Here is a 110,250-nt window from a genome sequence, read left to right as displayed (position 1 = left end):
CATGAGGCCGGGGATCCCTCGGGAAGATTGGAGTTGTGCGGGAATTGTCAGCGCTCAGAGGACCCATTCTGCTAGGGTTTACAGCTAGCAACAACTTGCAGGTCTCAGCACACTGGGCTTACAGGATGATGCTCCCCACTCGTCATCCTCCACAACAAGCAAGACCTGTCGATGACACCTGCCTGGATTGTCTACGCGTGGCCCCGCCTGCTGTGCGCAACTGACGCGACACCGCAGCTGCAACTCGCCCACCTGAGCACCCGCGTCCTGGTGCCCGGCGATGCCGATCATCCCGCCATGGGCCAGACGCTCTGGAAGGGCGAATGGCAGCATGGCACCGCGGGCGTTGCGTGGGACTGGGTCCGTCTGCCGGTGGGGGTCGTGGCGATGGTGGATCCGATGTCCCTCGTGACCAATCTGCAGTTCCTCAACCCGCGCGGGGAGGTGCTCGCACCCGCGGATTCCGCGCGTCAGCTCAACGAGATCGTCCATGCCCTGCCCTGGCAGCAGGAGGTGCACCGGGCACTCGGTCTGATGCACTAGCCCCGGCCCTGACCGGCCAGCGGCTGGCAAAGAAAAGGCGCCTCCGAGGAGGCGCCTTTGTCTTGGGGCGGCCGGCGCTCAGCGTGCCACGGCCAGGCGCATCGAGCGTGCGATGAAGAGCAGACCCGCGAGCGTCATGGCACCGCAGACCAGCACCGAAGGCATCCACTTGGCAAGGGTCAGCGCCTCGCCCTTGAGCACCTGCAGCATCAGCGTGTTCTGGGCAAGACCTGGCACCCAGTAGTACCAGTCGGCCTCGCCGCCGGGGTTCATCAGACCCACCATCGGCGCCAGGCTGATCAGCGTCATGGCGAGGGTGGCGCTGGCCTGAGCCTCCTTGAAGGTCTTGGTGCGCACGGCCATCGCCATCAGGAGCGCACCCACGCCGGCTGCGAGGGGCAGTTGCACCGCCAGGCAGCGCAGGGCCTCGCCCCAGCCGAACTGGAACATGGCCTGCAGGCTGTCGCTCTGGATCAGGTACTGCGCCGGGAGGAAGCTGAGGTTGGCCAGCGCCGCCACGGCAATGCCCGACAGCGCCACCGCGCCCCACTTGCCCATGACCAGCGCCATCGGAGAGGCCGGGTTCATCAGCAGAGGCTCCAGCGACCCGCGCTCGCGCTCGCCGGCCGTGCTGTCCAGCGCCGCGGTGAGGGCGCCGTAGAGCACCGCCATGATGATGAACATCGGCACGATGCTGGTGATGCGCGTCGCCCGGGCCTGCGCGCTGGCCAGGTCCCGCTCCTCGATGTCCACCGACTGCAGCAGCTCCGGCGAGACGCCGCGCAGCGCGAGGTGCAGGCCGGCGCGCTCCTGGTTGAAGCCTCGCAGCAGACGCTGGACGCTGTTGACCGCCACCTGGGCGCGCTGGTTGGCGCTGTCGCTGACCACCTCGACGGTGGGGCGCTCGCCCTCCAGCAGCTGCTGCTCGAAGTCCTTGCCGATGACCAGCACGGGCTCGAGGAGCTGGGTCGCCCGCAGCTTCTGTTCATAGTCCGCCGGGGCCGTCTTGAGGGTGTAGGTCTGGCGCAGCAGGTAGTTCTCGAGGGTGGGGGCGTGCTCCAGGCCGGCCACCGTCAGTTCGCGCTTCTCGGCCCGCTCCTCCAGCGAGGCGATCAGTCCCGAGAGCGCCGCCAGCATCAGCGGGCCCATCATGACCGCGGGCACCAGCATGCGCAGCAGCGTGCGGCGGTCGCGAACGGCGTCCACGAGCTCCTTGAACAACACGATGCGCACATGGGCGAGGAAGGAAAGGGGCAAGCGGTCAGACGTCATCGACGGGTCCTTGGGCGCGGGGGCGGAGGGGCTTGCGGACAGGCTCATGCCAGCGCCTCCTCGGTGGATTCGTCAGCAAAGGCCAGCTTCACGAAGGCCTCCTCGAAGCGGGTCTCGCCCGTCTGGGCCAGCAGCTCGGGGACGCTGCCCTGGGCCACGGCGCGTCCACGGGCCATCACGACCACGTGGTCGCACAGCTGCTCGACCTCCTGCATGATGTGGCTCGAGAAGACGATGCACTTGCGGCCGCCCTCGGGCGATCGCAGATGACGCAGGGCGTCGCGCAGGCCGCGCGTGGCCAGCACGTCCAGGCCGTTGGTGGGTTCGTCGAGCACGATGTTGGCCGGGTCGTGCACGAGGGCGCGGGCCAGGGCCGTCTTCATGCGCTCGCCCTGGCTGAAGCCCTCGGTGCGGCGGTCCAGGATGCGGCGCATGTCCAGCAGCTCGGCCAGGACGTCGGCGCGGTCGTGGGCGGCGTCGCTGTCCATGCCCTGCAGGCGGCCGAAGTAGACGATGTTCTCGCGGGCCGTCAGTCGCGGGTAGAGCCCGTGCGCATCGCCCAGGATGCCCATGCGGGCCAGGGCGCTGCGGGGCTGCTTCAGCACGTCGATGCCATCGACCTCCAGCCGCCCCTGGTCGGGCGGGAACAGCCCGGCCAGCATGCGCAGCGTGGTCGTCTTGCCGGCGCCATTGGGGCCGAGCAGGCCCGTGATGCGGCCGTCGGGCGCATGGAAGCTCAGGGATTGCACGGCCTGCACCACGCGCCGGGGCGGACGCTTGAACAGCGACTTGCCGCCGGCCTGGGTGGTGAACTGCTTGGAGAGTTGTTCAATGCGGATCACGGCTGCACCTCCGTGCGGACGATGGGCTGGAAGGCGGGCGGACGCGGGATGCGCGCGGCGCAGCCGGCCTCCTGGGGCAGGGCGGTGTCGTCGGTCCTGGCGTCGATGAAGCGGTACAGCACCTCGTTCATGCAGCCCAGGCCCATCACGCCGTGGCCGGCCTGCGGCACGACGATGTGCTGGGTCTTGGCACCCAGGGCCTTGGCGATGCGCTCGGCGTGGCGCGGCGGCGTCACCGGGTCGGCGCCGCCGGACAGCAGCAGCACCGGGCTCTGCGCGGGCGGCACCTGGTAGAAGGCCGCCGGCACGTCGGCGCGCGGCCAGTCGCGGCAGACGCGCTCGTACAGCTCGGCGTCGATGCGACCCATGTCGCGAGCCGGCGCCTCGCCGCCCTTGCCCAGGCGCGGAGCGTCCTCGGCGCAGATCACCGAGAAGTGCATGCCCATGGCCAGGCGCGTGGCCTTGTTGCTGGCCATCGAGCCGCCCAGGCCGCCCAGGAAGTCGAAGTTCCCCCGGGCTGCGGACTGGATGGCCGCCGGCAGCATCGAGGTCATCGCCGGCACATACAGCGGGCCGCGGATCGCGCGCAGCAGGGTCGTGCGCGTCAGCGTGAACGTGGCGGGCTCATTCGTGACTGGATGCCGCACCGAGACGCTGCGAGGCAGCGAGGCCAGCACCTGCTCCCACTGCTGGCGCAGCTGCGGGTAGCGCTTGGCGCAGGCGGGCTCGCCCTCGCAGGCCTTGAACTCGGCGTCCAGTGCCGCCTGCACGTCGGTGGAGAGGCTTTCCGGCAGCACCAGGTCCGGCGGCGCGACGCCGTCGATCACCGTGCGGCGCACGCGCTGGGGGAACTGCCGCTGGTACTCCAGCGCCGCCCGCGTGCCGTAGGAGCCGCCGATCAGGTTCCAGCGCTCGGCGCCCAGCGCGGCCCGCACCGCGTCGAAGTCCTGCATGGCGATGGTGGTGCTGAAGAAGCGCAGGTCACCGTAGGGCAGCTTCTTCAGTTGCTCGCGACACGCGTCCACCCGACGCAGGCTCGCCGCCTCGTCGGCCACCTGCGACAGCGGCAGCCGGGATTCGTCCGCGCATTCCAGCGGGGCGGACTTGCCCGTGCCTCGCTGGTCGATGAAGACCAGGTCCCGGCGGTTGTTGAGCCGCGCCAGACGGGCCATCACCATCGGCGCGATGCCGATGGCGCTCTGCCCGGGGCCGCCCGCGAGCATCACGACCGGGTCCGGCTGCTTGTTGCGGGCCATGGCCGGCACCACGAGGTAGTGGATCTCGACCTGCGGGCCGTCAGCCCGGGCCGGATCCAGCGGCCGCTGGACCGAGCCGCACTGCAGCTCGTTGGGAATGCCATCGATCCGGCAGGCCTTTGTGGCGGCCTCCGCCCGGTGCTGGGCACCCAGCAGGGCCGTCAGCAGGGCCGCCAGGATGGCGAGCCGTCCCCCGTGCCGTGTTCGGCAGATCTTCATCGTCGTCCTTCCCCGGGCCACGCGGGCCCTGTGTGTTGGCATGGGGCGGATTATGGGAAGACTGGCGGGTGTCCGCCGGGATGTTGCGGTGAATGGCAGGGAGGTGCGGCGACTGGCGGGAATCGGGGGGCCGGCGGCACGGAGGCCGGCTCGCCCGTCTCAGTCGGGATATCGCAGCAGCACCCCTGCGAAGAGGCACGCCAGTGCCTCTCCCGCCCCGGGCTCCAGCGAGGGGCTCCGCCACGCGCGGCCCGGGTGCAGGGTCTCCAGGGCGGCGACCTGCGCGCCGGACGCGTCCGAGACGAGGAAGGCGGGCGCCGGGCTGGCCAGATGAATCTCATGGCCTCGCACGTCCTGGATCTGCATCTGCAGCACCTGCCCGTCGATCCGCAGCTCGCCGTGGGCCGGCCGCCACTCGTCGCTGAGGCTGAGCTCGGCCTCCTGGGACCCCCCGGTGCAGCGGCAGCGCAGGGTGGTGACCGCGTCCGGCAGAAGCCCGAGCCGGCTGGTCAGAGAGGACCGGCGGCGGCTGTCGCAGTTCCCATCCCATGCCGTCGCTGCCTCGAAGCGGAAGCTCAGGTCCCAGCGCTCGGTGGTCCGCCCGAACGGCCCCAGCGTGAAGCCCTCGGTACTTACGGCGCTGCGGCGGACGTCGTGGACGGCATAGGGTCCCAGCCGGAAGGCCTCGACCGGGCTGCTGCCGAGTCCGTGCTGGCGCCAGCCACTCCGATCGACCGCGGGGAGCATCTCGGCCTGCGCTTCCCAGCCTGCGTCCAGGACGATGGGGCGCAGCGGCGCCGGTGGAGGCGGGGGCTCCGCAAGGCTGGCGCCTGAGGCCGTCAGCAGGCCCAGCAGGAGGCAGGGGAGTCGTGCCAGGGTGGCGGGGGTGTGTCGGTTTTGCTGCCGAGGGAGTGAAGAGGGCATGGTGTCGTCGAGAAAGGCTGGGGTGCGGCCATGACACCACGGTGCCGTGACCCCAGGAGGCCCTGGGACGGTCGGGTGTCCTTTTGAAGTACCAGAAGTGGTCCACAACAATACCAGTTTCCTCCCGGCGCGAGTCGCCGAACCGCCATGTCCGCTCCTCGATGCCGGATCCGCCCGCCCGCCCCCTGGCTCGTTCGCCTCGCCCTGCTGGCCGTGGCCCTGCCCGTCGGTGCGGCTGGCAGTCCGGACGCGCAGCCCGCCGGCCTTGACGAGGTCCGTCGGCCCCGGGGCGCGCTGGTCCTGTCCGGCGGCGGGGCGCGGGGCCTGGCGCACATCGGCGTCCTCAAGGTGTTGGAGGAGCTGCGTGTGCCGGTGGACCTGGTGGGGGGACAAGAGCCTGCAGACCTCGCGCTTGCCCTTCTCCATGGTGATGCAGTGGACCGTCGAGAAGCCGGGCGCCACGCTCCGGGCGCCGGACGGCTCCTCGGTCACGGTGATCTCGTATGACGGCGCGCGGGGCGTGGCGGAACTGGGCATCCCGGGCCGCCCGATGGCGCGCCAGGCGTTCACCAGCGCCGACCTGCAGGCCGCGCTGAAGCGCTGGACCTACGGAGCCGGGTCGTGCGTCCGGCCAGGGCCCGGAACCGGGGCTGCCATGCCCCTCGCGCCGTAGCAGGTTTCCACACATCCTGCTGACGCAGGCTTTCTGACGGCCGGCGGGCAATGGCGTATCGTCGGCGCCTTGCCCACTTCGGTGCGGGCCAGAGGGCCGGCACCCCCTCAGGAAGGAAACCAGCATGAAGCTCTACTACAGCCCTGGCGCCTGCTCGCTGTCCCCGCACATTGCCCTCATCGAGGCCGGCCTGCCCTTCGAGGCCGTGATGACCAGCACCAAGACCAAGAAGCTGGCCGACGGCACGGACTTCTTCACCATCAACCCCAAGGGCTCCGTGCCCGTGCTGGAGCTGGACAACGGCGAGCGGCTGACCGAAGGCCCGGCCATCGTCCAGTGGATCGCCGACCAGGCCCCGGACAAGCAGCTGGCCCCCGCCAACGGCACCTGGCCGCGCTATCGCCTGCAGGAATGGCTGAACTACATCACCAGCGAGCTGCACAAGGGCTTCTCGCCCCTGTTCAACCCGGCCACGCCGGAAGACGCCAAGCCGATGCTGCGCGAGGCCCTGCTCAAGCGCATGGCCTGGGTGGACAGCCAGCTCGAAGGCCGTGACTACCTGCTGGGCAGCCAGTTCAGCGTGGCCGATGCCTACCTCTTCGTGGTGAGCAACTGGGGCCAGTACGTCGGCGTGGACGTCAGCGGCTTCGCCCACCTCGGCGCCTTCCGCGGCCGTGTGGCCGCCCGCCCGGCCGTGCAGGCCGCGATGAAGGCCGAAGGCCTCATCAAGTAAGCCAGCCTCTCGGCGTCCGGCCCGCCGTCGGGCGCTGGCGCTGCCACGCAAAAGGCGCCCCGCGGGGCGCCTTTGTCATGGGATGCCGGGGCCTCAGCCTTTGCGGGCCGGCTTGAGCAGGCCTTCGCAGGTGGCGCGCTGCTGATCGGCAGTGTCCACCTTGGCGCAGACGCCATCGAGCTGGCCGCGCAGCTTGCCGAGGGTGGCCTCGTGCTGGCCGCCCTTGTTCCAGGCCTGCAGGTCCGTGCCGACCTTCTTCAGCGAGCGGGCGCTGCGCTCGTAGAACGCGCCCTTGTCCTTCTCGGCCTCGGCGAAGAGCTGGCCGGCCACCTTCTCGATGCGGGCGGCATCCTGCGGCGCCAGTTCGACGAGCGCGGCGAGGTAGGTCGCGCCCCACTGCAGGCGCGTGGCGGGGCCCTCGCTCTTGTTGAAGGCCTCCTCGTACCAACGCAGGGCCTCGTCCTTGCGGCCCTGCTTCTTGGCGTTGCCGCCCAGCATGCTCATCAGGTAGTAGGGCGAGTGGCTCTTGGTGAGGCTGGACTTGAGCAGCGCATCGCTCTGCTCCCACTGGCCGGTGAGGCCCAGCAGGCCGGCGGCCTCGGTGATCACGGCCTGGCGCTCGTAGCCGTCGGTGATCTCCTTGTCCAGGCGGGCGGCGGTGTCGCGCACTTCCTGGAGCAGGGCGGGGTTCAGCTTGGGATGACGCTCGTCCTTGGGCAGGTCGATGCGGGCCAGCTCCACGCGGGCACTCAGCGCGGCCAGGCGATCCGCGCGGGACAGGCTGGCGTCGGCTTCCAGGCGCTTCAGCGCCGCCTCGTACTTGTCGAGGAGCGCCTGGCGCTCGGGGCCGGCCTTGGGGGCCAGGGTGCGGACGATCTCGGGCGCGCCGTAGCTCAGGGCGTCCGTCTGGGCGCGGGCTTCGGCGGCGCTGGCCAGCACCTTGTTCACGCGCTCGGCCAGGGCGGCGTCGACCTTCAGGCCCTTGCCGTCCTCATTGGCCGCCAGGGCCTTGAGCCACAGGCGCGTGCCCGTCTCGGCGTCCGCGCCCTGGGCACCGGCGGCCAGCTGGGCCAGCAGGGCCGGGCGCTGCGCGGCGGGCACCAGCTGCTGCTCGTCGGTCTCCCAGGAATAGAAGCCCAGCAGCTTCCACTCGTTGGCGCTGAGCTTCTTGCCGGCGCGGGCGTCGGCCAGCACGGACTTGATCGGCCGGCCGCCGGCCAGGCCGAGCTGCAGCACCTTCATGACCTGCGCGGCATCCGCCTCGCCCGGCAGGCGCGTCAGCTCCTGGCCGTCGTTGCTGAAGAGGATGAGCGTGGGATAGCCCCGCACCTTGAAGCGCGTGCCGAGCTTCTGGGCGCCGGGGACGTCGCCATCGAGGTGCACGGCGACGATGCTGCGGGTCTGCTCGATGAAGTCCTGGCGGTTGAACAGCGTGGCCTTGAGCTGGTTGCACGGCGGGCACCACTTGGCGCCCCAGTACAGCAGCACGGGCTTCTTCTCGCTGCGGGCCTGGGCAAAGGCCTTCTCGATGTCGGCATCACCGGCGGCTTCCTGCCAGGACACGCTGCTGGCGGTCGGCGCGGCGGCGCTCACGGGCAGGATGCAGGAGGGGCTGAAGGCGGCCAGGCTCAGCAGGCCGGCGCAGGCCAGGGCTGTGGGGCGCAGGGAGGCAGGAAGCTTCATGCGTTCATGCGGCCGTCTCGTGGACGACCGGTGTCGGGTGAAGAAGCGCGCATTGTGAACCCAAGCCCGCCGCGCTGACTATGCGGGCTCGTCCGGGCGATCTGCGCAAAGGGCATAAGGCCGGCCCGCCAGCGCATCAGAGCTTCAGGGACATGCCGATGGATTGCGGCGCCGTCGGCTGGAAGCCGAACTGCGCATAGAGCTGGTGGGCTTCGCCGTCGGCGATCAGGCTGACGTAGGCCGTGCGCGGTGCGTGGGCATGCAGCCAGTCGCACAGGGCGCCCATGATGCGCTTGCCCAGGCCGCGCCCCTGGTGCTGCGGCAGCACGGCGATATCCACCACCTGGTAGAAGCAGCCGTCGTCGCCGATGACGCGTCCCATGCCGACGACCTCGTCCCCCTGCAGCAGCTGGACGCCGAAGAGCGTCTGGCGCAGGCCGCGCGCGGCGGCCGTGTCGCTCTTGTCGCTCAGGCCCGCCTGCTGGCGCAGATGGCGGTAGGTCGAGACGGTGGGCGTCTGCTTCAGCAAGGTGTAGGCGGGGGGCAGGGCAGGGGTCATGGCGTGTGCTCCAGGCCGGACGAGGCATTGTGGGGAGCCGCGGGCCGGCAGCCAAAGGCCATGGGGCGGCCTTCAGCCCGGGTCCGGGCCGGGCGGGCTCTGGGCCTCACCCAGCCAGGCCTGGGCATCGTCGGCGGGCGCCGGCTCGCAGGCATGGCGCGCGAGGGCCATCCAGGTGCCGAAGTCGGGCTGATGGGCCCGGCGCGGGGCGGGGCGGGCGAGCGCCAGGTGCTGGGCATGGGCGATGAGCACGCCGAAGTCGGCCGGGATCTCCTCGGGCTCGGCGATGCCGGCCTGGAGCACGAACCAGCACTGGCTGCTGAGCGCGAGGTAGGCCTGCGACTTGGCGGGCCGGCGCAGCTCACCCAGCAGGTCGGCGCGGCGGACCTTGATCTCGTGCACGGCGACGTCGAGGTAGTCCGGCACCGTGGTGTGGCGGATCGAGAAGACGTCGGGCATGGCCTGGACCCAGCGCGGCCGCCCCTGCGCCGGCGGAGCGGGGGTCTCGATCAGCGGGGCGGGTGCGCCGGGTGCCTCGGCCTCACCCGGCAGGCCGGCCCGCAGCGTCAGGCCGCGCCAGACGACGCGCCCCGCCCGCTGCAGCTCCAGGGCCACGCGGCCGACGAGCTGCTCGTGGGCATCCCGCGCCCGGCGGTTGCGGTCCAGCGTCGCCGCCAGGGCCTGGACGCCCGCGTCCGTGACGCGCAGCCGTTCTCGGCCGTCCTCCTGCAGACGCTCCAGCAGGCCTGCGGCCAGCAGCTCCACCTCGATCAGGTCCTGGCAGGGCCAGCCGGCACTGCGCCAGATCTCGCGCAGCCGTCGCCAGTGCGGGGTTCCGAGGGGCATGGCGTGGCCTCAGTCGAGCAGGGGCGCCTGGGCGTCGGCCGCCTGACGCGCCGGGCTGGCCTGCGGGGCGAACTGGGCCCAGGCCACGCCCAGCAGGGTCAGCGCCGCGCCCAGCAGCTTGGCGGTGCCGAACTGCTCGCCGCCCGCCACCCAGGCCGCGAGGCCGGCGATGGGCGGCATCAGGTAGATCAGCGGGGCGGTGCGGGCCACCCCGCGCCGGGCGTTGACCCAGCCCCAGGCCAGCCAGCTGCCGAAGCCGATGCCCACCACGGCCCACAGCGCGCCTAGCCACAGCCCGGGCGTGACGGCGGACCAGTCGGTGTGCAGGGCGGCCGGCACGGCGTAGAGCAGCACCGGGGGCGTCGCGGCGAGGCTGGCGTAGCACATGACCAGCACCGGCCCGTGCCGCTCGATCAGCGGCTTGGCAGCCACCGTGTAGTAGGAGAAGAGGGCCGCCGCGACCAGCAGCACGGCGTCCCCGCCGCCCGCGCGCCAGTCGGCCGCCAGCAGCTTGTCGGACATGAACAGCAGCGCCCCGCCCAGGGCCAGGCCGATGCCCACCAGCTGCGCCCGCCGCAGCGGCTCCAGCCCCCAGGCACGCAGGATCAGCAGCGTGAAGATGGGGCCGCAGGCCAGCAGCACGGCGCTGGAGAAGGGGGTGGACCAGTGCACCCCGAAGCTCGACAGCACCAGGTGCAGCCCCTGGCCCATCAGGCCCAGGCGGAGCAGGGCCCAGGCGTCCGCACGGGACACGCGGGGCCAGCGCAGGCCGTGCCGGTGCAGCAGCAGGCCGATCACCAGCAGCGGCATCAGCGTGAAGCGCAGGCACAGGAAGCCGCCGGGCCCCATGGCGGCGAGCAGCGCCTTCTGCAGAGGAAAGTTGAGGCCCCAGGCCAGGATGACCAGGAGGCCCGCCAGCAGGGCGAGACGGGAGGACGGAGCGGTGGCGGGCATGTCCGGATCTTGCCAGCACCGGCCGCCACCGGCTGTCAGCAGCGCGGCAGCCGCCGCGGCCCGCCCAAGAAAAAACCCCCTGGCCGGGAGGCGCAGGGGGTTCTTGGCGTGAGGTCCGGGGAGGCCCCGGATCGGCCCAGGGCGATCAGGGCTCGATGACGTCGCCTTGGATGGCGCCCGGCGTGCCGCTCAGCAGGATGGTGTAGACCTTGCCCGAGGTCAGCGTCTTCTTGATGGTGAAGACGGTCGGGGCACCGGCGCGCACATCGAACTGGATCTCGCTCGTCGTGTTGGCCTGGTAGCTGTCCGACAGCGTGCCCGGGGCCACGCTGCTGATCACCGGCGACGCGTTGACGTACAGGGCGACATTGCCGAGGCCGGCCACGCCGTTGAGGATGCGCACCTTGGCGGTGTTCAGGGCCGACGGCAGGGCGTTGTCTTCCTTGATGGGGGTGAGCGTCGGGGCGGCCGCGTCACCCCAGATCAGCAGGCCGTACACGGTGCTGCGGTCGAGGGCGATCTGCTTGGAGGGCTGGGCCACGGTGGTCGAGCCGGTGGTCACGCTCCAGTCGACCTTCACGCCGTTGGTCACGGTGATGTCGGCGTAGTTGGGCGAGACGGCGGGCGAGCCGGCGTTCGTCAGCGAGGCGACGCCGTTGAGCGTGGCGGTGACGGCGGTGCTGCGCGGCAGCGCGGAGATCACGCGGACCTTGGCCAGGCCGTTCTCGTACTTGGTGACGGTGCCCTTCTGGCCCAGCAGCAGGCCGTTGACCATCACGCCGCCGGTGGCGCTGGTCAGCACCAGGGTGTTGACCTTGGTGGAGTCCAGGGTGACGCTGGGGATGTCCAGGCGCAGATCGGTCTTGCTGCCCGCGGCGGTGACGCGGATCTGGTAGGTGCCGGCAGTCAGCGTGCGGTAGGCGTCGCCGTTGCCGGGGATCAGGGTCGAGGCCGTCGGGGTGGCGTCGGCCAGCGAGGCGCCCGGGGCGGTCACGTAGACGTCGACGTTGCCCGAATCGGAGGCCAGGTTCAGGGTCAGCAGCTTGGTGCTGCCGCTGGCCGGCTCGGTTTCCGACTCGTTCAGCAGGCGGGTGGCCATCGAACCGGTGTTGCCGAAGGCGATCAGGGTGTAGTTGCCGTCCTTGATCAGGTTGCTCAGGGCCGGGGTCGACAGCAGGGTCGACGTGCCGCCGATCAGCAGCTCGGACGTGTTGCTGCCGGTGCTGATGCTGGCGTAGCTGGCCACGGTGCCGAAGCCGATGCCGGTGTTCACCTTGGTGTCGTTGACCTTGAGGTCCAGCGACGAGTAGCCGACGCTGGCGTTCAGCAGGCGCACATTGGTGTTGCCGTCATTGCCGCCGCCGCCGCTGCCGCAGGCGCTCAGCGCCAGGGTGCCGATCATGGCGAGGGCGCTTGCCCATCGAGTGAATCTCATCAAACGCTCCAGTTCTCCGTTCGCGCCCCATCGAGGGCACGCATGAATCGAGTACGCGACAGCCCGGGGCTGCCGGCGTCGACTGCGGGCGATTGTAATGAGATGGCCTGACGCTGTCGGCGAGCCGGGGCGAAGGCCGTTCCGTAAAGATTTGCTGCCCTCTGGCGCGGCACCGGCGGGCGGCGGCGGCCGCTAGAGCCGGCTCTCCAAAGCAGGGTTGCCCGCCATGGGGTGCGCGGGGGCCGCTGCTAGCATCGTCCGCGACCTCGGGCTGCCGGCGGTGGCCTGATCCTGCACACAACAAACATGAAGGAGACCGCCATGGCCTACGAGCATCTGCTGGCCCCCCTGGACCTGGGCCACACCCAGCTGAAGAACCGGGTGCTGATGGGCAGCATGCACACGGGCCTGGAGGATTCCCGCAAGCACTTCGACCGCATGGCGGCCTATTTCGCCGAGCGCGCGCGCGGCGAGGTCGGGCTCATCGTGACCGGCGGCTTCGCCCCCAACATCGAAGGCTGGGCCAAGCCCTTCGCCGGCACCCTGGCCACCAGCGGCGCCGCCCGCCGCCACCAGGTCATCACGGACGCCGTGCATGCCGAGGGCGGCAAGATCGCCCTGCAGATCCTGCACACCGGTCGCTACGGCTACCACCCGCTGTGCGTGGCGCCGTCGCGCATCCAGTCCCCCATCTCGCCCTTCACGCCTCGCGAGCTGAGCGAGCGCGGCATCGAGCGGCAGATCCGCGCCTTCGTGCGCTGTGCGAAGCTCGCCCGCGAGGCCGGCTATGACGGCGTCGAGGTGATGGGCTCCGAGGGCTACTTCATCAACCAGTTCCTCGTCACCCACACCAACCACCGCCAGGACCGCTGGGGCGGCACCTACGAGAACCGCATGCGCCTGCCGCTGGAGATCCTGCGCCGCACGCGCGAGGCCGTGGGCCGGGACTTCATCATCATCTACCGCCTCTCGATGCTGGACCTGATCCCTGACGGCAGCAGCTGGGAGGAAGTCCTGCAGCTGGCCCGCGAGCTGCCCGGCGCCGGCGCGGACATCATCAACACCGGCATCGGCTGGCACGAGGCCCGCGTGCCCACCATCGCCACCAGCGTGCCGCGTGCCGGCTTCTCGTGGGTGACGAAGAAGCTGCGCGAGCAGCTGCGCGCCGAGGGCATCACGACGCCCCTGGTGACGAGCAACCGCATCAACACGCCCGAAGTGGCCGACCAGGTGCTGGCCGAGGGCAGCGCCGACATGGTCAGCATGGCCCGCCCCTTCCTGGCGGACGCCGACTTCGTGCGCAAGGCGCGCCAGAACCGCGCCGACGAGATCAACACCTGCATCGCCTGCAACCAGGCCTGCCTGGACCACGCCTTCCAGCAGAAGATCGCCAGCTGCCTCGTGAACCCGCGCGCGGCCCACGAGACCGAGCTGCGCGTGATCCCGCTGCAGAAGGAGCAGCCGCGCAAGCGCGTGGCCGTCGTGGGCGGCGGCCCGGCCGGCATGGCCGCGGCGACGACGCTGGCCGAGCGCGGCCATGCCGTCGAGCTGTTCGAGGCGGGCGCGGAGCTCGGCGGGCAGTTCAACCTCGCCCGCCGCGTGCCGGGCAAGGAGGAGTTCAACGAGACGCTGCGCTACTTCCGCCGCCGCATCGAGACCACCGGCGTCACGCTGCACCTGAACCGCCGCGTGGGCCTGGACGATCTGCAGGGCTTCGACGACATCGTGCTGTCGAGCGGCGTGGCGCCGCGCAATCCGCGCATCGAGGGGCAGGCCGAGGGCGAGGCACGGGGTCAGGTCTTGAGCTATGTGGACGTGCTGCTGCAGCGCAAGCCCGTGGGCCAGCGCGTGGCCGTGGTCGGCGCCGGCGGCATCGGCTTCGACGTGTCGGAGTTCCTGCTGGAGGCCGGCCATTCGCTGGCCCTCGATGCCGAGGCCTGGCGCAAACACTGGGGCGTGGGCGACCCGGCCGAGACGCGCGGCGGCCTGCTGCGTGCGCAGCCTGACGCGCCGACGCGCCAGATCACGCTGCTGCAGCGCAAGAAGGGCAAGCTCGGCGCCGGCCTGGGCAAGACCACCGGCTGGATCCACCGTGCCGCGCTGAAGATGAAGAACGTCGAGATGGTGGGCGGCGTCAACTACGAGCGCATCACGCCCGAGGGCCTGTGGGTCAGCTACGGCGAGAAGCGCGAGGACCTGCAGCTGATCGAGGCCGACACCATCGTGCTGTGCGCCGGCCAGGAGCCCGTGCGCGAGCTGCAGGCGCCGCTGGAGGCCGCGGGCCGTCGCGTGCACCTGATCGGCGGCGCGCTCGAAGCCGGCGAGCTCGATGCCAAGCGTGCCATTCGTCAGGGTGTGGAGCTGGCCACGCGCCTGTGAGCGCGGAGGGCCGCGCCGCAAGCGTGCAACTTTTCTCTGATGCCCAAGCGGTGCGATCCCGGTAAACCCTAGACGGTGTGCCACGCCGGCCGCTTTGGCCTGACAGTCCTGCCTCGAGGGGGCGTCCTGTGATCCTGGAAGGCGCTCGATCCCGATAAATAAAGCGACCCGCGGGCAGACCCGCCCGCCCGGCGTCGCGAAAGGTCTGTCTTTCCATGCGCTTCCTGCGTCGCCGCCTTCTGGCGAGCCCGCTGCTCCTGCCCCTGTGCGCCCACGCGCGCGGCGGGCTGCTGCCTACCTGGGACGACCTCAGCGCCCGTGATCCCGTCGTGTGGCTGGGCCTGGCCTGCGTGGCCGGCGGCCTGGCGATGGGCGGCGTGCTGGCGCTCTTCTTCCACCAGCGCCAGCGCCTGCAGCGCCGCCGCGAGGAGCTGCGCCGGCTGCGGCTGGAGCGCGTCCGTCTGCGCGCCTTCCTCAACGCCGTCCCCGATCCCATGTTCTGCAAGAACGCCTGGGGCGCCTATGAGGGCTGCAATCCCGCCTTCGAGGCGGCCGTGGGCCGCAGCGAGGCCGAGCTGCTGGGCCGGCGGGACGACGAACTCGGCATCCGCCTGGACTGGACCCGCAAGCGCGACCGCCAGCTGAGCTGGTACCAGCGCCCGGACGGCGAGCGCCAGTGCCTGGACGTGGTCCAGGTGGACATCCACGACGACGAGGACTTCCTCGGCCGCATGGCCGTGGGCCGCGACGTCACCGAGCTGCAGCTCGCGCGCGAGAAGGCCCGCCGCGCCGAGACCGTCTTCGCGCACTGCGGCGAGGGCATCCTTGTGTGCGACGAGGAACAGCGCGTGCTGGACCTCAACCCGGCGCTGAGCCGCATCTGCGGCTTCGAGCGCGAGGAGCTGCTGGGCGAGGTGCCCCAGCTCTGGCGTGACGGCGAGCAGGACCCCGAGCAGCTGCTCGCGCTGCATGCGCAGGTCCAGGCCGAGGGCCACTGGAGCGGCGAGCTGCTGCTGCGCCACAAGAACGGCGAGTCGGTCCCCGTGTGGGCGACCGTCGTGCGCGTCGAGCCCGAGGCCGATGGCAGCGCCGGCGAGGGCGTGCAGTACCTGAGCGTGCTGACCGACATCTCCCGCATCAAGGCCACCGAGGCGCAGCTGCTGCACCAGTCCCTGCACGACCGCCTCACCGGCCTGCCCAACTCGGCGCTGATGCGCGACCGCATCGAGCGCGAGATCGGCCAGGCCCAGCGCGTGCAGGGCAAGGTCGCGGTGCTGTTCATCGACCTCGACGACTTCCGTGATGTCAACGACATCGCCGGGCACGCCGCCGGCGACCACGTGCTGCGCACCGCGGCCGAGCGCTTCGTCCACGTCGTGCGTGCCAGCGATTCCGTGGCACGCGTCGGGGCCGATGAATTCGCCATCGTGCTGGGCGGCCTGGACGACGAGTCCGCCGCACTGCGCCTGGGCGACCGCCTGATCCAGGCCATGGACGAGCCCATCCTCGTGGGCCTGCAGCGCTTCAACATCGGCGCCAGCATCGGCCTGGCGCTCTACCCGACCGACGGCCACACCGTGGACGAGCTGCTGCGCAATGCCGAGGCCGCCATGTGCCGGGCCAAGGCCCAGGCGCGCAACAGCGTGCAGTCCTACCGCCCCGAGCTGACGCAGGCCGTGCAGCAGCGCTTCGAGCTCACCCATGCCTTGCGCATGGCCAATGAGGCCGCGCAGTTCCGCCTCGAGTACCAGCCGCAGGTGCGTCTCTCGGATGGCCAGCTCATCGGCGCCGAGGCCCTGCTGCGCTGGCGCCACCCGACGCGCGGCCCCATCTCGCCGGCCGAGTTCATCCCCCTGGCCGAGGACACCGGCCTCATCGTGCCCATCGGTCGCTGGGTGCTGGAGCATGCCTGCGCGCAGGCCGCGCGCTGGCAGGGCCAGCCGGGCAAGCCGCAGCAGGTCGCCGTCAATGTGTCGGCCCGCCAGCTGCGCCAGCCGGACTTCATCCTCGCCCTCGACTTCATCCTGATGAGCACCGGCTGCCCCGCCACCGCGCTGGAGCTGGAGGTGACCGAGAGCCTGCTGCTGGAGGACGCCGAGCAGGCCATCCGCCTGCTCAATCAGCTGGCCGACCGCGGCGTGCGCGTGGCCATCGACGACTTCGGCACGGGCTACTCCTCGCTCGCCTATCTCAAGCGCATGCCCGTGCAGACGCTCAAGATCGACCGCAGCTTTGTGCAGGAGCTGGGCGAGGACAACAACGTCGCGGCCATCGCCCGCACCGTGATCGTCCTGGCCCACAGCCTGAACCTCGACGTGCTGGCCGAGGGCGTCGAGACCGCCCAGCAGGCCGAGTGGCTGCGCCGCGAGGGCTGCGACTGGGCCCAGGGCTGGCACTACGGCCGCCCCATGCCTGCCGACGCCTTCGAGCTGCCCCAGCCCGTGGCCGCCGAGCCGCGCCTCGCGGTGGTGAAGACTCTGCAGCGCGCCTGAGCGACCGGGCGCGCGGGCATTGCGCGCCCTTCGCACACCCATGGCAGCCCGCTGTCAGACCTTGCAGGGTGATCTCCCCCGTCGCCCCTGCGTGGCCCGCTAAAGTCCCGCCCTCACGATCAACAGCTCCGGAGGATGCCGGCCGCGAGGCCCGCAGGAACGAGGAGCGCCGAGGACCCAGGCCGTCGCAGATGCGGTCGGGTCCGGCAAGCACGAGGGAGAACTCGACATGAAGACCATCGCAGCGCTGATGAGCGCGGCCTGCCTGTGCGCGCCTGTCGCGGCGCAGGTGCAGACTCAAAGCGCCACGACGCCCGCCACCGCGTCGAAGACCCTTTCATCGTCCGCGGCCCAGCCAGGCGGCAAGCCCACCCGGATCGCCGGAGCCCCTGGCGCGAATCTCCAGGCCCTGTCGGGCGATAGCGAAGGCTGCCCGCGTGGGCCCAATGGGGAGGAGGAGTGCACCGTCGAGGTGTCGGGATCCAGCAACCGCGGTGGCTCGGGCGGTGGCAGCTTGGGGAGCGGCGGTGGCGGCCTCGGCGGCCCGCAGACCTGTGGATCGCGCAAGGTGCTGCAGGCGCAGGAGTGCACGCCGGATACGCCGGGCGGGACGGGCAAGGGTCCAGATCCAGAGGAAGAGGCTAGGCGAACGAAAAAGCTAATTGACTGTATCGACAAGCACAGCGAGCGGCAGAAGAACATCGAGGATGACTACAAAAGCGAACTGGCCATCTGCGCCGGAAGCACCAGCATTGGTGCTGGCGGCATTTCACTTCCGCTCAACTGGGTCGATGAGGGGCTGGGCATGATTGGCTACAGCTGTCGGCAGCGCGCGGAAAAGCGGCAGCGAGAGAAGACCCAGGACTCGAATGCGCGCTTCCTGACCTGCAAAGAAGATGCGCTGGGTGGCTGAGATGCGGGCACGTTCGAGAGCCTGGCTCAAACCCGCAGCGGCTGTTGCGGCCCTTCTCGTGGGGCTGGCCGTATGGCTGCTGTTTGTCAGACCGGCTCCGGTCGAGTCGGCAGCAGACGGCACGGCTCGTGTCCAGCAGCCCGGTCTGCCGGTGAGGTCTGTCAGTGAGGCGCATCCCCATGCGCCAGCCCAGCCGCCCCCGCCCTCGCGATCGTCCCCGTCCACCTTGCATTCAACGGCCGCGCTGAACGTTCGATACCCGCAAGGCTTGGCGCCGCTCGTCGGGGACGCGATTCAGCGGCAAGACGGACGCCTCGCCATGGAGCTCGCGCAGGCGCTGAGTCGCTGCGAGCGAGTGCTGAGGATGCAGAGCCAGCTCCGGGAGTCCATGCAGAACGAAGCGGCGCCGCCAAACAGGCAGATCCTGCACAACGCGCATGAAGCCTTGCAAAGGGAGCAGGCGACTTGTCAGGCCGTTGGCGGTGATGGCGCTTCCTTGCGTCGGCAGCTGTTGCAAACTGCCGCGAAGGCAGGAGAGTCGGGCGCCAGTTTCGAGCTGTTCCTGCTGGGCGAATCGGGCCAGCCCGTCATGCAGCAGCTCGTTCTCGACGGTGAAAGAGGGGACCGGCAGTCCTTGCGCATCGTGGCCAGCGGCTTGGCCGCCGCGGCGACGCCCCTGCAGATCGCGGCGGCGAAGGACGCATTCGTGCGTGGCGCCGGGATGTCGGATCTTCCTCAAGGCCTGCGAGACGAGCTGATCTCTGACCTCGACTTTTTGAATCGCCAGGGGCTTTTCGAGGCATTGAAGGTCGACTCGCCGCAGGCGGGCAAGCTGGCTGCGGCCCGTCAAGCGTGGACCCAGGAACAGGTGGGCATGACCTTGGTGCCCTCCATGGATCCGCAAGTGCGTGCCCTGGCGGACCAGTATCTCGTCGCGCTGAAGAAGCGATCGAAGGAAGCGCGGAACGGGCGCTGATCGGCCCGGCCATACTCGTGTCGCCCGCATGCCTGCGCATGCGGGGGTCAGGCTCGCCAGGCGCTCCGCGAATGGCGCCGTCATGACCGCGCCCTGGCAGCGCGGAACAAAAGGAATGGGAAGGAGGGACGGCGAATGAGACCCACTGGGATGGCCAGCGGCGCGCCCGCAATGGATCAACACACAGACCGTGCACCCAGGCCCCGCCGGCCCCTCATCTGGGGCGGGTGCCTTCTCCTCAGCGTTCTGGGCGCCGCAGGATGGCTTGGCCTCGGGGAGCGCCCGGCGGAGCCCGTGGCCGCCGAGTGGCGGGGCGCCGGGGGCGCGTCCTCAGCACAAGGCACCTCGCGGGATCCCTCCCTGGTGTCGAACCCGGTGGCTGGTGCCGCGCCGGCAGCGCCTGGACCGAGCCGCGGCCCGCTGAGCATACCCGACGAGGCCTTGGCCGCGATTCCCTGGCACCGCTACCCCAGTGGCATGCCGGCCGCGGCCGATTTGGCGCTTCAGAAGCGGGACGCAAGACAAGCCTATGCCGTTGCGGCTGATCTGCAGGTGTGCCAGGGGATGGGGGCGGCGCTGCGGGCGCTGGAATCGCAGCTGAACCGAACCACGGATGCGGCGCGGCGTCAGTTGCTCCAGCAGCAATGGACGGTGCGCCAGAAGGACGCCGCCTACTGCCAGGCGATTCCCGGTGACGTGGGGGCGCTTCGCCTCCAGCTGCTGGCCTTGGCGGTGCAGCAGGAGGTGCCCGGATCCGGCACGGACCTCGCCCTGGCCGGGCAGGGCGGCCAGCCGGCAGTGATGAAGCAGGTGCTCCAGGAGATGGCGCTCGGCCACGTGCGAGCGCTGAGCATGGTCGCTGATGGCATGGTCGCGGCGGCCACGCCCCTGCAGGTGGCCGCGGCCCGGGATGCCATCGTTCGGGGCGCGCGGGATCCGGACCTGCAAGGGCCTGGAGGGCCCGAGCTCGACAAGGAGCTGGACTTCCTGCAGCGTCACGCGGCGGTGGACGCGTGGAAGGCGGACCCGGGCAACGGCGGCAAGCGGGAGGCGGCGAGCCGGGCCTGGATCGATGCGCAGGGGGGCGCGCGCCTGGAGCCCTCCACCGATTCACAGGTGCGGGCCCTGGCCGACCAGTACCTCGCTGCGTTGAAGAGGCGGCAGAAGGCCCATCAGAACGGAGGCTGACCGGTAGGGCTCCGTGGGCGCCGCCCGGCTGCCAGATCAGCGGCGCCGTCGATCAGGCGGGAGCCGTCGCGAACCTCAGCGCGCAGGCGCTCGGCCTTGCGCGCCTTTCGCACACGTGTGGCGTCCCCCTGCCAGAGCTTGCAGGGCGATCTGCCCCGTAGCCCCGGCGTGGCCCGCTAAAGTCCCGCCCTCACGATCAAGAGCTCCTGAGGATGTCGGCCGCGAGGCCTTGCAGGAACGATGAGCGCTGAGGACTCAGGCCGTCACAGATGCGGTCGGGCCCGGCAAGCACGAGGGAAAACTCGAAATGAAGACCATCGCAGCGCTGATGAGCGCGGCCTGCCCGCGCCAACTCGTGTCGGGTCAAAGCAGCCAACGGCTACTGAGCACTTCCATGACTACGCGTAAGTTGAGCATCAAACACGCTCTGTGGGTCACTGTGGCAGCGGTGTTGGGCATTGCAGTGCTGGGCTACGTCCGCTGGAGTGAATTGGCAGGGACGTCTCTTGATGGAGCACTTGTCGTCAAGCATCCAGAGTCGGGCCGCTCGAACGAGGTGCCAAATGCAGCGCCTGCCGCCAGCCTTGCGGCTGTCCCTGTCAGTGGGGTCGCCCAAGCAGGCAAGGGTACGCCTCCAGCCAAGCTTCAGGCCAATATGGTGAACTGGGATCGATTCCCTGGCGGACTGATGCCCGCCACCGCCCGGGCCCTGCGCGAGCAGGACGGGCGCGCCGCCTATGAGTTGGTGAGTCTGATCGAGGCCTGTGAAAGGTTGCCGGAAAGCATGGAGCGAACCCGCCAGCACCTGACGGAAATGCAGGCCCAGCGGATCCTGAAGCCGAGCGACCAGCGCTGGACGACGCAGTACCTGAACGCCATGCAGCAGGACCTCGCCCAGTGCCAAGCGGTCAGCGGCGACCGCAAGGCGCTGCGTCGGCAGTTGCTGGAAGTCGCCCTGCGTGATCGCGTGGAAGGCGCCGGCATGGCGCTGTTCCTTGAGGGGCTCGAAAGGCCGGACGTCCTGGCGCAGGTGCTGCGGGAAGCCGAGGCCGGCGACGGGTTGGCCGTGAAGCAAGTGGCCTTGGGCGTCCTCCCTGCAGCCTCTCCCCTACAGCGCGAGGCCGCGAGAGATGCTCTGGTACGTGGTGCACAGGACCCCGCCTTGAACGCTGACCCGATTGACAATCTGCAGCGGCACCTTCGGGCTCTGGAGCGTCATGTGGCGGTCGAGGTGGCCCGCGCAGACCCCGGCAATGCCGCCAAGGCGGCGGCCGCAGACACGGCCTACGTCGGCGGCGTGGCGCCCAAGTTGCATCCCTCCAGCGACCCTCAGGTCCGTGCCCTGGCCGATCAGTACCTCGCTGCGCTGAAGCGGCGACAGATGGCCCAGCAGAGCGCCGGTTGATCGGCTCGGCCGTGCACGCCGATTGCAAATCGCACGTTTGTGAGATCACCCTGTCTGCCCTGTCAGGTCAAGCAAGCGTCCCGGCGCCCCTACTCAACGACAGTCCCGTCTCCACCACCAACAGCTCCAGAGGCTGCTGTCCGAGAGGACCGCAGAAGCAAGGAGTGCCAAGGACACCTGTCACGGCCCTGCTGCGGAAGGAGCACGGTGCTGGGGCTGGGCTGCTGCGTCAGCCGATGCCATCCGCCTGACCACAGGCTCACGTATGCATGCGAAGCTTCCCCACGCATCAGCGCCGGGCGGTTCCATTTCAGCGGTGGTCCGCTGTGCAGTGCTCGTGAGCAGGGATGCCGGAAGCCCGCCTGTCTCGGTGATGCCCCTGGACCGTTGAGCAGCTGGCCCAGGTCGCGATGCAGGCTGACCGGCTCGGCTCGTATCGCGCTGCAGGGTTGCCTGGAGACAGTGCGGCCGAGACCCTGCGAGTTCCGGCGGCTTGCTCAGCGCCCCAACGCCCCAATCTCCATACGCAACAGATCTGCAAATGCAACGAATTCGGGAAAGACGCCAAGGGACAGTCCTCGCCATCGGTTCGCTGGTGCTGGCGCTGAGCTTGGTCGGGGCGAGGGAGGTCTCCCGCCCTGGTTCGCCAGCCTCCTCACCATCGACGCAAGCAGAAGCAGCACCAGACAACGCTGAAATGGCGTGGCCGTCAGCTTCCGGGGGCTTGAGATCAGCGTCACCCCATCCGGAAGGAGTCGCATCGGCGCCGGCACCGGCACCGGCTGCGAGCGTCGCCGGCCCGAGCTTGGGCGACCGTCTGGCCTCGGGCATCGAGGGCCTGCCGCCGGAGGTGGCCTTGGAGACGGCCCGCATCATTCCACGCTGCTCACGCCTGCCCATGGACTTCCAGTTGCTGGACCAGCGCATCGCTCGCGAGGGGGCCGGGGCCTACAAGGCAAAGATGCTGCGAGACCGGGAGGCCTTGATGGCGCTCGAAAGGAATTGCCAAACATTGCCTGCCCATGTGCGGACTTTGGGAGACGAGTTCCAACTGAGGTCCCAGTTGCTGAGGCATGCCTATGCCGCGCGTGTCCCGGGTGCCGCCGTGGAGCTCTTGAGCCTGCCCCAGCAGTTTGCCGACGTGCCTGCTGGCGAATTGAAGGAACAGGCCATGCAGGACGCGAGGGCTGGTGATCTGCCGACGCTGTCTGCATGGCTGCTCCTGAAGGCGCAGGCCGGTGATCTGGAGTCACCGGACGTCAAGGTCTATGCATTCGCGCTGCAGCGTGCGGCTCGAATGCCGGACCTGAAGGATGCGGTGGCACCGGCGCAGGCGCTGTATGCCCGGGTGCTGGATGAGTATTGGGCCAAGCGTGACCCCGCCTCGCGAAGCACTCCTCCCGCGGGATTCAATACCGACTCGCAAGGGGTGTTCCTCTATCCCACGGGCTTTGATGAGCCCAAGGATGCGGCCTATCTGGCCCAGGCCCAGGCCATGGATGCGACATTGATCCAGGCACTGCGACGCAAGGGCAAGCCCGCTTGAGCCCCGGGCCGGCGATGGCGGCGGGCCTCCTGCGTGCGGCTAGGGCAGGGCGGGCGCGCCTGGCGGCCATCGGGGCCCCACCGCCGCCCGCCCGACGATCGGATGGCGCCGTGGGCCCGACTCCCGCAGCTCCACCACCTCCAAGCCCTGCCGCAACTCCAGGCTGGAGCCGAACCAGCCGCAGGCGGGCGTGGCGTCCGGCGGGTCGTCCGCCAGGGGCTCCGGCGCGGGGTCCGAGGCAGAGTCTGGGGCGGAGTCCGGGATGTTGGGCGATGGCCGCTTCGAGGAGAGGGGGTGGCGGCCGGCCACGGCCGGGGTGTGTGGGACGATCTGCATGCGCCTCCCTGTGAGGGTGAAATGAACAGGGAGCGGAGTTTGCAGGTTAGGTCATGAGCGGTCATCGGCAGTCCGACGGACGCCCTGCCACGGCTTCCCTCAAGGAGCGGATCCGCCCCCGGTCATCGCCTGCTGCAGCGCCCGTCGGTACTCGGCCGATTCCCGCACGGCCGCCACGCCATCCCAGATCCGCTCGGCCAGCACGGGGAAGCGCCTCACGAAGGCGTGCGAGAGCAGCAGGTAGTAGGGCTTGCTGACGAGGGGCGGGCCGTGGCGCTCGATCTGCGCGGCGAAGGGCGGGTTGCGGCTGAGGGCGTAGTCGCCCTGGCTCGTCTGCAACGCCGCGGCGCCAAGACGGCCGCGCTGCAGCATCGCCAGGATGCTGTCCGGGGCCTTCGCGGAGGCCTCGATGGGCACGTCCTGCTGGCGCAGCCACGCCACGACGGAGAAGCCCGCCTGCGCGCCCACCGCGCCCTCCAGTTGCGTGATCTGCCGGCCGTCCCAGCTCACAGCGCTGCCCTTGCGGCGGTAGAGGTGGTAGCTCTCCTCCAGCATGGCGCGCTCGGGGTCGACCTGGTCGCCGCGCATCGGGTAGCGCCCGATCTTGAGCCGCTCCGGCTGGAAGCTGGCCTTGAACGCGCCGTCCACGCCGCCCTCCTGCAGCGAGAGCAGGCAGCGCCGCCAGGGCAGCAGCGTGACCTCCAGGCGCAGGCCCAGGCGCTGGCCGAGCAGCCGCATCATGAGCATGTTCAGGCCGGTGCCGTCGCGCAGCAGCCAGGGGTAGGAGTTCTCGTCCTCGGCGCAGAGCTGCAGCACCGTGGGCGGGGGCTCCGCTGCGGTCGACACGGGCGGCACGGGGGTCTGCGCGGCCGCGGCGCCACAGACGAGCAGCGCGCCCCAGCGCACCCGCGAGGCCGCCCAGGCGCGGCCGGAAGTTCCTGCGCGATCCCAACGCATCTTGTGGGCCTCCTGCAGCCCGCATCGCGCGGGCCGGGCCTGCCCAATATAGCCAGCCCGGCCCCGCCCGGGGGGCTCCGGACGCCCGCTTGTCCCTCAGATCGGCAAGGCCGTGCTGTTCTTCACCTCTTCCATCACCGCGTAGGTGCGGGTCTCGCGCACGCCGGGCAGGGTCCAGATCACGCTGCCGATGAACTCGCGGTAGGCGCTCATGTCGGAGACGCGCGTCTTGAGCAGGTAGTCGAAGCCGCCCGCGACCAGGTGGCATTCGAGGATCTCGGGGCGGGCCTGGACGGCGGCCTTGAAGTTGTCCATCACGTCCTGCACCGTGCGGTCGAGCAGGATTTCGATGAAGACCATCATCGAGGCGCCCAGCTTGGCCGGGTTCAGGCGGGCCTCGTAGCCGAGGATGTAGCCCTCACGCGTGAGGCGCTTGACGCGCTCCAGCACCGCGGTCGGGGAGAGATGCACGGCCTCCGCCAGCTTGAGGTTGGAAATGCGCCCGTCCTGCTGCAGCACGCGCAGAATGCGGGCGTCGATGGTGTCTAGACCCGAATCGTGGCTGGCCATATGAATTTCTCACTGCAGGATGGTTGATGTTCTGAATTTAATTCAGGAGCAACCTGCATAAAGTTCAGGCTTTCACTAATTCGCCCGTCAAAAAAGGGGATCTCCATGACCGCCTTCCCGCTCCTGCCCGAACACGCCCGCCTGCCGGACCCCTACCGCGACGAGATGCCCGTGGTGCAGGCGCTGGCCGCCAGCCTCGGCGCGGGCCTGGACTGGCACGCGGTGATCGCCACCGCCAGCCCCTGGGTGGACCAGGTGCGCAACAACCCGGCGCCGTTCTGGGCGATGGAATCCCTGCTGCGCGAGTACCCCATCACCAGCAGCGAAGGCCTGGCCCTGATGCGCCTGGCCGAGGCGCTGCTGCGCGTGCCGGACGCACCGACCGCCATCGCCCTGACGGCCGACCAGCTGGGGCGCGGCAGCTTCGACGGCGGCTCGGAAGGCCCGCACAAGATGCTGGCCAGCCTCTCGGCCACGGCGATCTCGCTGTCCAAGAAATTCCTGCCGGAAGGTGAGGGCCAGGGCGGCCTGCTGACCCGCCTGGGCGCGCAGACCGTCGTGGCCGCCACCGTGCGCGCCATCCAGCTGCTGGGCCGCCAGTTCGTGCTGGGCCGCAACATCCAGGAGGCCATGAAGGAGGCCGACGACGCCCGCCGCGTGCAGGCCCAGCTGCGCTTCAGCTACGACATGCTGGGCGAGGGCGCCCGCACCGAGGCCGACGCCCGCCGCTACCACGCCGCCTATGTGAACGCCATCGAGGCCATCGCCGCGGGCCGCAAGGCGGAGTCGCCCGAAGGCTCGGACGGCATCTCCATCAAGCTCAGCGCGCTGTTCTCCCGCTACGAGGTGCTGCACCGCGAGCGCGTGTTCGCCGAGCTGCTGCCGCGCGTGTGGGTGCTGATCGAGAAGGCCGCGCAGGCCAACATCAACCTCACGATCGACGCCGAGGAAGTGGACCGCCTGGAGCTGTCGCTGGACGTGCTGGACGCGCTGTCGGCCCGCATCGCCGCGCACTTCCCGCAGTGGCGCGGCTTCGGCCTGGCCGTGCAGGCCTACCAGACCCGCGCACTGGCGGTGGTCAACGAGGTCGCCGCGATCGCCCGCAAGCATGGCCTGAAGTTCATGGTCCGTCTGGTCAAGGGCGCCTACTGGGACGGCGAGATCAAGCGCGCCCAGGAGAACGGCCTGGCCGCCTACCCGGTCTTCACGCACAAGCAGCACACCGACGTCAGCTACCTGGCCTGCGCCAAGGCGCTGATCAGCCATGCCGACGTGATCTACCCGCAGTTCGCCAGCCACAACGCCGGCACCATCGCCGCCATCGTGCAGATGGCCCGCACGGCCGGGGCCAAGTTCGAGATGCAGCGCCTGCACGGCATGGGCGAGGGCGTCTATCGCGAGGTGCTCAAGGACGGCAGCATCCCCTGCCGCGTCTATGCACCCGTGGGGGAGCACCGCGACCTGCTGGCCTACCTCGTGCGCCGCCTGCTCGAGAACGGCGCCAACAGCTCCTTCGTGCACCAGCTGGCCGACCCGACGGTCCAGGTGACCGAGCTGCTGGGCTCGCCGCTGGCGCAGATCCAGAGCCAGGGCGCCCTGCCGCTGCCGCTGGCGCTCTACCTGGGCCCGAACGGTCAGGGTCGCGCCAATTCCAAGGGGGTGGACCTCACGGACCTCGCCCAGCGCCAGCCGCTGCTGGCCGCGCTGGACCAGGTCGTCGTGGGCCCAGTGGCCGAGGCGACGCCGGTGGAGATCGGTGCCGCCATGGAACGCCTGCAGGGCGGCTTCACGCGCTGGAACGCCACGCCCGTGGCGCAGCGCGCGGCCATCCTGCGCCGCGCGGCCGATGCCCTCGAGGCGCGCCTGCCCGAGTTCTGCGCCCTGCTCGTCAAGGAGGCCTACAAGACGCAGGGCGACTGCGTGGCCGAGGTGCGCGAGGCGGTGGACTTCCTGCGCTACTACGCCGACGAGGCCGAGTCCCAGGCGCCGCAGATGCTGGGCCGCGGCGTCTTCGTGTGCATCTCGCCGTGGAACTTCCCGCTGGCCATCTTCGCCGGCCAGGTCGTCGCGGCGCTGGTGACGGGCAATGCCGTCGCCGCCAAGCCCGCCGAGCAGACGCCCTACGTCGCGCTCAAGGCCGTCGAGCTGCTGCATGAGGCCGGCGTGCCCACGGACGCCCTGGTGCTGCTGCACGGTGCCGGCGAGACCGTCGGTGCCGGCCTGGTCGCCCACCCGCTGACGGCGGGTGTGTGCTTCACCGGCTCGACCGTGGTGGCCCAGATCATCAACAAGACGCTGGCCGCCAAGGACGGCAGCCAGATCGTCCCGCTGATCGCCGAGACCGGCGGCCTGAACGCCATGCTGGTCGACTCGACCGCGCTGCCCGAGCAGGTGGTCGATGCGGTGGTGCAGAGCGCCTTCCGTTCCGCCGGCCAGCGCTGCTCGGCCCTGCGCCTGCTGTGCGTGCACGAGAGCATCGCCGACGGCGTGATCGAGATGATCAAGGGCGCCGTGCAGGAGCTGTGGGTCGGCCAGCCGGCCGAGCTGGCGACGGACGTCGGCCCCGTCATCGACGACGAGGCCTACACGAACATCGCCGCGCACGTCGAGCGCCTCAAGCGCGAGGCGCGCCTGATCGCCGAGGCGCCGGTGCATGACGCGCTGCCGCGCATCATCCGCCCCGCGGCCTTCGAGATCGCCCGGGTCTCGGACCTCGGCCAGGAGATCTTCGGCCCCGTGCTGCACGTGCTGCGCTGGAACGGCGAGGTGGATGCCGTGCTGGAGCAGATCAATGCCCTGGGCTACGGCCTGACGATGGGCATCCAGACCCGCATCGACAGCCGCGCCCTGCGCCTGGCCGAGAAGGCCCGCGTGGGCAACATCTACGTCAATCGCAACATCATCGGTGCGGTCGTGGGCGTGCAGCCCTTCGGCGGCGAAGGCATGTCGGGCACGGGCCCGAAGGCCGGTGGCCGGCACTACCTGCATCGCTTCTGCGCCGAGGCCGGCAGCGCGCCGGCCGTGGGCGGCGGGGTGATCGCGGGCACCGCGGACGCCAGCCAGCTCAGCAGCCGCCTGGCCGCTCTGCAGGCTGCGCAGGCGACCTGGGCCTCGGTGGACCTGGCCCAGCGCGTGGCGGTGCTGCGCCGCGCGGCGGAGGGGGCCGAAGGTCCGGTGGCCGCCGTGCTGCGGGCCCACGCCCAGCAGGCCGAACATGGCCTGCAGGACCAGGTCCTGCCCGGCCCCACGGGCGAGAGCAACGAGCTGCGCCTGCACGGCCGCGGCGTGTTCGCCGTGCTGAGCGAAGGCGCGGACGATGCCCAGATCGCGGCCGCCCTGGGCGGTGCGCTGGTGGCGGGCAATGCCGTCGCGCTGGTCGGCAACGGCCGCTGCGAGGCCCTGCGCCAGCGCCTGGTGCAGGCCGGCGTGCCCGGCACGGCCGTGGCCGTGCTGCCCGTGGACCAGGCCCATGCCCTGCTGGGCGCTCCGGCCCTGGCCGGCGTGGTGGTGGCCGCCAACGACACCGCCCTGGCCCGCGCCGTGCTGCGCCGCCTGGCGGAGCGCCCGGGCGCCATCCTGCCGCTGGTGACCGCCGCCGATGCCGCCAACCCGCGTCAGCAGTACCGCTTCGCGGCCGAGCAGACCCTCACCATCAACACCGCGGCCGCCGGCGGCAATGCGGCGCTGCTGGCGGGGCTGCACTGAGCAGCATTGCGCAGGCACCACGCCTTCGCCGACGCCCCCGATCGGTTGGTGTGCGCCGCGCGCGCAAGTGACTTCGTGTGCCCCTCATGTTGCTGTTCGTGTGCTGCCGTGCCCTGCATGCCCCGTTGTACAGTGCGCGGCCCGCCCCAGCAGGTTGGGCGGGTATCACGCATATGACAGGGAGATTGCGATGCAGATTCGGGCGCATTCGGGGAGGTGGGCGCTGCAACGTGCCATGACGGCCATGCTGGCCGGTCTGGCTGCCTGCGGTGGTGGCAGCGACTCTCAGCCAGTGTTGGAGGTGTCACTGCCATCCAGTGTCAGCCTGGAGGTCCCGGCCCTGTCTGACTTGAGCCGGCCGCTGGTGGTCTCGAGCAACGTGATGGCCCAGGCCGGCCTGAGCTTTGCCTGGCAGTTTGGCGATGGCAGCAGCGGGTCCGGGGCGCAGGCGCAGCACCAATACACGGTGCCCGGTGACTATGTCGTGAAACTGACGATCAGCAACGCAGCCGGCCAATCCATCGAGCAGCGTGGCAACGTCAGCATCGAGCGCACCGCCGCGCTCAAGGCCCTGAGCTGCAGCAAAGCGGACGGCCGCGGCTGGTGCTGGCAGAGTGGGCGCATCAGCAACAAAGCTCTGTTGGACGCCTATTTCGCCTCCGAGACGCTGGGCTGGGTCGTCGGCGACGGTGGCGAGATCTGGCGTACCACCGATGGTGGAGCGACGTGGGCACAGCGGCCCAGCCCCACGTCGAATGCCCTGAAGTCCGTGACGGGCCGTGGCCCGCAGACCCTGTGGGTCACCGACTGGACGTCCACTTGGACCAGCAGTGACGGCGGCGAGCACTGGACGGCCGTACCCTCAGCGCCGAACGGCCGTGTGGCGCTCGTCGGAGCGCCGAAGGGGATTTACGCCTACAGCACCGTTTGCAGCACCAAGTTCTGCGACTACTCGAGCGCTTACTCGCCCGATGACGGGCAGTCCTGGATCGACTTCGGCCTGCGCAGCGTTTCCGTGGCGCCGGGCGGTGCCTTGTGGCGCCTCGAAGTCAGCGGCGGAAGCAATCTGTTCGGCGGCGTGCCAGGTGACAAGGGTGATGTCCAGGTCTCCCGCGACGCGGGCAAGACCTGGGTCCGTGTTCTGGCTTCAAGTCCGGATCGCTTCGGAGCCCTCAAGGTGCTGGACGACTTGCATGTGGTCGCAAAGACCTGGACGGGGCAGGCATGGTCGCCAGATCCCGGCTCCGAGCTGTGGAGCCAGACGCGCGACGGCGGCGCCAGCTGGGAAGCCTGCCAGCCCAGCGGCGGCCCGGTGGTGTGCATGAGCCGCACCGAGCCGGAGCAGACCGCCGTGTCTGGCGCGTTTGTCCTGGGGCAGTTTCTTCAGAGTGATCCCCGCGGCCGCTCGAAGGACTTCCGGCTGAGCGCCTCACGGCAATTCAGCCTGACTCGTCAAGAGCTGCGGCGCAGCGACGACGGCGGCCTGCAGTGGACCCGGGCATTCGGCCCGCGTGGCGCGGGCCAGGTCGCCGAGGTGGCGGCCCTCAGCGACCGCGTGCTCCTGCAGGTGCGTGCGGAGAGTGTCCTGCGCAGCAGCAACGGCGGGCAAGACTGGACGGAGGTGCTACCCCTGGGCCCGCCCACCTTCAGCCAGCGACTCGCGCAGCTTCAGGCTCTGCGCAATGGCGTTGTCTGGCTCTTGTCGGACACACAGGTGTGGCGCAGTGCCGATGGCGGCCAGACCTGGCAGAAGCCGGACGCGCCATACGTCAACTGGGACGCCTTGCGCTTCAATGACGACGGGCAGACAGGTTGGGCGGTGTTTCTCGGACGGGTTTTCAAGACCACCGACGGCGGTACCAGTTGGTCGTATGTGAGCGTGCTGCCCGATGGCGCGCCGGGAGAATTGACGGTGCTGAATACTCAGCGCCTCCTGGCCCGCACCGGCACATCCCTGCTACTCAGCGAGGATGCCGGCCAGACCTGGCAACAGGTCTGGCAAACGCCACGAGCCTTCACGGTGAGCTTGTCGGCCGTGAAGCCGCTGGGGCCCGGCAGCCTGATGGCGGTGGGCAGCCGCAACACGGTGTTGTTGTCGCAGGACGGCGGCAGGACCTGGCAGGCGCTCGCGCTCGCGGCAGATGCCGGTACTCAGTGGCTGAGCGTGGAATCGGTCGATGGGAAGACCATCTGGATCGGCGGCAGCCAGGGTGAGTTGATGCGCAGCCTGGATGCGGGGAAGACCTGGGGCGCTGTGGCCAGCGGCACCACGGATGCGCTGAGCAGGATCCAGTTCGTTGACGCCAAGACGGGCTGGATCGCCACGCCCGAAGGCTTGCTTGCCACCGGTTCCGGGGGCTGATGCCGGCAGCTGGGCGGCGCTGGCCGCCTGGCCTCCCGCTGGCGGTGCCTCGCGGGAGGCCCTCAGCTCACAACCACGTGCTGATCTGCGCGAGCGGCTTCTTCAGGCCGCCGTGCACCGGGACCAGGCAGCCCGGCTTGGGGTAGCCCACGACCAGCAGGATCACGGGCTTCTCGTTCTCCGGGCGGCCGCACAGGCTGTTGAGAAAGCCCATGGGGCTGGGCGTGTGCGTCAGCGTGGCCAGGCCCGCGTCGTGCAGCGCCGTGATCAGGAAGCCCGTGGCGATGCCCACCGACTCCGGCACGTAGTAGTGGCTGAAGCGCTCCCCCTGGGCGTCGATGCCGTACTTCTGCGCAAAGATGGCGATCAGCAGCGGCGCCTCCTCCAGGAACGGCTTGTTCGGGTCCGTGCCCAGCGGGGCCAGCGCGCGCAGCCATTCCTCCGGGGCGCGCCCGCTGTAGAAGGCGCGCTCCTCTTCCTCGGCGGCCTCGCGGATCTGGCGCTTGAGTGCCGGGTCGCTGATGACCGCGAAGTGCCAGGGCTGCTGGTTGGCGCCCGACGGGGCGGTGCCCGCGGCCAGCAGGCAGTGCTCGATCACCTCGCGGGGCACGGGCCGGCTGTCGAAATCCCGCACCGTCCGGCGACGCTTCTGCTGCTCGTAATGCGCCCGCGCGCGGGCCTTCATCTCCTCCGCGGGCAGCTCGTGGTAGTGGGCCAGCGCTTCCATGGCGGGCTTGGGATGGCTTTTATTGGTCTGCATGTGGTCTCCTCTCGTGACTCCGGGCGCGAGCTTAAGCATCCCGGTCGTCCCTGCCAAGCCGACGTTATCCCGCAGGGGTGGGCCCGTCGGGCAGCTCCCCGGGGAGCGGGCCCGTACACTGGCCCGGCCCGATCCGATTCCCTCCACTTCCTGATCCCGCATCCATGAACAACACCCTGGCCTTCATCGGCGGCGGCAACATGGCCAGCGCCATCCTGGGCGGCCTGCTGCGCGCCGGCCGCACGCCCGACTCCCTGATCGTGGTCGAGCCCTACGAGCCCCAGCGGCAGAAGCTCGCCGCCGAGCTCGGCCTGCAGGCGCTGCCGGCGCCGGATGCCTCGCTGGCCCGTGCCAGCCTCGTGGTGTGGGCCGTGAAGCCACAGCTCTTCCAGGAAGCCGCCGCGCCCTGCGCCGGTCAGCTGGGGCAGGCGCTGCAGCTCTCGGTGATGGCCGGCATCCGCTCCGACGCCATCGTCCGGGCCACGGGTGCGGAACGCGTGGTGCGCAGCATGCCCAACACGCCGGCGCTGATCGGCCAGGGCATCGCCGGCCTCTTCGCCCGGCCCGCCGTGACGGCACAGGACCGCCAGCTCGTGGACGAGGTGCTCGCACCGACGGGCCGGACGGTCTGGGTGGATCGCGAGGCGGACCTGGACGCCGTCACCGCGCTGTCGGGCTCCGGCCCGGCCTACTTCTTCTACGTCGTCGAGGCCATGATGCAGGCCGCCCAGGACATGGGACTGAGCGAGGCGCAGGGCCGCGAGCTGGCCCTGGCCACCTGCGCGGGCGCCGCGGCGCTGGCGCTGCAGTCGCCCGAGTCCCCCGCCGTGCTGCGCGAGCGGGTCACGTCCAAGGGCGGCACGACATACGCCGCGCTGAGCGCGATGCAGGCCGCCGGCGTGGGGCCGGCCATCGTGCAGGCCGTCAAGGCCGCGCAGCAACGGGCCCGGGAGCTGGGCGATGAGTTCGGGGGCTGATCGCCTCGGGCGCGCCGCCCGGCTGGGTCTGGCGGCCCTCGGGGCGATGGCGCTGGGGGCGTGGGCGCCACCGGCCGACGCGCAGGACTGCGGCCGTCTGCAGCGGCTGGCCGGTCATGGGGGCCAGGTCTTGCCCTTCGCCGTCAGCCCGCCCGAGGGCCAGGCGCGCGGCGTGAGCCTCGTCCTGCTGGCCGGCGGCCACGGCCATGTCGCGCTGGACGCCGCCGGCTGCCCCGCGCAGCTCAAGGGCAATGCCCTGCTGCGCGCACGGCCGCTGCTGCAGGCGCGCGGCTACGAGGTCGTGACGCTCGACGCGCCGGCCGATTACCAGGGCGCGGACGGCCTCGCCGACTTCCGCATCGCGCCCGCCCATGCCGAGGACATCGGCCGCGTGGTGCGCTGGCTGCGCGAGCAGGGCGCGCGCCAGGTCTGGTTGCTGGGCACCAGCCGCGGCAGCCTCTCGGCCGTCAATGCCGCCTCGCGCCTGCGCGGCGACGCGGCGCCGGACGGCCTGGTGATCAGCGCGGTGCTGAGCACGAGCGTCACGGCGCGCAAGAGCTGGGCGGGCCACCACGTCTTCGACCTGCCGCTGGAGCAGATCCGGCAGCCCACGCTGCTGCTGGGCCATGTGGACGACAGCTGCCCGCGCTCCCCGCCCAGCGGGCAGGAGCGGGTCGCGCAGCGCATCGGCGCCTCGGCCCGGACCCGGCTGATGTCCGGCGGGAGCGGGCCGGTGAGCGGTCCCGACGCCTGCGAGGGCCGCTCCCCGCACGGCTTCTGGGGCCAGGACGCCGAGATGGTGGACGAGACGCTGGCCTTCGTCGAGGGCGCGTCGCGCTGAGCTTCCGGCGCCCGCTCGCGGGGCCCTACACTCACGCGCCGTGAGCTCCCATCCCGAACTCCTGAACCGGGCGGCCGATCCCGCCCGGGCCCTCATCGCCGCCTGACATGGGCATCGCCTCCCGACATTCCCTGCGCGACTGGCTGCGCGCGCCCGGCAGCCTGAGCCGCCGCCTCGCCCGCCTGGGGCAGCGCTTCGAGGTGCAGGTGCTGCGCCAGGGCGTGACGCCCTTGCGCGCCGCCGAACGCCAGGCCCTGGGCCTGCCGCGCCGCGGCTGCACGGTGGTGCGCGAGGTGCTGCTGCGTGTCGACGGCCGGCCGCTGGTCTGGGCGCGCTCGGCGCTGCACCAGTCCTCGCTCGCCGGACCGTGGAAGGCGCTCAAGGGGCTGGGTTCCCGGCCGCTCGCGCATCTGCTCTACGACGATCCCCGCATCCAGCGCAGCGAGCTCCAGCCCCGCCGGCTCGCCCGCTTCGGCCACACGCGCCGGCAGATGGAGCGCCAGTGGCGGGCGGCCACGGGCGAGCCGCCGCCGCCGCAGATGCTGTGGTCCCGCAACTCCGTCTTCCGCCGCGGCGGGGCACCGCTGCGCGTGATGGAGCTGTTCGTGCCCGGTGTGGCGGCGTTCAAGCCGGGGAAGCGGCCGCGCTGAGGCGGCCGCCACCGAAATCCGTTCGTCCGGCTTATGCTCAGGCCCGCGGGTGCTCGCGGCGGCGGCGCCCCCTTGTCACCTCATCCCCAGGAGTCCCTCATGCAACGACGTCACTTCCTGCCGCTGGTCCTCGGCAGTCTGGCATTTCCCGCCCTGGCCAATCCGCCCGAGGGGCGCGGCAACGGTCATGGCAAGGGCAAGGGCAAGCACGAGGACCGCGAGGACCGCGGCGACCGCAATGACGGCGTCAGCGTCAGCGCCCGCGGCGATGCCGGCGGGCTGGTGAGCGTCAGCATCAGCGTGGGCGACGCCCGCGCCTGGGTTCGCGAGGCCGGGGTGCGCGAGCGCTATGCCGACCTGCCGCCCGGCATCCGCAAGAACCTGGCACGCGGCAAGCCGCTGCCGCCGGGCATCGCCAAGCGCCTGCCGCCGCCCGCGCTGCAGCAGCGACTGCCGCACTACCCGGGGTACGAATGGCAGGTCTGCGGCAAGGACCTGGTGCTGGTGGCCGTCACCACGCTGGTCGTGGCCGCGGTGCTGAATTCGGTCTTCGACTGAGCCCGGCGCGCCTCAGCGCAGGCTGAGGTCTGCCACCGTGCCGGCGAAGATCGCGAAGCCCACCCAGTGATTGGCACGGAAGGCGCGGAAGCAGCCCTCGCGGCTGCGGTCGCGGATCAGCGTCCCGTGCCAGGCCACCTGGGCGGCCGCCGCGGCCAGGCCCAGCAGGAACCAGCGACCGAGCCCCAGGCGCAGGCCGAGGAAGGCCCAGGCGGCGAGGAAGATGCCGTAGAAGGCCATCACGCCGATGACGTCGAAGCGGCCCAGCGTGATGGCGCTCGTCTTGATGCCGATCTTGAGGTCGTCGTCGCGGTCGACCATGGCGTACTCGGTGTCGTAGGCCAGCACCCAGAACAGGTTCGCCACCAGCAGCGCCCAGGCGCTCCGGGGCACGGCGGCGTTGATGGCCGCGAGGCTCCATTCGCTGCCGCCCAGCGCCGCCGAGAAGGCCATCGGAATGCCGAAGCTGAAGGCCACGCCCAGCACCGCCTGCGGCATGTTCACCACGCGTTTGGCATAGGGGTAGAGCAGGGTGACGGCCAGCGCGGCGAAGGACAGCAGGATGGTCGGCGCGTTGGTCGTGAGCACGAGCCCGAAGGCGGCCAGGGCCAGCACGGCGCCCACGGCCAGCGCCTCCTTGACCGAGACCGCGCCGCTGGTGACGGGGCGCTGCGCGGTGCGCTTGACATGGCGGTCGAACTCGCGGTCGGCCACGTCGTTGACGCAGCAGCCCGCCGAGCGCATCAGCACCGTGCCGGCCGTGAACACCGCCAGCAGGTGCCAGCCGGGGAAGCCGTCCGCCGCCATCCACAGCGCGGCCAGCGTGGGCCACAGCAGCAGCAGCCAGCCGGCGGGCCGGTCCCAGCGGATCAGGTTCAGGTACAGGCTCAGTCGGGAGGGCGCGGCGGAACTCATGGCGGCATTGTCGCCCGGTCCGAGGACAGCGGCCGGCGTCCAAAGGCCTTGCCGTGGCAGGCCCCGCGCCGCGCCGCTATGCTGGCCCCGCCACAAGAAGCAGCGCCCGCCCGGGCACCCGGGCCGGGCCGCCACGTTGTCCCTTCATCGACTCTCCACGGAGCATTTCATGAGCGCACGCACCACCCTCACGCAGCTGTCCCGCCTCGGCCTCGGCCTGGGCATGGCCTGGGCCCTGGCCCTGCCGGCGCTGGCCGCCGCGCCCCAGCAGAAGAGCCAGGCGCCCGGCTTCTACCGCCTCGCGCTGGGCGAGTTCGAGATCACCGCCCTGAATGACGGCACGGTCGAGCTGCCGGTCGACAAGCTGCTGACGGGTGCCAAGCCCGGCCAGGTCGAGAAGGCCCTCGGCCGGGCCTACCTGAAGGCACCGGTGGAGACCTCGGTGAATGCCTTCCTCGTCAACACGGGCAGCAAGCTGGTGCTGATCGACACCGGCGCCGCCGGCCTGTTCGGCCCCACGCTCGGCCGCCTGCTGGCCAACCTGAAGGCCGCGGGCTACCAGCCGGAGCAGGTCGACGAGATCTACATCACCCACTTCCACGGGGACCACGTCGGCGGCCTCGCGGCCGAGGGCAAGGCCGCCTTCCCCAATGCCGTCGTGCGCGCCGATCAGCACGAGTCCGACTACTGGCTCAGCCAGGAGCAGATGGACAAGGCGCCTGCCGCCGCCAAGGGTGGCTTCCAGGGGGCGCAGGCCTCGCTCAAGCCCTATGTGGACGCCGGCCGCTTCAAGCCCTTCAGCGGCGCCACCGAGCTGCTGCCCGGCATCCGCGCGGTGCCCACGCCCGGCCACACGCCGGGCCACAGCATCTATGTGGTCGAGAGCCAGGGCCAGCAGATGGCCTTCTGGGGCGACCTGATGCACGTCGCGGCCGTGCAGTTCCCGGACCCGAGCGTGACCATCCAGTTCGACTCCGACTCCAAGGCCGCCGCGCCCCAGCGCAAGAAGGCCTATGCCGAGGCGGCCGCCAAGGGCTACTACGTGGCCGTGGCCCACATCAGCTTCCCGGGCATCGGCAAGCTGCGCGCCGACGGCAAGGGCTACACCTGGCTGCCGGCGAACTACAGCACGAAGTTCTGAGGACGGGTCTGACGCGCTCCTGAGGCCCCGGGCTGAGGCCCGGTGGCAACGGCGCCCGGGCCGGGGAGGGCGCGTGGCGCTTGCCGGCGCCCCGGACCTCATCAAGAATGGGGCGCGGCCCGCCTGCTGCGGGCCAAGGAGAGCGGTGTGATCCTGCGTGCTGTCGGGCGTCGGGCGTGGCTGCGGGTCCTGCTGATGGGCAGCGCCCTCGTGGCGGCCGCCCCGCTGCGGGCGCAGGGCCCCGTGGCACCGCCCACCGCCGCCTCGGCCGCCTCGGCCGGGACCGGACAGAGCCTGCTCGCCCTGTCCGATCCCTGGTGCCCCTTCAACTGCCAGCCCGACAGCGATCGCCCCGGCTACGTCGTGGAAATGCTGCGCGACGTCTTCACGCCCCCGACGTGGCGCCTGAGCTACCGCATCGTCCCCTGGGACCGCGCGCTGCAGGAAGTGCGGGACGGGCAGGCCGCCCTGGCCCTGGTGTTGACGCGCGAGCAGGCCCAGCAGCACGGCCTGCTGATCGGTCGTGAGACCGTGGGCGAGCCGATCGACTGCCTTTACGTGAGCGCGGGCAACCCCTTGCGATTCAGCCGGGCCTCGGACCTGGACAGCCTGCGGCAGGTCGCCGTGGTGTCCGGCTACGAGTACGAGCATGCCTTCGGCGAGTGGCTCGCCCGCCCCGCGAACCGGCCCAAGATCGTCTTCACGCGGGGGGCGAATCCCGCCGAGGTGAATGCCCGCAACCTGGCCCGAGGACGGGTGGACGGTGTCATCGAGACCGCTGCGGTCATGCAGCTGCAGATCCAGCAGTTGCGCCTGCAGGACCGCATCCGCGAGGCAGGCTGCCAGCCGGCCTCGCCGGTCTATGTGGGCTTCAGCCCGCGCCTGCCCCAGGCCGCCCGGCTGGTGGAGCAGTTCGACCAGGGCATCGTGGAGATGCGGCACAACCGGCGGCTCGCGCGCCTTCTCGCGCGCTACGGGCTGCAGGATTGGAAGCCGGACTGACCCCCTCCGGGCGGTGACTCGCCGAGGCCCGCAAGCGCCACCCGCGGGGCGATCCCGTGCGGGATGCGCCCTGGCTTCTGGCATCCACCTCTTTCGGTGGTTATTCTCCCGGCTTCGTCAATGACCACGAAAGGGAGCGGAGAATGAACAAGCGCTATGGAGCGATGGCGGCACTGGCGGTCCTGATGGCCGGCACGAGTCTGGCCCGCGCGGACGAAGGGGCACAGAGCCCGGGCTGGTATGCAGGCCTGCAGGTGGGCAGCATGCGCAAGGCCGACCTGATCACCGGCGACAGCGATGCCTACCTGGGCTTCCTGGCGGGCTACCGTTTCAACAGGGAGTGGAGCGCGGAGGTGACGGCCGCGGGCGGCTTTTCCTGCGACCTGCACATCATCGGCAATCTGCTGGGCGACCGGTGCGAGGCGCTGGACCGCCATATCGGCGGCTACGGGCTGTATCACCTGCCCCTGTCCGGTGACGTGAAGCTCTATGGCCGCCTGGGCCTGGGCAGCACGCGGGTCCAGACCTTTGACGGCAAGTACTTCGGCAGCTACAACCGCGTCGAAGCCGGCCTGGGTGGTGGCCTGGCCTACGAGCCCTGGCCCTCGATGACGCTGCGCCTGGACGTCAACCGCCTCACGCGCACCAAGACTACCTCGCTGAGCCTGCAGGCCCTCTGGCGCTTCTGACGGCCGGGGCGGGGCCTGCGAAGGCCTCGCCTGCGCCGGGAGGCGCGGGTCAGCCGTCCAGGCGCTGCTGGAAGACCAGGCCCGCGTGCTCGCGCAGCGCGTGGAACTTGATCTTGGGCCAGTTGGCCTCGATGGCGCGCAGCTCCGGCGCGTACTCCACCAGCACGGTGGGCGCGTCCACGGCGTCATAGGCCATGCGGAAGTCGTTGGCGTTGATGAAGCGCTTGAGCTCCGCCTCGCCGCCGTCCTCGGGGGCGCAGGTCACCCAGCGCGCCACCTGGAAGCGGCTGGGCGTGATGCGCGCCTTGACGCCGTACTCGTGCTCCAGGCGGTGCGCCACCACCTCGAACTGCAGCTGGCCCACGGCGCCCAGCAGCAGCACGCTGCCGGCCACCGGGCGGAAGACCTGGATCGCGCCTTCCTCGCCCAGCTGTTGCAGGCCGGCCTTGAGCTGCTTGGTCTTGAGCGGGTCGGCCACTTCCACCGAGCGGAACATTTCCGGCGCGAAGAAGGGCAGGCCGGTGAACTGCAGGGCCTCGCCCTCGGTGATGGTGTCGCCCAGCTGCAGCACGCCGTGGTTGGGGATGCCGATGATGTCCCCGGCGAAGGCCTCGTCCAGCAGCTCGCGGCGCTGGGAGAGGAAGCTCACCACGGTGTTGGGGCGCAGCTCCTTGCCGGAGCGCACGACCTTCAGCCGCATGCCGCGCTCGAAGTGGCCCGAGGCCACGCGCAGGAAGGCGATGCGGTCGCGGTGGGCCGGGTCCATATTGGCCTGGATCTTGAAGACCACGCCGCTGAACTTGGGCTCCTCGGGCTCCACCACGCGCTGCATGGCCTGGCGCTCGCCGGGCGCGGGGGCCAGTTCCACGAGCGCGTCCAGCACTTCCTGCACGCCGAAGTTGTTCACGGCGGAGCCGAAGAACATGGGCGTCTGCTTGCCGGTGAGGAACTGCGCCAGGTCGAAGGTCGGCGCGGCCTCGTTGACCAGCTCGATCTCGCCCTTGGCGTTGTCGTACTGCATGCCGAAGCGGTCGGCATAGGCGGGGTTGTCCAGGCCTTCCAGCACTTCCTCGTCGCCGGCCACGCGGTCCTCGCCCGGGGCGAACACGCGCATGCGCTGCTGGCGAAGGTCCATCACGCCATGGAACTGCTTGCCCATGCCCACGGGCCAGGTGAAGGGCACGACGGCCATGCCCAGCTCGCGCTCGATCTCGTCCAGCAGGGCCAGCGGCTCCTGGACCTCGCGGTCCATCTTGTTGACGAAGGTGAGGATGGGCGTGTTGCGGGCGCGGCAGACCTGCAGCAGGCGGCGGGTCTGAGGCTCCACGCCGTTGGCCGCGTCGATGACCATCAGCGCCGCATCCACGGCGGTCAGCACGCGGTAGGTGTCTTCGGAGAAGTCCTGGTGGCCCGGGGTGTCCAGCAGGTTGATCACGCAGTCGCGGTACTCCATCTGCATGACCGAGGAGGCCACCGAGATGCCGCGCTGCTTCTCGATCTCCATCCAGTCCGAGGTCGCATGGCGGCTGGCCTTGCGCGCCTTCACCGAGCCGGCGATCTGGATCGCGCCCGAGAACAGCAGCAGCTTCTCCGTCAGCGTGGTCTTGCCCGCGTCAGGGTGGGAAATGATGGCGAAGGTGCGGCGGCGGCGCACTTCCGTCTCGATGCGGGAGGACAGCTCGGTGGACATGGGTGGGGAGGCCGCCACGCTCAAGGAGCGTGCTGATGGGCCGGGACGGGAAAGGCGGCGATTATCGCAGGCCTCTCCCGCCGGGCGCCGGCGTCACTTCGTCCCGATCACCTTCACGCTGGCGTCCACCTTGGCGCTGTCAAGGATGCCCACGGCGTTGGGCGTGCTGGCCACCCATTTCTTGAGCTCGTCCTCGCTCTCGAACTGCTTGGGCTCCTGGGCGCGGCCGGTGAAGATCAGCTGCGTCCAGATGGCCTTGTACTGCTTCTCGTTCTTGCCGACGTAGCCGATCACGAAGTCCTCGCGCACCTTGCCGGACTTGGGCATGCCGACCTGGACGTTGCCGCCACCGGCCAGGCTGTTCGTCTGGCCGAGGAACACGGCCTTGACCTCGTCGACCGTGGGCTTGGCCGCGAGCGCGGGGTTGGCCACGACGACGGGATCGGCCAGAGCGAAGGTGCCGAGCGTGGCGAGCAGCAGGCCGGCCAGCGCCGGCGTGGGGGAGGGGAGACTGAACGTCATGGCGGCTCCTCAGAAGACGTAGTCCAGCGACAGGGTGATCGCCTTGGAATTGCCCACGAAGGGGAAGGCCGAGCGGTCCTTGAAGACGTCGTACTCCAGCTTCAGGGCCATGTCCTCGCGCACGTCCCAGCGCAGCGTGGCGGCCCAGGTGTGGTGCTTCTCGTTGGCCGTGGGATCGTCCTTGTAGTCCTCGGTGAAGCGCGAGTAGGTCAGCATGGGCAGCCAGTCGCCGAAGCGGTAGCCCGCGCCCACGAAGTAGACGTTGTAGATGTCCTTGGGCGCGTCCGGGCGCACGAAGCGGTTGAACTCGGTGCGCACGACGATGTCCTTGTGGTCGACGTTGAAGGTGAGCCCGTAGAACTGCTGCTTCACGCCGTCCTTGTTGACGGTGCGCCCGGCGCCGGTGCCGACCCAGCGGTCGACCTTGTTCGTCATCATCACGAAGCGGGCAGTGCCCCAGTCCGTGCCCAGCTCGACGTAGCCGCCCAGGATGCTCTTCCAGGTCTCGTCGACGCGGTCGCCGTAGTAGACGCGGCCGAGCATCTGGTTGTCCTTGTCCGTCTCGCGGCCGGCCCAGACGTTGGCGGTGACCGCCAGGCCGTTGAAGTTCTTGCGGTACAGCAGGTTCGCGCCGTTGTAGGCCACGATCTGCCAGCCGTAGAGGTCACCCGGCGGGCGCACCCAGGGGTAGGCATAGCCCACCTGGAAGAAGTCGGAATAGCCGAACAGCGGCAGGCGCTTGCGCCCGGCCTGCAGCGTCAGGCTGTCGGAGAGATTCCAGGAGCCGTAGAGCCAGTCCACCGCGGGCTTGTCGGCCGAGGCGTTGGCCGTGAGCTGCCCCGTGACGGAGAACTGGCTGCCGAACTTGTACGTGGCCTGCACGCCGGCCCGGCTGTCCGGCTTCAGGGACCAGCTGTTGCGGTAGATGCCGACGTCGGGGTAGTTGGCGATGTAGCAGGGGCAGTCGAACTCGAAATTCGATTGGTGGGCCCCCGAGATGGCCTTGCCCAGCCCGAGGGTGGCGAAGCCCGAGAGGTGCAGGGCGTCATCCGCCCTGGCGGCGCTGGCCAGCCCGGCCAGCAGAAGAAGCGAGGCAAGCACGCTGCGCGATGCAGCTGACCGTGATCCCATGGCGAACTCCTAGCAAGCGCTTGGTGTTTTCCATGATGCCCGCAAGGACTTTGGGCCGCCAGTGTGCGCTATGCGCGCAAAACAACAGCAGCGGCCCGGATCGGCACGCCAGGCCGCCGATCGTGAAATCAGAGACGGAAGACGTTCAATGCCCGCTTGAGCGTTTCCGAGCGCTGGTGCAGCGCGTCCACGGCCGCGGCCGTCTCCTCGACCATGGCGGCGTTCTCCTGCGTCATGCGCTCGAGGTCCGCCACGGCGGTGTTGACGTCGGCAATGCCCACGGACTGCTCCGTCGTCGCGCGCTGGATCTCGGACATCATCGTGCCCACGCGGTCCACCTCCTCGACCGTGCGTCGGATGGTGGCGTTGGCCTCGTCCATCTCCCGGGCGCTCACGCCGACCTGCTCCACGGACCCCAGGATGACCTGGCGGACCTCCTTGGCGGCGCCCGCGCTGCGCTGGGCCAGGGCGCGGACCTCGCTGGCGACCACGGCGAATCCCCGGCCCGACTCACCGGCCCGGGCGGCCTCCACGGCGGCATTCAGGGCCAGGATGTTGGTCTGGAAGGCGATGCCCTCGATCACCTGGACGATGTCCCCGATGCGCTTGGACGAGGTCTCGATGGCGGTGAAGGTCTCGTTGACGCGACCGACGGCCTGGCCGCTGTGCTGCGCGGCGGCGGCGGCGGAGGTGCTCTGCCCGGCCACCACGCTCGCGGTCTGCGCCGTCTGGCGCACGGCGCTGGCCATCTCGTCCATCGCGGCGGCCGAGCGTTGCACGGCGCTGGACTGGACCTCGGTGCGCTGCGAGAGGTGCTGGCCGGCCCGTGCCAGCTCCTGGGCCGTCGTCACCGTGCCCTGCACCTCGTCCCGGGCATCGCCAACGACCGCGCGCAAGTTGATCTGGATCTGCCCGAGGGCCCGCGTGATGGCGCTCAGCGGGTGCGGATGCACATGCGGCACCGGCTCGATCAGGTTGCAGCTCGCGATGTTGTTGGCGGCCTCCTCGGCGGCGTCGAGACGGCGCTGGATGTCGAACTGGAACCACATCACCAACCAGATCGAACCCAGCACGGCCACGCCGGACGGACCCCAGCCGCCGAGGCCCGGCAACAGCCAGGCGATGGTCGCGCAGCCCAGGCCGATGGCGACAAGGCCCGCCATCAGGCGCTGCGTGACGTTGAGCCGGTGCAGCCGGGCGGGCAGGTCGCGCAGGCCCATCTGGCGCACGCGGCCCGCATGCAGCTTGAAGCCCGGGCTCGCCTGGCCGCGCTGCGCCACGATGCGGGCGTAGAGCTGCTCGGCCTGCGTGACCTCGGCGCGGGTCGGCGCCTCGCGCACGGACATGTAGCCGACCGGCTTGCCGCGCTCCAGCACGGGCGTCACATTGGCGCGCACCCAGTAGTGGTCCCCGTTCTTGCGGCGGTTCTTGACGATGCCCGTCCAGGGCCGCCCGCGGCCGATCGTGGCCCACATGTCGCGGAAGGCCTCCTCGGGCATGTCGGGATGCCGCACGAGGTTGTGGGGCTGGCCGATCAGCTCCTCGTAGTCATAGCCGCTGACGCGGCTGAAGGCGGCGTTGCAATGGGTGATCCGGCCGGTGGTGTCCGTGGTGGAGACCAGCAGGTCGTCCTTGAACAGATGTTCCTGCCGGGTGACGGGCTCATTCACGCGCATGTTGGTACTCCCTGTGCCTGCGTCGGGGTGTTCGCAGTGGCGCGGAACCCCCCGGGCCCCGCCGGCGCCGAGCATAGGCGGTGCCCTGCAAACCTTCCCTTGACCCGCGTCAATTCTGCGGTCGAGCCGCCCCCCACCGCGTGTATTCCTCACAGCCGTCCCACTTTCTGACGGCCCGATGAAAAGCCGGGCGGCGCAAACCCGCATTGACCCTCCTGTGCGGCACGCGCACAGTGCGGCCCGCTGGCGCCGAGGACGCCGGCCCCTCAAACGACAACAACGGAAGGCTTGGTCCCTATGAAATCCGTCTCCGCGACTGCGGTCGCCTGCGCGCAGAAGTGCGTGCGCAAACCTTTGCGCCACGCTGCACGCCCCGTCACTCCGATCTCTACCGCTGCCGGGACGCCAGGTCTGGCGCTGCACGGCGTCTCGCTCTGGCCCCTGGCGCTGGCGGCGGCGCTCATGGCCGGCTGCTCCGGCGAGCCGCCGGGGAGCAACGCGCCGCTGGCGGCCGCGCCGGCCGTGGCGGCCGACGCCACCGGCCTGGTCAATCCGGCCGCGAAGTTCCCGGATCACCACGAGTTCGACGCCGCGCTCTATGTGCCCTTCCGCACCGCCCAGGGCGTGGCGGGCCGCGAGCTGGTGGTGTCGCTGAACTACCCCGGCATGCCGGCCGGGCAGGTCTTCGCCTGGCAGATCACCCTGGTGGACGAGCGCCAGCAGGTGCTGCGCACGCTCGGGGGCGAGGCCGTCTGGGGCGGGCGGCCGCTGACGGTCACCCAGGCCTGGGACGGGCGCGACGCCCAGGGTCAGGTCTTGCCCGAGGGGCGCTACGAGGCGCGCCTGAGCGCCGTCACGCTGCCCGGCGCGGCGGCCGAGGCAGCGCCTGCCGGCGGCGAGGCCCGTCGTTCGGCACTGTGGGCTCGCGCCGACGGTCACGAGGTGCAGCAGCGCTGGTCGTTCCAGGTCGGCCGTCCCGCCGGCCCGCAGATGCCGGCCTTCGCGCCGCTGCGCACGGCCCTCGATGCCGGCGGCCCGCAGCGCGCACGAGCCCTGTCCGTGCCGGCGACGGGCTCGCTGCCCTACACCGTCTACTACGCCAATCTGCACAGCCAGACGAACGACTCCGACGGTGGCGGCGCGATCAGCAGCTGCACGTCCTCGCAGGCGGCGCAGACCGGGGCCTACGGTCCCGGCGATGCCTTCGCCTATGGCAAGGCCGCGGGCCTGGACGCGCTGATGACCTCGGAGCACAACCACTACTTCGACGGCTCCTCCAGCACCAACGCCGCCGGCAGCGCCACCGCGGCGCGCAGCCGCTACCAGGCGGGCCTCGCGGCCGCCAGCAGCTTCAACAGCGCGAACCCGGGCTTCCTGGCGATCTACGGCATGGAGTGGGGCGTCATCAACAATGGCGGCCACCTCAACATCTTCAACAGCAGCGAGCTGTTCTCCTGGGAGTACAACAGCAGCAACGAGCTCTTCGGCGACCGCTACGTGGCCAAGAGCGACTACGCCGCGCTGTACGGCGCCATGCGCGCCCAGGGCCTGATCGGGCAGTTCAACCACCCGGAGACCAGCGGGCAGTTCGCCATCAACGGCACGGACCTGGCCTACAGCGCCGATGGCGATGAGGTGATGGTGCTGGCGGAGGTCCTGAACACCTCGGCCTTCTCCAGCAACACCACGGAGACCGAGACGGGCCGCAGCAGCTACGAGGACGCCTTCAACAAGCTCCTCGAGCGCGGCTATCACGTCGCCCCGGCGACCAACCAGGACAACCACTGCGCGAACTGGGGCAAGTCCTACACGAACCGCACCGGCGTGCTGATCCCCACGGGCACCGCGCTGGGCCGCACGGCCTTCCTGGAGGCGCTCAAGGCGCGCCGCGTGTTCGCTTCCATGGACAAGAACTCGCAGCTGGTGCTGCAGGCCAACGGCCACCTGATGGGCGAGCGCTTCAGCAACAGCGGTCCGCTGAACCTGAGCGTGGGCTTCGCCAACAGCGCCGGCCGCAGCGTCGCCACGGTGCAGATCATCGAGGGCGTGCCCAAGCGCAACGGCACGGTCAGCACGCTGGCAAGCACCGCCACGGCCACCGTCACGCCGGCCGTGGGCGAGCACTTCTACTACGCCAAGGTCACGCAGGATGACGGCAAGATCCTGTGGTCCGCGCCGATCTGGGTCACCCAGACCTCCGGCGGCGGCACGGCGGACACCACGCCTCCGACGGCCAGCGCCTCGGTGAGCGGCACGGCCGGCACGCTCACGCTGGCGGCCACCGCGAGCGACAACGTCGGCGTGAGCCGCGTCGACTTCGTGGTGGACGGCAACGTCGTCGGCAGCGACAGCAGCGCGCCCTACAGCCTGGCCCTGGACTCCACGACGCTCAGCAACGGCAGCCACACGCTGATTGCCCGCGCCTACGATGCCGCCGGCAATGTCGGGGCCTCGGGCAGCGTGAGCTTCAGCGTGAGCAACGCCAGCGCCGTGCTGAACGAGACGGAGTCCAACGGCACCATCGCCTCGGCCAACGTGGTGAGCGGCCAGACGACGATCAGCGGCACCATGGGCAGCGCCTCCGACAAGGACTTCTTCAAGGTGAGCCTGCCCGCCGGCAAGAAGCTGCGCGTGGACATGGTCGGCCCGTCCACGACCGACTACGACCTGTACGTCGTCAACGGCAGCGGCACGACGCTGGCGGCCTCCGAGGGCAGCACCAGCAGCGAAAGCCTGACCTACACGAACGGCAGCAGCGCGCAGACGGTCTACCTCAAGGTGATCTCCTACTCGGGCAGCAGCACCACGCAGCGCTACACGCTGACGCTGAGCTATCCCTGAGGGCACGCCGCAGGGCCGGCCCGGGCCTCGCGCCGGCCGGCCCTTGCGCCAGATCAGGGCTTCGCGGCGGCGCCCGGCGGGGGGGTGAAAGACCCATGGTGAGGGGCTGACGCGACGATTACAGTCGCGCCCATTCCCCACTTCGGAAGCACCATGTCCCACCCCCCCCTCACCCAGCCGGACACCCGCCGCTGGGCCTGGCTGCCGCCCGTCGGCAGCTGGGGCTACTACACCCTGCTGGCTGCGGTCGGCATGTTCATCCTCGGGCCTCTGGGCGGCGTCACGGCCGCCTTCATGAACTTCTCCATCGGCTTCTTCGTGGGCGGCCAGGTGCTGGCCGGCATCCTCGGTTCAGTGATCACCTACGGCTACGGCCCCGAAGGCCGCCATGGCGCCAACTACATCCAGACCACGGCCGCGTCCGTGGCCGGCATGATGGCCATGAGCACGCTGATCCAGGCCATGACCTGGATGGGCATGCCTCAGGTGCCGGACTGGCAACTCGTGCTGTACATGCTGTGCATCAGCATGATGGCCGCGGGCATCGGCATGCTCTACACGCCCATCCTGGTCGAGCGCATGCAGCTGACCTTCCCCTCCGGCCTGGCCGTGGCCAACATCCTGCGCGCGCTGACCGACCCGGTGCTGCTGCGCCAGTCGGTGTCCCGCCTCTTCGGCGGCCTGGGCGTGGGCCTGGGCGGCGGCATCGCGGCGGCCAAGGTCGCCTGGATGGGCACGATCGAGCTGTCCACCTCCACCTTCGGCGCCGGCCTGATCGTCGGCGCCCGCGTGGGCATCCCGGCCATCGTGGCGGGCCTGACCTTCGAGGCGCTGTCGCCCTACTTCATCAGCATCGGCTGGCTGCATGAGGGTGAGCCCTTCCGCAAGATCGCCTTCCTGATCGCGCTGGGCATGATCCTCGGCGCGGCCGTGGTCGACCTCTCGCTGATCTTCTACCGGGTCGTGCGCCGCCTCGCGCAGCCGGGCGAGCGCGTCGTCGTGCCCGACGAGCAGCGCACCGGCCCGCGCGCAAGCCTGCCGCGACTGCTCACCTGGGTGGGCGTGTGGACCGTGGCCACCGTGATCTGCGGCGTGCAGTTCTTCAACGAGCCCCTGGGCTTCATGCTGCTGGCCGTCGGCCTCGTGTACCTCTTCGTCATCGTGTGCGGCATCTCCCTGGGCCTGACGGACTCCAATCCCATCTCCTCGTCCTTCGTGGTGACGGTGCTGGTGCTGGCCAGCCTGGGCCTGAAGGACCCGATGCTGGCGCTGATGGCGGCCATGGTGGTCTTCGTGTCGGCCAGCGTGGCCGGCGACATGCAGCAGGACCGCTCCACCGGCTGGCGCCTGGGCTCGAACCGGACGCTGCAGTTCCGCTTCCAGGTCGTGGGCCTGCTGCTGGGCGCCGTGCTGGCCGTGGCCATCGCGAAGCTCTTCATGACGGCCTACCCGGTGCTGAACCTCGACCAGACCGTGATGAGCAAGGACCAGGCGCCCGCGCAGTGGACCTCGGCCATGACCTACAAGTTCGTGGGCGCGCTGCGCAGCCTGACCGATCCGAAGCCCTACCAGACCGACGCCATCCTCATCGGCGTGGCCATCGGCCTGGTGACGGAGTTCCTGCGCAAGTGGATCAAGTCCAACGCGGCCTACCAGCGCTTCGCGGCCGGCTCGCGCGTCGGCTTCGGCACGGACTTCATGCTCGATGCCGTGGTGCTGCCCAGTCCCTATGCCTCGTCCTTCGGCGGCTTCGTGAACCTGGCCACCTCGGCCTGGTTCGCCGCGGGCGGCGTGGTGTCCAGCGCGATCAACACCTTCGCGCCCAAGACGCCGCCCAAGCCGGGCGAGGAGGAACTGCCGGCCGACATGAGCTCGACCTCGCTCGTCGGCGGCGGCCTGATCGCCGGCGACGCGCTGGCGGCGCTGGGTCTCGGGGTGGCGGGCTTGCTGGCTGTGCTCTGACGGGCGGCCGTCACCAATGACAAGGGGTCCCATGGGACCCCTTTTTCATTTCAGCAGGGCGGGCATGCCGCCGCCGCATCACATCAAGGTCTGCCGAACCGTCCAGGTGCTCCCCAATCCTGCCCAGAAGACCGCGCCAGCGACGTAGGCGATCGCAACGGCGAGCATCCGCAGCGCATTTGCCCACCGGCTGCCCCCGTACACCCGGCGCAAACTCATCGCGATGCTGCTCACCACCATCACCGCCGTCAGGCCCCCGGACCAGGGCGTCATGACGGGCAGCCATCGGCTGATCATGACGTGCGCGGTCAGCAGGGGCAGAAGGGCACAGTGGATGTGCAGAGCTGTCACCATGTGGACGCCGAAGGGCTGGCGACGGTGCCAGTACGCCAGCTGCAGCAGCACCGCCATGGTGGGTGCCATGGCCATGAACACCAGCTGGCGCATGACCTGCTTGTAGGACGTTTGCGTGCGCTTCAGGTCGTGCAGCAGGTCCGGGTCGGCCGTCCAGCGCCGCTGCCAGTAGGCGCAGCGCTCGGCCGGCAGGTTTTCGCAGACGAAGGCCCCGTCCACCGCCCCCAGCTTGATCAGCGCGCCCGACAACAGGTCCTGTTCGCCAGGTAGCTTTTCAGGCCGCACCCATTGCACCAAGGCTGCGCAGACGATGCAGATGCTCAGGAACAGCCGCAAGGGCGTCAGGTAGCGCCTTCGCTGCCCGGCCAGATAGGCCAGGGTCAGGTAACCGGGGCGGAACAAGCCGCGCAGCGTGCGCCAGAGGGCACCTTCCGAAGCCAGGAGCTGACCGCCGAACTCCTTGGCGAAGTCGGCCAGTGTTGGCACTCGGGGTTCCGTTTCCTGCCCGCAGGCCGGGCAGTGGGCCGGACGCGGAAGCGCGAGAGGCTCCTGGCAGTTGGGGCAGCGGGGCTCTTCAGCCGTGTCGATCGGGGTCGGGTTCGGGGCGGCACCGGTGGTCGTCATAGGGGCGCGATCATAGGGCGCTGCCCCATCCCGCCGGTGTCCGGCCTTCCCCTTAGTCGTCCAGCAGGCTGCGCAGCATCCACGCCGTCTGCTCATGCACGGTGATGCGCTGGGTCAGCAGGTCGGCGGTGGGCTCGTCCGAGGCTTTCTCGACGGCCGGGAAAAGGCTGCGCGCGGTGCGGGCGACGGCCTCGTGGCCCTCCTGCAGGATGCGCACCATCTCCAGCGCCTTGGGCGGCGTGGCGGGGGCGTCCTTGAGGCTGCTGAGCTTGGCGAACTGGGCGTAGCTGCCCGGCGCGACATGGCCCAGCGAGCGGATGCGCTCGGCGATGGGGTCCACCGCATTCCACAGCTCGGTGTACTGCCCCATGAACATGGCATGCAGCGAGTTGAACATCGGGCCGGTGACATTCCAGTGGAAGTTGTGCGTGGTCAGGTACAGCGTGTAGGTGTCGGCCAGCAGCTTGGACAGGCCGGCCGTGATGGCGGCGCGGTCCTTGTCGGAGATGCCGATGTTGAGCGTCGGTGCGGATGCGGGCTTCTTGGCCATGGGTCCTCCTGGGGAATGGGTGGCGTGCGTGTCGGATGAGGGACTGCCTCAATCTACCGCAGCCGCCGGGGCGGGGCCAGTCAATTGCCTTGATGGCGCTCATAGCCGCGGGTCAGGTCTTGCCTGGCCGTGCGTTCCACGGCCTCGGCGCTCGTCAAGGCGGTGCAGGCGGATCCGTGCCGTCGCCGGTGCCGTCGCCGGTGCAGCCGTCGCTGCAATCGCCGCTGCAATCGGCCAACAGGCGGCGCAGGTGCGCGGCCAGCCGTTCGCGCAGCAGCGCCGGGGCGAGCACGCGCACACGCGCGGGCTGGCGGGCCAGCTCCCGTGCCATCCAGTCCAGGTCGTCCACCTGGGCCCGCAGACGCCAGCCGTCCGCGTCCGGCACCGGCTCGCCGAGGCTGGCATCCAGCGTCGGCGGGGGGGCACCGGGCTCGCCCAGCAGCACCTCGACCTCGTGGCGGCGGGGCAGGCGGGCCAGCGTCTTGTCGAGGTAGTCGAGCACGTCGAAGTCGGCCGGGCGGGCGAAGGTCGCGGGCAGCGCCTGGACTGCCTCCACGCGGTCCAGGCGGAAGCTGCGCAGGTCCTCGCGCAGGCGGCACCAGGCCACGAGGTACCAGGCGCCACCGCGGTAGGCAATGCCGTAGGGGTGCAGCTCGCGCCGGCTGGCCTGGCCGTCCCGGTCGCGGTAATGCAGGGCCACGCGCTGCCCGGCCGCCGCCGCGGCGCTGAGCGTGAGCAGCTCGCGGCCGGCGGAGCCCTGCGCCCCGGGGCGGCCGATGTCCAGCGCTACGCTCGCATTGACCGCCTGGATCCGCCGCTGCTGGGCATCCGGCATGACGCGGTCCAGCTTGGCCTGCGTGCTGGCAATGGCCGGCAGCGCGCCCTGCAGGCCCAGCTCCCGGGCCGCGCGCAGGCCGATGGCCAGCGCGAGCGCCTCGTCCGCGCTGAAACTCATCGGCGGCAGCTTGTAGCCCGGCCGCAGCCCGTAGCCGCCGTCGCAGCCCCGCTGGCTGTGCACAGGGATGCCGAGCGCCTGCAGCTGGGCCACGTAGCGCCGCAGCGTGCGGGCGTCCACGCCCAGCAGCGCCGCCAGCTCGGTGCCGCTGCGCAGGCGCTGGGCCTGCAGCAGCTCCAGCAGGCTCAGCAGCCGCCCGGCGGGGTGGCCCTCGGGCGCGGCTGACGAGGAGGACGAGGGCTTCGGGCGGGGCATGGGCCGGTTCAGGATTGATACAGGGCGGATTCTGTCCTGTATTGCTTCTACAGTGCCTGTGACCGCCCCGCATTCGAACCGCCCTCTGAAAGCTCCCTCCCATGGACGCCTCGCACAGCCTCTGGCTCTTCTTCCTGCTGACCCTCGGCATCATCGTGCTGCCGGGCATGGACATGGCCTATGTCGCCGGCCACACCTTGCAGTCCGGCGCGCGGGCCGGTCTGCTGGCGCTGGGCGGCATCGTGGCGGGAGGCGTCGTCCATGTGCTGCTGAATCTCAGCGGGCTGTCCGCCTTGCTGATGCTGCTTCCCGGCGCCTTCGAGGCCCTGATGTGGGCCGGGGCGCTGTACCTCGCCTGGATCGGGGGGCAGATGATGCGCGGCGCCTGGCAGGCGTGGCGCCTGCCGCCCTCGTCCGCAGCGGCCCCGGCGTCGGCCCCGTCCCCGGCGCAGTCCCCCTGGCGCATCTTCGTCAGCGGCATGGCCAACTGCCTGCTCAATCCCAAGGCCTACGCCTTCATGCTGGCCGTGTTCCCGGGCTTTCTGCGCAGCACCGAGCGCGGCCTGGCCGCCCAGGGCCTGCTGCTGGGCGGAATCATTGCCGGCAACCAGGTGGTGGTCTATGGGACGGTGTTGCTGGCCTGCCTCGGCTCCCGTCGCTGGCAGCGAGGGGACGGCCGCGGCATGACGCTGCTGTCCGGGCTGATGGGCCTGAGCCTCGTCGCGCTGGCGCTGGGCACGCTGGTGCGGGCCGCGCAGGGCCTGCACTGAGTCCGCTCAGGCCAGCTTCTTCGCGCCGGCCACGCAGGCCAGCACGCCCGCGGCCACGCCCAGCATGCCGGCGCTGATGGGTTCGTGCAGCAGCCAGGCCGCCAGGGCCAGGCCGAAGAAGGGTTGCAGCAGCTGCAGCTGGCCGACGGTGGCGATGCCGCCCATCGCCAGGCCGCGGTACCAGAACACGAAGCCGATCAGCATGCTGAAGAGGCTGACGTAGGCCAGGCCGGCCCAGGCCCCGGGATGGACCGCGCCGAAGTCCGCCGGCATCAGCAGCAGCGCCCCGAGGCCGGCCGCCGGCAGCGAGAGCACCAGCGCCCAGCAGATCACCTGCCAGCCCCCCAGCGAGCGCGCGAGGCGGGCGCCCTCGGCGTAGCCCAGCCCGCACACGGCGACGGCCAGCAGCATCAGCCCGTCCGCCAGCAGCGAGCCCTGGCCGGCCTGGCCCCGGCTCAGGGTGTAGGCGGCCACCAGCCCGCTGCCCAGCAGCGCGAAGATCCAGAAGGCGGGCCGCGGGCGCTCGCCGGTGCGCAGCACGGCGAAGCTGGCGGTCGACAGCGGCAGCAGGCCCAGGAAGAGCAGGGCATGGGCGGCGCTGATGTCGCGCAGGGCCAGGGCCGTCAGCAGGGGAAAGCCCAGCACCGCACCGCCGGCGACGATGGCCAGCGGCACGAGCTGCGACCGCGTCGGCCGGGGGGACTTCCAGGCCGCGAGCACCAGCACCGCCAGCAGGCCGGCGAGGCTCGCCCGGGCCAGCGTGAGGAAGACGGGCTCGAAGTCCGCCACGGCCAAGCGCGTGGCCGGCATGGAGCCGCTGAAGATCAGCATGCCGATGAAGCCGTGCAGCCAGCCTCGCCCCTGCCGCGACGATGCCCCCGGTGATGTGCCTTGCGCCATGCTGTCCTCCTGGTCGTGCGCGCCGCGGCCGATCCGCAGCGCCTGGGGCCATGCTAGGGACGGCAATCAATACAATCAAAAAATCGTCATGGATACGCCGCCTGCGCCGCCGACACCTGCCCATGCCCCGCGCCCGCTACAAGCAGCTGGTTGACCAGCTCGCCGCCGACATTCGCGCCGGCCGTCTGCCGCCGGGCACCCGCCTGCCCACGCACCGGCAGCTGGCCGCGCGGGAAGGCCTCGCCCTGGTCACGGCCAGCCGCGTCTATGCCGAGCTCGAGGCCATGGGCCTGGTCAGCGGGGAGACGGGGCGCGGCACCTTCGTCAAGGAGATCGCGCTGCCACCGGGGCAGGGCGTGGATCTGCTGGCCTCGGCAGCGGACATGGTTGATCTGAGCTTCAACTACCCCTCGCTGCCCGGTCAGGCGGAGGCGCTGCGGGCCGCGCTTCGCCAGCTGGCCCAGGGCGGGGACCTGGACGCGTTGCTGCGCTATCAGCCCCTGGGCGGGCGCCCCCATGAGCGGGCGCTGGCGGCGCGGCATCTGGCGACACAGGGCCTGCAGGTGCCGGCGGCCCAGGTGCTGTGGGTGGAGGGCGCTCAGCATGGCCTGATGCTGTGCGGCATCGCCCTGCTGCAGCCGGGGGACGTGGTGGCGGTGGACAGCCTGAGCTATCCGGGTTTCAAGCTCGTCGCGGAGTCGCTGCGGCTGGAGCTGCTGCCGATCCCGTCCAGCGGCATGGGGCCGGACATGGACGCCCTGGCCGCGGCCTGCCGGCGCCGCCGCGTGAAGGCGCTGTACACCATGCCCACCCTGCACAACCCGCTGGGCTGGGTGATGAGCCTCACGCGCCGCCGCGAGCTGGCGGCCCTGGCCCGGCGCGAGGGGCTGCTGGTGATCGAGGACGGGGCCTACGCCTATCTCGCGGGGGAAGCGCCGCTGCCTCTCGCGGCGCTGGCACCGGAGCGGACGGTGCATGTCACCGGCCTGTCCAAGAGTGTGGCGGCGGGGCTGCGCACCGGCTTCGTGGCGGCCCCGCCGGACGCCATCCCCCGCCTGGAGCGCGCCCTGCGGGCCTGCAGCTGGAGCACGCCGGGCCTGACGAGCGCCCTGGCCTGCGCCTGGCTGGAGGACGGCACCGTGGCGCGGCTGGAGACGCGCAAGCGGGCGGATGCCGCCGAGCGTCAGCAGCTCGCGGCGGAGGTACTGGGGCCGCTGCGGCGCCAGGGACACCCGAGCTCCTACTTCGTGTGGCTGCCGCTGGGCGAGGAGGTGCGGGCGGACCAGGTCGCCATGGACCTGCTGCGCCAGGGGGTGTCGGTCTCGACGGCGGAACCCTACGCCACGGGTCCCGTCGTCCCGCATGCCATCCGCCTGGCCCTGGGGTCGGTCGAGATCCCGCAGCTGCGCCGGGCGCTGGGGCGGGTGCGCGAGGTGATCGAGGCGCGCAGCTACTGAGCCGGCGGTGCCCCGGCGGGGCGCCGGCGGCGGATCAATGCCAGGCGCCAGAGGGCAGGGGGGGCTCGTGAGCGTCGTCCAGCGTGCCGGGGGAGTCAGGGGCGAGGTCGGCGCCCTGCTCCTCGGCCACGCCGTCCAGGGCGAGGTCCTCGGCGCTGGGCACCCAGCCGGACTGACGCCCCTGCTGGAGGCGGGCCGCCGCGTGACGGGCGGCGAGCTGGGGGTCGTCGTCGATCAGGCGACGCGCTTCGCGGATGCTGGCGGCGAACTGCGGCTGCAGCCGCGCCAGGGCGCTCAGCTGCGGGCCGTGACGCTCCGGGTAGACCTGCCACCAGGTGACGATGCTGCGGGGGTTGTTCAGGTCCAGGTGCATGACGGGCCTCTTTGGCGAGCACGGTGAATGTGCTGTATGAATGTACAGTATTCCGTCAGCGATGCAAGGGGCTGTGGCGGGCCTCCCACTCGGGGGGAGGCCCCGGCCGCTCCCACCAATGGGGGGAGGAGGGGGCCACTTCGGTGGGATGCGGCCGCGAGGGCCTCGCGCTTGACACTTCGTGCACTGATTCACGAGAGGTCGCCATGTTCCACGTTGCTGCTGTTGCTCCCGCATCCACCTCGGCTCACGCCGCCAAGGGCGCGTTCGCGGACGCCTGGCGCTGGGCCCGCGTGGGCCGCGAGGCGCTCGGCCTGCTGAGCCTGCCGCTGCTGCGCCCCGGTCAGGGCATCGACGGCCTGGAAGTGACGGATTCCACCTTCGAGGAATGGGAAGCGGTGCAGAGCCAGTTCGAGGAGCGCGTGCGCAGCGGCACCGTCCGCATGATCTGAGCCTTCGGGGCCGTCAGGGGGCGTGCCGGGCCAGTTCGAGCCCCAGCAGCACCCGCTTCGTCTGCGGCCCCCAGCGGTACTCCCCGAACTGGGCGCTGGCCCGGATCACCCGGTGGCAGGGGATGAGGTAGGCGATGGCGTTGGCCGCCACGCAGCTGGCCACGGCCCGCACGGCCCGCGGCGCCCCGACTGCCTGCGCCAGCTGGCTGTAGGAGCAGATCCGCCCCGGCGGAATCGCCAGCAGCGCGCGCCACACCTGCAGCCGCAGCGGGCTGCCGCTCATCAGGAGCCCGATCGGACGCTGCGGCGCCGCCCCGGACAGGCGCCGCTGCACCTCCGCCGCCAGCTCGGCCAGGGCGCCGTCGTCACGCACCCAGCGCGCGGCCGGCAGCGCGGCCCGGGCTTCGGCGAGGGCGGGGCCGGCGTCCCCATCCCCATCGGACTGGACCCCCGGCAGGAAGGCCATGCGCAGCACCCCCCGCGGGGTCGCGGCCAGGAAGACGGGGCCCAGCAGGCTCTCGAAACAGGTCCACTGCACCACGAGGCCGGCGCCGGCCGCCTTGAACTCGCCCGGCGTCAGCCCCTCGAGGCTCAGGAAGAGGTCATGCAGGCGCGAGGGCCCCGACAGCCCGGCGTCCAGTGAAGCGCCGAGCACCGGCGCCGCCGCCTGCAGCGCCTGCTTGGCCCGGTCCAGGCTCAGCGCCTGGCTCAGCTCCTTGGGGCTGATGCCGGCCAGCTGCACAAAGCTGCGCTGGAAATGGGACGGGCTCTGGCCTGCCGCCTGCGCGAGCGACTCCAGGCTGGGCGCCTGGGGGCTGGCGGCGATGGTCTCGATGGCGGCACGGACGCGGGCATAGCGCGGCGGCGGGGCGCCGGTGGCGGGAAGCTTCAGTGACGGCTGGTCCATGGCGGCATGGGGGGGGCGGGACGACGATGCCGTCATTCTGGGCAGGCCGTTCGCGGCGGGCCACCCGTTTCTTGCGCCCGGGCGCTCAGGACAGGCGCGCCACGCCCGCCAGCGGGCAGGCGTAGACCGCGTTGCGCAGCGCGGCGATGGCCTCGTAGCGCGTGAACGTGCGGCGCCAGGCCAGCACCACGCGCCGGCTGGGCACCGGCGCGCTGAAGGGGACGTAGCGCAGATGCGGGCTCGGCTCCTTGGGCACGCTCAGCAGCGGCACCACCGTGATGCCCATGCCCGAGGCCACCATGTGCTTGATGGTCTCCAGCGAGCTGCCCTCGAAGCTCTTGCGGATGCCCTCGGCGTCGCTCGAGAAGCGGGCGAACTCCGGGCAGACCTCCAGGACATGGTCCCGGAAGCAGTGGCCGGTGCCCAGCAGCAGCATGGTCTCGGCCTTGAGCTCCTCGGCGCTGATGGACTCGCGCTGCGCCAGCGGGTGCCCGGCGGGCACGGCGACGACGAAGGGCTCGTCATAGAGCGGCGCCAGGGCCAGGCCGGTGTCGGGAAAGGGCTCGGCCATGATGGCGCAGTCCAGCTCGCCGGTGCGCAGCATCTCCAGGAGCTTCACGGTGAAGTTCTCCTGGAGCATCAGCGGCATCTGCGGGTAGTGCTCGATGGTGTGGCGCACCAGCTCGGGCAGCAGGTAGGGGCCGATGGTGTAGATCAGGCCCAGGCGCAGCGCCCCGGCCAGCGGGTCCTTGCCACGCTTGGCGATCTCCTTGATGGCGCTGGCCTGCTCGATCACCGACTGCGCCTGCCGGACGATGTCCTCGCCCAGCGGCGTGACCGTCACCTCGCTGGCGCCGCGCTCGAAGATCTTGACGTCCAGCTCCTCTTCCAGCTTCTTGATCGCCACCGACAGCGTGGGCTGCGACACGAAGCAGGCCTCGGCCGCGCGGCCGAAGTGGCGCTCGCGGGCCACCGCGACGATGTAGCGGAGCTCGGTGAGGGTCATGCTATCGATCTCCAGAAGCTCTTAGGGTATGAGCCCTACATTCTGCCGGGCTCGGTGCAAACCCGCAGCGCCCCGCTACACTGCCGCAGCTTTTCAAACCGTGATCAACCGTGAGGGCTTCACGCCATGACGACCGAGCGCAAACCCGTCAGCCTGCAGCGCCTGCTGGACATGCATGCCAGCGGCGAGAAGATCGCCATGCTGACCTGCTATGACGCCGCCTTCGCCCAGGCGCTGGACGAGGCCGGCGTGGACGTGATGCTGGTCGGGGACTCCCTGGGCAACGTCCTGCAGGGCCAGCCCACGACGGCCCCGGTCGAGCTGGAGGAGATGGTCTACCACACGCGTTGCGTCGCCCGCGGCCGCAAGACGGCCTTCATCGTCGGCGACCTGCCCTTTGGCAGCTACCAGGGCACGCTGGCCGAAACCTGGCACAGCGCCGCGGCTCTGGTGAAAGCGGGCGCTCACATGGTCAAGCTCGAGGGGGGCGGCTGGACGGCCCCGGCCGTGCGCTATCTGGTCGAGCGTGGCATCCCCGTCTGCGCCCATCTGGGCTTCACGCCGCAGACCGTGACCGCCCTGGGCGGCTTCAAGGTGCAGGGTCGGGACGAAGCCTCCGCCGCCCGCCTGCGCGCGCACGCCGAGGAGCTGGTCGAGGCCGGCGCCCAGATGCTCGTCCTGGAGATGGTGCCGTCGGCCCTGGCCGCCGAGCTCACCCGCAGCCTGCCGATTCCCGTGATCGGCATCGGCGCGGGCGTGGGCTGCTCCGGCCAGGTGCTGGTGCTGCACGACATGCTCAACATCACCTCGGGCCGCAAGCCCCGCTTCGTCAAGAACTTCATGCAGGGCGCTGCCTCGGTGCAGGAGGCCCTGCAGCGCTACGTCACCGAGGTGAAGGCCCAGACCTTCCCGGAAGACGCCGTGCACGGCTTCTGACCCGGCCGCCGCCCCCGAACGCCTCCCGATCATGCAGATCCATCACGACATCGCCGGCCTGCGGGCCGCCCTCCAGGGGCGCGGCCCCGTTGCCTTCGTGCCCACCATGGGCAATCTGCACGAGGGGCACCTGTCCCTGGTGCGCCAGGCCCGCGAGGCCGTCGGGCCGCAGGGCGTGGTGGTGGCGAGCATCTTCGTGAACCGCCTGCAGTTCGCGCCGCACGAGGACTTTGACACCTACCCCCGCACGCTGGAGCGCGACTGCGAACTGCTGGCCGGCGTGGGCTGCGATGCCGTCTTCGCGCCCTCGGAGAAGGAGCTGTACCCCGAGCCGCAGGGCTACAAGGTCCAGCCGCCCGCCGAGCTGGCGGACATCCTCGAGGGGCATTTCCGGCCCGGCTTCTTCACCGGCGTCTGCACGGTGGTGGCCAAGCTCTTCAACATCGTGCAGCCGCAGGTGGCCGTCTTCGGCAAGAAGGACTACCAGCAGCTCATGGTGATCCGCCGCATGGTGCAGCAGATGGCGCTGCCCATCCGCATTCTCGGCGGCGAGACCTGCCGCAGTGATGCCGGCCTGGCGCTGTCGTCCCGCAACGGCTACCTCAGCGACGGCCAGAAGGTGGACGCGCTGCTGCTGTCGCGCACGCTCCAGGCCCTCATCGCCCGCTGGCAGGCCGGCGAGCGGGACCTGCCCGCGCTGGAGGCCGACGCGCTGGAGACGCTGCGCGCGGCGGGCTGGGCGCCGGACTACGTGGTGCTGCGCCGCCAGCACGACCTGGGCGCACCGGCCGAGGGCCAGCCGCTGGTCGCGCTCGCGGCCGCCCGTCTGGGCAGCACGCGCCTCATCGACAACCTCGAGGCCTGACGCCGCGGGCCGGCGCCGGTGCGGGCGCCGGGAGGCCTGCGCTTACTGCACGCCCAGCATTTCCACGTCGAACACCAGCTTGGCGTTCGGCGGGATCACGCCGTTGCCCGCGCCCGTGGAGCCGTAGGCCAGGCTGGCCGGGATGATCAGGTTGCGCTTGCCGCCGACCTTCATGCCCGGCACACCCTGGTCCCAGCCGGCGATGACCTGACCGGCGCCCAGCACGAAGGTGAAGGGCTGGCCGCGGTCCACGGAGCTGTCGAACTTCTTGCCCTTGTTGCCGGCCGCCGTGGCGTCGTAGAGCCAGCCGGTGTAGTGCACGGTGACGGTCTTGCCGGAGGTGGCGGTGGGGCCCGTGCCCACGGTCAGTTCGGTGATGGTCACGGTTTCCACCACGGGCGGCGTGCCGCCGCCACTGCCGCCACCACAGGCGCTCAGGCCCAGGGCAGTGGCCAGCGTGGCGATCAGGGTGAGGCGGCGGGTCGGGGACATCTTCATGGCGTGCAGTGCGGTTGGTGCGCAGCCGGGGTGGCCGCGCGAGTCTTGGGAGCCGCCGCGCAGGGCGGCAGGCGCGCCGAAGTGTAGCGATCGCTTGTCAAGAAGCAGGGCTGGAAGGCCTGACAGTTGTGCGAGCCGCGCGCGGTCGCGGTCATCGGGCGCGGGCCTTGCCGCGTTGTGCTGGGTACCGAGGAGAACCCAGCCATGAAATCCCTGATCCTGCGCAGTGTGGCGGCCGTGGCCGTTGCGGTCCTGAGTGCCTGCGGCGGCGGTGCGGAATACCACAGCGGTGGCGGCGGCGGCGGCCCCTACCCGCGCCCGAACCCGCAGCCCAATCCGCCCACGCTCAGCTGCAGCAGCGCCGGCCTGGCCGCTGCCGCCCAGAGCAGCTACCCCACCGTCTGCATGCTCACCAGCAGCGGCGAGATGGTGATCGAGCTCTACCCGACCTACGCCCCGATCACGGTCAACAACTTCCTGCGCTACGTGTCGGACGGCTTCTACAGCAACACGCTGTTCCACCACGTCGACCGCGACTTCGTGATCCAGGCCGGTGGCTACACCAGTGGCATGCGCCCGCGCACGCCGACCTACGCGCCGATCCTGTCCGAATCCAACAACGGCCTGAGCAATCTCGTGGGCACGGTGGCCATGGCGCGTCGCAGCGAGCCGAACAGCGCGACCTCGCAGTTCTTCATCAACGTGGTCGACAACAGCAAGACGCTGGACTACGAGAGCGCCGCCAAGCCGGGCTACACGGTCTTCGGCCGCGTGATCTCCGGCATGAGCACGGTCTACGCCATCAACGGCCAGCCGACCTACTACTACAGCGCCTCGGACATCGAGCCGCAGCAGGAGGTGCTGGTGTACTGGGTCCAGCGCCTGCGCTGAACCCCCGGCCGGCCCGGCCGCGTCAGGTCCCCACGGCGTGCAGCTGCGCGTTGTTGATGGAGTAGACGCGGCCGTCGGGCCCGGTCACCGTCGGCGTGTAGGCCTGGCCCACGCCGGCATTCATCTGCACCGCCTCGCTGAAGGTGTTGGTGCGGAAGTCCCAGCGGTAGAGGAAGCCGTCCTCGCAGTTCACGAGCGCCGCGCGGCCGACGACGTCGATGGCCGCCGAGTTCACGCACCACTCGCGCACGCCGCCCGGGGTGTCCGGGTCCGGCGTGGGGCCGAGGATGGTCATCACCTCGTTCATGACGGTCACGGCCGGCGTGAGGGGGTCGGCGCGCGTGGCGGCGGGGTCCAGCAGGGCCATGCGGTTCTGGCCGTTGCCGGTGCCGATGCCGTAGTAGTTGTTGTACTTCACGAGCAGCAGATAGCTCGAGGCGCCGGCGTAGCCTGGCACGGCGGCGGCCGGCACCACCGAGGGCGTGTCGTCCCAGCCGAAGGAGCCGGGCGTCTTGAGCTGGGCGAGCGTGGCATCGACATGCAGGAGCCAGCCGCGGCCGTTGTGGTCGCTGCGGGCGCCCTCGAGCACGCCGTAGTAGACGTCGCCATCGGGCCCGATGGTGGGCGAGGCCGTGCTGCTGTCGCTGACGCGGGCCGGCAGGCCGGTGGCCGGATTGACGAGCGCGCGCCGGGCCTTGAGCTGCAGCGTGGTGGCGTCGAGGGCCAGCAGATAGCCGGTCTGGCTGCCCAGCGCGGGGTCGGTGTTGGCGACCACGTACAGCGTCTGCCCGTCCGGGGACAGCGCCGGGGCCGCGTTCATGGCCGGCTGGTAGATCAGCGGGTCGCCCGCGAGATCGGCCACGGCCTTCCAGGTGGCGGTGCCGTCCGCCGCGATGCGGGCGATGCCACCGCGCAGCCCGAGCGGTGCCCCGCTGCGGGCGATGAAGCCGAAGTACAGCGCGCTGTCGGCGCCGGTCGTGAGCGGGGTGTTGATCAGCACGCTGCTGTCGAAGCTGGCAGGGGCGGCGTCATAGGCGGCGTTGCCGTAGAAGGCGATCGGTGCCGTGCTGCCGGTGGCCTGGTCCACCTGCGTGCGCTGCAGCACGCGGCCGCCCTTGGCGGGCACGTAGAGCCGGTTCTGGCGGTCCAGGGCGATGTTGAAGGCGGGGGTCCAGCTGCTGGCGGGCAGGACGTAGTCGGTGGCGAGCGTCCAGAGCGGGCTGCCGTCAGCGCCCTTGCGCGCATCGACGATGAAGTCCCCGGCCGTCGTCGTCTTGACCGGCACCATGACCGTGTTGGCGGCGCTGATCACCGGCGTGCCGTAGTGGATCAGCAGGAAGCCGCCGGCGCGGTAGGGCGGCTGGCGGTCCACCGGCACGGTCCAGAGCACCCGCTTGAGCGACATCGCGGCCACGCTGGCCTGCGCCGTGTGCTGGGCATTGCCGCCATAGAAGTACCAGGGCTGGCCGGCGCTCGGTGTGGGCGTGGGTGTGGGTGTGGGCGTCGGCGTCGGCGTGGGTGTCGGGGTGGGCGTGGGCGTGGGCGATGAGCCACCCCCACCGCCGCAGGCCTGCAGCAGGCCGGCCATGCCGGCACCCAGGATCAGGCGGCGGCGTTGTTCTTGTCCAGGCATGGGATCCTCTCGCTGGGGATGCGGTGCGTTCGGGCATTGGACGCGCAGCCCCATGGCGGGACGCTGAGGAATTTCCCTAGGATGCGATGGCAGCGGCGCGGCCCCGCACCACAATGCGCGCCATGCCCGCCCAACCGCTCCGTCCGTTCCGTCCTTTCGCCCGGCCTCGCCCGACTCACCGGGCGGCCATCCTCGCTGCCGGTGCGCTCCTGAGCCTGTCGGCCCTGGTGGGCTGCGGCGGCGGTGGCGGCGGCGGGACGGTCGTCGGCCCGACGACGACGCCGGAGCAGGCGGCGCTGGCCCGGGTGCAGCTGGGCGAGCGCCTCTTCAATGACCGCAACCTCAGCGGCTCGGGGCGCATGTCCTGCGCCACCTGCCACGACCCGGCCTTCGCGCACGGGCCGTCCAATGCGCTGCCCGTGCAGGTCGGGGGCGCCTTCGAGACCGAATTCGGCCTGCGCGCCGCGCCCTCCCTGCGCTACCTGGACCTGGTGCCTGCCTTCAGCCGCGGGGACGGCAGCCTTGCCAGCCTGCGCGGCGGGCTGATGAGCGACGGCCGGGCCGCCAGCCTCGAGGCCCAGGCGCGCCTGCCCTTCCTGAATCCGCTGGAGATGGACAACGGCAGCGTCGCGGTCCTGGCCGGCAAGCTGCGCCGCGCCGCCTACGCGCCGCTCTTCGTCCAGGTCTTCGGCGAGACGGCCGACGACGAGCTCAAGCTGACGCAGGCCACGCAGGCGCTGGCGGCCTTCCAGCGCGAGAGCGCCCAGTTCCATCCCTTCGACAGCAAGTACGACCGCGTGCTGCAGAGCCAGGCGCAGCTGACGCCGCCCGAGCAGCGCGGCCTGCAGCTCTTCCGCGATCCCGCCAAGGGCAACTGCATGAGCTGCCACGACATCGTCACGCAGTCGTCCGTGCAGCCGCGCTTCACGAACTTCGGCTACGCGGTGCTGGGCGTCCCCCGCAACCCGGACCTGCCGGCCAACCGCGATCCCGCCTACTTCGACCAGGGCCTGTGCGGCCCGCAGCGGCAGGACCTGGCCACGCCCGCCGTGTGCGGCGCCTTCCGCACGCCCAATCTGCGCAACGTCGCACGCCGGCCCGTGTTCTTCCACAACGGGCGCTTCAACTCGCTGATGACGGTCCTCGAGTTCTACAACACGCGGGACAGCGACCCGGGTCGCTGGTACCCGACGGTCAACGGCGTGGTGCAACGCTTCGACGACCTGCCGGTGGCCGTGCGCGGCAACGTCAACGTGCAGGCGCCCTTCGGCAGCGCCACGCCGCGCATGACGGCGGCGGAGCTGGGCGACCTGCTGTGTTTCCTCGAGACGCTCAGTGACGGCTACCAACCCGGCACGCCCCCGCGGGAGGGCTGCCGCCCCTGAGAGCCGGGGCCCCGCGCCTCAGGCCTTGAGGAACTCGGCCTTGCTGCCCAGCCAGCGGTCCACGTGCTTCGCCGCGGCGGCGGGATGCGCGTCCAGCAGCTGCGGCGCCAGGCGGCGCGCGGCCTGCAGCAGCGGCGCGTCCTCCTGCAGGTCGGCGAAGCGCAGCAGCTCCGCGCCGCTCTGGCGCGAGCCCATGAACTCGCCGGGGCCGCGGATGTCGAGGTCGCGCCGCGCAATCTCGAAGCCGTCCGTCGTCTCGGCCATGGCGCGCAGGCGCTCCTTGCCGGTCTGCGACAGCGGACCCGTGTAGATCAGCACGCACACGCTCGCCACCGAGCCCCGCCCCACGCGGCCGCGCAGCTGGTGCAGCTGCGAGAGGCCGAAGCGCTCGGCATGCTCGATCACCATCAGGCTGGCGTTGGGCACGTCCACGCCCACCTCGATCACCGTGGTGGCGACCAGCACCTGCATCTCGCCCGCGGAGAACAGCGACATCACCGCCGCCTTCTCGGCCGGCGGCATGCGGCCATGCAGCAGCCCGATCATGCGCTCCGGCAGCGCGGCGCTGAGCTCGGCATGGGTCTCGGTGGCGTTCTTCAGGTCGAGCGCCTCGGACTCCTCGATCAGCGGGCAGACCCAGTAGACCTGCCGCCCCTCGGCCACGGCGTCGGCGATCTTGGCGATGACCTCGTCGCGGCGCCCGTCGGCGAACACCCGCGTCACGATGGGGCTGCGGCCGGGCGGCAGCTCGTCGATGGTGGAGACGTCGAGGTCGGCAAAGTAGGTCATGGCCAGCGTGCGCGGGATGGGCGTGGCGCTCATCATCAGCATGTGCGGCTCGATGCCCGAGCGCTGCGGCGGCAGGTGCGGCACGTGGTCGCCGTAGCCGGGCGGCAGCTCGCCGGTCTGCGACTCCAGCTTCTTGCGCAGCGCCAGGCGCTGGGCCACGCCGAAGCGGTGCTGCTCATCGACGATGGCGAGGCCGAGGAACTTGAACTGCACCTTGTCCTCGATGACCGCGTGCGTGCCCACCACCAGCTGCGCGCTGCCGTCGGCCACGGCGTCCAGCATCTTCTGGCGGGCCTTGCCCTTCACGGAGCCGGTCAGCCAGGCGACCCGGATGCCCAGCGGCTCCAGCCAGCCGATGAGCTTGCGGAAGTGCTGCTCCGCCAGGATCTCGGTGGGCGCCATCAGCGCGCACTGCCAGCCGGCCTCGATGCAGATGGCGGCGGACATGGCCGCGACCACGGTCTTGCCCGAGCCCACATCGCCCTGCAGCAGCCGGTGCATGGGCTGCGGGCGGGCGAGGTCGTGTGCGATCTCCTCGCACACACGGCGCTGGGCGCCGGTCAGCGCGAAAGGCAGGGCGGCGAGCAGGCGCTCCTGCAGCCCGCCGGGGCGCGTGGGCAGCATGGGCGCACGCAGCAGCGCACGCTCGCGCTGGGCCTTCATCTGGCTCAGCTGCTGAGCCAGCAGCTCCTCGAACTTGAGCCGCTGCCAGGCCGGGTGGCTGTGGTCCTCCAGGCTGCCCAGGCGGGCGAGCGGCGGCGGGTGATGCAGGTAGTTCAGCGCCTCGCGCAGCGGCGGCAGCGGCTTGGGCACCGTGCCGGCGGGCAGGACCTCATCCAGCGGCGCCCGCTTCATCGCGGCGGCGATGGCCTTGCGAAGATAGGCCTGCGGCAGGCCCGCGCCGGCCGGGTAGACGGGCGTCAGCGCGGTCGCGAGCGGCGTGTCCTCGTCCACGGCGCGGAAGGTCGGGTGGACCATCTCGCGGCCGAAGAAGCCGCCGCGGATCTCGCCGCGCACCCGCACGCGCTGACCCACGGCGAGGCTCTTCTGGTGCGTGGGGTAGAAGTGCAGGAAGCGCAGCGTGAGCTCCGTGCCGCGCGCGCGGCCGGCGCCTTGCGAGCCCTCGTCCTGCAGCCGCACGATGAGCTGGCGGCGCCCGCGCAGCTCCACGCGGGACTCGCGCACCACGCCCTCGCACTGCACCGTCTCGCCCTCGCCGGCCTCGGCGATGGGCGTGAGGCGCGTCTCGTCCTCGTAGCGCAGCGGCAGGTGCAGGGCGAGGTCGATGTCGCGCCGCAGGCCGAGCTTCTCCATGGCCTTCTTCGGGCCGGACTTGGTCGCGCCAGGCGTGCCGGCGGCGGAGCTGGCCTCGCGGGCCGCGGGAGGCCGGGTGGAGGAATCGGGGTCGGCGGACATGGGCGGCATTCTGCCTAAGCCGGAGCGCCTCGGCAGGTCGCGGGTGCCGGTCAGCGGGAATCGGCGAAGATGCGTTGAGCATCCACCCCCTGACCGATCGAGGAGCCGAGGAATGAACAGCAAGCATGCAGGCCATTGGAGCCGGGCCGCGGCCACGGCCGCGGCGATCGCCGCGATGGCCGTGCTGGGCGGCTGCGCCAGCATGAGCGAGAGCGAGTGCCAGCGCGCCGACTGGTACCAGAAGGGCGTGCAGGACGGCCGCGATGGCCAGACCCGCGACCGCGTGGAGGACCACGCCCAGGCCTGCGGCAAGGTCGGCGTCCATCCCGACGAGGCTCGCTGGCAATCCGGCTGGGCCGAGGGCGTGCGCCGCTACTGCCGCCCCGCCAATGGCTGGCAGCTGGGTCTCAAGGGCGAGTTCTACCGCGGCGTCTGCGCCGATCAGCCGGACGGCGCGGCCTTCGAGGACGCCTACCAGTCCGCCAAGCGCATCTACGACGTCGGCCAGCAGATCGACCGCAACTACCGCGACATGCAGCGCCTCGAGCGCGACCTGGCCGAGGCCAAGACCGACGACGAGCGCAAGCGCCTGCGCGGGCTGCTGCGCGAGCTGGACATCGAGCAGCAGCGCCTGCGCCAGCGCCAGCGCATGGAGATGCTGTCCGCGCCGCGGCCCTGAGCGGCCGCGCCATGACCAACGCCCTGGCGGGCCAGGGCGTCGTGTCGGGCGGACCGGCAGGTCCCGGGGATCAGGTCGGCGTCGGCACGCCGGCCATGCGGTCGTGCTTCAGGAAGTACTGGCGGGCCAGCGCGACGAGCTGCTTGTCGCTCGGATGGTCCACCGACTCGTAGCCGACGATGCTGCTCACCAGCGCGGCGCGGTGCTTCTCGACGTAGTGCTTGAAGTCCTTCTGCGCGGTGGACGAGCCCACCACCAGGATCTCCTGGATGCCGTTCAGCGCGGCGCAGACGTCGGCAAAGAACTCATGCTCGCTGCGCACGGCGCTGCCATGCTGCTTGGTGTGGTGGGTATGGGCCTTGACCTTCTCGGCCTGCACATGCTCGGCGTCGAACTGCAGAATGTTGGCGCTGTGGTGGTCCAGCCAGACGACGGCGTGGAAAAGACTCATGCGAAGCTCCTTTGGGTCATAACAGGGAAAAGACGTGCCCGGCCGCGTCAGAGCGTGGCGGGGTGGGCGTGGCCGCCGCGGGATTCCGTGGCGCTCTGGCAGGTGATGCAGCGGGTGACCTGCGGGCTCAGGCGCAGGCGGTCGAAGGCGATGGCGCCGCCGCAGTCGGCGCACAGGCCGAAGTCGGCATCCTGGAGTCGCTGCAGGGCGGCATCGATCTCGCGCAGGGCTTGCAGCGTGGCGTCGCTGCGGGCGAGATCCACCTCGCGATCGGCGTCGTGGGCCGTCTCGCCGTCGGTGTCCTGCAGCAGCTGCTCGCGGGCATGGGTGACGCGGTCCGTGCCGCCCAGCTGCAGCGCCAGCTCGCTCTCCAGGCGCTGGCGCTGGGCCAGCAGGGCGGTCTCGAGAAGGCCTTTCTGGCCGGGGGTGAGGGCAGTGCTCATGTGAGGCTCCTTGACTTCATGGTGGCACCGCCAGCCCCGGCGGACGTTGATGCGCATCAAGCCTCCTGAGGGCGTGGAACAATCCGCCCGTGGCACGCCGCCGGCGCGCCACGCCCTCGCAACCTTCGTTGGCACGGGTCTGTCCGGCCCTCAAATCATGAGCAGTCCTCCTTCCGACGCGACGCGCGACTTCACCGTTGCCGACTTCGACTTCGACCTCCCCCCCGAGCTGATCGCCCAGCATCCCGCCGCCGAGCGCAGCGCCTCGCGCCTGCTGGACGGCCGCGGCCAGCCGCCGGTGGACCGCATCTTTCGCGAGCTGCCCGGCCTACTGAACCCCGGCGATCTGCTGGTCTTCAACGACACCCAGGTCATCAAGGCGCGCCTCTATGGCGCCAAGGCCAGCGGCGGTGCGGTGGAGGCGCTGATCGAGCGTGTGCTGCCCGGCACGCAGGAAGTCTGGGCGCACATGCGTGCCAGCAAGAGTCCCAAGCCCGGCGCCGTCGTGCGCTTCGCCGATGCCTTCGATGCCGAGGTGCTGGGCCGCTGCGGCCCGGACAACGGGCTCTTCCACCTGCGCCTCTCGGGGGATCCCCTCACGCTGCTGGAGCAGCACGGCCATGTGCCGCTGCCGCCCTACATCACCCATGACGACAGCGCCGATGACGTCCGCCGCTACCAGACCGTGTTCGCCCGCTCGCCCGGCGCCGTGGCCGCGCCGACGGCGGCGCTGCACTTCGACGAGGGCGTCCTCGCCGATCTGGCCGCGCGCGGCATCGGGACGGCCCATGTGACGCTGCACGTGGGGGCCGGCACCTTCCAGCCGGTGCGCGTGGAGAAGATCGCCGAGCACCAGATGCACAGCGAGTGTTTCGAGGTGCCTGCCGCGACGGTCGAGGCCATCGCGCAGACGCGTGCGCGCGGCGGCAAGGTCGTCGCCGTGGGCACGACCACGCTGCGCGCGCTGGAGTCCGCCGCCCGCGGCGGCACGCTGCAGGCCGGTGCCAGCGAGACGAGCATCTTCATCACCCCGGGATTCAGCTTCCGCGTGGTGGATCGCCTCGTCACCAACTTCCACCTGCCCAAGAGCACGCTGATGATGCTGGTCTCGGCCTTCGCGGGCTACGAGACGGTGATGGCGCTGTACCGCCACGCCATCGCCGGCGGCTACCGCTTCTTCAGCTACGGGGACGCGATGCTGCTGGAGCGCCGCGAGGGCTGATCAGGCCTCGTCCGGCGTCAGCCAGCCCAGCCGCCCCTGGCAGGCCTCGTTGAGCCGGGCCTGGAAGGCGGCGGCCTGCGGCTCGGGCAGGCTCAGGTGCATCTCCACCATCGCGCCGTGCTGCACGTCCTGCAGCTGCGCCTGCGCCAGCTCGATCTCGCGGCGCAGCAGCCCTTCCAGCGCGTAGGGCAGCGTGCAGCGCAGGCGGGTCTGGCGCACGCGGGGGATCTTCTGCGCCTGCAGCAGGGCCTGGGCGATGCTGTCGGTGTAGGCCCGCACCAGGCCGCCCGCGCCCAGCTTGACCCCGCCGAAGTAGCGCACCACGGTGGCGAGCACGCCGTCGAGGTCCTGATGGCGCAGCACGTCCAGCATGGGCCGGCCGGCCGTGCCGCCGGGCTCGCCGTCGTCATTCGCCGCCGACTGCCCGCCCGCGAGCAGCGCCCAGCAGACGTGCGCCGCGCCCGGGTGCGCCTGCTTCAGCGCCGCCACGCGGGCCTGCGCGAGGCTGCGGTCCGCGCAGGGCTCGACGCAGCCGAGGAAGCGGCTCTTCTTGATGATCAGTTCGCTGTGGACGGTGTCGGCAAGGCTGAAGGGCATGGGGCGGATTGTCCTCCGGCGCGGGCGCGTGGCCTCGCGGGCCCATGCCTGCGACAATCGCGCCCATGCTGAAGTTCGAACTCCTCAAGACCGAGGGCCGCGCCCGCCGCGGCCGCATGACGCTCAACCACGGCGTGGTCCAGACGCCCATCTTCATGCCCGTGGGCACCTACGGCACCGTCAAGGGCGTGATGCCGCGCTCCCTCGAGGAGATGGGCGCGCAGATCATCCTGGGCAACACCTTCCACCTCTGGATGCGCCCGGGCCTGGACATCATGAAGCAGTTCGGCGGTCTGCACCGCTTTGAGCGCTGGGACAAGCCCATCCTCACCGACTCCGGCGGCTTCCAGGTCTGGTCCCTCGGCGAGATGCGCAAGATCACCGAGGAAGGCGTGAAGTTCGCCTCGCCGGTCAACGGCGACAAGCTCTTCCTCACGCCCGAGATCTCCATGCAGATCCAGACGGTGCTGAACTCCGACATCGTCATGCAGTTCGACGAGTGCACGCCCTACGAGACCAAGGGCCACATCACGACCGAGCTCGAGGCGCGCAAGTCCATGGAGATGAGCCTGCGCTGGGCCAAGCGCTGCCAGGACGAGTTCAGCCGCCTGCAGAACCCCAACGCGCTGTTCGGCATCGTGCAGGGCGGCATGTACGAGAACCTGCGCGATCATTCCCTGGCGGGCCTCGTCGAGCTGGACCTGCCGGGCTACGCCATCGGCGGCCTCTCGGTGGGCGAGCCCAAGGCGGACATGCTGCGCGTGCTGGACCACACCGGCCACCAGCTGCCGGCGAACAAGCCGCGCTACCTGATGGGCGTGGGCACGCCGGAGGACCTCGTCGAGGGCGTGCGCCAGGGCATCGACATGTTCGATTGCGTGATGCCCACGCGCAATGCACGCAACGGCCACCTCTTCACCCGCTTCGGCGACCTGCGCCTGCGCAACAGCCGCTACAAGAGCGACGAGCGCCCCGTGGACGAGACCTGCAGCTGCTACACCTGCAAGGGCGTGACGAACGCCGACGGCACGGTGAGTGGCGGCTTCAGCCGCGCCTATCTGCACCACCTCGACCGCTGCGGCGAGATGCTGGGCCCGATGCTCACCAGCATCCACAACCTGCACTACTACCTGAACCTGATGCAGGAGGTGCGCGACGCGCTCGATGCCGGCGACTTCGAGGGCTTCCGCGCCCGCTTCGCGGCGGACCGCGCGCGCGGCGTCTGACCCCGGCCGCTCCGGGCCTTCCCAGCCATGAGCGCCTCTTCCCCCTTGCGCGCATGGCTTTTGGCAGAGGGCGCCCTGCGGCGCATCATGAGGCCATGCTCAAGCTGCTGATCGCACCGCTGCGCTGGCTGGGCCGCCTGCTGATGGCCCTGCTCATCCTCTTCGAGGAATGGGGCTGGGTGCCCCTGCAGCGGCTGATGGCATGGCTGGCCCAGTGGCCGCCGCTCAAGTGGCTGGAGGACCGCATCCGCGCGCTCCCGCCGAAGCCGGCGCTGGTCGTGCTGGCGCTGCCCTTCCTGCTGGCGATCCCCGTGAAGCTGCTGGCGGTGTGGCTGATGGCCTCGGGCCGCGCGCTGCTGGGCCTGCTCCTCATTCTCTCGGTCAAGTTCGGCGGTACGGCGCTGCTGGCCCGTCTTTTCCACCTGACGCAGCCCACGCTCATGGCGCTGCCCTGGTTCGCGCGGCTGTACGGGCGCTGGACGGCCTGGAAGCAGGGCGTGCTGGACTGGCTGCATGCCACCTTGCTGTGGCGCCAGGCGCGGGCGCTCAAGCGCCAGCTCCAGCAGCGCTTCCGGCGCTGGCGCGCGCAGTGGCGGGCCATGATGCACGGCACGTCCTGAGGGGCCGGGGCCGGGGCCGCCCGACCCGGCGATCTACGGGCCTGCTCAGGCCTCCCCGACCGGCAGGCGCTCCGGCAGCGTCAGCGTCACGCAGGTGCCCTCGCCGGGCACGCTGCTCAGCGAGAGCCGGCCGTCCATCAGGTCCACGATCTCCTTGACGATGGCCATGCCCAGGCCGGTGCCGGGAATGGCGCCGGACTTGTCCGCGCGATAGAAGCGCTCCGTCACGTGGCTCAGCTCCTCCGCGCTCATGCCGATGCCGCGGTCCTGCACGCCGATGGCCAGCTGCATGCCGCTGCCGTCGCGGGTGGGCTGGCGAGACAGCGTCACGCGGACCTCGCCGCCGCCGGGGGAGTACTTGTAGGCGTTGGAGAGCACGTTGCGCAGCGCCTGCAGCAGCTTGGCGCGGTCCACGCGGACCTCGGCCAGGCCGACGTCCGGCGCGGTCTGCAGCACCGGCGCCTCGCGGCCGTCGGCGGGCTGGAAGTCCTTCACCAGCTCGGCCAGCACCGGCGCCAGCGCCAGCTGCTCGTACACGAAGTCCTTGCCGCGGCGGGCTTCCATGCGCGAGAGGTCCAGCAGCTCGTTGAGGATCTGCATCATGGCCTGGCTCTGGCGGTGGATGCGCCCGAGGATGTCCTGGAGCCGCTCCGGCGAGGGCGTGCGCATCATCAGCAGCTCCGAGAAGCCGTAGATGCTGGTCATGGGGGTGCGCAGCTCGTGCGCGGCCGTCGTGACGAACTCGCTCTTGAGCCGGTCCACCGCCACCTGGTGGCTCAGGTCGTGGATGTGCAGCACCTGGCGGATGGTGGCGCCGGTGCCGCGGTGCAGCGCCAGCTCGAGCACACGGTCGCGCGGCTGGGCGAGCTCGATGGTGCAGCGGCGCTCGGCGAGCTGCTCGATCGAGAAGGCGGGCTGCGACTCCACGCAGTGCGCCCGCAGCCGGCGCATGAGGCCCGCGGTGTCCAGCCCGAGGACTTCCGCGACCTCGCAGCCGGTGAGGGTCTCGAAGGCCGGGCTCGCGTAGTGGACGACCCCTTGCGCGTCGAAGGCCACGAAGGCGTCCGGGCTCAGCGCGAAGATCGCCTCCAGCTGGTCGGACTGGCTGCTCAGCTGCTGGACCAGGTCCCCCACCAGGTGGGAGAGGTGCTCGATCTCCGACGGCGCCTCGTCCCGCAGCGCCAGCAGGTTGGAGAGGCTGCCGCGGTTGCGGTGCTGCTCGAGCAGCTCGCGCATCGAGCGCATGGCGGCGGCGCGTGCCGCGAGCTCTTCCCGGAGCTGGGCGGCCAGGCGCTGCTGCTCGCTCACGTCGCGCAGGGCGTAGACCCAGCCGGCGATCTGCTCGTCATCGGCCCGGACGGCGGAGCGGCTGACCGACACGATGCGCGGTGCGCCGAAGGTACGGGGCAGCAGCACGAGGCTGCTGGACTCCTGGTCGTCGTCGTCATGCAGATGCGGCACCAGCGAGCGCAGGCTGCGGCCCAGCAGGTCCTGGGGATTGCTGCCCAGCCAGTCGGCCAGCACGGGGTTGACGAGCACCAGCTCGCCCTGCGCGTTCGTGGTGGCGATGCCGTCCGCGATGGCGGACAGCGTGACGGCCGCCTGCGCGCGCTCGGCCTGCAGCGAGGCAGCGGCCTTGTTCAGGATCTCGAAGGTCTGGCGGAACTCCAGTGGCGCCGCGCCGTCGGGGGCCACGCTGCTGAGATGCCCGCCCTGCGTCTGCAGCTGCTCGCCGAAGGCCTGGATCTTGCCGAGGTTGCCCAGCCAGCGCTTCAGCGGGAACCACACCAGCACCACACCGCTGCCCAGCGCCGTGAGCGCCAGCGCGAGAGCGAGCAGGCCCTGGCGCCAGATCTCGCCCGCCACGCGCTGGGTGTGGAAGCTCAGGCGCAGCACGCCGTAGTCCCGACCGCCCACGCCGATGGGCACATTGGCGTCCACGAGCTCGTTCTCGAGGCGGTGCAGCAGCCAGTCCGGCGCGCCGATCCCGGGATGCTCCTGGCGCCGCACGTCGATGAGGGCGCCCTTCATGTCGATGAACTGGGCCTTGTCGAGGGCCGGATGGTCGATGGCGCGCTCCAGCAGGCGCTTGATCGTGTCGTAGTCCCCGATCACGGCGGACTCCCCGACCGCCGGGCTGATGAGGCTGCCCAGCGTGTCCACCTCGGCGATGGCCTGGTCCATGCTCGTGCGCGTGGTGTACCAGACGAAGCCGCCGAAGCCGAGCCCCACGAACAGGAGCATCGCCGCCGAGTGCAGCAGGAACACCCGGGCCACGAGGCTCTGGGGCAGCAGGGCACCGAGGCGCAGGGCCATGGTTCAGCGCAGCGAGGCCGGTGCCGTCTGGTAGAAGCGGCGGTAGGCGGCGTACTCGCTGCCGTCCGAGGCGATGAAGTGCGCCTCGCCCGTCAGGCCCAGCGCCTGCGAGCCCTGCTCCAGGATGGCCATGCCGCGGGGATCCTTGTGCATGTTCACGAAGGCGCGCGCGACGGCCTGCAGCTCCTTGTCGGGCACGCGGGATGACGCCATGAGGGCCAGGTCGTGCAGGGGATCGGAGCTCCACAGCACGCGGTAGGCCTTGCCCTCGCGCCGGGCATGGCTCTCGGCCAGCTGCGAGTTGACGCCGCAGCCCGCGACCTTGCCGCTGTAGAGCTGCGTCAGCGCGCCGTCCATGTTGCCGCCGAAGACCACGCGCACATTGACCTTGCGGCTCAGCAGCTGCGCGTAGTTGAACTTGTAGGCCACCAGCGCCTCGGGGCCGGGGAAGGCGACGTCCTTGCCCTCGAGCTGGGCAAGCTCCTTGATGGGCGACTCCGCCGGCACGATGATCTGCGCGTGGATGGGCGGCGTCTGGCGACGGCCGAACACCCGCCAGCCCAGCTGCTCGCGCTCCGGGCTGAAGAGGTGGTTGCTGAAGACGAAGTCCACCTCCTGCGCGAGCACATAGCTCGTGGTGTCCGCGGAGGTGCGGCCCAGCTTGAGCGCCAGCTTGACCCCGCTCTTCTCCGACACGTAGGCAATGATCGGGTTCCAGTAGCTCGCCATCAGCGGGATGCTGGCCTGGTTGACGGGGGAGAAGTTGTAGACCTTCTCCTGCGCCAGGGCGGGCGCGCCGAGGGCGGCCAGGCCGACGGTCGATCCCAGCTGACGCAGCAGCTGGCGGCGGGCGGGGTCAGGGAGCGGGGCGCGGGGCATGCATCACCTCGGGGGCTGGCCGGGAAGGCCCCATGATGCGGCAAAGCCTGCGCGCGGTGAAAGACACGGCCCGGCAAAAGCGCGACTTTTCCCGCCCGGACGGTCGGCGTCTGGCACGGACGGTGCCGGTGGCGTCACCCGGCCGCAACAGCGCGGCGGGGGGCCCGCCGCCGGCGCTCAGCGGGCCAGCAGCTGGCTGACGCGCGCCTGCAGGGCTTCGGGCGTCACCTGGTCGGGCGCCATGGCCGGCCCGGCCACCAGCCCCACACGGCTGAACACCCCGCGGCGGAAGGGCCGCACCATGGCCTGGCCCTGCTCCACGCGGGAGAAGAAGGAGCCCCAGAGGTTCTGCAGCGCCAGCGGCACCACGGGCACGGGCTGGGCCTCCAGGATCTTCATGATGCCGCCCTTGAAGGGCTGCAGCTGGCCGTCGCGGGTGATGCCACCCTCGGGGAAGATGCCCAGCAGCTCGCCGTCCGCCAGCACGGCCTGCGCCTCCTTGAAGGCCGCCTCGTAGATGGCGGGATGCTCCTTCTGGGGCGCGATGGGGATGCACTTGGCCAGGCGGAACAGCCAGCCCAGCACCGGCATGCGGAAGATGCGGTGGTCCATCAGGAAGCGGATGGGGCGGGGGCTGGCGGCCATCACCAGCACGGCGTCGATGAAGCTGACGTGGTTGCACACCAGCACGGCCGCGCCCTTGAGCGGGATGTGCTCGTCACCCTTGAGCTTGAAGCGGTAGATCAGGCGCGAGAGGCAGAAGGCGAAGAAGCGCAGCAGGTACTCCGGCACCACCAGGAAGATGTAGAGCGCCACCACCGCATTGGCCAGGCCCAGCAGGCCGAAGAGCTGGGGCAGGCTCAGGCCGGCGCCCAGCAGCACGCCGCAGATCAGCGAGCTGGCGATCATGAACAGCGCGTTCAGGATGTTGTTGGCCGCGATGATGCGGGCGCGGTGGCTGGGCTGCGAGCGCATCTGGATCAGCGCATACATCGGCACGCTGTACAGGCCCGCAAAGAGCGCCAGCAGGCACAGGTCGATCAGCACGCGCCAGTGGGCATGCTGGCCCAGGAATTCCGAGAGGGTCAGGGCTTGCGCCACGGCCGGCAGGCCCTGCGAGGCCGCGCTCAGGTCCAGCGCGAAGACGCTCATGCCGATGGCGCCCAGCGGCACCAGGCCGATCTCGACATGGCGGCGCGACAGCATCTCGCACAGCAGCGAGCCCGTGCCGATGCCCACCGAGAACACGACCAGCAGCAGCGAGGCCACCTGCTCGTTGCCGTGCAGCACCTCCTTGGCGAAGGCCGGGAAGTTGGCCAGGAACACGGCGCCGAAGAACCACATCCACGAGATGCCCAGCAGCGAGCGGAACACCGCCAGCTGCTCGCGCGCCAGCACCAGGTTGCGCCAGGTCTCGGTGATGGGGTTCCAGTTGATCTTCAGGCCGGGGTCCGTGGACGGGCTGTGCGGAATCATCTGTGCCGTGAGGCGGCCCAGCACGGCGAGGCCGAGGGCCGCGATGGCCACGTGGTGGCGGCCGACCTCGGGCGTGGCGATCAGCAGGCCGCCGGCCACGTTGCCCAGCAGGATGGCCACAAAGGTGCCCATCTCCACCATGCCGTTGCCGCCGGTGATCTCGCGCTCGTCCAGGTGCTGGGGCATGTAGGCGAACTTGACCGGGCCGAAGAGCGTGGAGTGCAGGCCCATCAGGAAGACGCAGGCCAGCAGCACGGGCACGTTGGTGGTCCAGAAGCCCCAGGCGGCCAGGGCCATGATGGCGATCTCCAGCTCCTTGATGCGGCGCATCAGGCCGGCCTTCTCCAGCTTGTCGGCCAGCTGCCCGCTGGTGGCCGAGAGCAGCACGAAGGGCAGGATGAACAGCGCGCCGATCGCCAGACCGGCCTGGGCCGGCGGCAGCCAGGAGAGCTGCAGCTGGTAGGTGATCAGCACCGTGAAGGCGAACTTGAAGAGGTTGTCGTTGCCCGCGCCGAGGAACTGCGTCCAGAAGAAGGGCGCGAAGCGGCGCTGGCCGAGCAGGCTGAACTGGTTGCCGTGGGCGTGTGCAGCGGTGGAGTCAGGAGCGTCAGACATGGCGGACTTCTTCAGGGCTGGATGAGGACGGCACGTTCACCCAGGCCGGCGCGGGGCAGCCAGGCGAACATGGAATCGACGGTGACGGTCTCGATGTGACCGGCGAAGCGCTTGGCATTGGGGTGGTCGTCGAAGGCCACATTGGCCATGCCGACGCGCGCCCCGAGGCGTGAGAGCGTGGAGATGCGCAGGTCGCTGGGCTGGTAGCCATGGGCGCGCAGCCAGGCCTGGGCCTGGGCACGGCCGTGCAGCGAGGCGTCGGCCGCGAGGGCGATGGATTCGAGCACCCACTGGTTGCTCTGCTGGTAACGCGTCGCCCAGGGGTAGGCGACCATGGAATAGCGCCGCTCGTGCAGGGCGAGCAGCCGGGCCGGCTCGCGCAGCAGCGGCAGCAGGGCCTGCTGCAGGGCCGGCGTGGGGACGACGTAGGCCGCCTCGTAGCGGTGCGGGCGGTCCAGGAAGAACTCGCCCAGGCCCTGGCGGTAGATCGCGGCCTCGGCGGTGCCGCAGTGGTTGAGCTTGTGCAGCACGCGCCACGCGGGCTTGCCCGCGAGCTCGGTGCGGTAGGCCAGCCCCAGGTGCGACCACTGCAGGCCGTACTGCGAGAGATCCTGCCCGGCCCGCGCCAGCACCACGACCTGCGCGCCGCTGGCGTCCAGCTGCTGGGCCGTGCGCTGCGCCAGCGCCATGCCCTGCTCGACCTGCGCCCGGGTGAGGGGCTTCTCCTCGCAGGGCCGCCCCGCCTGGGCCGCCGTCACCACCGCGGCCAGCAGCAGGGCGGTGGCGGGTGCCCTCACTTGCTGACCTTCTCGTTGTAGAGCAGCGAGGCGCCGATCTCGTTGGGGATGAAGCAGATCGCCTCGCCCGCCACCGAGAGCACCGTGCCGGTGGCGATCACCGACACCGCCACGGCCGCCCCGACCGATGCGGCCGTGCCCTTGAGCACCTTGCCGGCGAAGCGGATGCTGACGCGCGCCCCGTCGGACGCCCGCTGCAGGATCCACACCGAGCCCTCGGCGCTGGCCTCCACGGCGACGACGGTCAGCACCGTCCCGGCCGACAGCACCGCCACGGGCGCCGCCACCGAGACGGCGACGGGCAGCATGGACACGAGGCTCAGGTCCGCGGACGGATCGTGGGCCCGGCCGGTCAGGGGCAGGCCGAGGGCGGCGCACAGCAGGCCGCGCACGAGCAGGCGCGAGGTCCTGCGTGCGGGTCCGCGCGAGGTGCTGGGGGGGGGCAGGGCAGTCATGGACGTCCTTTCTTCGCCGCGGGCGGCGTCGGGGAGGGCGGTCAGGCCGTGGCGTCGACGTCTTCGCGCATCGCCTGGCGGCGGCCGTGGTAGCGGGCCTCCGCGAGGTCGGCGTCATGGGCGTCGCGCAGCATCTTGGCCAGCGTGAAGACGTTGGAGATCAGGTAGAGCCAGCTCACCAGCAGGTAGGCCTTCCAGACGGGCTGGATGTCCATGCGCCACAGGCCCCAGCCGGTGAGGCCCATGGCCAGCACGAAGGCGCTCCAGACGACCATCTTCCACATGGGCGTGTCGACCGGCTTGTCCTGGTTGTCGCGGATGAACTTGGCCAGCACGAAGGCGGCCGAGAGGCAGAAGATGTAGCCCATCACCATGAAGGCGCGGTCCAGGTCCTCGCCTGGCAGCCAGGCCAGGCCGATGCCGCACAGGCTGACGCTCAGGCCGAATGAGATCCACACCTGCAGGCGCCAGGCGGGCGTGTCGCGGCGGACGATGGATGGGGTCGGTGACATGTGATCCTCCCGGAGGTCGCTGGGCCCATGGTGCGCCGGCGCTGGGGCCCGGGCCTCCTTGTTTGTGACAAGTGCTTCCGGCCGGCCGGCGAAGTATCGCCTCACGCCTCCCCGCCCTCGAAATGCCGGGCGCTGGCGAAAACCCGCGGACTGAAGGCCTGGCCCTGCCAGCGCACCCGGCGCTTGAGGGCGAAGTCGAAGAGCAGGGGGTTGTGGGCGCGCAGCGCCTCCAGCGGGGCCACGTCCCGCGGATGCAGCACCCCGGCGGCCACCAGGCGGCCCAGGCGGTGCAGGGGGCGCACGGCGGGCAGCGGGTAGTCCGAGCCGTGCAGCAGCCGCCCGTGCCAGTCCTCGCGCTGCAGCAGGGTGTGCCAGACCTCCGGCTCGCGGTTGAACTGGAACACGGCCGAGACGTCGCCCAGCAGCCGTTCGCGACCGTCCGCCTCGTCCATCAGGCGCGCGAAGAGCGCGAAGGCCGGCGCACGGCGGGGGCGCGGGCGGTCCAGGTCCAGCGCCCGGCCGAGCGAGGCGCAATGGGCGGCGATCACGCGCACGCCGTGGCGCAGCGGCTCGCGCAGCAGCAGCGGGTTGCCCAGGTCCTCGCGACCCGCGCCGGGCACGGCGTGCTCTTCGCCGCAGTGCACGATCAGCGGCATCCGGTGGGCGGCCAGCGCGTCGTAGAAGGGACGCAGGCGGGCATCGCGCAGGTCGATGGCCATGCTGCTGGGCAGCCACTTGAGCGCCACCGCGCCGCCCGCACGGGCCCGGGCGAGGCGCGCGAGGGCGTCCGGCCGGTAGGGATGGATGGAGGCCACCCAGCCGAAGCGCTCCGGCCGCGCGGCGGACACGGCCTCGGCGTAGGCGTCGGGCGTGTGGAAGGTCGTCCAGTCGGGCCGCGGCCGGCCCTGCGCGTCCAGCGCCTCGTCGAAGGCATAGAGCAGCCAGCGTGCGCCCGGCGGGAAGCCGTCGGCCAGCTGGCGCAGGCGCTGCACATAGGCGCGGTCCATGCTGCCGCCCGCGGACGGCCGGGCCTGGGCGGCGTCCAGGATCACCCGCTTGCGCAGCAGCTCCACGGGGTGCCACCACTGGTCCATGACCGGGTTCAGCCGGCAGCCGCTGCCGCTGTCCCCATTGCCCAGCAGGTGCGCGTGGACGTCCCAGAGCATTGCCGGGGCGATGCCCTCCCAGCAGCGGGCGAGCAGCGTGGCCGTCTCGTCGTCCAGCTGGGCGTCGAGGCCGGCCTCACGCCCGGTCGAGGCGTCCGCGGCCCGCGCCGGCTCGGCGCCCAGGCTGGTGAAGAAGCCCGCGGCGGCGGCGGCCCCGCAGCACAGCAGCCGGCGGCGGCCCGGCAGGAAGGGAGGGTGCTCATGCGAATTCATGGGCGGGATGCTGGCCGGCGGCCGGCGCACGGGCGGGTGCTTTGCGCCTCGGTGCCATGCCGCTTCACCGGCGGTACCGCCACCTGCTACCGTAGCGCCCATGTCGAGCACACACGCCCTCCTGGCCGTCATCAAGGCCGAACTCAAGGCCCAGTCCATCAGCTACGGCCAGCTGGCCCAGGCGCTGGACCTGTCCGAGTCCAGCGTCAAGCGCATGTTCGCGGCGGGCGGCGAGATGCCGCTGTCGCGCGTCGACGAGATCTGCCGCGTGCTGCGCTGCGACTTCGCCGAGCTCTCGCGCCGGCTGGTCGCGGCCGCGCCGCTGCGCAAGGAGCTGACCCTCGCCCAGGAGCGCGCCGTGGTGGCGGACGACAAGCTCCTGCTGATGGCGATCTGCTGCCTGAGCCAGTGGACGGTGGAACAGATCAGCGCGCATTACCGGCTCGACGAGGCCGAGGTGACGAAGTACCTCGTCCAGCTGGACCGCCTGGGCATCATCGAGCTGCGCCCGCTCAACCGCTACAAGCTGCAGGTCGCCAAGACCTTCCGCTGGCGTCCGCAGGGGCCCGTGATGCAGTACTTCCGCGAGGAGGTGATGCAGGACTTCTACGCCGGCGGCTTCGACGGCGAGGGCGAGCTGCTGATGCTGGTGCACGGCCAGCTGGCACCGTCCAAGGCCCGCGAGCTCAACGAGCGCCTGCAGCGCGTGGCGGAGGATTTCGCCCGCCAGCACCTGCTGGACCAGAAGCTGCCGGATGCCGAGAAGCGCCAGTACACCCTGCTGATGGGCATGCGCGGCTGGCTGTTCGAGCGCTTCCAGCACCTGCAGCGCCGGCCGGGCGTGCGGGCCTGAGCCGCCGTCGCCCCGCGCCATGCAGCCCCTGTCCGACCCCCTGCGCCCGCCCGGACGCCCGACGCTGGCCATGGCGGCGGCCTGCGGGGCCGGCGTTCTGTGGGGGACCGGCGCCCTGGTGGTGAACCTGCTGGTCAGCCGGCACGGCTTCACGCCGGCCTCGATCTCCTTCTGGCGATTCGCGATCGGTGCGGCGGTGCTGCTGCTGGTCTTCGGCCGTCGCCTGCCCGGGCGTGACATCGCCGCGCTGTGGCGCCCCCTCGTCGGCGCGGGCGTGGCCATGGCGGGCTATGTGCTGTGCTGGTTCCTCGGCATCGAGCGCATGGGCGCCGCCGTGCCGACCCTGATCGCGCTGTGCCTGCCGCCCGTGCTGGTGAGCCTGCACGGCGTGCTGCGCGGCCGGGAGCGGCTGGATGCGGCGCGGGTGCTCGTGCTGGGCGCGGCGCTGCTCGGCACGGGCCTGGTCGTCTCGCGGCACGGGCCGTCGCAGGCCGTGCCGGCGGCGGATGTGCTGGCGGGCGTGGGCTACTCGCTCGTGTCCGCGCTGCTGTTCGCCGGCTTCTCGCTGACCAGCGGCCGGCTGTCCACGCGCCTGGGCGCCGGCCCCGCCGCGACCTGCATGACGCTGGTCGCGGCCGTGACGATGGGGCTGTACGGCTGGGTGCGGCCCCTGCAGTGGCCCGACGGCTTGCCGCCCCAGGCCTGGTACCTCTACCTCGGCGTGGTGACCGCGGCCCTGGCGCTGCTGGCCTTCAGCTGGGGCGCGGCGCGCATCTCCGCCACGGCCCTGACGGTGGCCACGCTCATCGAGCCGCTGACGGCCGTGCTGCTGTCCGCGTGGCTGCTGGGGGAGGCGCTGGGCCCCCTGCAGTACGTCGGCGCCGTCCTGCTCATGGCCAGCATCTGGGGGCTGGGCCGGCGCATGCCTGGCGCTTGAACGGCCCGGCGGCCCGCCGGCCCGGTCGCTTCACCAGAACTGCCAGTGCCCCGTGGCCACCACCCACACGCCCAGCGCGCCATTGGTGACGGCATGCGCGATGACGGCATTCCAGAGGCGGCCGGTGCGCACGTACAGCGCCGCATAGGCCGCGCCGGCGACGATGGCGGCCAGCCACAGCGGGTGCACCAGCATGAAGGCGAAGGTGGAGAGCACGACGGGCTTGAGCGTCACGCGCTGCGGCGGCACGGCCTCGAACTGCGGGTGCTCCAGCCAGCGCATGACGAAGCTGCGCCAGAACAGCTCCTCCATGACGGGCACCAGCGCGACGGCGCCCAGCCAGCGCACGGCGATCAGCGCCCAGTCGAGCCGGCCGTCCGCCTGCAGGGGCACGAAGGCGGCGGTGGGCTCGCCGATCTGCATCCAGGGCGCATCCAGCTGGATCCAGGCCACGAACACGAGCAGCCCCACCAGCACGCTCCACAGCGCCTCACGGCCCTGCGGACGGTTCTGGCGGTGCAGCTCCCCGAAGCTGCGCCAGCTCCAGGCCAGCAGGCCGCCGACCAGCAGCAGGTTGAGGGCGTAGATCCAGCGCGCATCCAGCCAGCCGAGGTCGGCCATGGCGCCGCGCAGGGCCAGCAGGCCCAGGAAGAGCAGGAAGGGCAGGATGCGGGCCCAGGCCGCGGGGCTGAGGTTCATGACGTCCGTGCGTGGGGTCAGGTCTTGCTGGCCTGGGCTGCCGCGTCGCGCAGCGGGCCCAGGACGTCGGCATTGTGCTCACCGAGGCTGGGCGCCAGCTGACGCAGCCGCCCCGGCGTGTCGCTGAGCTTGGGGACGATGCCCGGCACCTCCAGGCGCAGGCCCCGGCCGGTGGTGAGCGTCTCGATCATGCCGCGGGCCCGGTAGTGCGGGTCCTCGGCGATGTCCCGGGCCGTGTAGATGCGGCCCACCGGCACGCGTGCCGCCTGCAGCACGCGCAGCACCTCGTCGACGGGCCGTTGCACCGTCCAGGCGGTGATGGCGGCGTCGAGCGCGTCCACGCGCGCGGCACGGCCCGCATTGCCGGCGAGGCCGGGATCCTGCCCGAGGTCGTCGCGGCCGATGGCCGTCATCAGGCGCTTGAAGATGGAATCCCCGTTGCCGCCGATCACCACCTGGCCGTCGGCGCAGCGGTAGGCGTTGCTGGGCGCGATGCCGGGCAGGGCCGAGCCGGCGGGCTCACGCACCGCCCCGAAGGCGCTGTACTCGGGCAGCAGGGACTCCATGCAGTTGAAGACCGACTCGTACAGCGCCACGTCCACCACCTGCCCGCGCCCCGTGCGCTGGCGCGCCTGCAGGGCCAGCAGCACGCCGATCACGCCGTGCAGCGCCGCGAGCGTGTCCCCCAGGCTCACGCCCGCGCGCACCGGCGGGCGGCCCGGCTCGCCCATCAGGTGGCGCAGCCCGCCCATGGCCTCGGCCACCACGGCGAAGCCGGGCAGGTCGCGGTAGGGCCCGGTCTGCCCGAAGCCGCTGATGCGCAGCATGACGAGGCCCGGGTTGTCGGCGGCCAGCGTCTCGTAGCCCAGGTCCCATTCCTCCATCAGGCCGGGCCGGAAGTTCTCGATGAGCACGTCGCACTCGGCCGCCAGGCGGCGTGCCAGGGCGCGGTCGCCTGGCTCGCGCAGGTCGAGGGTGATGCTCTCCTTGTTGCGGCTCTGCACCTGCCACCACACGCTCTCGCCCTCGTGCAGCAACCGCCACTGGCGCAGCGGGTCGCCGCTGCCGGGGGGCTCGACCTTGATGACGCGCGCGCCGAAGTCGGCCAGGGTCTTGCCCGCGAAGGGGCCGGCGATCAGCTGGCCCAGCTCCAGCACCTTGAGGCCGGTGAGCGGCCCGTCCGGCAGCGAGGGGGGCGGGTCTTGCGCGGCGGTCGCCGCGGGGGAGTCATCACGCATGGCGTCAGGTCGGTTCCGTCGATTGGAAGAACTGCCGCAGCGCGGCGATGGCATGGCGCACCTTGGCGGGCTGCGCATCGCGCTGCGGGGTGAGGGCATGGATCGGCAGGGTCGGCCATGCCAGCTGGGGCAGCAGGCCGATCAGGCGTCCGGATTGTGCGGCCTCGCCGACATCACCGGGGCTCAGCAGGGCCAGCCCGAGGCCGGCCTCGCAGAGCTGCTGCAGGCTCAGCTGGTTGTTGCTGGTCGCGCGGGCCTGGACCTCGATCATCGGGCTGCCCGGGCCCGGCAGCGGCACTCGGTGGTGGCTGGAGGCCTCCGCGCGCAGCAGCAGCCAGTCGTGGGCGGCGAGGGTGCCGAGCTCGGGCACGCCGTGCCGGGCGAGGTAGGCCGGGGCGGCGAACAGCGACACGGTCTTCTCGCCGATGCGCGTGCCGACCCAGCTGCTGTCGGGCAGCCGGCCGAAGCGGATGGCGAGGTCGATGCGCTTCTCGACGAGGTCCGTGAAGCCGTCGTCCACCTCCAGATGCAGGCGCAGGGCCGGGTGCGCGGCCAGCAGCGGCGCCAGGGCCGGGCCGAGCTGCCGCGCGAAGCCGACGGGCGCCGTCATGCGCAGCTCGCCCTCGGGGGCGTCCCGCAGCTGGTGCAGCTGGGACTGGGCGTCGCGCGCGGCGGCCAGCATGGCGGCGCAGCCCTCGTGGAAGCGCGTGCCGGCGGGTGTCAGGCTGAGCTTGCGGGTGGAGCGGTGCAGCAGGGTCACGCCCATGTCCCGTTCGAGCGCACGCACCTGCTGGCTCACGGCCGAGGTGCTGGTCTGCAGCTGCCGGGCGGCGCCGGCGAAGCTGCCCTGCTCGATGACGGTGGCCAGCACGGCCATGCGTTTCAACTGGTCCAGCATGAAGTTTTTCTAAACAGTGCTGGCGAATTCTGCCGTCTTATCGCGGCATCGTGAAGTTTCTAAAGTTCATCCCATCGCAACACCGCGGCCGCCGGCCCCCGCCGGGAACGGTCGCACCGACGAAAGGACATCGTATGAAGATCGCCCTGATTGGCGCCACCGGCTTTGTGGGAAGCGCCGTGCTGAAGGAACTGCTGGCCCGGGGCCACGAGGTGCGCGCCCTGGTGCGTGACCCGGGCAAGCTCGCGGCGCAGCCGGGTCTGCAGACCGTGCGGGCGGACGTCACCGACGCCGCCGCCGTGACCGAGGCCGTGCGCGGCGTGGACGCGGTGATCAGCGCCTACAACCCCGGCTGGGGCCATGCCGACCTGCACGACGAGTTCCTGCGCGGCAGCGACGCCATCCTGGCCGGCGTGAAGGCCGCGGGCGTGGCGCGCCTCCTGGTGGTCGGGGGCGCCGGCAGCCTGTACATCGCGCCCGGCGTGCAACTGGTGGACACGCCGGAGTTCCCGGCCGAATGGAAGGCCGGCGCCCTGGCCGCCCGCGAGGCGCTGAACCGCCTGAAGACGGCGGGGGGCCTGGACTGGACCTTCCTGTCGCCCGCCATCCACCTGGAGCCGGGCGAGCGCACGGGCGTCTACCGTCTCGGTCGAGATGAGCCGGTGTTCGACGCCGCCGGGCAGTCGCGCATCACCGTGGCCGATCTCGCCGCGGCCCTGGTGGCCGAGGCCGAGCAGCCGCAGTTCCCGCGCCAGCGCTTCACGCTGGGCTACTGAGCGGCCGTCACCGCCCGGGGCCTCGCCGGAGTCACGGCTGGCCCAGGGCCGGCACCTGCTGCTCGAAGCGCGGCCGTGCCGCGGGGATGAGTGAGCGCACGAAGCGGTCGGTCAGGTGCTGTCCGTCGCGGAAGACCACCACGCCGTCGGCACTGACGGCGCGGCAGCGGCCGCCCGGGCAGACGAGGTCGTTCAGGTCCAGCAGGTGCACATTGCGGAAGCGGGCCGCCGCCGTCGCCAGGTGGCGCGTCACGGGGGCGACCTCGGCCAGGGCCCCGTCGGCCTGACAGGCGCCCGCGGGCATCGTGCCGTCCGGCGCGCGGTGGCGGGCCACGCAACCCGGGCCGTCGAAGCCGAGCCGGGGGGTGCCCGGGACGAGCAGGATGGTGCCCGCGGCCGGGCTGAGCTGCTGCAGCACCCGCGTGCTGCCCTCGACCCAATCCTCCGGCGTGAAACGCTCGGAGGCCACGCCGCCCATGACGATCACATCCGGGCGAAGCCGGGCCAGGTCCTGCAGGACGGCATGGCGCCAGTCGGTGCACACTTGGTAGGTCTGGCCGATCCGCTCGTAGAAGATGTCGATGTCCAGCATCGGGCAGGACGACTTCGTGAGCACGACGACGCGCCACTGCGGCGGCGCGAAGATCCCCTGCACCAGCGAGAACCACTGCGCACTGATGCTGTCGCCCAGCAGCACCACCGTGCGCTGGGCCGTCTCGGGGCCGAACACGCAGGGCTCGACGCGTGCATGGCTGTACCAGGCATCGCAATGCTGGCGGTAGATCACGGGAGCGTCGCCCCGCCAGGCCGAGGCGGCGTCGGCGGCCCCGCTCGGCGGCGGCTCCAGCGCACGCAGGCCCGTCAGGCCGCCCGCGAGCGCCACCACCACCGCGAGCACGCCCAGCAGCAGGGTGCGCCGGGCCGGACCGTGGCTCGCCCGGCCTTTCCAGAACGGCAGTTCCACGCACCGGTAGCTCACCATGGCCAGCAGCAGGGCAAACAGGCCCAGGACCGCCGTCGGCCCCGGCTGCCCTTCGTAGCCGAGCGCGAAACCCAGGACCAGCACCGGCCAGTGCCAGAGGTAGAGCGCATACGAGCGGTCGCCCAGCCAGACCAGCGCCGGGTGCGCCAGCGGATGGCGCGCGCCCAGGGCCGGCCCGCCGGCGATGAGCAGCGCCGCGCCCAGCGAAGGCAGCAGGGCCCAGGCCCCGGGATAGGCCAGGCGCGGGTGCAGGAGGGCGGTGCTGGCCAGAATCAGGCCCAGGCCCAGCCCGCAGGCCAGCGCCGCGCGCGGCGGCGTCAGCGCGCGGCGCAGGTCCGGGCGGGAGGCGGCCAGGTAGGCCAGGCCGCCCAGCGCGAACTGCCAGCTGCGCGAGGGCATCAGATAGAAGCCGAATTCGGGGCGCTTGTACGTCCAGTAGAGGGACGCAGCCAGCCCCGCCGCGCCCAGGACCGCGAGGCCCCGCGCCGTGCCGGTCGGGGAGCGCCAGGGGAGCAGGGTCAGGAGCAGCGGCCAGACCAGGTAGAACTGCTCCTCCACCGCCAGCGACCAGGTGTGGATGAAGAGGTCCCGCGCCGCCAGCTCCTCGAAATAGCCGAACTTGGCGAACGCGAAGTAGAGATTGCTCACCCAGGTGGCGGCGTAGGGCGCGGAGGCGAGCTGCGCGGCGGCTTCGGTGTCCGAGAGCAGGGCGGCGGCGGCGGCGAAGGACACGGCCAGCATGGTGAGCATCGCCGGCAGCAGGCGCTTCACACGCCGGGCATAGAAGCCGAGGAAGTCGATGCGTCCGGCCTGCTCGAGCTCCCGCAGCAGCAGGCCGGTGATCAGGGCGCCGGACAGCACGAAGAACACGTCCACGCCCACGAACCCACCGGCCAGCGCCGGCACGCCGGCATGCGCCAGGCACACGACCAGCACCGCCACGGCGCGCAGGCCCTGGAGGTCGGCGCGGAAAGGGAGAGCAGCGGCAGGATGGGCGTTCGACATGGGGGCAGCGGCAAGGCGCGCCCGAGGGGAGGGCGCCGGGGTGCGATTGTGGACCTGATGAGAGGTGCTATCGCGTCTGCCGGTGTGCGAGGCGGCTGCTATCGTGAGGCGCTCGACAGACAGCAGACGCCCACACGGGGCGAGGAGGGCGAGCGATGTATAGCACCGGAAAATTCAAGGGCCACTTGCGGGTGGATGGCGTGCCCAGGGGGGCCCAGGTCGCGGTGAGCCTGGATGAGACGCTCTCGATGGCGCCGCACCCGCCGAGCATGAGCTCGCCCTACGTCGCCCTGATCCCCGTGACGCCGGCCATGCTGCTCGTGCAGGATCCCGCGTTGATGGTCCGGGGCCTTCACTACGAGGTGCGTGGCGAGCATCTGGGCTGGGTGAGCGTGGGCTCGGCGGCGGACGGCTACGAGAACCACGCCGTGACGGCCTTCGAGATGCGGGTCCGCTACAGCGCGGCGGGGATCCATGTCGAGATCGACGGGCAGACGCTGCATCACGGCCAGGGCCAGCCCTCGGCGCACACGTATCCGCCCGAACCCCAGACGTTCTCGGTTCACTTCGACCTGCCGAGAGACGCGCTCGGTGCCTTTTTCGGCCTGTCCGAAGCGAGGCTCGCCTACACGATGGCACGTTTCGATCAGTGCTTCGGCCCGGCCTCGTGAGCTTGCCGCCGGCCCGGCGTTCACCGGCGTCCAGGTCCGCCAGGCTGGGCGTGGATTCACTGGCGGGAGGCGGCGGCAGCGGGCCGGGGGGGCGCCGAGGGCGCGGAGGACGAGGAGGGTGACAGGGGCGAGGAGGGCGCGCTCGCCGGTGCGCCGGCCCAGGGAGCGGCCCTGCGCTCGCAGCCGCTCAGGCCGACCACCAGCATGAAGCCCAGCACCATCGCCAGCGTGAAGGCGAGGGCCTCGAGCAGACGCCGGGCGCGCCTCATGCCAGCGGCCCCGGCAGCCCCGTCCAGCGCTGCGCGAAGCCCGGCTGAGCGCGCCCGGCGAGCCACGCCTGCCATCCGCGCCAGGCGGTGCGGAAGAACTGGGCCGGCGTCAAGGGCAGCTGGCAGCCCGGGGTCGGCAGGCCGGGGGCCCACGGACCGTCGCGGTAGCGCCGCTCGCCGGCCTCGATCACCGCCTCCTCGTCCGGGGTGCAGAAGCGGTAGGACGCCGGCGCCGCAGCCTTGCCCGCGGGCTGGCCGGCATCCCGCGCGAGGCTGGTCGCCAAGGCGGCTCCGTCGCGGACGGTGAGGAAGAGGCGTCGCTGAAGGTCGGGCATGGCAGGGGTCCGGGGGCGTCCGGATGCCCAGGGCAAGTGCCGTGCCCGGCGGGGGCCTGTCGCGCATGGCAGAAATGCCAGCGATCCCGTCTTGACAAGAGTAGAGTGCCGCTCCTAGTGCACGGTATCGGGGCTGCTGCTACGGCCTGCGGCCTGCGGGGCGATCGGCACCTTGCGCGTTGCCTGCTCCCCCTGGACTCCCCATGACCCTGCCCCCTGATCCCTCTCCCCCTTCGTCGCCGCCCGCATCGGATGCCGCGCAGGCGATCGTCGTCGCGGTGGGGGCCTCGGCCGGAGGCCTGGATGCGTTGCGCGCGCTGTTCAGTGCCCTGGTGGTGGACGAGCGGATGTCGTTCGTCGTGGTGACCCACCTGCCGCTGCAGCACACCAGCTACCTGGCGGAGCTGCTGAGGCGGGCCGGTCCGCTCCCTGCCCAGGAGGTGCGGGACGGCGATGTGCTTCGAGGCGGGCACATCCACGTGATGCCGCCGGGGCGCTGGATGGGCGTGCAGGGCGGCGTGCTGACGCTCGAGGACCGCCCGGTCGACAAGGCGGCGTCCTTCCGGCCCATCGACCACTTCATGGCGGCGCTGGCGCAGGACGTCGGCCCGCGGGCCGTGGGCATCGTGCTCAGCGGCACCGACCACGACGGCACCGCGGGCCTGAAGGCCATCAAGGCGAACGGCGGCTGGACGCTGGCGCAGACCCCCGCCACCGCTGAATTCCCGGGCATGCCGCAAAGCGCGATCGATGCCGGGGCCGTCGATGAGGTGATGACGCCGCCCGGCATGGCCCAGGCCCTGGCGACCTTCCTGCAGCACCAGCCGCAGGTGCCGGAACTGCTCGCCGCCCCTGACGACGGGGGCGCGGCCCAGGTCCCTGCGCTCATGCAGGAGGTGCTGGCGCTGGTGCTGCAGCGCACGGGTCATGATTTCCAGCTGTACCGGCAGGGCATGCTGGGCCGGCGGCTGCGCCGGCGCATGGTCCAGACGCGATGCGAGCACCTGAGCGAGTACCTGCAGCTGCTGCGCGACTCGCCCGAGGAGACGGCCGACCTGGCCAGCGAGTTCCTCATCGGCGTGACGTCCTTCTTCCGCGACGGCGAGGCGTGGGATGCCTTGGCGGAGGTCGCGCTGCCGGCCCTGCTGGAGGGGCGTCGTGCGGACGATCCTCCGCTGCGCGTGTGGACGCCCGGCTGCTCCTCGGGCGAGGAAAGCTACTCCATCGCCATGCTGCTGATCGAGGCGCTCGAACAGCGAGGCCTGCCGGCGGCGGTGCAGGTGTTCGGGACGGACCTCGATCTGGACGCGCTGGCGGCGGCTCGTCGAGGGGTCTATCCGGCCTCGATTGACGCCACTGTGTCCCCCGCGCGGCTGGCCCGCTTCTTCGATCGCCGCGAGAACAGCTATGTCGTGAGCAAGCCGCTGCGGGAAAGCGTGATGTTCGCGCCGCAGAACCTGATGCGTGACACGCCGTTCTCGCGGCTGGATCTGCTGCTGTGCCGCAATGTGCTGATGTACCTCGAGCAGTCGCTCCAGGACCGCATCGTGCAGCTGTTCCATTTCGCGCTGCGGCCCGGAGGCTTCCTCTGGTTCGGCAAGGCCGAGTCCCTGACGGGGCACGGCAGCCTGTTCGAGCCGGAGCCCCGTCTGCCTCGGCTGTACCGCCGCCTTCCCGGTCGTTCGCACCTGCCGCGCGGCTTCGTGGCGTCCCGCAACACGGTGCCGGAGTCGATGCGCCGCGAGTCCGAGCAGCCGCTGGCGGCCGCGGAGGTCCTGCGCCAGCACCTGGCGGGCGGGGAGGCCTGCGCCGCCGTGCTCGTGGACCGGGAAGGGCGCGCGCTGTTCTACCAGGGCGACACCGGCAGCTTCCTCGCGCCGCAGGGAGACGCCACGCAAGAGCTGCTGCGCAATGTGCGCCAGGAGCTGCGCCCCGCCATGCGCCTGCTGATGCGCCAGGTGTGCGCCGATGGCGTGGCCACGTCGCGGCGCATCGCCCTGCGGGACGGCGCGGCGACGAGGCTGGTGGTCATGCATGCGCAGGCCGTGCAGGGCAAGGCCGGCCATGGCGCCTTCGTGGTGACCTTCACGATCCCGGACCGCACGCCGGACCTGCCCCTCCCGTCGGACCTGCACGCGATCGACGTCGCCGGCGAGATCGAGGAGAGCCGCCGGGAGCTGTCGCAGGCGCTGGAGGATGCCGAGCGCAGCAACGAGGAGCTGCGCCTCGCCAGCGAGGAGGCGTCGTCGCTCAACGAGGAGCTGCAGTCATCGGCCGAGGAGCTGGAGAGCTCCAAGGAGGAACTGCAGTCGCTCAACGAGGAGCTGTCCACCGTCAACGCGCAGCTCGAGGAGCGGATGATCGAAGTCGCCCGCAATGCGGACGACCTGGCCAACCTGCTGGAGAGCACGGCGCTGGCCGCCATCCTGCTGGACCGCGAGATGCGCATCCGCCGCTTCACGCCCGCGGTCACCCGGCTCTTCAGCCTGCGCCCGGGGGACGAGGGGCGGCTGCTCAGCGACATGGCCAGCCGGGTGGACGATCCCCAGTTCGTCCAGGAGGCGCTCCGCACGTTCACCACGCGCCAGACCGTGGATGCCGAGGTCCGAGGCCCGGAAGGCCGGCTGTACCTGCGCCGCCTGCAGCCCTTCCTCACGCAGGCGGGCGAGGTCGATGGCGTCGTGGCGACCTTCACGGACATCACCGTGATCCGCAAGGCGGCACAGCAGGTCCGGCAGCTGACCTCGGTGCTGGACCACTCCAATGACGCCGTCATCACGCTGGACCGGCAGGGCGCCATCCTGAACTGGAACAAGGGGGCCGAGCGGCTGTACGGCCACCCGGCGGCGCACGCCTGCACGCTGACGGTCTTCGATCTGGCGCCGCCCGAGTGCCACGAGCAGAGCCGGCAGCTGATGACGCAGGCCTGGGAGGACGGCGCCGCGGGCCCCGCGGACACGCTGCGGCAGGCCCGTGGCGGCCAGGGCGTCTGTGTGTCGGTGGTGATGTCCGCGCTGCGCGACGACCAGGGCGAGGTGTCGGCGCTGCTGTCCACGGAGCGTGACATCACCGAGCGGCGGCGCATCGAGACGGAGGTCCGCTTCCGTCGTCTGGCCGATGACATCCCGGTGCTGCTGCGGGTGGAGGACCGGTTCGGCCGCGCGCAGTTCGTCAATCGCGCCTGCACCGAGTTCACCGGCGCGACGCCGCAGATGCTGCTGGGCTCCGGCTGGCTGGAGTATGTCCATCCGCAGGACCGGCAGCGCTACCTGTCCGCGCAGACGCAGGCCTATGCCGCCCAGGCGCGCCTGGAGATCGACATCCGCCTGAGCCGGCCCGACGGGGCCCCGCGCTGGACGCGGTCCATCAGCGTGCCCTATGCCGGCGGCGACGGCGAGTTCGCCGGCTATGTCGCCCTGATGCTCGACATCGAGGACCGCAAGCTGGCCGAGCGCGAGCTGCTCGACGCCGACCGCAGAAAGGACGATTTCCTGGCCATGCTGGCGCACGAGCTGCGCAATCCGCTGGCGCCTATCCGCCATGCCGCCCAGCTGCTGGCATGCGAGGACGTCGCGCCCGAGACCTCGGCCTGGGCCGTCGGCGTCATCGAGCGCCAGACCGAGGCGATGCGTCGCCTGCTCGACAGCCTGCTCGACGTGGCTCGGATCGCGCGCGGCAAGACCGAGCTCGCGCTGGCGCCGGTGGAGCTGAGCGTCGTCATCGCCCGGTCGCTGGAAGTCAGCCAGGCGTCCATCGGGGCGCGGAACCAGACGCTGCAGGTGGCCTTGCCGGATGAGCCGCTGCTGCTCAACGGGGACCTGGTGCGGCTCACCCAGGTGTTTGCCAATCTGCTGAACAACGCCTCGAAGTACACCGACGAGGGGGGCACGATCCGGGTCGCGGCCCATGCGGACGACGGCCATGTGGAGGTGCAGGTCAGTGACACCGGGGTCGGCATTTCGGCGGACATGCTGCCCCATGTGTTCGATCTGTTCAGCCAGGCCGACCGCACCCTGGATCGCTCGAAGGGAGGGCTGGGTCTCGGGCTCACGCTGGTGCGGCAGCTGGTGGAGCTGCATCACGGGGAGGTCCGTGCCTCGAGCCCCGGGCTCGGGCGGGGCAGCACCTTCACCGTGCGCCTGCCGCTGCTCGCGTCCCGGGCGCCGGCCGCCGCCCTGGTGCCCGAGCCGGTGCCGACGGCGCGTGAGACGTCCTGTCGGCGGGTGCTGGTGGTGGACGACAACATCGACGCCGCCGAGATGCTGGGGGCGATCCTGCGCCTGCACGGGCACCAGGTGTGGCTGGCGCATGACGGACCGCGCGCCCTCGAGCTGGCCGAGCGCCAGATCCTGGACGTGGTCATCCTCGACGTCGGCCTGCCGGGCCAGGACGGCTACCAGGTGGCGCGCACCTTGCGTGGCCGCGCCGCCATGGCCGGCGTGACCCTCCTGATGCTGACCGGCTACGGTCAGGAGGAGGACCGGGCCCGGGCCCTCAGCGCCGGCTGCGACCGGCACTTCGTCAAGCCCGTGGATGCGGACGTCCTGCTGAAGTGCGTCGCGCAGGCGCCCCTGCGCAGCCTGTGAGCGTCCCGCCGGTCCGTCGGCCGGCGGCGCTGTGTGGAAGGGCGCTGACAAATTCGGTTAGTCGTAGTGCTCCGCCCCGGCAGGCATCACCACCCAAGGGTGCTTGCGGGACTCGTAGACGGACACCGTCGGCGCGGGAAAGCCGGGCTCCGCGAAGACGCCGACCGGGATGACGAGAAAGTCGGGAAAGGCCTCGGGCGCGTACCAGACCGTCACGCCGCAGCGCGGGCAGAAATGGAAATGGGCGCGGGTGCCCTCGTCGCCGACGCGGACGTAGGTGGTCGATTCACCGGCCACCTCGACCTGCTCGCGCGGGAAGCGGGCCTGCTGCGCGAAGGGGCCGCCGGTGCGTCGCTGGCAGGCCAGGCAGTGGCACACGGAGACACGCACAGGCTCCGCCGTGACGCGGGCGGTGAGCTGGCCGCAGCTGCAGGCGGCGAGGCGGAGGGTCATGGGAGGCTCCAGGAGGATCGGCACGGCATTGTGCGGCCGTGACGCGCCCCCGTTCAAGGCTACAGACTTGCCCGGAGGGCGGGCGGCGACGCTCGGTGTTAGCTTGTCGTCAGCGCCGGGGAGTCCCCCGGCGCATTCCCCATCTGAACGGAGGCAGACATGGCGTGGCAATGGCTCAAGGTGACAGGTCTGGCGGCGGTGGCCGCGGTGGCGGCGCTGGGATCGACCCCGGCGCGGGCGGAGTCCCCCGCTGCGCTGCTGGAGGCCCTGACGGCGCCGGTGGTGCCGGGCGAAGTGTCCTTCGTCCAGTTCCCGTCCCCCAATCTCGCATCGCCGGGCTCGCCCCTGACGATCCAGGGCAAGCTGACCGTGCCGCGGCACGGCCATCGCAAGCTGCCGGCGGTGCTCATCCTGCACGGCTCGGCCGGTGTGGACGCGCGGGGGGACTTCTACGAGTCGGCCCTCAACGCCGCCGGCATCGCGACGCTGCAGATCGACATGTGGCAGGCGCGCGGCGTCACCACGGCGGCGCAGCGGCCCACCGCCCCGGTGCTGACCTACCCCGACGCCTTCTCGGCCCTGCAGTTCCTCGCGCAGCAGCCGCGCATCGATGGCAGTCGCGTCGGCGTGCTGGGCTTCTCCTGGGGCGGACTCGTCAGCATGGGGACGGCGGAGCGGCTCTATGCGGGGCAGTTCGGCGGAGGACGGACCTTCAAGGCCCACGTGGCGCACTACCCGGTCTGCTACGCCTGGAACAACGCCGCCCTGGCCGGCGCCATGCACACGACGCCGGCACAGTACGGCGTGCAGTGGCTGAACCTCACCGGCGCCCCGGTGCTGCTGCAGGTCGGCTCGCTGGATGACTACGACAAGGGCAGCGGCCCCTGCGAAGCGCTGGCGCGTGCGGCCAACGCGGGCCATGGCGGGATCGTCAGCGTGAACGCCTATCCCGGCGCCACGCACGGCTGGGACCGCCTCATGGTGCCCATGACGGTCACGGACCCCTTCGCCGATCTTGGCAGCTACTTCCGCACCGGGGTGCTGCCGACGGTCCACTTCAAGCCCGATGTGGAGCAGGCCTACCAGGCGCGCGGCCGCGTCGTGCGCTTCTTCGCGCGGCACCTGTAGGCGACGGCCGCCCCGGTGCGGGCCGGGGCCGCTCAGGGCGCCGTGAGGCGCTCGGTGAACAGATGGAGCGCCGCCTGCTCCTCCCGGGACAGGTAGTACATGCGGGAGCCGGGCGTCAGGGAAGACGCCTGGACCAGCGCCCGGACCTCGGCCTCGCTGACCTGCAGGGCGCCGTCGTACTGGGTCTGCACGTCCTTCAGCGCGAGGTCCGAGGTGAAGTTCACCGGGCCGGACGCGGCCTGGCCCGGGCCCGCCGCCGTTTCCTCACCCGGCTTCTGCACTTCGATGAGCGCCTTGGTGGCATGCAGGCCGACGGCAAAGCGATCGCCGATGGCGATGCGGTGCCGGCCGGACAGCAGCAGCATCACGCAGGCGGATTCGCAGGTGGCGGTGTAGCGCACGCCCGGCTGCTGCAGCTCGAGCGGGCCCAGCGGGAGGTCGCCCACGCAGGTGTCGAGGCCGCTGGCCTTGATGTGCCGGGCGATCGTGGCCGCCTCCTGGTTGTAGCCGCCCTTGGAGTTCAGGCAGATCAGGCGGATGTCGGGATGCTGCTTCAGCGCGGCGTCCAGCTTGGCGACGAAGCGCTCGCCGTCGCCGGATTCGAGATCGCCTTCGAGGATGTAGGAATCCCGGCAGACAGCGCGGTCGCTGCTGCAGGTCTTGCCGACCGTGAGGGTCAGGTCACTGAGGTTCACGAGGCGCGAGGCGATCGAGTAGCTGACGTGGTAGATCGACGACCGCAGATTGCCGGGCTGCACCAGATAGGCAGGCAGGAACCAGAACGTGAGCAGCAGGAAGTGCGCGGCCACGGCCGCGACGATCCAGAGCGGGAGGCGGCGCAGAGCGGCAGTCGGCTTCATGGGGCGTTCGGGAGAGTTGTCAGGCGGGGATCGACAGGCCAGGCGGATGGAAAACGAGGCCCGTGAAGGGCCTCGTCTGATTCAGAAGCAAGAGATTACTTCTGGTCCTTCTTCAGGTTGCTGTTGTTCGGGCCGTTGACCGTGGCGCAGCCGCCCAGCAGGGCGCTGGCGACCACGACGACGACGACACCGATGATGCCGCCGGACACGGCGTCGATCTCGGCCTGATTCAGGGCCTGGATTTCTTGAGTCTTGGTTTGCATTTGATTTCTCAACCTGACCAGAGATACAGCTGGTCCTCCTGTATCCGGGCACCCAGGGGCCCAGATTCCTCACGGGGCTCGTGGCCTTTGCATGCCCTCAAGCGCCCCCTCTATCGCTTCGTCCGGTTGGACGAATCCTCGATCGGCGCAGTTTAACCTCAGATGGCGGTGGCCCGGCGGGGCGGGTGCGATCAGCATCCTGGCGATCGTCGGGAGGCCTCGGGCGTGGCCTGGGGGAAGCCGGAAGGCGTCCCGAAGGCGGCCCGAAAGCTACCGCGATCGAGGCCGCGATCAGCAGGAATCACCCGCCATTGTCGGCATTTGGCGGCGATGGGGCTGCGGTCATGGGAAGGATGGCGCCGGCTTTTGGTGCGATTCCATGGTGGTCATCTAGCGAGTTAGGTGGGTGCAAAGACGCCCAGTTCAGGAATGCCAGCTTCGCCGACAGGGCGACGCACCCTTGGATTCGGGATCGCATGACAAGCCAAGGCAGCCGGCGTTCGATCGGAGCACTCGCCGCCGCAGGAAGGGGCGTGAGCCGGTGAGGCTGCTGATGTCCACCTCCGTGGGCGACGAACATGCGCTGGCGGTCGACATGGCGATGCGGGCGCGGGGGCACCACGTCGTCCGCTGGTTGGCGGCCGACTGCCCGACGCGGCAGGCCCGGTCGTTCCGCGTCGGGCCCGGCACGTCGCCCGCCGTGCCCGACATCGCGCGGGATCACCCGCCTGTTTCAGGGTAGGCTGCGGGCCCATGAGTCCCCTCGCAGACACCCTGGGCACCCTGTACGAGCGCATGCCCGAAGCGTTCTGGGCATGGGCCGTGTTCGGCTTGGCGCCGGTGCTCGTGCCGGCGCTCGTGTCCCTGTCCTTCAAGGAGCGCCCGTCGTCACGATTGGCCTTCACGCTGTCGGGCGCAGCCCGCTTGGTGGGGGGGCCCGCTCTCGCGCTGGTGTTGATCGGCCCCCCCTGGTTCGTGTTCGAGATGTTCCTCGTGCCGGTGCTGATGGACGCCTGTCCGCTCTCGCGATCCCTCCTGGAAGGGCCGCTCGCCTGGCTCCATGGGCTTGCAGGCCTGGGGTATGTGGCCCTGCCACTGCTGTGGCTGGCCTGGCTCCTGATCGGCAGTCTGCGGCATCGCCGCACCTGGTGCGACCGGCAAGGCGGCGCTTGAGCCGATCCGGGCGGGTCGCGCAGGCTCGCCGGACCTGCCTGCCAGCGCGGTGCGGCGGCTGCATGGATCCCCGTGGTGACAGGTGGGCGCCGCCTCGGGTCTTGCGCCGCGCAGGACGTCAGGCGGCCCTCTTCGGGAGCGACGTCGCCCCGCCCCTCGCGTCTCGCCCTCACACAGGGAGGGGACATCCCCCGCTGTTCATCAGAAGCACAATCCGCACGTCAGGTGAACTTCCTGTCCTGCCGGATGTGCAATCTCTACCATGTTTCGCCCAAAGGCGACCTCACGACCTATTTCCGGTCGATGCCGCCCGACGGCCTTGTCGAGGCGCCCATCGGGCCCTTCGGCCAGGGCACCTTTGTGCGGCGCGTGGCGGGTGAGCGGGTCGCGACCGTGGGGCAGTGGGGCCTGATCCGGCCGGGGCAGCCGGAGCGCATCGACTACCTCGCCCCCAAGGCCGGGCCGGCCGGCAAGGCCCGCAAGCCGCGTCCCCGGTCCACCAACAACGCGCGCGTCGAGGGCATCGAGGCCAAGCCCACCTTCAAGGCCGCCTGGAAGGCCGGGCAGCGCTGCCTGGTGCCGGCGCAGTGGTACCAGGAGCCCAACTGGGAGACCGGCAGGAACGTGTGGTGGCAGCTGCGCCGCGCGGACGGCCTGCCCTGGGCCCTGGCGGGGCTGTGGTCCGAATGGATCGACCCGCAGACGGGCGAGGTGGTGCCCAACTTCACCCTCATCACCTGCAACTGCGACGCGCACCCGCTGCTGGCCCGCCTGCACAAGCCGGACACGACGCTGCCCGCGGACGGCCAGGACAAGCGCTCGCTGGTCCACATCGAGCCCGAGCACTGGGCGCAGTGGCTGGAGGGCTCCGAGGACGAGGCCCGGGCGCTGATCCAGCCCCCGCCGCTGGCGATGTTCGACCTGGCCGACGCACGGCGAACCGATCAGCTGCTGGCCGCGCAGCGCGCCGCTAGCGCCTGAGCGCCTCGCTGTCTGTCACGACGCGGCACCACCAGCTCTGGCGGAAGAGCTGCGGGGCCTTGTCGCTGAAGCCCAGGTCCTCGATGCCCGTGACGATGAGCTGCCAGCTGCGCACCGTGCGCACCTCCGCCCAGTCCAGGGGCGGCAGCAGGCTCTCGCGGTCGCGCAGCAGGGCGGCGAGCAGGGGCGAGGTGTCTTTGTCCACGGCCGGGCGGAAGCGCGTGATCCACAGCTGCCCGCGCACAGGCGTGCGCAGACGCAAGGTGGCGGCCGGCAGCCGCTGGCCGCGATGGCGCAGGGGGATGACATCGACAAGCATACTGGATGTTTATACAGTATGTTGCGAATGTTCCAGCTTGCAAAAGTCGCAGACGGGGGCACTTTGAGCGGCATGCTTCCTGGACCGGCTCCTGAGCCCGTGGCCAGGGCAGGCGGCGACGCTGCCGGGCGACACCGGGCTGAATGCGCGCGAGGTCTTCCAAGCTCGTCGTGGCCGATGCGTTCCGCTAGCACCGCGCTCCTGAATGAGCAGGCGTTGAACTCGCTGTCGGACAGGTAGGCGTCGCAAAGCAGCCCCTGACCGTAGACAGCATCCAGCCTCGTGTTGACCGACGGGTTCGGCAGACGGCTTTGCAGCGGGTGCGGTCTTCCGTTCCATCGAATTCGACGCCCGGAAGCTGCCGTTCAACGTTGAAGCTGAGCAGCGAGCGGAGGCTTGCCGACGCGGGTCGGCTCGAGCGACTAGTTCGACCTCACGCGCCATGCTCCAAGTACGACTGGTGCCATGAGTGCAGCTTGCCAGCGAACTCCTCTGGTTTGGAATAGGCGATTCCGGACTCTCCGAGACCCATGTGGTCGCCAATGATCCTAGAGAGGTAGCTAGCAAGCTCACAAATTGAGGAGCCCTGATCAAGCAGAGACAAGCATGGCCCGAGATACGCGTCGTACTCGTCCTCGGGCCAATCACCGTCGTCAATCTGAAATACGCCGATTGGATCCCATTCGCGCCAGAGCAGACGGATGGCATGGAGGCGCAGATTTACATCGCTTCGCGTAAGTCGCATTTGACTGATGTCTAACGTTCGACGTAAAGGGCGGGCACAAGTGGGCGAAGCCCGCTCGTGGACGTCCCCTTGACGGAGGGGTTAGGCGCCGAACTTTGCAGGCAGCGCGCGCTTGACAGCATGGATCGCAACGACGCCGCTGGCGCCAAAGACCAAGAACTGAGCGGCTACTCTCAGACCCGGCGCTCCCAATAGTGGTGCGAGTACGGTACCCCACAGACCTGAGAAAAGGAATGTGAGGCTGCCGAATAGAAATGACCCGGTGGGACGTTGCCAGGGCTTGGGGCTCAAGGAGGGGGCGCTGGCTCTTTGGCCAGACGGCATGCGACGAAGCTCAATCAGAAAAGGGACCGCAATGACTGCGATGCAAACCGGAACTGAGGCAGCAACTTGTTGCCATGTCGGAGAGCTAGCTTCGGCAAAGCCAGCCAACAGGTAGCCCCACCCACAGCAGAAGAAGAACCAGAATATGTAGAAGACTCTCATGGCCGATTGTTGGCGCCTAACGTCGAAAATGTGCAGCGAGCGCCGGCTTGCCGACGCCAGTCGGCTCGAGTGACTGGTTAGGAACCTCTCGCAACCTGATCAATTCCATTTAGCTGCACCTCCCACCATGCGATTGCATTTGCAATGAGCTCCCTTTGATCCATGCCGGCAAAGGCGCCTGTGTTCACTGTGTAGTGATAGATCGGCGGTTTGGGAGGATCAACCCGCTGCTCGCCTGTTCTCATATTGATTTCAATCCCACTGAGCTGAACGGTGACGCCTTGACCAGCCTTATAGTCTGATATTCCTTCAAGATTGTGTTGCGCTCTTCATCTATGAGGCTCCAGAAGATCGCAGGCTCCGGCTTACTCGCCTTCAGCTGGCTCCACCATGAATCGATCGCCAATCGATACGCCGCGCTCCGCGAGCCATCAACGTTGTCAAGAACATGACCCACTGCGCGCAGCAAGACAACTGAAATGATCCATCGCCTGCGCCACTGGCCGCCCTGTACTCCGTCGGCCAGTTCAGCTAAAGCCCCCTTGCAGTCATCCAGCGCCTCACGAGCAGCGGTCGTCATCTTGATGTGCCTAACGAATGAAAGGGACTTCCCTGAGTCAGGGTCAGGTCTGGAATCTGTAGGCCTTTAGATTTAAGGCCTGACCCTGGATCCGGTGTCGCATCGCCTCGCAGCAATAAGTCCTCATTTGCGGCCTAACGTTTTAATTCCGCGGATAAGCCAGCGCAGCTGGCGCAGGTCCGATGCAATGAAGGGTTGGGCCGAAAACCCATGCTTCACCACCATACCTGCCACCACTTCCGCTTGGGTGGAACTTCTTCCATTACGTCGTGCAGTTGACGCGACCTTGGTGCCAAATTTTCGATTGCATCTTCAATATCGCTCCGCGGAATGGGGACACTGATTTCTTCTGTCGCACAGTTCAGCAGAACTCCAGCGCATTCATGATTGTGCAGGGCGGTTTTAAATAGTTCCGCCCCCAGCATTTCTCCATTGCACTTGTTGTTTCCAAATCTAGCCCTGAACTCTCGGGGATCGGCAAATGCAATCAGCCGCGATACCCCATCGCCATGCGTGGTGTTTCCGAGTGAAATGTTTCCGTCGCTTGCGATAGTGACATCCTCGTGCGCCTTTGGCTGGACTCCAACTGCGACTATTCCTATAGGAGCGCGCACGCAAAGTTCCACCACCGCATCAAAGTCTTCACGACTGCGCGTCTGATGGAACTTTCGAATCAAATCTGACAAAGGCGTTGCACTCATCTTCTGTCGGCCCAACGTTGAAGCTGAGCCGCGAGCGGCGGCTTGCCGACGCGAGTCGGCTCGAGCGACTGGTTAGGGCACATTGCGGGGGCGCATTTCCCGGCCCGTAGGGTCAGTGTCCAGAACCGACTCAAGGTGAGTCGGGGTCAGGTCTTGAATCTGTAGGCCTTTAGATTTAAGGCCTGACCCTGGATCCCGCACTTGGCGCAAGCGTCTCAGCGAACCAGCTAGTGACCGTAGGAACGCCAACCGCTTCCTGAGACTCGATTCCACCGGCCCCCTCGATAAACGCGATTCTCTGCATTTGCAACCTAACGTGTTATGGGGAGACAGATGCTGCTGCATGAATCGCCCCGGATTCCCTAGACACCTTTGAGCCATTGGAAATGGCGTCGCTCGAACTCTGGAGTCGGGGCCATGGAGTCGAGGAGTCGGGGTCAGGCCTTGAATTTGTAGGCCTTTAGATTTAAGGCCTGACCCTGGATCTCCTGCTGGATCTACGGAGGGGGCAGGTCAGAACGACCTGCTACTTACGAGAAATCCGCCGAACAAATATTGTCCGAAGCTGGGGCCATCGATTGTGAAGATAACTTTCAGCTTCAGCATCCCCTTGCTCGCTGGCTATCTGCAATAGCGCATCGATAGCTTGTAGATCGGCAAGATCTGAATCTTCGCCAAGTCGATCTATCAGAAGTCGTGCGTCGCCAAACGTGACTGCTTCAGTCGACTCCAGTACTTCGTCTTCAACTAGCGTTTCGATCACTTCGAAGCGATCACGATGTCGAGCATGTAAGAAAGACGCGACTGCGGCCCCCATTTCGCTCGCGAACTCAGACACGGTTACCCCCACAGGCACCGGAACGGCGAAGAATTGCTTCAACGTCGCGACGTCTGTTGGTGACTTTGGAACTAGTAGTAGTACATCGTTGCCGTCCGCGTCAAAACGGAGAATGAGATCTGAGGGTTGCACCTTCATCATCTGCCTGTCTGTTGATAGCACTCAATGTACGCCTCCTCGACAGCACTCATACACCGCGAGTATGTTTCTGCACAAGGGGCGGGGTCACAAGGGGCGGGGTCAGGCCTTAAACCTTAAGAACCTCATATTTAAGGCCTGACCCTGCGCTCGAGGCAACCACTGGCACATGGATGGCTGCTACGCAGCGGGGGCGGTCCTTCGACTTACTGAACTCGGCGCCCGGAAGTGGTCGTTCAAGGTTGAAGCTGAACCGCGAGCGGCGGTTTGCCGACACGAGTCGGCTTGAGCGACTGGTTTGGCTTCACTTGCCAATAAGCAGCGTAGCCGCGGCCTGCTGCAAAACAAGTGCAACCGCCCAGATAGCGGCGAAGTAGACGAACGGGTCCGATTTTGGCTCAGTCGCCGCGTCAATGACCTTCATAATCAACCAGCGGAGCAAGAGGGTGAAGTACTTTAGTGCAAAGATCGCGACAAATAGCAAGAGCAAAGCTAGTGGTGCGACAACGGACAAGAGGGCGAGATTCTGAAAATGTTGAGTGAGCATTACACCATACATGCTTTGAACATTCTTCAGCGAGAAATAGATTGCGGGCTGAAGGCCAATGAATAGCGCGATGCTCATAAACAAGAGCGCAGTGCAAAGCGGATCGCTGAGTCTTCGCGCGGCAAGACTCAGCACGGAAAAGTACAGCAGCTGAATCAGCAATGGACTTAGGAACGCTAGCCAGCTAATACCCGCTCCGAACCAAAAATTGAACAAGACAAGAGACGGTGCACCGTAGGTCCATAGCAGCGCCCCGGTCGAAAACATCGAAGGGATTACTACCCACCAGCGCCAGCGAAGTACTGACCTTGCAATCTGGACAGGGCGAACATCGTCGAGAAAGATGAATGACCTGACTAAGGCAGAGCGTGCCAGCTCGACCAGCCATTTCGCGGATCGAGACTTCAAGTGGTATTGATCTAAGAAGCGACCCAATGCGAGGATTGCAGCAGCAACAACTAGGGTCGCTTCGAATGTCATGCGGGTCACCTATGAAGCTTAACGTTTGAGTTAACCGGATTGCGACAGAGTGACGGAGCCGGGCGAGAATGAAATGATGCCAGGCGTAGGAGTGCCGGAGAAAGTCCGATTGAACGATGGGTTAGGCCGATTTGACTGCATCGATTAGTGTCACGTACTTCCGCTAAGTGATTTATTTGTCAGAAATATTGCCAACACCATTTGGGTTGACTATAAACCAGTTGCCGGACCGACATTCGGCAGCAACTGCTCCCTGATATTTTTCGACAGGAATATTTTTCCAAAATGCTTCACCGCAATCCGATGCCGGGAAAGCCGCATCCAGTACTGGATCGATCTTTTCTCCTGAACAGTTCAATCCACCGGAAAGCGCAATCGAAAATTGCTCAGGACTGGGCCCGTGAATTTCATGGAGTACCAAAGTTAAGCCGCCCCATCTCTTGACGCCTTGAGAATAAAAAGCAGTTCTTCTTGCAAATTCCGCGTGTAAATCCTTGTACTTTCCGTTCAACCTATCACAAGCCTGCGACCAAAACTTATCTGCATTTAGCTGTCCGACAATGTCCCTGCACTTGCCAGATTGGGGCGCCTTCAATAATTGAAGTGCGGCGTTCTCCAACTTCGCTTCATCGCACGCTTGTCCGAACGCCAATAGGTGCGAGCCGAGGAGAATTGCTGCAGCGAGTGACTTCATGCGAGGCCTAACGTTGAAGATGAGCCGCGAGCGACGGGCTGCCGACGCGAGTCGGCTCAAGCGACAGGTTAGGGCGCACCGACGACTTCCACAACTCGGGCATCCGAACGGTGCAGGAACTGCTGGGCCACGCCGATGTGAACACCACCATGATCTACACCCATGTGCTCAAGGTAGGCGGCGGTGCTGTGCGAAGCCCATTGGACTCGCTACCCACAGGTGAAGCGCCGCTAAGCAGTCGGTGGTGAGCGGCAGCAACCAGCCTGAAGCCGACATCGCGCTATTGCGACCAGCGCAGCCGTGCAGCGATTACGGTCGGGCGACCCAACGTGGCCGGCCTCGGCTTTGGCGCTCGCGAATTGCCTCGCCAGGCCGGCTGCCTTGCTCGTGAGTATCCAGGGTGACAACCCGTGATCCGTCCGTGCCCGCCACAGAGGCCTGACCGCTACCGCTCCACAGTGAAGCACAGCCTGGCCCCGAGTGGACTTCACTTAGCCTTGGCCATCCCGGCCAACTGATGGGCTAAGTCACCACGGCATCAGCCCCAAAGAAAAAGGCCCTCCAATGAGGGCCCAGCGGCGTGTGGCGCGACCGGCAAGAATCGAACTTGCGACGAAGCCTTCGGAGGGCTCCATGATATCCACTTCACCACGGTCGCACGCCAACGACGGATTCTAACCCGGCTTGCAGGCATCACCGGACGAAGATCGGCCGCTCAGCTTCGCAGCAGCTTCAGCGCGGGGGCGCTGCGGCCCGGGAGATCGGGGAAGACGCGGGCGAGGGCCTCGTCGTCCAGCCCCAGATGGCCTCGCAGGACCGGGGCCAGCACGTGGCGGAAATCGGTGCTCACGGCGAGGTCGCGGCCATCGGCCAGGGCGCGGTCCTCAAGGCCCGGCCATTCGCCGACCACGCGGCCGCCGGCGGCGCCCTGCAGCGGGCCGCCGAGCAGCCACAGGGCATTGCCGCGGCCGTGGTCGGTGCCGCCGGTGCCGTTCTCGCGCACGGTGCGGCCGAACTCGCTCATCACGACGATCACCGTGTCCTGCAGGCTGTCGCCCAGGCCCTGCGCCAGGGCATCGAGGCCCTCGCACAGCGCGCCCAGGCGGTTCGCGAGCTGCCCGGTGGCACCCCCCTGGTTGACGTGGGTGTCCCAGCCGCCCACGGAGGTGAAGGCGAGCTGGGTGTTCGCGTCGGCGCGCAGCAGGTCACCCAGACGGCGGGCATCGGCGGCGAAGCTGCGGGCCGAGGGCGCGCCGGCATCGGCGCTGGGGTCGCGGCTGGGGGCCTCGTCCTTCATGCCGCGCGGATGCTCGGCCGCCTGGGCGAGGCTGCGCCGCATGTCCTGGCGGGACTGCGTGGCATCGCGGTAGTCCTGCGAGAGGCCGTCCTGCCCGGCATACAGCTTGGCCAGGCCACGCTGCAGCCGCGCCTGGTCGATGGCCTTCGGGTCCAGCGCCTTCGGGCCCGTGCCGAGGAAGGCCACGGGCGCCGGGCCGGCAAAGATGCGCGGCGGCGTGTTGCCCAGGCTCAGGGCGCGGCTGGCGCTGTGCGGCCCGGGCAGACCGGCCAGCAGGCGGTTCATCCACCCGTCCGGCGTGCCCTTGCGGCCGGGGGTGCCGGACTCCAGGTAGTCCTGGGCATCGAAATGCGAGCGCGTGCTGTCCGGCGATCCGCTGGCATGCACGAAGCCCAGCAGGCCGCGCTGCCAGTAGGGCATCAGCGGGCTGGCGGCGGGGTGCAGGCCGAAGAGACGGTCCAGCGCCAGCGCGCCGCCCTCCTCGCCCGGGCGGGCGATGGCCAGGCGCGGCCGGGCACGGGCATAGGCCGGGTCCCCGTGCGGGATGACGACGTTCAGCCCGTCGATGGCGCCGCGCAGCATCACCACCACGAGGCGGGGGCGGCGGCCGTCCGGCAGGCTGGCGGTGGCGAAGGCCGGGGTGGCCAGGGCGCCGAGAGCCGCTGCGCCGTGCAGCAGCCAGTCACGGCGATGAAGGCCCGCGGGCCGGGAAGAAGATCGGGTCATGGGCACACCTCAGCACTGCATGAAATCGGGGCCGGCCAGCAGGAGGGCGGCCTGGGCGGCGGGGGTCTCGCCCTGCAGGGCCGCGCGGGTCGGGGCCTGCAGGCTCGGGCCGAGGGTCGACAGCAGGCTCTGCGGACGGGTGTCCGCGTTCCAGCGGCGGCCCAGGCGGCCCTCGGCCAGCGTGCTGGCGAACTGCACGCGCTGGGTCAGGGCCTCGGGGCCGCGCCAGGCGGCGGCGGTGGTCTTGTAGCCGTCCGGGGTCTGCCAGCCGTACAGCGGCTGCCCGGCCCCGGCCAGCACCGGCAGCAGCAGCGCGGGCTCGTCCACCTGGGCGTTGACGGCGCGCAGGGCGGCCAGCACGTACTGGTAGGGCGTCCGGTATTTGGCCTGCCAGTGCTCGGCGCTCCAGAACTCGGGGGCCTGGAGGAGGGCCTCGGTCCACTGGCGCAGGTCGCCATCGCTGCGCAGGAAGACCTGCGCGAGCCGCTCGACGAGGGCCGGCGGCGGCTCGTCGGCCACGAAGGTCTGGGCCAGCCGGTGGCTCAGGTGGCGGGCGGTGGCGGGATGGCGGGCGAGAACGTCCAGCGCCTGCTCGCCCTCGCGCTGCCCGGCGCGTGGCCCTTCGTTCGGGTTGGCGTGATGGAAGCGCCGCCCCAGCCACAGCTTCTCGCCGTTGTCATGGCGCCGCGGGTCGAAGGTGAAGAGATCCCTGGCGTGGCCCAGGCCGCGCAGGTCCAGGGTCCAGCCCGTGAGCATGCGCGCCAGCTCGGTGACGTCCGTCTGCGTGTAGCCGCCGTCCACGCCCAGCGTGTGCAGCTCCATCAGCTCGCGGGCGTAGTTCTCGTTGAGCCCCTGGGTGCGCGCGTGGGCCCGGCGCGGCTGGAAGCCCGGCGCCACGCTCAGGTGGTTGTCCAGGTAGATGAGCATGGCCGGGTGGCGGGCCGTGGCACCCAGCAGGTCCCGGAAGCGGCCGAGGACGTGCGGGCGGATGGCCTCGCGCTCGTAGGCGCCGGCGTACACGCTCACGGCGCTCTTGCCCGCGAAGACGTTGAAGTGGTTGAACCAGAACTCGACGAGCCGCTCCTGCAGCTGCGCCGGGCTCTCCAGCGCCCGCCACAGACGCTGGGACTGGGCCTCCAGCAGCACCGGGCGGAGCAGCTCCCGGCGGGACTGGGCGACGGCGTCCTCGCCCCCTTGACCCGCCTTCGCTGCCTTGCGCGCCTGCTGAGCCTGGTGCGCCTTGCGGAATCGCTCGCCCAGCTCGCCCTGGGTCTCCTGCCAGGTCGGCAGACCGGCCAGGCGCTGCTCCAGCGCGGGCGGCAAGGGCTGCGGGCGGAGCTGCTCCTGCAGGAAGGTGTCCAGCCAGCGGCCCGGCCCCAGGCGCTGGATCTCCTGCACATCCTGGGGGCGCGGACCGTAGGCGAGCCGCTTGAGGGCGTGATGGGCGCGCTCCTCGTCGGTGAGCGGCGCGCGGCGCAACGGGGGCGCGTCGGCGGCGCGGGAGGGGCGCGGCCAGGCGGCCAGCAGGGGGAGGGTCGCACCGCAGAGCAGCCAGTGCCGGCGGCTCGGACCCGGGAGGCAGGACTTCATGAGAGGAGGCACAAAGTGCAAAAGCTGAACATCCGGGTTCTCATCATGCGGTTGTGGCGTCCGCGGCATTTGTCGCGCCGGTAAAGCTCTGTGCACCGGGGGTGCGGCCTATAATTCCGCGGTTTTGCGCGCCTTTGGCGGCGCACCCAGGCACCGGCCTGGCATCTTCCAAATTGCAGACTATTGCTGACGGCAGCGAGGATTTCATGAGCGGACACCAGGACCAGGATCAAGACCACGGCGCCCACGAAGGCCCGATCAAGACGCCGAAGCAGCTGGCCTGGGCCGTCTTCTTCGCATTCGTCGTGCCCATCCTGGTGATCATCCTGCTGGCCAACTACGTCACGACGGACGCCAAGCCGGCCGCCGGCAGCGTGGGCCTCGAGGAGCAGGCGACCGCCGCCCGCATCCAGCCCATCGGCACCATCAAGCTGGTGGACGCCTCCAGCGCCGGCGCGCTGAAGACCGGCGAGCAGGTCTTCCAGGCCCAGTGCGCCGCCTGCCACGGCACGGGCGCGATGGGCGCTCCCAAGCTCGGTGACGCCGCCGCCTGGGGCCCCCGCATCAAGACCGGCTTCGAGGCCCTGCTGAACTCGGCGCTGAAGGGCAAGAACGCCATGAGCCCGCAGGGCGGGGGCGAGCACAGCGACGTCGAAATCGCCCGCGCCGTGGTCTACATGGCCAACAACGCCGGTGCCAAGTTCGACGAACCCAAGGCGCCCGCCGCCGCCGCTTCGGCCGCCAACTGACGCCTTCGTCTGCCAGGAAAGCCGCCCGTCGCGAGACCGGCGGCTTTTTTCATGGCCGCGCGGGCCGGGCGCTCAGGGGCCGGACGGCGGCGCGCGGTAGGCGGGCAGGTCGCGCCACTGCGCCATCAGCTCCCACCAGCGCTGGACCTTCTGGCGCAGCGGCTCGGGGAGCTGGCGCAGGGTCATGACGTAGAAGTCGCTCACCAGCAGGGGCGGATCCATCATGGTCAGGCTGCTGAAGTCGGGCCGGGCGAGCAGGGCCTCCGCTTCGTCCTGCACCAGCACGGCGAGGTCCAGGCGACCGAGCTGCAGCATGCGCAGCACCTGGGCGGACTGGTTCGGCCCCGGCGTGAGCTCCAGGCCCAGGCGGCGGACGGCTTCTGTGCTGGCCCGGAAGCCGGCACGGGCGCCGATGCGGGGCACCTGTCCCTGCGGCAGCGCGAGCTTGCGGCCGTCCCACAGCACGGCGACGTCCTGCCGTTTCACGAGCACGATGCCGGTCCGCGCGATGCGCATCTGCGGGTCACCCGGCGGATGGCCGGGAAAGTCGAAATCCTGCAGGTTGGCAGGAATGGCCGCCCCCACCCCGGCTTCCAGCAGGCCCAGGCGCATCTGCTCGTAGCAGCGGCGAGCCGGCCAGCGCACCAGTTCCACCGGGAGGCCGGCCTGGCGGCCGGCATCCACCATCAGGCGCTCGGTCGTGCCGGGGTGCCGGGGGTCCCCGCTGATGAAGGGGGGCACGGGCACGTCGCCCACGCAGACCTGGAAGGCGGCGGCCGGCGGCGCGCAGACCGCGGCGAGGAGACCGAGCCAGCGCCATCCCGAAGTCCCCGTGCCTTTGTTGGCAGCCATCCCTGATCCGGCGAGTCGTGGAGGCGCAAGTCTAGCCCGAGGGGGCGGTTTCAGGCGGCTCAGGGCTGTGGGTGGCGCACCACCCGGTAGCGCGCGCACAGAGACTCGAGGGTCGTGCTCTCGGGTCGCCACAGCCCCTGCTCGACGGCCTCGGCGGCCTCGCCCATGTCGAGGCTGTGCACGAGGCCCAGCACCGGATCCGGGAGCCCGGGCAGGCGTGCCGCCAGCAGCAGGCGGTCGTCCTCGTCCAGCCAGCTCGCCAGCACGGTGGCCTCCGGCCCGGTATGGCTGTGGACGCGCGGCGAGCCGTCCGCGGCCTGACCGTGCAGGCGCCAGACGTGCGGGGTCAGCTCCAGCGTGACGTAGACGCGCTGCGGCCCGTTCTGGAAGAACCAGGCGCCCTGCGCGTCGGGCAGGTAGTTGCGGTGGATGAACTCGCGCAGCTTCTCGTGCGTGATCCGGCTGCCCTTGACCTGCGGGAAGGGCCCGGCGGCCTGGATGCGTTCGTCGCGCATGTACCAGTCGCCGCGGGCGTCGAGGGCCAGCCAGTCGTGGCAGTGGGGGACGTTGGGCCACTTCTTCAGGGCCGCCTTGACGATGTCATCCATGGCGGCAGTGTAGGACCGGGCCCGCTGCCGGGCGCCGATCTCCCCACGCTCAGAGATGTCCGAGCACGCCCAGCTGCCGCGCCTGGCGCAGGCAGCGCCGCCAGACGAGCAGGCCGAGGCCGAGGTAGGCCACGCCGTTGAGCGCCACCCAGCCCCAGATGGCCGGTGCCATCGCGGTGCCCAGGGCCGCCTGCCGGGCGGCCGCCGCGGCCAGCGCATAGGGCAGCGCGGCCAGTTCCGACACCGGGTAGGCCGGCAGCGACACGAGCGCGATCACCACCGGATAGGCCGCCACCATCAGCAGCTCGCCTCGCTTGACCAGCAGGCTGAAACCCGCGAGCGCATAGCCCAGGCCGGCCAGCGCGGGGCAGCCCAGCAGCGCGAGCCCCAGCACCTCGGGCGAGGCCTGGACGCGGCCGTGGGTGAGCAGCCCGACCAGCACGAGGCACAGCACCAGCATCAACAGGCCGGCGGCCTGCCCCAGCACCAGGCGCACGCCCAGCAGGCTGCCCAGGCTCAGGGGGGCGAGGTTGAGCTGCTCCAGCGTGCGCTGCCGGGTCTCCTCGACGATCTCCTTGGTGCCCGAGTGAGCGGCGCCGCTGGCGAACAGCCACAGCGCAAAGCCGGCGATCAGGCCGTCAGCTCGGCCGGAGTCCAGGCTCTGCCCGCTGGCCTTGAGGACCGCGAACACCAGGCCGCCGAAGAGGCTCAGCAGGAAGCCGAGCCCGAGGAGGCTCTCGAGCCAGTAGCGGCGTGCCAGCCAGAGGGCGCGGCGGGCCTCGTTCAGGCCATGTCTCAGCAAGCGTGTCATGCCAGGGTCTCCTGTGCGGCCTCGGCAGGGCGTGCCTCATCCGGCGGTGCGAGGGGGGTGAGGTGGTCGAGGTAATGCTCGCGCAGGTCCACGCGGCGCAACTGCAGCTGCTCGCTGCTGGCCAGCCAGTCGTGCCACCGCTGCATCACCTGCATGACCTCCGCGGGGTCGCTCAGGGCCAGGACCCAATCGGCCTCCTGGCGTTCCCAGGCGCGGCCGGCGAGGGTCTCGGGCACGGGCGGGCAGGGCGCCGCGTGGCGGACCACCAGCCGGTAGGGGTGCGCCACATGGGTGAAGGCCTCGCGCGGGCCGTCAAAGCGCTTGCGCCCCTGCTGGATGCAGACGATGCGCGGGCACAGCCGCTCGACGAAGTGCAGGTCGTGCGAGCTGATCAGGAAGGTCTGACCTTCCCGCTGGCCCTGGCGCACGAGCTCATGCAGGCGCTCGACGCCCTCGAGATCCAGCCCCAGCGTGGGTTCGTCGAGCAGGGCGAGCGCCGGTCGATGGATCAGCGCACCGATCAGCGCGGCCCGCAGCTTGTTGCCCGTCGAGAGCAGGCGGATGGGCGCGCGGACGTCGGCGAGGCCCAGCGTCTCGGCCATGTGGTGGAAGCGGGCCGGGTCGAAGCGGCTCTCGCGCAGCTCGCAGAAATAGCGAGCGTTCTCCAGGGTGCTGAGCCGTTCGTAGGCGGCGCCGCGCCCTTCGAGCAGCACACCGATCTCGCGCAGGTGCGCGCCGCCCTGGCCGGCCGGCCGCGGGGGGCCGCCGCGCCAGCGCAGCTGCCCGTGGTCGGCCCCGCACAGGCCGGTCAGCAGCTTCACGAGCGTCGTCTTGCCCGAACCGTTGGGCCCCAGCAGGCCCACGATCTCACCCGGCTGCAGGGCCAGGTCGAAGTCCTGCAGCGCCTGCACGGTGCGGCCACCTTGGCGGTACTGCTTGCCCGCCTGGGTCAGCTGCAGCAGCGGCGTGCTGGCGCCGTCAGGGATCAGCGTCCCGTTCATGTCCGTCCTCCTTGTTCGATGGCGGCGCCATGCTAGCCGCCAGGAGGCGTGGACGGGGGGTGGCGCGGGCGGATGGCAGGCTGGGCGCCACCGGTGGCGGCCTGGGCCGGCGAGTGGCGGCAGGGCCGGGGGCGGCGTGCCTCTCGGGCCTGGTCAGCCCAGCTGCTGGCCGAGC

Annotated in this window: 101 protein-coding genes, 1 tRNA gene and 3 pseudogenes (2 of these 105 running past the window's edge); 43 read left to right on the top strand and 62 right to left on the bottom strand. The window is 70.4% G+C overall.

The genetic code is table 11. From position 1 onward, the window contains the following. Window positions 1-3, bottom strand: partial view of a helix-turn-helix transcriptional regulator gene (locus tag QRD43_RS02280; protein ID WP_285980849.1) — the start only. 717 nt of this gene lie to the left of the window's left edge; only the first 3 of its 720 coding nucleotides appear in the window; the start codon lies at window positions 1-3; its stop codon lies beyond the left edge, outside the window. A gap of 168 nt (window positions 4-171) precedes the next feature. On the opposite strand from QRD43_RS02280, the gene QRD43_RS02275 reads away from it, so the two are divergent. Beyond that, window positions 172-543 carry a DUF4902 domain-containing protein gene (locus QRD43_RS02275; RefSeq protein ID WP_285980848.1) on the top strand — a complete coding sequence of 124 codons (372 nt, stop codon included), beginning with the start codon at window positions 172-174 and terminating at the stop codon, window positions 541-543. Window positions 544-621: 78 nt separating this feature from the next. Here the strand turns inward: QRD43_RS02275 and QRD43_RS02270 are convergent, their stop codons facing one another. The 4 genes from QRD43_RS02270 to QRD43_RS02255 all read right to left on the bottom strand — a co-directional run bounded on the left by QRD43_RS02270 (window position 622) and on the right by QRD43_RS02255 (window position 5,056). Beyond that, window positions 622-1,863 (bottom strand): ABC transporter permease, encoded by a 1,242-nt coding sequence (locus QRD43_RS02270; protein WP_285980847.1) that lies wholly within the window; start codon window positions 1,861-1,863, stop codon window positions 622-624. Next, on the bottom strand, window positions 1,860-2,657 hold the full coding sequence (locus QRD43_RS02265; RefSeq protein ID WP_285980846.1) for an ABC transporter ATP-binding protein: 798 nt from the start codon (window positions 2,655-2,657) through the stop codon (window positions 1,860-1,862). Before QRD43_RS02265 ends, QRD43_RS02270 begins: the two co-directional genes overlap by 4 nt. Continuing rightward, window positions 2,654-4,132: an alpha/beta hydrolase gene (locus QRD43_RS02260; protein WP_285980845.1), complete on the bottom strand. Its 1,479-nt coding sequence runs from the start codon at window positions 4,130-4,132 to the stop codon at window positions 2,654-2,656. The genes QRD43_RS02265 and QRD43_RS02260 overlap by 4 nt, the downstream gene beginning before the upstream one ends. A gap of 159 nt (window positions 4,133-4,291) precedes the next feature. Beyond that, a complete protein-coding gene (locus QRD43_RS02255; RefSeq protein ID WP_285980844.1) occupies window positions 4,292-5,056 on the bottom strand; it encodes a hypothetical protein in 765 nt (254 codons plus the stop codon). A 147-nt stretch (window positions 5,057-5,203) separates the two neighbouring features. On the opposite strand from QRD43_RS02255, the pseudogene QRD43_RS02250 reads away from it, so the two are divergent. The 3 genes and pseudogenes from QRD43_RS02250 to gstA all read left to right on the top strand — a co-directional run. Further along, window positions 5,204-5,401: pseudogene (locus QRD43_RS02250) on the top strand (hypothetical protein); the annotation flags it as partial. 19 nt (window positions 5,402-5,420) lie between these two features. Continuing rightward, entirely contained in the window at window positions 5,421-5,729 is a 309-nt protein-coding gene (locus QRD43_RS02245; protein WP_285981548.1) for a hypothetical protein, read from the top strand. A gap of 124 nt (window positions 5,730-5,853) precedes the next feature. Next, a complete protein-coding gene (gene gstA, locus QRD43_RS02240; RefSeq protein ID WP_285980843.1) occupies window positions 5,854-6,462 on the top strand; it encodes a glutathione transferase GstA in 609 nt (202 codons plus the stop codon). A 93-nt stretch (window positions 6,463-6,555) separates the two neighbouring features. Here gstA and QRD43_RS02235 read toward each other — a convergent pair whose 3' ends face one another. From QRD43_RS02235 to QRD43_RS02215, 5 genes are all read right to left on the bottom strand, one after another. Next, window positions 6,556-8,145: a thioredoxin family protein gene (locus QRD43_RS02235; protein ID WP_285980842.1), complete on the bottom strand. Its 1,590-nt coding sequence runs from the start codon at window positions 8,143-8,145 to the stop codon at window positions 6,556-6,558. Window positions 8,146-8,281: 136 nt separating this feature from the next. Continuing rightward, window positions 8,282-8,704, bottom strand: a complete 423-nt coding sequence (locus tag QRD43_RS02230) for a GNAT family N-acetyltransferase (RefSeq protein WP_285980841.1) — start codon at window positions 8,702-8,704, stop codon at window positions 8,282-8,284. Between the two features lie 72 nt (window positions 8,705-8,776). Next, window positions 8,777-9,550, bottom strand: coding sequence for a hypothetical protein (locus QRD43_RS02225; protein WP_285980840.1), 774 nt, complete (start codon window positions 9,548-9,550; stop codon window positions 8,777-8,779). Window positions 9,551-9,559: 9 nt separating this feature from the next. Then, entirely contained in the window at window positions 9,560-10,504 is a 945-nt protein-coding gene (locus tag QRD43_RS02220) for a DMT family transporter (protein ID WP_285980839.1), read from the bottom strand. 145 nt (window positions 10,505-10,649) lie between these two features. Beyond that, window positions 10,650-11,939, bottom strand: coding sequence for a DUF4397 domain-containing protein (locus QRD43_RS02215; protein WP_285980838.1), 1,290 nt, complete (start codon window positions 11,937-11,939; stop codon window positions 10,650-10,652). A gap of 306 nt (window positions 11,940-12,245) precedes the next feature. Here QRD43_RS02215 and QRD43_RS02210 point away from each other — a divergent pair, with 306 nt between their 5' ends. The 7 genes from QRD43_RS02210 to QRD43_RS02180 all read left to right on the top strand — a co-directional run bounded on the left by QRD43_RS02210 (window position 12,246) and on the right by QRD43_RS02180 (window position 22,838). Beyond that, complete coding sequence (locus QRD43_RS02210; RefSeq protein WP_285980837.1) at window positions 12,246-14,318, top strand: NADPH-dependent 2,4-dienoyl-CoA reductase; 2,073 nt, start codon at window positions 12,246-12,248, stop codon at window positions 14,316-14,318. Between the two features lie 215 nt (window positions 14,319-14,533). Next, entirely contained in the window at window positions 14,534-16,810 is a 2,277-nt protein-coding gene (locus tag QRD43_RS02205) for a putative bifunctional diguanylate cyclase/phosphodiesterase (protein WP_285980836.1), read from the top strand. 229 nt (window positions 16,811-17,039) lie between these two features. Further along, on the top strand, window positions 17,040-17,723 hold the full coding sequence (locus QRD43_RS02200) for a hypothetical protein (RefSeq protein ID WP_285980835.1): 684 nt from the start codon (window positions 17,040-17,042) through the stop codon (window positions 17,721-17,723). 319 nt (window positions 17,724-18,042) lie between these two features. Next, window positions 18,043-18,699 (top strand): hypothetical protein, encoded by a 657-nt coding sequence (locus QRD43_RS02195; protein ID WP_285980834.1) that lies wholly within the window; start codon window positions 18,043-18,045, stop codon window positions 18,697-18,699. Window positions 18,700-19,140: 441 nt separating this feature from the next. Beyond that, window positions 19,141-19,887: a hypothetical protein gene (locus QRD43_RS02190; protein WP_285980833.1), complete on the top strand. Its 747-nt coding sequence runs from the start codon at window positions 19,141-19,143 to the stop codon at window positions 19,885-19,887. A 307-nt stretch (window positions 19,888-20,194) separates the two neighbouring features. Next, window positions 20,195-21,292 carry a hypothetical protein gene (locus QRD43_RS02185; RefSeq protein WP_285980832.1) on the top strand — a complete coding sequence of 366 codons (1,098 nt, stop codon included), beginning with the start codon at window positions 20,195-20,197 and terminating at the stop codon, window positions 21,290-21,292. An 805-nt stretch (window positions 21,293-22,097) separates the two neighbouring features. Further along, entirely contained in the window at window positions 22,098-22,838 is a 741-nt protein-coding gene (locus QRD43_RS02180) for a hypothetical protein (protein ID WP_285980831.1), read from the top strand. A 39-nt stretch (window positions 22,839-22,877) separates the two neighbouring features. Here QRD43_RS02180 and QRD43_RS02175 read toward each other — a convergent pair whose 3' ends face one another. From QRD43_RS02175 to QRD43_RS02165, 3 genes are all read right to left on the bottom strand, one after another. After that, entirely contained in the window at window positions 22,878-23,174 is a 297-nt protein-coding gene (locus QRD43_RS02175; protein WP_285980830.1) for a hypothetical protein, read from the bottom strand. 99 nt (window positions 23,175-23,273) lie between these two features. Further along, complete coding sequence (locus QRD43_RS02170; RefSeq protein ID WP_285980829.1) at window positions 23,274-24,131, bottom strand: substrate-binding periplasmic protein; 858 nt, start codon at window positions 24,129-24,131, stop codon at window positions 23,274-23,276. Window positions 24,132-24,227: 96 nt separating this feature from the next. Beyond that, window positions 24,228-24,701 (bottom strand): Lrp/AsnC ligand binding domain-containing protein, encoded by a 474-nt coding sequence (locus tag QRD43_RS02165; protein WP_285980828.1) that lies wholly within the window; start codon window positions 24,699-24,701, stop codon window positions 24,228-24,230. A gap of 105 nt (window positions 24,702-24,806) precedes the next feature. Here QRD43_RS02165 and QRD43_RS02160 point away from each other — a divergent pair. Continuing rightward, window positions 24,807-27,737, top strand: a pseudogene (locus QRD43_RS02160) (L-glutamate gamma-semialdehyde dehydrogenase); the annotation flags it as partial. Between the two features lie 904 nt (window positions 27,738-28,641). Further along, window positions 28,642-30,768, top strand: coding sequence for a YCF48-related protein (locus tag QRD43_RS02155; protein ID WP_285980827.1), 2,127 nt, complete (start codon window positions 28,642-28,644; stop codon window positions 30,766-30,768). Window positions 30,769-30,835: 67 nt separating this feature from the next. On the opposite strand, the gene QRD43_RS02150 is transcribed toward QRD43_RS02155, so the two are convergent. Beyond that, window positions 30,836-31,528, bottom strand: a complete 693-nt coding sequence (locus QRD43_RS02150) for a nitroreductase family protein (RefSeq protein WP_285980826.1) — start codon at window positions 31,526-31,528, stop codon at window positions 30,836-30,838. Between the two features lie 164 nt (window positions 31,529-31,692). Between QRD43_RS02150 and proC the strand changes: the two genes are divergently transcribed. The 4 genes from proC to QRD43_RS02130 all read left to right on the top strand — a co-directional run bounded on the left by proC (window position 31,693) and on the right by QRD43_RS02130 (window position 34,554). Beyond that, window positions 31,693-32,505 (top strand): pyrroline-5-carboxylate reductase, encoded by an 813-nt coding sequence (gene proC, locus QRD43_RS02145; protein ID WP_285980825.1) that lies wholly within the window; start codon window positions 31,693-31,695, stop codon window positions 32,503-32,505. Next, a complete protein-coding gene (locus QRD43_RS02140; RefSeq protein WP_285980824.1) occupies window positions 32,489-33,346 on the top strand; it encodes an alpha/beta hydrolase in 858 nt (285 codons plus the stop codon). The genes proC and QRD43_RS02140 overlap by 17 nt, the downstream gene beginning before the upstream one ends. Window positions 33,347-33,453: 107 nt before the next feature. Beyond that, window positions 33,454-33,996 carry a chorismate--pyruvate lyase family protein gene (locus tag QRD43_RS02135; protein ID WP_285980823.1) on the top strand — a complete coding sequence of 181 codons (543 nt, stop codon included), beginning with the start codon at window positions 33,454-33,456 and terminating at the stop codon, window positions 33,994-33,996. A gap of 99 nt (window positions 33,997-34,095) precedes the next feature. Continuing rightward, on the top strand, window positions 34,096-34,554 hold the full coding sequence (locus QRD43_RS02130) for an anti-virulence regulator CigR family protein (RefSeq protein WP_285980822.1): 459 nt from the start codon (window positions 34,096-34,098) through the stop codon (window positions 34,552-34,554). A 12-nt stretch (window positions 34,555-34,566) separates the two neighbouring features. Here QRD43_RS02130 and ubiA read toward each other — a convergent pair whose 3' ends face one another. Beyond that, window positions 34,567-35,469, bottom strand: a complete 903-nt coding sequence (gene ubiA, locus QRD43_RS02125; protein WP_285980821.1) for a 4-hydroxybenzoate octaprenyltransferase — start codon at window positions 35,467-35,469, stop codon at window positions 34,567-34,569. A 223-nt stretch (window positions 35,470-35,692) separates the two neighbouring features. Here ubiA and QRD43_RS02120 point away from each other — a divergent pair, with 223 nt between their 5' ends. From QRD43_RS02120 to QRD43_RS02110, 3 genes are all read left to right on the top strand, one after another. After that, window positions 35,693-36,610 (top strand): MBL fold metallo-hydrolase, encoded by a 918-nt coding sequence (locus tag QRD43_RS02120; protein ID WP_285981526.1) that lies wholly within the window; start codon window positions 35,693-35,695, stop codon window positions 36,608-36,610. A 147-nt stretch (window positions 36,611-36,757) separates the two neighbouring features. Next, on the top strand, window positions 36,758-37,612 hold the full coding sequence (locus QRD43_RS02115; RefSeq protein ID WP_285980820.1) for a substrate-binding periplasmic protein: 855 nt from the start codon (window positions 36,758-36,760) through the stop codon (window positions 37,610-37,612). 143 nt (window positions 37,613-37,755) lie between these two features. Then, the gene (locus QRD43_RS02110; protein WP_285980819.1) at window positions 37,756-38,301 is read left to right on the top strand and encodes an outer membrane beta-barrel protein; all 546 of its coding nucleotides are present in this window, start codon (window positions 37,756-37,758) and stop codon (window positions 38,299-38,301) included. Between the two features lie 49 nt (window positions 38,302-38,350). Here QRD43_RS02110 and QRD43_RS02105 read toward each other — a convergent pair whose 3' ends face one another. The 4 genes from QRD43_RS02105 to QRD43_RS02090 form a co-directional block, all read right to left on the bottom strand. Beyond that, complete coding sequence (locus QRD43_RS02105) at window positions 38,351-39,991, bottom strand: peptide chain release factor 3 (RefSeq protein ID WP_285980818.1); 1,641 nt, start codon at window positions 39,989-39,991, stop codon at window positions 38,351-38,353. 93 nt (window positions 39,992-40,084) lie between these two features. Then, window positions 40,085-40,513, bottom strand: a complete 429-nt coding sequence (locus QRD43_RS02100; RefSeq protein WP_285980817.1) for a hypothetical protein — start codon at window positions 40,511-40,513, stop codon at window positions 40,085-40,087. Window positions 40,514-40,522: 9 nt separating this feature from the next. Further along, a complete protein-coding gene (locus QRD43_RS02095; protein ID WP_285980816.1) occupies window positions 40,523-41,614 on the bottom strand; it encodes a porin family protein in 1,092 nt (363 codons plus the stop codon). 158 nt (window positions 41,615-41,772) lie between these two features. Further along, complete coding sequence (locus QRD43_RS02090) at window positions 41,773-43,320, bottom strand: methyl-accepting chemotaxis protein (protein ID WP_285980815.1); 1,548 nt, start codon at window positions 43,318-43,320, stop codon at window positions 41,773-41,775. A 342-nt stretch (window positions 43,321-43,662) separates the two neighbouring features. On the opposite strand from QRD43_RS02090, the gene QRD43_RS02085 reads away from it, so the two are divergent. Both QRD43_RS02085 and QRD43_RS02080 read left to right on the top strand, forming a co-directional pair. Continuing rightward, window positions 43,663-46,161 (top strand): CehA/McbA family metallohydrolase, encoded by a 2,499-nt coding sequence (locus tag QRD43_RS02085; RefSeq protein ID WP_285980814.1) that lies wholly within the window; start codon window positions 43,663-43,665, stop codon window positions 46,159-46,161. Between the two features lie 153 nt (window positions 46,162-46,314). Next, the gene (locus QRD43_RS02080) at window positions 46,315-48,123 is read left to right on the top strand and encodes an OPT/YSL family transporter (protein WP_285980813.1); all 1,809 of its coding nucleotides are present in this window, start codon (window positions 46,315-46,317) and stop codon (window positions 48,121-48,123) included. Between the two features lie 78 nt (window positions 48,124-48,201). Here QRD43_RS02080 and QRD43_RS02075 read toward each other — a convergent pair whose 3' ends face one another. The 3 genes from QRD43_RS02075 to QRD43_RS02065 form a co-directional block, all read right to left on the bottom strand. Beyond that, a complete protein-coding gene (locus QRD43_RS02075) occupies window positions 48,202-48,963 on the bottom strand; it encodes a DUF3667 domain-containing protein (protein ID WP_285980812.1) in 762 nt (253 codons plus the stop codon). Between the two features lie 190 nt (window positions 48,964-49,153). Further along, the gene (locus tag QRD43_RS02070) at window positions 49,154-49,651 is read right to left on the bottom strand and encodes a Dps family protein (RefSeq protein WP_285980811.1); all 498 of its coding nucleotides are present in this window, start codon (window positions 49,649-49,651) and stop codon (window positions 49,154-49,156) included. Between the two features lie 154 nt (window positions 49,652-49,805). Beyond that, on the bottom strand, window positions 49,806-50,861 hold the full coding sequence (locus QRD43_RS02065; RefSeq protein ID WP_285980810.1) for a helix-turn-helix transcriptional regulator: 1,056 nt from the start codon (window positions 50,859-50,861) through the stop codon (window positions 49,806-49,808). A gap of 101 nt (window positions 50,862-50,962) precedes the next feature. Here QRD43_RS02065 and QRD43_RS02060 point away from each other — a divergent pair, with 101 nt between their 5' ends. After that, on the top strand, window positions 50,963-51,631 hold the full coding sequence (locus QRD43_RS02060) for a LysE family translocator (protein WP_285980809.1): 669 nt from the start codon (window positions 50,963-50,965) through the stop codon (window positions 51,629-51,631). Between the two features lie 6 nt (window positions 51,632-51,637). Here QRD43_RS02060 and QRD43_RS02055 read toward each other — a convergent pair whose 3' ends face one another. Next, the gene (locus QRD43_RS02055; RefSeq protein WP_285980808.1) at window positions 51,638-52,531 is read right to left on the bottom strand and encodes a DMT family transporter; all 894 of its coding nucleotides are present in this window, start codon (window positions 52,529-52,531) and stop codon (window positions 51,638-51,640) included. A 122-nt stretch (window positions 52,532-52,653) separates the two neighbouring features. On the opposite strand from QRD43_RS02055, the gene QRD43_RS02050 reads away from it, so the two are divergent. Next, window positions 52,654-53,988 (top strand): aminotransferase-like domain-containing protein, encoded by a 1,335-nt coding sequence (locus tag QRD43_RS02050; protein WP_285980807.1) that lies wholly within the window; start codon window positions 52,654-52,656, stop codon window positions 53,986-53,988. A 34-nt stretch (window positions 53,989-54,022) separates the two neighbouring features. On the opposite strand, the gene QRD43_RS02045 is transcribed toward QRD43_RS02050, so the two are convergent. Further along, on the bottom strand, window positions 54,023-54,361 hold the full coding sequence (locus QRD43_RS02045; protein ID WP_285980806.1) for a hypothetical protein: 339 nt from the start codon (window positions 54,359-54,361) through the stop codon (window positions 54,023-54,025). Window positions 54,362-54,567: 206 nt separating this feature from the next. Here QRD43_RS02045 and QRD43_RS02040 point away from each other — a divergent pair, with 206 nt between their 5' ends. Further along, window positions 54,568-54,813, top strand: a complete 246-nt coding sequence (locus QRD43_RS02040) for a hypothetical protein (protein ID WP_285980805.1) — start codon at window positions 54,568-54,570, stop codon at window positions 54,811-54,813. A 13-nt stretch (window positions 54,814-54,826) separates the two neighbouring features. On the opposite strand, the gene QRD43_RS02035 is transcribed toward QRD43_RS02040, so the two are convergent. Both QRD43_RS02035 and QRD43_RS02030 read right to left on the bottom strand, forming a co-directional pair. Beyond that, window positions 54,827-55,720 (bottom strand): methylated-DNA--[protein]-cysteine S-methyltransferase, encoded by an 894-nt coding sequence (locus QRD43_RS02035; RefSeq protein WP_285980804.1) that lies wholly within the window; start codon window positions 55,718-55,720, stop codon window positions 54,827-54,829. A gap of 85 nt (window positions 55,721-55,805) precedes the next feature. Further along, complete coding sequence (locus QRD43_RS02030) at window positions 55,806-56,726, bottom strand: LysR substrate-binding domain-containing protein (protein WP_285980803.1); 921 nt, start codon at window positions 56,724-56,726, stop codon at window positions 55,806-55,808. A gap of 126 nt (window positions 56,727-56,852) precedes the next feature. Between QRD43_RS02030 and panB the strand changes: the two genes are divergently transcribed. Both panB and panC read left to right on the top strand, forming a co-directional pair. Continuing rightward, entirely contained in the window at window positions 56,853-57,662 is an 810-nt protein-coding gene (panB, locus tag QRD43_RS02025) for a 3-methyl-2-oxobutanoate hydroxymethyltransferase (protein ID WP_285980802.1), read from the top strand. Window positions 57,663-57,693: 31 nt separating this feature from the next. Further along, entirely contained in the window at window positions 57,694-58,527 is an 834-nt protein-coding gene (gene panC, locus QRD43_RS02020; protein ID WP_285980801.1) for a pantoate--beta-alanine ligase, read from the top strand. A gap of 42 nt (window positions 58,528-58,569) precedes the next feature. Here panC and QRD43_RS02015 read toward each other — a convergent pair whose 3' ends face one another. Continuing rightward, window positions 58,570-59,019 (bottom strand): FKBP-type peptidyl-prolyl cis-trans isomerase, encoded by a 450-nt coding sequence (locus QRD43_RS02015; RefSeq protein WP_434063823.1) that lies wholly within the window; start codon window positions 59,017-59,019, stop codon window positions 58,570-58,572. Window positions 59,020-59,229: 210 nt separating this feature from the next. Here QRD43_RS02015 and QRD43_RS02010 point away from each other — a divergent pair, with 210 nt between their 5' ends. Beyond that, window positions 59,230-59,916, top strand: coding sequence for a peptidylprolyl isomerase (locus tag QRD43_RS02010; protein WP_285980800.1), 687 nt, complete (start codon window positions 59,230-59,232; stop codon window positions 59,914-59,916). Window positions 59,917-59,938: 22 nt separating this feature from the next. Here QRD43_RS02010 and QRD43_RS02005 read toward each other — a convergent pair whose 3' ends face one another. Beyond that, window positions 59,939-61,549, bottom strand: a complete 1,611-nt coding sequence (locus QRD43_RS02005; protein ID WP_285980799.1) for an SMP-30/gluconolactonase/LRE family protein — start codon at window positions 61,547-61,549, stop codon at window positions 59,939-59,941. 122 nt (window positions 61,550-61,671) lie between these two features. Between QRD43_RS02005 and QRD43_RS02000 the strand changes: the two genes are divergently transcribed. After that, a complete protein-coding gene (locus QRD43_RS02000) occupies window positions 61,672-62,934 on the top strand; it encodes a cytochrome-c peroxidase (protein ID WP_285980798.1) in 1,263 nt (420 codons plus the stop codon). 18 nt (window positions 62,935-62,952) lie between these two features. Here QRD43_RS02000 and recG read toward each other — a convergent pair whose 3' ends face one another. Then, window positions 62,953-65,148, bottom strand: a complete 2,196-nt coding sequence (recG, locus tag QRD43_RS01995; protein WP_285980797.1) for an ATP-dependent DNA helicase RecG — start codon at window positions 65,146-65,148, stop codon at window positions 62,953-62,955. A 103-nt stretch (window positions 65,149-65,251) separates the two neighbouring features. On the opposite strand from recG, the gene QRD43_RS01990 reads away from it, so the two are divergent. After that, window positions 65,252-65,818 (top strand): DUF2799 domain-containing protein, encoded by a 567-nt coding sequence (locus tag QRD43_RS01990; protein WP_285980796.1) that lies wholly within the window; start codon window positions 65,252-65,254, stop codon window positions 65,816-65,818. A 70-nt stretch (window positions 65,819-65,888) separates the two neighbouring features. Here the strand turns inward: QRD43_RS01990 and QRD43_RS01985 are convergent, their stop codons facing one another. Together QRD43_RS01985 and QRD43_RS01980 are read right to left on the bottom strand one after the other, a co-directional pair. Next, window positions 65,889-66,269, bottom strand: coding sequence for a hypothetical protein (locus QRD43_RS01985; RefSeq protein ID WP_285980795.1), 381 nt, complete (start codon window positions 66,267-66,269; stop codon window positions 65,889-65,891). Between the two features lie 47 nt (window positions 66,270-66,316). Further along, window positions 66,317-66,712: a TraR/DksA family transcriptional regulator gene (locus QRD43_RS01980; RefSeq protein ID WP_285980794.1), complete on the bottom strand. Its 396-nt coding sequence runs from the start codon at window positions 66,710-66,712 to the stop codon at window positions 66,317-66,319. Between the two features lie 157 nt (window positions 66,713-66,869). On the opposite strand from QRD43_RS01980, the gene queA reads away from it, so the two are divergent. After that, window positions 66,870-67,934 (top strand): tRNA preQ1(34) S-adenosylmethionine ribosyltransferase-isomerase QueA, encoded by a 1,065-nt coding sequence (queA, locus tag QRD43_RS01975; protein WP_285980793.1) that lies wholly within the window; start codon window positions 66,870-66,872, stop codon window positions 67,932-67,934. Here the strand turns inward: queA and QRD43_RS01970 are convergent, their stop codons facing one another. After that, window positions 67,935-68,531: an IMPACT family protein gene (locus QRD43_RS01970; protein WP_285980792.1), complete on the bottom strand. Its 597-nt coding sequence runs from the start codon at window positions 68,529-68,531 to the stop codon at window positions 67,935-67,937. A gap of 65 nt (window positions 68,532-68,596) precedes the next feature. Here QRD43_RS01970 and tgt point away from each other — a divergent pair, with 65 nt between their 5' ends. Further along, on the top strand, window positions 68,597-69,757 hold the full coding sequence (gene tgt, locus QRD43_RS01965) for a tRNA guanosine(34) transglycosylase Tgt (protein WP_285980791.1): 1,161 nt from the start codon (window positions 68,597-68,599) through the stop codon (window positions 69,755-69,757). A gap of 95 nt (window positions 69,758-69,852) precedes the next feature. After that, a complete protein-coding gene (locus tag QRD43_RS01960; RefSeq protein ID WP_285980790.1) occupies window positions 69,853-70,377 on the top strand; it encodes a hypothetical protein in 525 nt (174 codons plus the stop codon). 45 nt (window positions 70,378-70,422) lie between these two features. Here QRD43_RS01960 and QRD43_RS01955 read toward each other — a convergent pair whose 3' ends face one another. The 7 genes from QRD43_RS01955 to QRD43_RS01925 form a co-directional block, all read right to left on the bottom strand. Beyond that, on the bottom strand, window positions 70,423-72,693 hold the full coding sequence (locus tag QRD43_RS01955; RefSeq protein ID WP_285980789.1) for a PAS domain-containing sensor histidine kinase: 2,271 nt from the start codon (window positions 72,691-72,693) through the stop codon (window positions 70,423-70,425). Window positions 72,694-72,696: 3 nt separating this feature from the next. Next, window positions 72,697-73,572 carry a phosphate/phosphite/phosphonate ABC transporter substrate-binding protein gene (locus QRD43_RS01950; protein ID WP_285980788.1) on the bottom strand — a complete coding sequence of 292 codons (876 nt, stop codon included), beginning with the start codon at window positions 73,570-73,572 and terminating at the stop codon, window positions 72,697-72,699. Window positions 73,573-73,749: 177 nt separating this feature from the next. Further along, on the bottom strand, window positions 73,750-75,663 hold the full coding sequence (locus QRD43_RS01945) for an MFS transporter (RefSeq protein ID WP_285980787.1): 1,914 nt from the start codon (window positions 75,661-75,663) through the stop codon (window positions 73,750-73,752). Window positions 75,664-75,674: 11 nt separating this feature from the next. Further along, window positions 75,675-76,460 (bottom strand): DUF2145 domain-containing protein, encoded by a 786-nt coding sequence (locus QRD43_RS01940; RefSeq protein WP_285980786.1) that lies wholly within the window; start codon window positions 76,458-76,460, stop codon window positions 75,675-75,677. Then, window positions 76,457-76,915, bottom strand: coding sequence for a hypothetical protein (locus QRD43_RS01935; RefSeq protein ID WP_285980785.1), 459 nt, complete (start codon window positions 76,913-76,915; stop codon window positions 76,457-76,459). Before QRD43_RS01935 ends, QRD43_RS01940 begins: the two co-directional genes overlap by 4 nt. Window positions 76,916-76,956: 41 nt before the next feature. Further along, window positions 76,957-77,427: a YiaA/YiaB family inner membrane protein gene (locus QRD43_RS01930; RefSeq protein WP_285980784.1), complete on the bottom strand. Its 471-nt coding sequence runs from the start codon at window positions 77,425-77,427 to the stop codon at window positions 76,957-76,959. Window positions 77,428-77,528: 101 nt separating this feature from the next. Continuing rightward, entirely contained in the window at window positions 77,529-78,806 is a 1,278-nt protein-coding gene (locus tag QRD43_RS01925) for an amidohydrolase family protein (protein WP_285980783.1), read from the bottom strand. A 100-nt stretch (window positions 78,807-78,906) separates the two neighbouring features. Here QRD43_RS01925 and QRD43_RS01920 point away from each other — a divergent pair, with 100 nt between their 5' ends. Both QRD43_RS01920 and QRD43_RS01915 read left to right on the top strand, forming a co-directional pair. Continuing rightward, window positions 78,907-79,659, top strand: a complete 753-nt coding sequence (locus QRD43_RS01920) for a helix-turn-helix domain-containing protein (protein WP_285980782.1) — start codon at window positions 78,907-78,909, stop codon at window positions 79,657-79,659. Between the two features lie 19 nt (window positions 79,660-79,678). Beyond that, window positions 79,679-80,596, top strand: coding sequence for a DMT family transporter (locus QRD43_RS01915; protein ID WP_285980781.1), 918 nt, complete (start codon window positions 79,679-79,681; stop codon window positions 80,594-80,596). Between the two features lie 30 nt (window positions 80,597-80,626). On the opposite strand, the gene QRD43_RS01910 is transcribed toward QRD43_RS01915, so the two are convergent. From QRD43_RS01910 to QRD43_RS01900, 3 genes are read right to left on the bottom strand one after another with little or no spacing between them, the layout of a single operon-like run. Further along, window positions 80,627-81,295 carry a CAAX prenyl protease-related protein gene (locus QRD43_RS01910; protein WP_285980780.1) on the bottom strand — a complete coding sequence of 223 codons (669 nt, stop codon included), beginning with the start codon at window positions 81,293-81,295 and terminating at the stop codon, window positions 80,627-80,629. Window positions 81,296-81,312: 17 nt separating this feature from the next. Then, window positions 81,313-82,533 carry a CaiB/BaiF CoA transferase family protein gene (locus tag QRD43_RS01905; protein WP_285980779.1) on the bottom strand — a complete coding sequence of 407 codons (1,221 nt, stop codon included), beginning with the start codon at window positions 82,531-82,533 and terminating at the stop codon, window positions 81,313-81,315. 4 nt (window positions 82,534-82,537) lie between these two features. Beyond that, on the bottom strand, window positions 82,538-83,431 hold the full coding sequence (locus QRD43_RS01900; RefSeq protein ID WP_285980778.1) for a LysR family transcriptional regulator: 894 nt from the start codon (window positions 83,429-83,431) through the stop codon (window positions 82,538-82,540). 134 nt (window positions 83,432-83,565) lie between these two features. Between QRD43_RS01900 and QRD43_RS01895 the strand changes: the two genes are divergently transcribed. Beyond that, window positions 83,566-84,207 (top strand): NAD(P)-dependent oxidoreductase, encoded by a 642-nt coding sequence (locus QRD43_RS01895; protein ID WP_285980777.1) that lies wholly within the window; start codon window positions 83,566-83,568, stop codon window positions 84,205-84,207. A gap of 31 nt (window positions 84,208-84,238) precedes the next feature. Here the strand turns inward: QRD43_RS01895 and QRD43_RS01890 are convergent, their stop codons facing one another. After that, on the bottom strand, window positions 84,239-86,194 hold the full coding sequence (locus tag QRD43_RS01890) for an acyltransferase family protein (RefSeq protein WP_285980776.1): 1,956 nt from the start codon (window positions 86,192-86,194) through the stop codon (window positions 84,239-84,241). Window positions 86,195-86,349: 155 nt separating this feature from the next. Between QRD43_RS01890 and QRD43_RS01885 the strand changes: the two genes are divergently transcribed. After that, window positions 86,350-86,865, top strand: a complete 516-nt coding sequence (locus tag QRD43_RS01885) for a hypothetical protein (RefSeq protein ID WP_285980775.1) — start codon at window positions 86,350-86,352, stop codon at window positions 86,863-86,865. A 56-nt stretch (window positions 86,866-86,921) separates the two neighbouring features. Here the strand turns inward: QRD43_RS01885 and QRD43_RS01880 are convergent, their stop codons facing one another. Then, window positions 86,922-87,134, bottom strand: coding sequence for a hypothetical protein (locus QRD43_RS01880; RefSeq protein WP_285980774.1), 213 nt, complete (start codon window positions 87,132-87,134; stop codon window positions 86,922-86,924). Further along, entirely contained in the window at window positions 87,131-87,469 is a 339-nt protein-coding gene (locus tag QRD43_RS01875; RefSeq protein ID WP_285980773.1) for a hypothetical protein, read from the bottom strand. Before QRD43_RS01875 ends, QRD43_RS01880 begins: the two co-directional genes overlap by 4 nt. A 203-nt stretch (window positions 87,470-87,672) precedes the next feature. Between QRD43_RS01875 and QRD43_RS01870 the strand changes: the two genes are divergently transcribed. Further along, window positions 87,673-92,055 carry a chemotaxis protein CheB gene (locus tag QRD43_RS01870; protein ID WP_285980772.1) on the top strand — a complete coding sequence of 1,461 codons (4,383 nt, stop codon included), beginning with the start codon at window positions 87,673-87,675 and terminating at the stop codon, window positions 92,053-92,055. Between the two features lie 57 nt (window positions 92,056-92,112). Here QRD43_RS01870 and QRD43_RS01865 read toward each other — a convergent pair whose 3' ends face one another. Beyond that, a complete protein-coding gene (locus QRD43_RS01865) occupies window positions 92,113-92,508 on the bottom strand; it encodes a GFA family protein (protein ID WP_285980771.1) in 396 nt (131 codons plus the stop codon). 159 nt (window positions 92,509-92,667) lie between these two features. On the opposite strand from QRD43_RS01865, the gene QRD43_RS01860 reads away from it, so the two are divergent. Continuing rightward, window positions 92,668-93,636 (top strand): dienelactone hydrolase family protein, encoded by a 969-nt coding sequence (locus QRD43_RS01860; protein WP_285980770.1) that lies wholly within the window; start codon window positions 92,668-92,670, stop codon window positions 93,634-93,636. A 32-nt stretch (window positions 93,637-93,668) separates the two neighbouring features. On the opposite strand, the gene QRD43_RS01855 is transcribed toward QRD43_RS01860, so the two are convergent. Together QRD43_RS01855 and QRD43_RS01850 are read right to left on the bottom strand one after the other, a co-directional pair. Beyond that, a complete protein-coding gene (locus QRD43_RS01855) occupies window positions 93,669-94,496 on the bottom strand; it encodes a hypothetical protein (RefSeq protein ID WP_285980769.1) in 828 nt (275 codons plus the stop codon). Between the two features lie 95 nt (window positions 94,497-94,591). Continuing rightward, complete coding sequence (locus QRD43_RS01850; RefSeq protein ID WP_285980768.1) at window positions 94,592-94,759, bottom strand: hypothetical protein; 168 nt, start codon at window positions 94,757-94,759, stop codon at window positions 94,592-94,594. A 753-nt stretch (window positions 94,760-95,512) separates the two neighbouring features. On the opposite strand from QRD43_RS01850, the gene QRD43_RS01845 reads away from it, so the two are divergent. Both QRD43_RS01845 and QRD43_RS01840 read left to right on the top strand, forming a co-directional pair. Then, window positions 95,513-95,932, top strand: coding sequence for a hypothetical protein (locus QRD43_RS01845; RefSeq protein WP_285980767.1), 420 nt, complete (start codon window positions 95,513-95,515; stop codon window positions 95,930-95,932). Window positions 95,933-96,157: 225 nt separating this feature from the next. Then, window positions 96,158-96,913, top strand: coding sequence for an SOS response-associated peptidase (locus QRD43_RS01840; RefSeq protein WP_285980766.1), 756 nt, complete (start codon window positions 96,158-96,160; stop codon window positions 96,911-96,913). Here the strand turns inward: QRD43_RS01840 and QRD43_RS01835 are convergent. The 6 genes from QRD43_RS01835 to QRD43_RS01810 form a co-directional block, all read right to left on the bottom strand. After that, window positions 96,903-97,232 (bottom strand): hypothetical protein, encoded by a 330-nt coding sequence (locus tag QRD43_RS01835; RefSeq protein ID WP_285980765.1) that lies wholly within the window; start codon window positions 97,230-97,232, stop codon window positions 96,903-96,905. The two genes, QRD43_RS01840 and QRD43_RS01835, sit on opposite strands and share 11 nt — an antisense overlap. A 1,472-nt stretch (window positions 97,233-98,704) precedes the next feature. Continuing rightward, the gene (locus tag QRD43_RS01830; protein ID WP_285980764.1) at window positions 98,705-99,043 is read right to left on the bottom strand and encodes a hypothetical protein; all 339 of its coding nucleotides are present in this window, start codon (window positions 99,041-99,043) and stop codon (window positions 98,705-98,707) included. A 215-nt stretch (window positions 99,044-99,258) separates the two neighbouring features. Further along, entirely contained in the window at window positions 99,259-99,744 is a 486-nt protein-coding gene (locus tag QRD43_RS01825; RefSeq protein ID WP_285980763.1) for an SseB family protein, read from the bottom strand. A 526-nt stretch (window positions 99,745-100,270) separates the two neighbouring features. Continuing rightward, complete coding sequence (locus tag QRD43_RS01820) at window positions 100,271-100,723, bottom strand: hypothetical protein (protein ID WP_285980762.1); 453 nt, start codon at window positions 100,721-100,723, stop codon at window positions 100,271-100,273. A 301-nt stretch (window positions 100,724-101,024) separates the two neighbouring features. Continuing rightward, window positions 101,025-101,747 carry a hypothetical protein gene (locus tag QRD43_RS01815; protein WP_285980761.1) on the bottom strand — a complete coding sequence of 241 codons (723 nt, stop codon included), beginning with the start codon at window positions 101,745-101,747 and terminating at the stop codon, window positions 101,025-101,027. A gap of 172 nt (window positions 101,748-101,919) precedes the next feature. Further along, window positions 101,920-102,441 carry a hypothetical protein gene (locus QRD43_RS01810; protein WP_285980760.1) on the bottom strand — a complete coding sequence of 174 codons (522 nt, stop codon included), beginning with the start codon at window positions 102,439-102,441 and terminating at the stop codon, window positions 101,920-101,922. Between the two features lie 101 nt (window positions 102,442-102,542). On the opposite strand from QRD43_RS01810, the pseudogene QRD43_RS01805 reads away from it, so the two are divergent. Continuing rightward, window positions 102,543-102,689, top strand: a pseudogene (locus tag QRD43_RS01805) (hypothetical protein); the annotation flags it as partial. A 335-nt stretch (window positions 102,690-103,024) separates the two neighbouring features. Here the strand turns inward: QRD43_RS01805 and QRD43_RS01800 are convergent. The 3 genes from QRD43_RS01800 to QRD43_RS01790 all read right to left on the bottom strand — a co-directional run bounded on the left by QRD43_RS01800 (window position 103,025) and on the right by QRD43_RS01790 (window position 106,054). Continuing rightward, a tRNA-Arg gene (locus QRD43_RS01800) sits at window positions 103,025-103,099 on the bottom strand. A 57-nt stretch (window positions 103,100-103,156) separates the two neighbouring features. Further along, entirely contained in the window at window positions 103,157-104,464 is a 1,308-nt protein-coding gene (locus QRD43_RS01795) for a DUF1501 domain-containing protein (protein ID WP_285980759.1), read from the bottom strand. Window positions 104,465-104,473: 9 nt separating this feature from the next. Further along, entirely contained in the window at window positions 104,474-106,054 is a 1,581-nt protein-coding gene (locus QRD43_RS01790) for a DUF1800 domain-containing protein (protein WP_285980758.1), read from the bottom strand. A 206-nt stretch (window positions 106,055-106,260) separates the two neighbouring features. Between QRD43_RS01790 and QRD43_RS01785 the strand changes: the two genes are divergently transcribed. Continuing rightward, complete coding sequence (locus QRD43_RS01785; protein ID WP_285980757.1) at window positions 106,261-106,803, top strand: c-type cytochrome; 543 nt, start codon at window positions 106,261-106,263, stop codon at window positions 106,801-106,803. A gap of 72 nt (window positions 106,804-106,875) precedes the next feature. On the opposite strand, the gene QRD43_RS01780 is transcribed toward QRD43_RS01785, so the two are convergent. From QRD43_RS01780 to QRD43_RS01760, 5 genes are all read right to left on the bottom strand, one after another. Further along, entirely contained in the window at window positions 106,876-107,655 is a 780-nt protein-coding gene (locus tag QRD43_RS01780) for a hypothetical protein (RefSeq protein WP_285980756.1), read from the bottom strand. Window positions 107,656-107,714: 59 nt separating this feature from the next. Continuing rightward, a complete protein-coding gene (locus tag QRD43_RS01775) occupies window positions 107,715-108,263 on the bottom strand; it encodes a DUF2946 family protein (protein WP_285980755.1) in 549 nt (182 codons plus the stop codon). Window positions 108,264-108,312: 49 nt separating this feature from the next. Next, a complete protein-coding gene (locus QRD43_RS01770; RefSeq protein WP_285980754.1) occupies window positions 108,313-109,074 on the bottom strand; it encodes an ABC transporter permease in 762 nt (253 codons plus the stop codon). After that, entirely contained in the window at window positions 109,071-110,075 is a 1,005-nt protein-coding gene (locus QRD43_RS01765) for an ABC transporter ATP-binding protein (RefSeq protein WP_285980753.1), read from the bottom strand. The genes QRD43_RS01770 and QRD43_RS01765 overlap by 4 nt, the downstream gene beginning before the upstream one ends. A 153-nt stretch (window positions 110,076-110,228) precedes the next feature. After that, window positions 110,229-110,250, bottom strand: partial view of a YheT family hydrolase gene (locus tag QRD43_RS01760; RefSeq protein ID WP_285980752.1) — the end only. It continues 992 nt past the right edge of the window; the window shows 22 of its 1,014 coding nt (coding positions 993-1,014); the start codon falls outside the window, past its right edge; its stop codon occupies window positions 110,229-110,231.

It is taken from the genome of Roseateles subflavus, from assembly GCF_030285365.1.
GTDB classification, from domain to species: domain Bacteria; phylum Pseudomonadota; class Gammaproteobacteria; order Burkholderiales; family Burkholderiaceae_C; genus Roseateles_B; species Roseateles_B subflavus.
The sequence above is the reverse complement of the archived record's forward strand: the minus strand, read 5'-3'. Positions and strand labels throughout refer to the sequence as shown.

Excerpts from the sequence above, each read along its gene's own strand:
- QRD43_RS02275 (WP_285980848.1), top strand. The coding sequence starts at position 172 with ATGACACCTGCCTGGATTGTCTACGCGTGGCCCCGCCTGCTGTGCGCA.
- QRD43_RS02270 (WP_285980847.1), bottom strand. The coding sequence starts at position 1,863 with ATGAGCCTGTCCGCAAGCCCCTCCGCCCCCGCGCCCAAGGACCCGTCG.
- QRD43_RS02260 (WP_285980845.1), bottom strand. The coding sequence starts at position 4,132 with ATGAAGATCTGCCGAACACGGCACGGGGGACGGCTCGCCATCCTGGCG.
- QRD43_RS02255 (WP_285980844.1), bottom strand. The coding sequence starts at position 5,056 with ATGCCCTCTTCACTCCCTCGGCAGCAAAACCGACACACCCCCGCCACC.
- gstA (WP_285980843.1), top strand. The coding sequence starts at position 5,854 with ATGAAGCTCTACTACAGCCCTGGCGCCTGCTCGCTGTCCCCGCACATT.
- QRD43_RS02235 (WP_285980842.1), bottom strand. The coding sequence starts at position 8,145 with ATGAAGCTTCCTGCCTCCCTGCGCCCCACAGCCCTGGCCTGCGCCGGC.
- QRD43_RS02230 (WP_285980841.1), bottom strand. The coding sequence starts at position 8,704 with ATGACCCCTGCCCTGCCCCCCGCCTACACCTTGCTGAAGCAGACGCCC.
- QRD43_RS02225 (WP_285980840.1), bottom strand. The coding sequence starts at position 9,550 with ATGCCCCTCGGAACCCCGCACTGGCGACGGCTGCGCGAGATCTGGCGC.
- QRD43_RS02220 (WP_285980839.1), bottom strand. The coding sequence starts at position 10,504 with ATGCCCGCCACCGCTCCGTCCTCCCGTCTCGCCCTGCTGGCGGGCCTC.
- QRD43_RS02215 (WP_285980838.1), bottom strand. The coding sequence starts at position 11,939 with ATGAGATTCACTCGATGGGCAAGCGCCCTCGCCATGATCGGCACCCTG.
- QRD43_RS02210 (WP_285980837.1), top strand. The coding sequence starts at position 12,246 with ATGAAGGAGACCGCCATGGCCTACGAGCATCTGCTGGCCCCCCTGGAC.
- QRD43_RS02205 (WP_285980836.1), top strand. The coding sequence starts at position 14,534 with ATGCGCTTCCTGCGTCGCCGCCTTCTGGCGAGCCCGCTGCTCCTGCCC.
- QRD43_RS02200 (WP_285980835.1), top strand. The coding sequence starts at position 17,040 with ATGAAGACCATCGCAGCGCTGATGAGCGCGGCCTGCCTGTGCGCGCCT.
- QRD43_RS02195 (WP_285980834.1), top strand. The coding sequence starts at position 18,043 with ATGGAGCTCGCGCAGGCGCTGAGTCGCTGCGAGCGAGTGCTGAGGATG.
- QRD43_RS02185 (WP_285980832.1), top strand. The coding sequence starts at position 20,195 with ATGAAGACCATCGCAGCGCTGATGAGCGCGGCCTGCCCGCGCCAACTC.
- QRD43_RS02175 (WP_285980830.1), bottom strand. The coding sequence starts at position 23,174 with ATGCAGATCGTCCCACACACCCCGGCCGTGGCCGGCCGCCACCCCCTC.
- QRD43_RS02170 (WP_285980829.1), bottom strand. The coding sequence starts at position 24,131 with ATGCGTTGGGATCGCGCAGGAACTTCCGGCCGCGCCTGGGCGGCCTCG.
- QRD43_RS02165 (WP_285980828.1), bottom strand. The coding sequence starts at position 24,701 with ATGGCCAGCCACGATTCGGGTCTAGACACCATCGACGCCCGCATTCTG.
- QRD43_RS02155 (WP_285980827.1), top strand. The coding sequence starts at position 28,642 with ATGACGGCCATGCTGGCCGGTCTGGCTGCCTGCGGTGGTGGCAGCGAC.
- QRD43_RS02150 (WP_285980826.1), bottom strand. The coding sequence starts at position 31,528 with ATGCAGACCAATAAAAGCCATCCCAAGCCCGCCATGGAAGCGCTGGCC.
- proC (WP_285980825.1), top strand. The coding sequence starts at position 31,693 with ATGAACAACACCCTGGCCTTCATCGGCGGCGGCAACATGGCCAGCGCC.
- QRD43_RS02140 (WP_285980824.1), top strand. The coding sequence starts at position 32,489 with ATGAGTTCGGGGGCTGATCGCCTCGGGCGCGCCGCCCGGCTGGGTCTG.
- QRD43_RS02135 (WP_285980823.1), top strand. The coding sequence starts at position 33,454 with ATGGGCATCGCCTCCCGACATTCCCTGCGCGACTGGCTGCGCGCGCCC.
- QRD43_RS02130 (WP_285980822.1), top strand. The coding sequence starts at position 34,096 with ATGCAACGACGTCACTTCCTGCCGCTGGTCCTCGGCAGTCTGGCATTT.
- ubiA (WP_285980821.1), bottom strand. The coding sequence starts at position 35,469 with ATGAGTTCCGCCGCGCCCTCCCGACTGAGCCTGTACCTGAACCTGATC.
- QRD43_RS02120 (WP_285981526.1), top strand. The coding sequence starts at position 35,693 with ATGGCCTGGGCCCTGGCCCTGCCGGCGCTGGCCGCCGCGCCCCAGCAG.
- QRD43_RS02110 (WP_285980819.1), top strand. The coding sequence starts at position 37,756 with ATGAACAAGCGCTATGGAGCGATGGCGGCACTGGCGGTCCTGATGGCC.
- QRD43_RS02105 (WP_285980818.1), bottom strand. The coding sequence starts at position 39,991 with ATGTCCACCGAGCTGTCCTCCCGCATCGAGACGGAAGTGCGCCGCCGC.
- QRD43_RS02100 (WP_285980817.1), bottom strand. The coding sequence starts at position 40,513 with ATGACGTTCAGTCTCCCCTCCCCCACGCCGGCGCTGGCCGGCCTGCTG.
- QRD43_RS02090 (WP_285980815.1), bottom strand. The coding sequence starts at position 43,320 with ATGCGCGTGAATGAGCCCGTCACCCGGCAGGAACATCTGTTCAAGGAC.
- QRD43_RS02080 (WP_285980813.1), top strand. The coding sequence starts at position 46,315 with ATGTCCCACCCCCCCCTCACCCAGCCGGACACCCGCCGCTGGGCCTGG.
- QRD43_RS02070 (WP_285980811.1), bottom strand. The coding sequence starts at position 49,651 with ATGGCCAAGAAGCCCGCATCCGCACCGACGCTCAACATCGGCATCTCC.
- QRD43_RS02065 (WP_285980810.1), bottom strand. The coding sequence starts at position 50,861 with ATGCCCCGCCCGAAGCCCTCGTCCTCCTCGTCAGCCGCGCCCGAGGGC.
- QRD43_RS02060 (WP_285980809.1), top strand. The coding sequence starts at position 50,963 with ATGGACGCCTCGCACAGCCTCTGGCTCTTCTTCCTGCTGACCCTCGGC.
- QRD43_RS02055 (WP_285980808.1), bottom strand. The coding sequence starts at position 52,531 with ATGGCGCAAGGCACATCACCGGGGGCATCGTCGCGGCAGGGGCGAGGC.
- QRD43_RS02050 (WP_285980807.1), top strand. The coding sequence starts at position 52,654 with ATGCCCCGCGCCCGCTACAAGCAGCTGGTTGACCAGCTCGCCGCCGAC.
- QRD43_RS02045 (WP_285980806.1), bottom strand. The coding sequence starts at position 54,361 with ATGCACCTGGACCTGAACAACCCCCGCAGCATCGTCACCTGGTGGCAG.
- QRD43_RS02040 (WP_285980805.1), top strand. The coding sequence starts at position 54,568 with ATGTTCCACGTTGCTGCTGTTGCTCCCGCATCCACCTCGGCTCACGCC.
- QRD43_RS02035 (WP_285980804.1), bottom strand. The coding sequence starts at position 55,720 with ATGGACCAGCCGTCACTGAAGCTTCCCGCCACCGGCGCCCCGCCGCCG.
- QRD43_RS02030 (WP_285980803.1), bottom strand. The coding sequence starts at position 56,726 with ATGACCCTCACCGAGCTCCGCTACATCGTCGCGGTGGCCCGCGAGCGC.
- panB (WP_285980802.1), top strand. The coding sequence starts at position 56,853 with ATGACGACCGAGCGCAAACCCGTCAGCCTGCAGCGCCTGCTGGACATG.
- panC (WP_285980801.1), top strand. The coding sequence starts at position 57,694 with ATGCAGATCCATCACGACATCGCCGGCCTGCGGGCCGCCCTCCAGGGG.
- QRD43_RS02015 (WP_434063823.1), bottom strand. The coding sequence starts at position 59,019 with ATGTCCCCGACCCGCCGCCTCACCCTGATCGCCACGCTGGCCACTGCC.
- QRD43_RS02010 (WP_285980800.1), top strand. The coding sequence starts at position 59,230 with ATGAAATCCCTGATCCTGCGCAGTGTGGCGGCCGTGGCCGTTGCGGTC.
- QRD43_RS02005 (WP_285980799.1), bottom strand. The coding sequence starts at position 61,549 with ATGCCTGGACAAGAACAACGCCGCCGCCTGATCCTGGGTGCCGGCATG.
- QRD43_RS02000 (WP_285980798.1), top strand. The coding sequence starts at position 61,672 with ATGCCCGCCCAACCGCTCCGTCCGTTCCGTCCTTTCGCCCGGCCTCGC.
- recG (WP_285980797.1), bottom strand. The coding sequence starts at position 65,148 with ATGCCGCCCATGTCCGCCGACCCCGATTCCTCCACCCGGCCTCCCGCG.
- QRD43_RS01990 (WP_285980796.1), top strand. The coding sequence starts at position 65,252 with ATGAACAGCAAGCATGCAGGCCATTGGAGCCGGGCCGCGGCCACGGCC.
- QRD43_RS01985 (WP_285980795.1), bottom strand. The coding sequence starts at position 66,269 with ATGAGTCTTTTCCACGCCGTCGTCTGGCTGGACCACCACAGCGCCAAC.
- QRD43_RS01980 (WP_285980794.1), bottom strand. The coding sequence starts at position 66,712 with ATGAGCACTGCCCTCACCCCCGGCCAGAAAGGCCTTCTCGAGACCGCC.
- queA (WP_285980793.1), top strand. The coding sequence starts at position 66,870 with ATGAGCAGTCCTCCTTCCGACGCGACGCGCGACTTCACCGTTGCCGAC.
- QRD43_RS01970 (WP_285980792.1), bottom strand. The coding sequence starts at position 68,531 with ATGCCCTTCAGCCTTGCCGACACCGTCCACAGCGAACTGATCATCAAG.
- tgt (WP_285980791.1), top strand. The coding sequence starts at position 68,597 with ATGCTGAAGTTCGAACTCCTCAAGACCGAGGGCCGCGCCCGCCGCGGC.
- QRD43_RS01960 (WP_285980790.1), top strand. The coding sequence starts at position 69,853 with ATGCTCAAGCTGCTGATCGCACCGCTGCGCTGGCTGGGCCGCCTGCTG.
- QRD43_RS01955 (WP_285980789.1), bottom strand. The coding sequence starts at position 72,693 with ATGGCCCTGCGCCTCGGTGCCCTGCTGCCCCAGAGCCTCGTGGCCCGG.
- QRD43_RS01950 (WP_285980788.1), bottom strand. The coding sequence starts at position 73,572 with ATGCCCCGCGCCCCGCTCCCTGACCCCGCCCGCCGCCAGCTGCTGCGT.
- QRD43_RS01945 (WP_285980787.1), bottom strand. The coding sequence starts at position 75,663 with ATGTCTGACGCTCCTGACTCCACCGCTGCACACGCCCACGGCAACCAG.
- QRD43_RS01935 (WP_285980785.1), bottom strand. The coding sequence starts at position 76,915 with ATGACTGCCCTGCCCCCCCCCAGCACCTCGCGCGGACCCGCACGCAGG.
- QRD43_RS01930 (WP_285980784.1), bottom strand. The coding sequence starts at position 77,427 with ATGTCACCGACCCCATCCATCGTCCGCCGCGACACGCCCGCCTGGCGC.
- QRD43_RS01925 (WP_285980783.1), bottom strand. The coding sequence starts at position 78,806 with ATGAATTCGCATGAGCACCCTCCCTTCCTGCCGGGCCGCCGCCGGCTG.
- QRD43_RS01920 (WP_285980782.1), top strand. The coding sequence starts at position 78,907 with ATGTCGAGCACACACGCCCTCCTGGCCGTCATCAAGGCCGAACTCAAG.
- QRD43_RS01915 (WP_285980781.1), top strand. The coding sequence starts at position 79,679 with ATGCAGCCCCTGTCCGACCCCCTGCGCCCGCCCGGACGCCCGACGCTG.
- QRD43_RS01910 (WP_285980780.1), bottom strand. The coding sequence starts at position 81,295 with ATGAACCTCAGCCCCGCGGCCTGGGCCCGCATCCTGCCCTTCCTGCTC.
- QRD43_RS01905 (WP_285980779.1), bottom strand. The coding sequence starts at position 82,533 with ATGCGTGATGACTCCCCCGCGGCGACCGCCGCGCAAGACCCGCCCCCC.
- QRD43_RS01900 (WP_285980778.1), bottom strand. The coding sequence starts at position 83,431 with ATGCTGGACCAGTTGAAACGCATGGCCGTGCTGGCCACCGTCATCGAG.
- QRD43_RS01895 (WP_285980777.1), top strand. The coding sequence starts at position 83,566 with ATGAAGATCGCCCTGATTGGCGCCACCGGCTTTGTGGGAAGCGCCGTG.
- QRD43_RS01890 (WP_285980776.1), bottom strand. The coding sequence starts at position 86,194 with ATGTCGAACGCCCATCCTGCCGCTGCTCTCCCTTTCCGCGCCGACCTC.
- QRD43_RS01885 (WP_285980775.1), top strand. The coding sequence starts at position 86,350 with ATGTATAGCACCGGAAAATTCAAGGGCCACTTGCGGGTGGATGGCGTG.
- QRD43_RS01880 (WP_285980774.1), bottom strand. The coding sequence starts at position 87,134 with ATGAGGCGCGCCCGGCGTCTGCTCGAGGCCCTCGCCTTCACGCTGGCG.
- QRD43_RS01875 (WP_285980773.1), bottom strand. The coding sequence starts at position 87,469 with ATGCCCGACCTTCAGCGACGCCTCTTCCTCACCGTCCGCGACGGAGCC.
- QRD43_RS01870 (WP_285980772.1), top strand. The coding sequence starts at position 87,673 with ATGACCCTGCCCCCTGATCCCTCTCCCCCTTCGTCGCCGCCCGCATCG.
- QRD43_RS01865 (WP_285980771.1), bottom strand. The coding sequence starts at position 92,508 with ATGACCCTCCGCCTCGCCGCCTGCAGCTGCGGCCAGCTCACCGCCCGC.
- QRD43_RS01860 (WP_285980770.1), top strand. The coding sequence starts at position 92,668 with ATGGCGTGGCAATGGCTCAAGGTGACAGGTCTGGCGGCGGTGGCCGCG.
- QRD43_RS01855 (WP_285980769.1), bottom strand. The coding sequence starts at position 94,496 with ATGAAGCCGACTGCCGCTCTGCGCCGCCTCCCGCTCTGGATCGTCGCG.
- QRD43_RS01850 (WP_285980768.1), bottom strand. The coding sequence starts at position 94,759 with ATGCAAACCAAGACTCAAGAAATCCAGGCCCTGAATCAGGCCGAGATC.
- QRD43_RS01845 (WP_285980767.1), top strand. The coding sequence starts at position 95,513 with ATGAGTCCCCTCGCAGACACCCTGGGCACCCTGTACGAGCGCATGCCC.
- QRD43_RS01835 (WP_285980765.1), bottom strand. The coding sequence starts at position 97,232 with ATGCTTGTCGATGTCATCCCCCTGCGCCATCGCGGCCAGCGGCTGCCG.
- QRD43_RS01830 (WP_285980764.1), bottom strand. The coding sequence starts at position 99,043 with ATGACGACCGCTGCTCGTGAGGCGCTGGATGACTGCAAGGGGGCTTTA.
- QRD43_RS01825 (WP_285980763.1), bottom strand. The coding sequence starts at position 99,744 with ATGAGTGCAACGCCTTTGTCAGATTTGATTCGAAAGTTCCATCAGACG.
- QRD43_RS01820 (WP_285980762.1), bottom strand. The coding sequence starts at position 100,723 with ATGATGAAGGTGCAACCCTCAGATCTCATTCTCCGTTTTGACGCGGAC.
- QRD43_RS01815 (WP_285980761.1), bottom strand. The coding sequence starts at position 101,747 with ATGACATTCGAAGCGACCCTAGTTGTTGCTGCTGCAATCCTCGCATTG.
- QRD43_RS01810 (WP_285980760.1), bottom strand. The coding sequence starts at position 102,441 with ATGAAGTCACTCGCTGCAGCAATTCTCCTCGGCTCGCACCTATTGGCG.
- QRD43_RS01795 (WP_285980759.1), bottom strand. The coding sequence starts at position 104,464 with ATGACCCGATCTTCTTCCCGGCCCGCGGGCCTTCATCGCCGTGACTGG.
- QRD43_RS01790 (WP_285980758.1), bottom strand. The coding sequence starts at position 106,054 with ATGAAGTCCTGCCTCCCGGGTCCGAGCCGCCGGCACTGGCTGCTCTGC.
- QRD43_RS01785 (WP_285980757.1), top strand. The coding sequence starts at position 106,261 with ATGAGCGGACACCAGGACCAGGATCAAGACCACGGCGCCCACGAAGGC.
- QRD43_RS01780 (WP_285980756.1), bottom strand. The coding sequence starts at position 107,655 with ATGGCTGCCAACAAAGGCACGGGGACTTCGGGATGGCGCTGGCTCGGT.
- QRD43_RS01775 (WP_285980755.1), bottom strand. The coding sequence starts at position 108,263 with ATGGATGACATCGTCAAGGCGGCCCTGAAGAAGTGGCCCAACGTCCCC.
- QRD43_RS01770 (WP_285980754.1), bottom strand. The coding sequence starts at position 109,074 with ATGACACGCTTGCTGAGACATGGCCTGAACGAGGCCCGCCGCGCCCTC.
- QRD43_RS01765 (WP_285980753.1), bottom strand. The coding sequence starts at position 110,075 with ATGAACGGGACGCTGATCCCTGACGGCGCCAGCACGCCGCTGCTGCAG.